Annotated in this window: 119 protein-coding genes, 2 pseudogenes and 2 riboswitches (2 of these 123 cut by a window edge); of the genes and pseudogenes, 41 read left to right on the plus strand and 80 right to left on the minus strand. The window is 52.0% G+C overall.

Translation table 11 applies throughout. The features are described 5' to 3' along the window. The 4 genes from HVE01_RS09805 to pepQ form a co-directional block, all read left to right on the plus strand. Positions 1-147, plus strand: the final stretch of a protein-coding gene (locus HVE01_RS09805; protein ID WP_125747284.1) for an ABC transporter ATP-binding protein. Its footprint begins 870 nt before the window's first position; only the last 147 of its 1017 coding nucleotides appear in the window; its start codon lies off the left edge, out of view; its stop codon occupies positions 145-147. Beyond that, positions 144-1205: an ABC transporter ATP-binding protein gene (locus tag HVE01_RS09810; protein ID WP_125747282.1), complete on the plus strand. Its 1062-nt coding sequence runs from the start codon at positions 144-146 to the stop codon at positions 1203-1205. The genes HVE01_RS09805 and HVE01_RS09810 overlap by 4 nt, the downstream gene beginning before the upstream one ends. A 49-nt stretch (positions 1206-1254) precedes the next feature. After that, on the plus strand, positions 1255-2166 hold the full coding sequence (locus HVE01_RS09815) for a LysR family transcriptional regulator (protein WP_125747280.1): 912 nt from the start codon (positions 1255-1257) through the stop codon (positions 2164-2166). Positions 2167-2249: 83 nt separating this feature from the next. Beyond that, on the plus strand, positions 2250-3539 hold the full coding sequence (pepQ, locus tag HVE01_RS09820) for a Xaa-Pro dipeptidase (protein ID WP_125747278.1): 1290 nt from the start codon (positions 2250-2252) through the stop codon (positions 3537-3539). A gap of 84 nt (positions 3540-3623) precedes the next feature. On the opposite strand, the gene HVE01_RS09825 is transcribed toward pepQ, so the two are convergent. The 5 genes from HVE01_RS09825 to HVE01_RS09845 all read right to left on the minus strand — a co-directional run bounded on the left by HVE01_RS09825 (position 3624) and on the right by HVE01_RS09845 (position 9233). Further along, entirely contained in the window at positions 3624-4232 is a 609-nt protein-coding gene (locus tag HVE01_RS09825) for an OmpW/AlkL family protein (protein WP_171880227.1), read from the minus strand. Positions 4233-4725: 493 nt separating this feature from the next. Then, entirely contained in the window at positions 4726-5223 is a 498-nt protein-coding gene (locus tag HVE01_RS09830) for a GAF domain-containing protein (RefSeq protein ID WP_125747274.1), read from the minus strand. A 284-nt stretch (positions 5224-5507) separates the two neighbouring features. Then, positions 5508-6557, minus strand: coding sequence for a 2,3-butanediol dehydrogenase (locus HVE01_RS09835; protein ID WP_146943995.1), 1050 nt, complete (start codon positions 6555-6557; stop codon positions 5508-5510). Positions 6558-6583: 26 nt separating this feature from the next. After that, positions 6584-7360 carry an SDR family NAD(P)-dependent oxidoreductase gene (locus tag HVE01_RS09840; RefSeq protein ID WP_125747273.1) on the minus strand — a complete coding sequence of 259 codons (777 nt, stop codon included), beginning with the start codon at positions 7358-7360 and terminating at the stop codon, positions 6584-6586. Positions 7361-7418: 58 nt separating this feature from the next. Further along, positions 7419-9233 (minus strand): NAD(P)/FAD-dependent oxidoreductase, encoded by a 1815-nt coding sequence (locus HVE01_RS09845; protein WP_125747271.1) that lies wholly within the window; start codon positions 9231-9233, stop codon positions 7419-7421. Between the two features lie 375 nt (positions 9234-9608). Here HVE01_RS09845 and HVE01_RS09850 point away from each other — a divergent pair, with 375 nt between their 5' ends. The 3 genes from HVE01_RS09850 to HVE01_RS09860 all read left to right on the plus strand — a co-directional run bounded on the left by HVE01_RS09850 (position 9609) and on the right by HVE01_RS09860 (position 13733). Next, the gene (locus tag HVE01_RS09850) at positions 9609-11594 is read left to right on the plus strand and encodes a sigma-54-dependent Fis family transcriptional regulator (RefSeq protein WP_146943818.1); all 1986 of its coding nucleotides are present in this window, start codon (positions 9609-9611) and stop codon (positions 11592-11594) included. 102 nt (positions 11595-11696) lie between these two features. Beyond that, entirely contained in the window at positions 11697-12551 is an 855-nt protein-coding gene (locus HVE01_RS09855) for an AAA family ATPase (protein WP_125747267.1), read from the plus strand. Between the two features lie 3 nt (positions 12552-12554). Continuing rightward, positions 12555-13733 (plus strand): vWA domain-containing protein, encoded by a 1179-nt coding sequence (locus HVE01_RS09860; RefSeq protein WP_125747265.1) that lies wholly within the window; start codon positions 12555-12557, stop codon positions 13731-13733. A gap of 111 nt (positions 13734-13844) precedes the next feature. Here HVE01_RS09860 and HVE01_RS09865 read toward each other — a convergent pair whose 3' ends face one another. Together HVE01_RS09865 and HVE01_RS09870 are read right to left on the minus strand one after the other, a co-directional pair. Further along, complete coding sequence (locus HVE01_RS09865) at positions 13845-14375, minus strand: cytochrome b (RefSeq protein ID WP_125747263.1); 531 nt, start codon at positions 14373-14375, stop codon at positions 13845-13847. Positions 14376-14494: 119 nt separating this feature from the next. After that, positions 14495-15067 (minus strand): hypothetical protein, encoded by a 573-nt coding sequence (locus HVE01_RS09870; RefSeq protein ID WP_125747261.1) that lies wholly within the window; start codon positions 15065-15067, stop codon positions 14495-14497. 166 nt (positions 15068-15233) lie between these two features. On the opposite strand from HVE01_RS09870, the gene HVE01_RS09875 reads away from it, so the two are divergent. Then, positions 15234-15626, plus strand: coding sequence for a RidA family protein (locus HVE01_RS09875; protein WP_146943820.1), 393 nt, complete (start codon positions 15234-15236; stop codon positions 15624-15626). Positions 15627-15646: 20 nt separating this feature from the next. Here HVE01_RS09875 and HVE01_RS09880 read toward each other — a convergent pair whose 3' ends face one another. Beyond that, complete coding sequence (locus HVE01_RS09880) at positions 15647-17098, minus strand: cobyric acid synthase (protein ID WP_146943822.1); 1452 nt, start codon at positions 17096-17098, stop codon at positions 15647-15649. Positions 17099-17275: 177 nt separating this feature from the next. On the opposite strand from HVE01_RS09880, the gene HVE01_RS09885 reads away from it, so the two are divergent. Beyond that, positions 17276-18196 (plus strand): glutaminase, encoded by a 921-nt coding sequence (locus HVE01_RS09885; RefSeq protein ID WP_125747255.1) that lies wholly within the window; start codon positions 17276-17278, stop codon positions 18194-18196. Between the two features lie 7 nt (positions 18197-18203). On the opposite strand, the gene HVE01_RS09890 is transcribed toward HVE01_RS09885, so the two are convergent. Next, positions 18204-19064 carry a bifunctional transcriptional activator/DNA repair enzyme AdaA gene (locus HVE01_RS09890; protein WP_146943824.1) on the minus strand — a complete coding sequence of 287 codons (861 nt, stop codon included), beginning with the start codon at positions 19062-19064 and terminating at the stop codon, positions 18204-18206. Between the two features lie 181 nt (positions 19065-19245). Here HVE01_RS09890 and HVE01_RS09895 point away from each other — a divergent pair, with 181 nt between their 5' ends. Then, the gene (locus HVE01_RS09895) at positions 19246-19839 is read left to right on the plus strand and encodes a LysE family translocator (protein ID WP_125747251.1); all 594 of its coding nucleotides are present in this window, start codon (positions 19246-19248) and stop codon (positions 19837-19839) included. Here HVE01_RS09895 and HVE01_RS09900 read toward each other — a convergent pair. After that, positions 19804-20763, minus strand: a complete 960-nt coding sequence (locus tag HVE01_RS09900; RefSeq protein ID WP_244973795.1) for an AraC family transcriptional regulator — start codon at positions 20761-20763, stop codon at positions 19804-19806. The two genes, HVE01_RS09895 and HVE01_RS09900, sit on opposite strands and share 36 nt — an antisense overlap. 155 nt (positions 20764-20918) lie before the next feature. On the opposite strand from HVE01_RS09900, the gene HVE01_RS09905 reads away from it, so the two are divergent. Then, positions 20919-21737: a DUF1206 domain-containing protein gene (locus HVE01_RS09905; protein ID WP_146943826.1), complete on the plus strand. Its 819-nt coding sequence runs from the start codon at positions 20919-20921 to the stop codon at positions 21735-21737. Positions 21738-21746: 9 nt separating this feature from the next. Next, positions 21747-22346, plus strand: coding sequence for a YqaA family protein (locus HVE01_RS09910; protein WP_146943828.1), 600 nt, complete (start codon positions 21747-21749; stop codon positions 22344-22346). 2 nt (positions 22347-22348) lie between these two features. Here the strand turns inward: HVE01_RS09910 and HVE01_RS09915 are convergent, their stop codons facing one another. Further along, the gene (locus tag HVE01_RS09915; protein WP_125747245.1) at positions 22349-22828 is read right to left on the minus strand and encodes an Lrp/AsnC family transcriptional regulator; all 480 of its coding nucleotides are present in this window, start codon (positions 22826-22828) and stop codon (positions 22349-22351) included. A 142-nt stretch (positions 22829-22970) separates the two neighbouring features. On the opposite strand from HVE01_RS09915, the gene HVE01_RS09920 reads away from it, so the two are divergent. Then, positions 22971-23582 (plus strand): LysE family translocator, encoded by a 612-nt coding sequence (locus tag HVE01_RS09920; RefSeq protein ID WP_146943830.1) that lies wholly within the window; start codon positions 22971-22973, stop codon positions 23580-23582. Between the two features lie 40 nt (positions 23583-23622). On the opposite strand, the gene HVE01_RS09925 is transcribed toward HVE01_RS09920, so the two are convergent. The 5 genes from HVE01_RS09925 to HVE01_RS09945 all read right to left on the minus strand — a co-directional run bounded on the left by HVE01_RS09925 (position 23623) and on the right by HVE01_RS09945 (position 28316). After that, on the minus strand, positions 23623-23940 hold the full coding sequence (locus HVE01_RS09925) for an antibiotic biosynthesis monooxygenase family protein (RefSeq protein ID WP_125753538.1): 318 nt from the start codon (positions 23938-23940) through the stop codon (positions 23623-23625). A gap of 182 nt (positions 23941-24122) precedes the next feature. Continuing rightward, on the minus strand, positions 24123-24530 hold the full coding sequence (locus HVE01_RS09930; protein WP_146943832.1) for a DUF4019 domain-containing protein: 408 nt from the start codon (positions 24528-24530) through the stop codon (positions 24123-24125). A gap of 171 nt (positions 24531-24701) precedes the next feature. After that, positions 24702-26111, minus strand: a complete 1410-nt coding sequence (locus HVE01_RS09935) for a YfcC family protein (protein WP_241006815.1) — start codon at positions 26109-26111, stop codon at positions 24702-24704. 71 nt (positions 26112-26182) lie between these two features. After that, positions 26183-27436 (minus strand): allantoate amidohydrolase, encoded by a 1254-nt coding sequence (locus tag HVE01_RS09940; RefSeq protein ID WP_146943836.1) that lies wholly within the window; start codon positions 27434-27436, stop codon positions 26183-26185. Positions 27437-27650: 214 nt separating this feature from the next. Then, entirely contained in the window at positions 27651-28316 is a 666-nt protein-coding gene (locus HVE01_RS09945) for a DUF1028 domain-containing protein (protein WP_125747235.1), read from the minus strand. Between the two features lie 178 nt (positions 28317-28494). Here HVE01_RS09945 and HVE01_RS09950 point away from each other — a divergent pair, with 178 nt between their 5' ends. Continuing rightward, positions 28495-29352 carry a FadR/GntR family transcriptional regulator gene (locus tag HVE01_RS09950; protein ID WP_186808832.1) on the plus strand — a complete coding sequence of 286 codons (858 nt, stop codon included), beginning with the start codon at positions 28495-28497 and terminating at the stop codon, positions 29350-29352. Between the two features lie 142 nt (positions 29353-29494). Beyond that, positions 29495-30238 (plus strand): class I SAM-dependent DNA methyltransferase, encoded by a 744-nt coding sequence (locus HVE01_RS09955; protein WP_146943999.1) that lies wholly within the window; start codon positions 29495-29497, stop codon positions 30236-30238. 79 nt (positions 30239-30317) lie between these two features. On the opposite strand, the gene HVE01_RS09960 is transcribed toward HVE01_RS09955, so the two are convergent. Beyond that, a complete protein-coding gene (locus tag HVE01_RS09960; RefSeq protein ID WP_125747231.1) occupies positions 30318-30803 on the minus strand; it encodes a YehS family protein in 486 nt (161 codons plus the stop codon). A gap of 10 nt (positions 30804-30813) precedes the next feature. Continuing rightward, the gene (locus HVE01_RS09965) at positions 30814-31236 is read right to left on the minus strand and encodes a tetratricopeptide repeat protein (protein ID WP_125747229.1); all 423 of its coding nucleotides are present in this window, start codon (positions 31234-31236) and stop codon (positions 30814-30816) included. Between the two features lie 304 nt (positions 31237-31540). Between HVE01_RS09965 and HVE01_RS09970 the strand changes: the two genes are divergently transcribed. Beyond that, complete coding sequence (locus HVE01_RS09970) at positions 31541-32137, plus strand: GNAT family N-acetyltransferase (protein ID WP_125747227.1); 597 nt, start codon at positions 31541-31543, stop codon at positions 32135-32137. A 34-nt stretch (positions 32138-32171) separates the two neighbouring features. On the opposite strand, the gene HVE01_RS09975 is transcribed toward HVE01_RS09970, so the two are convergent. The 6 genes from HVE01_RS09975 to HVE01_RS10000 form a co-directional block, all read right to left on the minus strand. Beyond that, complete coding sequence (locus tag HVE01_RS09975) at positions 32172-33332, minus strand: alpha/beta hydrolase family protein (RefSeq protein WP_146943840.1); 1161 nt, start codon at positions 33330-33332, stop codon at positions 32172-32174. Then, positions 33314-36454 (minus strand): efflux RND transporter permease subunit, encoded by a 3141-nt coding sequence (locus HVE01_RS09980; RefSeq protein ID WP_146943842.1) that lies wholly within the window; start codon positions 36452-36454, stop codon positions 33314-33316. Before HVE01_RS09980 ends, HVE01_RS09975 begins: the two co-directional genes overlap by 19 nt. Beyond that, the gene (locus HVE01_RS09985; protein WP_164517075.1) at positions 36454-37593 is read right to left on the minus strand and encodes an efflux RND transporter periplasmic adaptor subunit; all 1140 of its coding nucleotides are present in this window, start codon (positions 37591-37593) and stop codon (positions 36454-36456) included. The genes HVE01_RS09980 and HVE01_RS09985 overlap by 1 nt, the downstream gene beginning before the upstream one ends. Continuing rightward, positions 37583-38341: a MipA/OmpV family protein gene (locus HVE01_RS09990; RefSeq protein WP_089038054.1), complete on the minus strand. Its 759-nt coding sequence runs from the start codon at positions 38339-38341 to the stop codon at positions 37583-37585. Before HVE01_RS09990 ends, HVE01_RS09985 begins: the two co-directional genes overlap by 11 nt. Positions 38342-38463: 122 nt before the next feature. Continuing rightward, positions 38464-39759: a sensor histidine kinase gene (locus tag HVE01_RS09995; RefSeq protein ID WP_146943844.1), complete on the minus strand. Its 1296-nt coding sequence runs from the start codon at positions 39757-39759 to the stop codon at positions 38464-38466. Then, positions 39759-40430, minus strand: coding sequence for a response regulator transcription factor (locus tag HVE01_RS10000; protein WP_125747218.1), 672 nt, complete (start codon positions 40428-40430; stop codon positions 39759-39761). Before HVE01_RS10000 ends, HVE01_RS09995 begins: the two co-directional genes overlap by 1 nt. 231 nt (positions 40431-40661) lie before the next feature. Here HVE01_RS10000 and HVE01_RS10005 point away from each other — a divergent pair, with 231 nt between their 5' ends. The 5 genes from HVE01_RS10005 to HVE01_RS10025 are packed head-to-tail and all read left to right on the plus strand — an operon-like array spanning position 40662 to position 43840. Continuing rightward, positions 40662-41228, plus strand: a complete 567-nt coding sequence (locus tag HVE01_RS10005) for an isochorismatase family protein (RefSeq protein WP_125747216.1) — start codon at positions 40662-40664, stop codon at positions 41226-41228. Further along, on the plus strand, positions 41203-42228 hold the full coding sequence (locus HVE01_RS10010) for a GlxA family transcriptional regulator (RefSeq protein ID WP_213017556.1): 1026 nt from the start codon (positions 41203-41205) through the stop codon (positions 42226-42228). The genes HVE01_RS10005 and HVE01_RS10010 overlap by 26 nt, the downstream gene beginning before the upstream one ends. Before the next feature lie 45 nt (positions 42229-42273). Next, on the plus strand, positions 42274-43077 hold the full coding sequence (locus HVE01_RS10015) for a helix-turn-helix domain-containing protein (protein WP_146943846.1): 804 nt from the start codon (positions 42274-42276) through the stop codon (positions 43075-43077). A 52-nt stretch (positions 43078-43129) separates the two neighbouring features. Further along, the gene (locus tag HVE01_RS10020) at positions 43130-43588 is read left to right on the plus strand and encodes a carboxymuconolactone decarboxylase family protein (RefSeq protein ID WP_146943848.1); all 459 of its coding nucleotides are present in this window, start codon (positions 43130-43132) and stop codon (positions 43586-43588) included. A gap of 45 nt (positions 43589-43633) precedes the next feature. Next, positions 43634-43840 (plus strand): YrhK family protein, encoded by a 207-nt coding sequence (locus tag HVE01_RS10025; RefSeq protein ID WP_125747210.1) that lies wholly within the window; start codon positions 43634-43636, stop codon positions 43838-43840. 125 nt (positions 43841-43965) lie between these two features. On the opposite strand, the gene HVE01_RS10030 is transcribed toward HVE01_RS10025, so the two are convergent. From HVE01_RS10030 to HVE01_RS10070, 9 genes are all read right to left on the minus strand, one after another. Then, a complete protein-coding gene (locus HVE01_RS10030; RefSeq protein WP_146943850.1) occupies positions 43966-44517 on the minus strand; it encodes a GNAT family N-acetyltransferase in 552 nt (183 codons plus the stop codon). A 67-nt stretch (positions 44518-44584) separates the two neighbouring features. Then, complete coding sequence (locus HVE01_RS10035; protein ID WP_146943852.1) at positions 44585-45142, minus strand: dihydrofolate reductase family protein; 558 nt, start codon at positions 45140-45142, stop codon at positions 44585-44587. Between the two features lie 15 nt (positions 45143-45157). Next, a complete protein-coding gene (locus HVE01_RS10040; RefSeq protein WP_125747204.1) occupies positions 45158-45937 on the minus strand; it encodes an alpha/beta fold hydrolase in 780 nt (259 codons plus the stop codon). 136 nt (positions 45938-46073) lie between these two features. Continuing rightward, positions 46074-46652 (minus strand): DJ-1/PfpI family protein, encoded by a 579-nt coding sequence (locus HVE01_RS10045; protein ID WP_146943854.1) that lies wholly within the window; start codon positions 46650-46652, stop codon positions 46074-46076. 115 nt (positions 46653-46767) lie between these two features. After that, the gene (locus tag HVE01_RS10050) at positions 46768-47313 is read right to left on the minus strand and encodes a nucleotidyltransferase family protein (RefSeq protein WP_146943856.1); all 546 of its coding nucleotides are present in this window, start codon (positions 47311-47313) and stop codon (positions 46768-46770) included. 57 nt (positions 47314-47370) lie between these two features. Next, on the minus strand, positions 47371-47802 hold the full coding sequence (locus HVE01_RS10055; RefSeq protein WP_146943858.1) for a GFA family protein: 432 nt from the start codon (positions 47800-47802) through the stop codon (positions 47371-47373). Between the two features lie 52 nt (positions 47803-47854). Beyond that, a complete protein-coding gene (locus HVE01_RS10060; RefSeq protein ID WP_125747197.1) occupies positions 47855-48280 on the minus strand; it encodes an N-acetyltransferase in 426 nt (141 codons plus the stop codon). Between the two features lie 217 nt (positions 48281-48497). Beyond that, a complete protein-coding gene (locus tag HVE01_RS10065; RefSeq protein WP_198350392.1) occupies positions 48498-49058 on the minus strand; it encodes a flavodoxin family protein in 561 nt (186 codons plus the stop codon). After that, positions 49058-49516, minus strand: a complete 459-nt coding sequence (locus HVE01_RS10070; protein WP_146943862.1) for a VOC family protein — start codon at positions 49514-49516, stop codon at positions 49058-49060. Before HVE01_RS10070 ends, HVE01_RS10065 begins: the two co-directional genes overlap by 1 nt. A 101-nt stretch (positions 49517-49617) precedes the next feature. Between HVE01_RS10070 and soxR the strand changes: the two genes are divergently transcribed. Further along, positions 49618-50100, plus strand: coding sequence for a redox-sensitive transcriptional activator SoxR (gene soxR / locus HVE01_RS10075; protein WP_146943864.1), 483 nt, complete (start codon positions 49618-49620; stop codon positions 50098-50100). Between the two features lie 59 nt (positions 50101-50159). Here soxR and HVE01_RS10080 read toward each other — a convergent pair whose 3' ends face one another. Beyond that, on the minus strand, positions 50160-50567 hold the full coding sequence (locus tag HVE01_RS10080) for a hypothetical protein (RefSeq protein WP_146943866.1): 408 nt from the start codon (positions 50565-50567) through the stop codon (positions 50160-50162). Positions 50568-50734: 167 nt separating this feature from the next. Here HVE01_RS10080 and rlmF point away from each other — a divergent pair, with 167 nt between their 5' ends. After that, entirely contained in the window at positions 50735-51679 is a 945-nt protein-coding gene (gene rlmF / locus HVE01_RS10085) for a 23S rRNA (adenine(1618)-N(6))-methyltransferase RlmF (RefSeq protein ID WP_125747187.1), read from the plus strand. A 34-nt stretch (positions 51680-51713) separates the two neighbouring features. On the opposite strand, the gene HVE01_RS10090 is transcribed toward rlmF, so the two are convergent. From HVE01_RS10090 to HVE01_RS10100, 3 genes are all read right to left on the minus strand, one after another. Continuing rightward, entirely contained in the window at positions 51714-52043 is a 330-nt protein-coding gene (locus HVE01_RS10090) for a DHCW motif cupin fold protein (RefSeq protein ID WP_125747185.1), read from the minus strand. Positions 52044-52266: 223 nt separating this feature from the next. Next, the gene (locus HVE01_RS10095) at positions 52267-53163 is read right to left on the minus strand and encodes a prolyl oligopeptidase family serine peptidase (protein ID WP_186808833.1); all 897 of its coding nucleotides are present in this window, start codon (positions 53161-53163) and stop codon (positions 52267-52269) included. A gap of 101 nt (positions 53164-53264) precedes the next feature. Beyond that, on the minus strand, positions 53265-53702 hold the full coding sequence (locus tag HVE01_RS10100) for a hypothetical protein (RefSeq protein ID WP_244973794.1): 438 nt from the start codon (positions 53700-53702) through the stop codon (positions 53265-53267). A 561-nt stretch (positions 53703-54263) separates the two neighbouring features. On the opposite strand from HVE01_RS10100, the gene HVE01_RS10105 reads away from it, so the two are divergent. From HVE01_RS10105 to HVE01_RS10120, 4 genes are read left to right on the plus strand one after another with little or no spacing between them, the layout of a single operon-like run. After that, a complete protein-coding gene (locus HVE01_RS10105) occupies positions 54264-55004 on the plus strand; it encodes a class I SAM-dependent methyltransferase (protein WP_125747179.1) in 741 nt (246 codons plus the stop codon). A 2-nt stretch (positions 55005-55006) separates the two neighbouring features. Then, the gene (locus tag HVE01_RS10110; RefSeq protein WP_186808834.1) at positions 55007-56182 is read left to right on the plus strand and encodes a peptidogalycan biosysnthesis protein; all 1176 of its coding nucleotides are present in this window, start codon (positions 55007-55009) and stop codon (positions 56180-56182) included. 15 nt (positions 56183-56197) lie between these two features. Continuing rightward, positions 56198-56530 carry a hypothetical protein gene (locus tag HVE01_RS10115; protein ID WP_125747175.1) on the plus strand — a complete coding sequence of 111 codons (333 nt, stop codon included), beginning with the start codon at positions 56198-56200 and terminating at the stop codon, positions 56528-56530. Between the two features lie 2 nt (positions 56531-56532). Further along, the gene (locus tag HVE01_RS10120) at positions 56533-57060 is read left to right on the plus strand and encodes a pyridoxamine 5'-phosphate oxidase family protein (RefSeq protein WP_125747173.1); all 528 of its coding nucleotides are present in this window, start codon (positions 56533-56535) and stop codon (positions 57058-57060) included. A gap of 150 nt (positions 57061-57210) precedes the next feature. Here the strand turns inward: HVE01_RS10120 and HVE01_RS10125 are convergent, their stop codons facing one another. The 4 genes from HVE01_RS10125 to HVE01_RS10140 all read right to left on the minus strand — a co-directional run bounded on the left by HVE01_RS10125 (position 57211) and on the right by HVE01_RS10140 (position 59445). Continuing rightward, positions 57211-57537, minus strand: coding sequence for a DUF7709 family protein (locus HVE01_RS10125; protein WP_125747171.1), 327 nt, complete (start codon positions 57535-57537; stop codon positions 57211-57213). A 173-nt stretch (positions 57538-57710) separates the two neighbouring features. Further along, positions 57711-58220, minus strand: coding sequence for a GNAT family N-acetyltransferase (locus tag HVE01_RS10130; RefSeq protein ID WP_146943873.1), 510 nt, complete (start codon positions 58218-58220; stop codon positions 57711-57713). A 213-nt stretch (positions 58221-58433) separates the two neighbouring features. Next, complete coding sequence (locus tag HVE01_RS10135) at positions 58434-58865, minus strand: GNAT family N-acetyltransferase (RefSeq protein ID WP_146943875.1); 432 nt, start codon at positions 58863-58865, stop codon at positions 58434-58436. Positions 58866-58950: 85 nt separating this feature from the next. Then, positions 58951-59445 (minus strand): hypothetical protein, encoded by a 495-nt coding sequence (locus tag HVE01_RS10140; protein ID WP_186808835.1) that lies wholly within the window; start codon positions 59443-59445, stop codon positions 58951-58953. A 505-nt stretch (positions 59446-59950) separates the two neighbouring features. Between HVE01_RS10140 and HVE01_RS10145 the strand changes: the two genes are divergently transcribed. Further along, complete coding sequence (locus tag HVE01_RS10145) at positions 59951-61147, plus strand: DEAD/DEAH box helicase (protein ID WP_146943877.1); 1197 nt, start codon at positions 59951-59953, stop codon at positions 61145-61147. 54 nt (positions 61148-61201) lie between these two features. Here HVE01_RS10145 and rho read toward each other — a convergent pair whose 3' ends face one another. Then, entirely contained in the window at positions 61202-62158 is a 957-nt protein-coding gene (gene rho / locus HVE01_RS10150) for a transcription termination factor Rho (protein WP_146943879.1), read from the minus strand. Between the two features lie 101 nt (positions 62159-62259). Beyond that, complete coding sequence (locus HVE01_RS10155; protein ID WP_146943881.1) at positions 62260-62517, minus strand: helix-turn-helix domain-containing protein; 258 nt, start codon at positions 62515-62517, stop codon at positions 62260-62262. Between the two features lie 1195 nt (positions 62518-63712). Between HVE01_RS10155 and HVE01_RS10165 the strand changes: the two genes are divergently transcribed. Both HVE01_RS10165 and HVE01_RS10170 read left to right on the plus strand, forming a co-directional pair. After that, entirely contained in the window at positions 63713-63985 is a 273-nt protein-coding gene (locus HVE01_RS10165) for a type II toxin-antitoxin system Phd/YefM family antitoxin (protein ID WP_146943883.1), read from the plus strand. Positions 63986-64013: 28 nt separating this feature from the next. Further along, on the plus strand, positions 64014-64238 hold the full coding sequence (locus tag HVE01_RS10170; RefSeq protein ID WP_241006836.1) for a Txe/YoeB family addiction module toxin: 225 nt from the start codon (positions 64014-64016) through the stop codon (positions 64236-64238). Positions 64239-64316: 78 nt separating this feature from the next. On the opposite strand, the gene HVE01_RS10175 is transcribed toward HVE01_RS10170, so the two are convergent. The 3 genes from HVE01_RS10175 to HVE01_RS10185 form a co-directional block, all read right to left on the minus strand. Continuing rightward, a complete protein-coding gene (locus HVE01_RS10175; RefSeq protein ID WP_146943887.1) occupies positions 64317-64697 on the minus strand; it encodes a hypothetical protein in 381 nt (126 codons plus the stop codon). 143 nt (positions 64698-64840) lie between these two features. Then, positions 64841-65608: a hypothetical protein gene (locus HVE01_RS10180; protein ID WP_146943889.1), complete on the minus strand. Its 768-nt coding sequence runs from the start codon at positions 65606-65608 to the stop codon at positions 64841-64843. A gap of 768 nt (positions 65609-66376) precedes the next feature. Beyond that, positions 66377-66913, minus strand: a complete 537-nt coding sequence (locus HVE01_RS10185) for a DMT family transporter (RefSeq protein WP_146943891.1) — start codon at positions 66911-66913, stop codon at positions 66377-66379. On the opposite strand from HVE01_RS10185, the gene HVE01_RS10190 reads away from it, so the two are divergent. Beyond that, positions 66912-67985: a LysR family transcriptional regulator gene (locus tag HVE01_RS10190; RefSeq protein ID WP_198350393.1), complete on the plus strand. Its 1074-nt coding sequence runs from the start codon at positions 66912-66914 to the stop codon at positions 67983-67985. The genes HVE01_RS10185 and HVE01_RS10190 overlap by 2 nt on opposite strands. Positions 67986-68899: 914 nt before the next feature. On the opposite strand, the gene panB is transcribed toward HVE01_RS10190, so the two are convergent. Together panB and HVE01_RS10200 are read right to left on the minus strand one after the other, a co-directional pair. Further along, positions 68900-69685, minus strand: a complete 786-nt coding sequence (panB, locus tag HVE01_RS10195) for a 3-methyl-2-oxobutanoate hydroxymethyltransferase (RefSeq protein WP_146943893.1) — start codon at positions 69683-69685, stop codon at positions 68900-68902. Between the two features lie 150 nt (positions 69686-69835). Beyond that, positions 69836-70222 carry a VOC family protein gene (locus HVE01_RS10200; RefSeq protein ID WP_186808836.1) on the minus strand — a complete coding sequence of 129 codons (387 nt, stop codon included), beginning with the start codon at positions 70220-70222 and terminating at the stop codon, positions 69836-69838. 456 nt (positions 70223-70678) lie between these two features. On the opposite strand from HVE01_RS10200, the gene HVE01_RS19845 reads away from it, so the two are divergent. After that, on the plus strand, positions 70679-70852 hold the full coding sequence (locus HVE01_RS19845; protein ID WP_186808837.1) for a hypothetical protein: 174 nt from the start codon (positions 70679-70681) through the stop codon (positions 70850-70852). Positions 70853-70950: 98 nt separating this feature from the next. Here the strand turns inward: HVE01_RS19845 and HVE01_RS10205 are convergent, their stop codons facing one another. The 3 genes and pseudogenes from HVE01_RS10205 to HVE01_RS10215 all read right to left on the minus strand — a co-directional run bounded on the left by HVE01_RS10205 (position 70951) and on the right by HVE01_RS10215 (position 72933). Further along, complete coding sequence (locus tag HVE01_RS10205; protein WP_146943897.1) at positions 70951-71877, minus strand: pyridoxal-phosphate dependent enzyme; 927 nt, start codon at positions 71875-71877, stop codon at positions 70951-70953. A 191-nt stretch (positions 71878-72068) separates the two neighbouring features. Next, a pseudogene (locus tag HVE01_RS20165) lies at positions 72069-72229 on the minus strand (transposase); the annotation flags it as partial. Positions 72230-72306: 77 nt separating this feature from the next. Next, positions 72307-72933 (minus strand): helix-turn-helix domain-containing protein, encoded by a 627-nt coding sequence (locus HVE01_RS10215; protein ID WP_146943898.1) that lies wholly within the window; start codon positions 72931-72933, stop codon positions 72307-72309. Positions 72934-73118: 185 nt separating this feature from the next. On the opposite strand from HVE01_RS10215, the gene HVE01_RS10220 reads away from it, so the two are divergent. The 3 genes and pseudogenes from HVE01_RS10220 to HVE01_RS20030 all read left to right on the plus strand — a co-directional run. Beyond that, the gene (locus tag HVE01_RS10220) at positions 73119-73496 is read left to right on the plus strand and encodes a RidA family protein (protein ID WP_146943900.1); all 378 of its coding nucleotides are present in this window, start codon (positions 73119-73121) and stop codon (positions 73494-73496) included. Positions 73497-73546: 50 nt separating this feature from the next. Next, entirely contained in the window at positions 73547-74626 is a 1080-nt protein-coding gene (locus HVE01_RS10225) for a YkvI family membrane protein (RefSeq protein WP_146943902.1), read from the plus strand. 15 nt (positions 74627-74641) lie between these two features. Beyond that, positions 74642-74806, plus strand: a pseudogene (locus HVE01_RS20030) (FAD-dependent oxidoreductase); the annotation flags it as partial. A gap of 108 nt (positions 74807-74914) precedes the next feature. On the opposite strand, the gene HVE01_RS10235 reads toward HVE01_RS20030, so the two are convergent. From HVE01_RS10235 to cbiE, 9 genes are all read right to left on the minus strand, one after another. Continuing rightward, positions 74915-75874 carry a restriction endonuclease gene (locus HVE01_RS10235; protein ID WP_146943904.1) on the minus strand — a complete coding sequence of 320 codons (960 nt, stop codon included), beginning with the start codon at positions 75872-75874 and terminating at the stop codon, positions 74915-74917. Positions 75875-76266: 392 nt separating this feature from the next. Next, positions 76267-77079, minus strand: coding sequence for a DUF2971 domain-containing protein (locus HVE01_RS10240; protein ID WP_146943906.1), 813 nt, complete (start codon positions 77077-77079; stop codon positions 76267-76269). Between the two features lie 161 nt (positions 77080-77240). After that, entirely contained in the window at positions 77241-77714 is a 474-nt protein-coding gene (locus tag HVE01_RS10245; protein ID WP_244973793.1) for a GNAT family N-acetyltransferase, read from the minus strand. Positions 77715-77861: 147 nt separating this feature from the next. After that, a complete protein-coding gene (locus tag HVE01_RS10250; protein ID WP_146943908.1) occupies positions 77862-79820 on the minus strand; it encodes an ATP-binding protein in 1959 nt (652 codons plus the stop codon). 584 nt (positions 79821-80404) lie between these two features. After that, positions 80405-80845, minus strand: coding sequence for a YtoQ family protein (locus tag HVE01_RS10255; protein WP_009723617.1), 441 nt, complete (start codon positions 80843-80845; stop codon positions 80405-80407). A 216-nt stretch (positions 80846-81061) separates the two neighbouring features. Further along, a complete protein-coding gene (cobF, locus tag HVE01_RS10260) occupies positions 81062-81826 on the minus strand; it encodes a precorrin-6A synthase (deacetylating) (RefSeq protein ID WP_146943910.1) in 765 nt (254 codons plus the stop codon). Then, positions 81823-82626: a precorrin-4 C(11)-methyltransferase gene (gene cobM, locus HVE01_RS10265; RefSeq protein WP_146943912.1), complete on the minus strand. Its 804-nt coding sequence runs from the start codon at positions 82624-82626 to the stop codon at positions 81823-81825. Before cobM ends, cobF begins: the two co-directional genes overlap by 4 nt. Continuing rightward, positions 82623-83018 carry a cobalamin biosynthesis protein gene (locus HVE01_RS10270; protein ID WP_146943914.1) on the minus strand — a complete coding sequence of 132 codons (396 nt, stop codon included), beginning with the start codon at positions 83016-83018 and terminating at the stop codon, positions 82623-82625. Before HVE01_RS10270 ends, cobM begins: the two co-directional genes overlap by 4 nt. Then, positions 83015-84223 carry a precorrin-6y C5,15-methyltransferase (decarboxylating) subunit CbiE gene (gene cbiE / locus HVE01_RS10275; RefSeq protein ID WP_146943916.1) on the minus strand — a complete coding sequence of 403 codons (1209 nt, stop codon included), beginning with the start codon at positions 84221-84223 and terminating at the stop codon, positions 83015-83017. Before cbiE ends, HVE01_RS10270 begins: the two co-directional genes overlap by 4 nt. On the opposite strand from cbiE, the gene HVE01_RS10280 reads away from it, so the two are divergent. Then, positions 84222-84950, plus strand: coding sequence for a cobalt-precorrin-6A reductase (locus HVE01_RS10280; RefSeq protein ID WP_146943918.1), 729 nt, complete (start codon positions 84222-84224; stop codon positions 84948-84950). The genes cbiE and HVE01_RS10280 overlap by 2 nt on opposite strands. Positions 84951-85133: 183 nt before the next feature. Here the strand turns inward: HVE01_RS10280 and cobJ are convergent, their stop codons facing one another. The 9 genes from cobJ to HVE01_RS10325 form a co-directional block, all read right to left on the minus strand. Then, positions 85134-85883 (minus strand): precorrin-3B C(17)-methyltransferase, encoded by a 750-nt coding sequence (gene cobJ, locus HVE01_RS10285; RefSeq protein WP_146943920.1) that lies wholly within the window; start codon positions 85881-85883, stop codon positions 85134-85136. Beyond that, positions 85880-86605, minus strand: a complete 726-nt coding sequence (cobI, locus tag HVE01_RS10290; protein WP_146943922.1) for a precorrin-2 C(20)-methyltransferase — start codon at positions 86603-86605, stop codon at positions 85880-85882. Before cobI ends, cobJ begins: the two co-directional genes overlap by 4 nt. Then, positions 86602-87231, minus strand: coding sequence for a precorrin-8X methylmutase (locus HVE01_RS10295; protein ID WP_146943924.1), 630 nt, complete (start codon positions 87229-87231; stop codon positions 86602-86604). Before HVE01_RS10295 ends, cobI begins: the two co-directional genes overlap by 4 nt. A gap of 339 nt (positions 87232-87570) precedes the next feature. Beyond that, positions 87571-88737, minus strand: coding sequence for a cobalamin biosynthesis protein CobG (locus HVE01_RS10300; RefSeq protein ID WP_146943926.1), 1167 nt, complete (start codon positions 88735-88737; stop codon positions 87571-87573). Further along, positions 88715-92554: a cobaltochelatase subunit CobN gene (gene cobN / locus HVE01_RS10305; RefSeq protein ID WP_146943928.1), complete on the minus strand. Its 3840-nt coding sequence runs from the start codon at positions 92552-92554 to the stop codon at positions 88715-88717. Before cobN ends, HVE01_RS10300 begins: the two co-directional genes overlap by 23 nt. Then, positions 92554-93660: a cobalamin biosynthesis protein CobW gene (gene cobW / locus HVE01_RS10310; protein ID WP_146944007.1), complete on the minus strand. Its 1107-nt coding sequence runs from the start codon at positions 93658-93660 to the stop codon at positions 92554-92556. Before cobW ends, cobN begins: the two co-directional genes overlap by 1 nt. Position 93661: 1 nt before the next feature. Continuing rightward, entirely contained in the window at positions 93662-95032 is a 1371-nt protein-coding gene (locus tag HVE01_RS10315) for a cobyrinic acid a,c-diamide synthase CobB (protein ID WP_146943930.1), read from the minus strand. Next, a complete protein-coding gene (gene cobO / locus HVE01_RS10320) occupies positions 95032-95625 on the minus strand; it encodes a cob(I)yrinic acid a,c-diamide adenosyltransferase (protein ID WP_125747136.1) in 594 nt (197 codons plus the stop codon). The genes HVE01_RS10315 and cobO overlap by 1 nt, the downstream gene beginning before the upstream one ends. Then, a complete protein-coding gene (locus HVE01_RS10325; protein WP_146943932.1) occupies positions 95622-97394 on the minus strand; it encodes an AAA family ATPase in 1773 nt (590 codons plus the stop codon). Before HVE01_RS10325 ends, cobO begins: the two co-directional genes overlap by 4 nt. A gap of 341 nt (positions 97395-97735) precedes the next feature. Next, a riboswitch (cobalamin riboswitch) is annotated at positions 97736-97927 on the plus strand. Between the two features lie 65 nt (positions 97928-97992). Here HVE01_RS10325 and HVE01_RS10330 point away from each other — a divergent pair. From HVE01_RS10330 to HVE01_RS10350, 5 genes are all read left to right on the plus strand, one after another. After that, positions 97993-99006 carry an ABC transporter substrate-binding protein gene (locus HVE01_RS10330; protein ID WP_146943934.1) on the plus strand — a complete coding sequence of 338 codons (1014 nt, stop codon included), beginning with the start codon at positions 97993-97995 and terminating at the stop codon, positions 99004-99006. Between the two features lie 15 nt (positions 99007-99021). Next, the gene (locus tag HVE01_RS10335) at positions 99022-100086 is read left to right on the plus strand and encodes a FecCD family ABC transporter permease (RefSeq protein WP_146943936.1); all 1065 of its coding nucleotides are present in this window, start codon (positions 99022-99024) and stop codon (positions 100084-100086) included. Beyond that, entirely contained in the window at positions 100086-100850 is a 765-nt protein-coding gene (locus HVE01_RS10340; protein ID WP_146943938.1) for an ABC transporter ATP-binding protein, read from the plus strand. Before HVE01_RS10335 ends, HVE01_RS10340 begins: the two co-directional genes overlap by 1 nt. A gap of 120 nt (positions 100851-100970) precedes the next feature. Then, positions 100971-101795 carry an AraC family transcriptional regulator gene (locus HVE01_RS10345; RefSeq protein WP_146943940.1) on the plus strand — a complete coding sequence of 275 codons (825 nt, stop codon included), beginning with the start codon at positions 100971-100973 and terminating at the stop codon, positions 101793-101795. 56 nt (positions 101796-101851) lie between these two features. After that, positions 101852-102790 carry a DMT family transporter gene (locus tag HVE01_RS10350; protein ID WP_146943942.1) on the plus strand — a complete coding sequence of 313 codons (939 nt, stop codon included), beginning with the start codon at positions 101852-101854 and terminating at the stop codon, positions 102788-102790. Between the two features lie 42 nt (positions 102791-102832). On the opposite strand, the gene HVE01_RS10355 is transcribed toward HVE01_RS10350, so the two are convergent. The 11 genes from HVE01_RS10355 to HVE01_RS10405 all read right to left on the minus strand — a co-directional run. Then, positions 102833-103603 carry an ABC transporter ATP-binding protein gene (locus HVE01_RS10355; RefSeq protein WP_146943944.1) on the minus strand — a complete coding sequence of 257 codons (771 nt, stop codon included), beginning with the start codon at positions 103601-103603 and terminating at the stop codon, positions 102833-102835. Beyond that, positions 103603-104598 carry a FecCD family ABC transporter permease gene (locus HVE01_RS10360; RefSeq protein ID WP_125747119.1) on the minus strand — a complete coding sequence of 332 codons (996 nt, stop codon included), beginning with the start codon at positions 104596-104598 and terminating at the stop codon, positions 103603-103605. Before HVE01_RS10360 ends, HVE01_RS10355 begins: the two co-directional genes overlap by 1 nt. Continuing rightward, a complete protein-coding gene (locus HVE01_RS10365) occupies positions 104599-105564 on the minus strand; it encodes a cobalamin-binding protein (RefSeq protein ID WP_146943946.1) in 966 nt (321 codons plus the stop codon). It lies immediately after the preceding gene. Continuing rightward, positions 105554-107356 (minus strand): TonB-dependent receptor domain-containing protein, encoded by a 1803-nt coding sequence (locus HVE01_RS10370; RefSeq protein ID WP_146943948.1) that lies wholly within the window; start codon positions 107354-107356, stop codon positions 105554-105556. Before HVE01_RS10370 ends, HVE01_RS10365 begins: the two co-directional genes overlap by 11 nt. Positions 107357-107495: 139 nt before the next feature. Beyond that, positions 107496-107724: riboswitch (cobalamin riboswitch) on the minus strand. A 33-nt stretch (positions 107725-107757) separates the two neighbouring features. Then, entirely contained in the window at positions 107758-108189 is a 432-nt protein-coding gene (locus HVE01_RS10375) for a bifunctional adenosylcobinamide kinase/adenosylcobinamide-phosphate guanylyltransferase (RefSeq protein ID WP_146943950.1), read from the minus strand. Then, positions 108141-108794, minus strand: a complete 654-nt coding sequence (locus tag HVE01_RS10380; protein ID WP_125747111.1) for a histidine phosphatase family protein — start codon at positions 108792-108794, stop codon at positions 108141-108143. Before HVE01_RS10380 ends, HVE01_RS10375 begins: the two co-directional genes overlap by 49 nt. Further along, positions 108731-109507 carry an adenosylcobinamide-GDP ribazoletransferase gene (cobS, locus tag HVE01_RS10385; protein WP_146943952.1) on the minus strand — a complete coding sequence of 259 codons (777 nt, stop codon included), beginning with the start codon at positions 109505-109507 and terminating at the stop codon, positions 108731-108733. The genes HVE01_RS10380 and cobS overlap by 64 nt, the downstream gene beginning before the upstream one ends. Continuing rightward, entirely contained in the window at positions 109504-110037 is a 534-nt protein-coding gene (locus HVE01_RS10390; protein WP_146943954.1) for a bifunctional adenosylcobinamide kinase/adenosylcobinamide-phosphate guanylyltransferase, read from the minus strand. Before HVE01_RS10390 ends, cobS begins: the two co-directional genes overlap by 4 nt. Further along, positions 110021-111136 carry a threonine-phosphate decarboxylase CobD gene (gene cobD, locus HVE01_RS10395; RefSeq protein WP_146943956.1) on the minus strand — a complete coding sequence of 372 codons (1116 nt, stop codon included), beginning with the start codon at positions 111134-111136 and terminating at the stop codon, positions 110021-110023. Before cobD ends, HVE01_RS10390 begins: the two co-directional genes overlap by 17 nt. Further along, a complete protein-coding gene (cbiB, locus tag HVE01_RS10400; RefSeq protein ID WP_146943958.1) occupies positions 111133-112146 on the minus strand; it encodes an adenosylcobinamide-phosphate synthase CbiB in 1014 nt (337 codons plus the stop codon). Before cbiB ends, cobD begins: the two co-directional genes overlap by 4 nt. Then, on the minus strand, positions 112140-112757 hold the 3' portion of the coding sequence (locus HVE01_RS10405) for an adenosylcobinamide amidohydrolase (protein ID WP_146943960.1). 96 nt of this gene lie beyond the right edge of the window; 618 of the gene's 714 nt are visible here — the last part of the coding sequence; its start codon lies beyond the right edge, outside the window; its stop codon occupies positions 112140-112142. The genes cbiB and HVE01_RS10405 overlap by 7 nt, the downstream gene beginning before the upstream one ends.

Consider the following 112757-nt stretch of genomic DNA (forward strand, 5'->3'; position numbering starts at 1 on the left):
GACTTCATCAATAGGGCAGATGGTCAACCACGCCCTGCCTGCACCCAGCAAGTGCCTGAATTTGTCGAATCCGGCAATTGCCGTGTCGCCTGCCATATGGTGGCTGAAATGCTTGAAGATCGTCGCCTGAAGGAGGAAACGTCATGAGTGCTCAGGTCGAAACTCGCAACGCTACGCCCACGCAAAATGAAGAGAGCAGCGAATCGTTGCTACAAATTCGTGGCCTTAAGAAGCGCTTTTCATTATCAGGGGATTTTTTGGAGCAGCTGCGCTTTAAAGGCGGCAGACTAGTGCGTCACCAAGAGCATGTTCACGCCATTAATGGTGTTAACCTTGATATTAAACGCGGCGAAGCGCTGTGCGTGGTGGGTGAATCTGGCTGCGGTAAGTCCACCGTAGCACGCACGGTAATGGGCTTACTCACCCCCACAGAGGGTGAGATTCGCTATGACGGGCAACGCATTGATAATTTGAGCTCTCGCCAGCTGCTACCTTACCGTAAGCGCATGCAGATGATTTTCCAAAATCCTTATGCCTCGCTTAATCCACGTATGACGATTCAGCAAACGCTGGAAGAGCCGCTACGCTTGCACCACCCAGACTGGAACCGTGACAAGATACTCGACAAGGTCAAGGACGTTATGGGTTCAGTGGGGATAGATCCCGACTGGGGCAAGCGCTTTGGGCATGAGTTTTCCGGTGGTCAGCGCCAGCGTATCGCCATAGCACGCGCCCTAGCCGTTGACCCTGAGTTTATTGTTGCCGACGAGCCCATATCGGCACTGGATGTCTCCATTCAGGCACAAGTACTCAACCTGCTGATGGAAGCGCAACAAGCGCGTAACCTGACCTATCTATTTATCACTCACGATTTGGCAGTGGTCGAGCACTTTGGCACCCGCGTAGCGGTGATGTACTTAGGCACGGTGTGTGAAGTGGCCACAACGGCAACGCTATTTGCTAAACCGCGCCACCCCTATACCCAAGCGCTACTATCCGCGATTCCCCGCTTAAAAGATGACCGCCCCCAGCATATTCGTCTTACCGGAGAAGTGCCCACGCCGGTCAACTTACCGAGCGGTTGTGTCTTCCATGGCCGTTGCCCTCATGCCAACGCCCGCTGCCATCAGGAAATCCCGACCCTGCAAACACAGGGTGACGGCACTCGCGTTGCGTGCCACGCTGTTGAAGAAGGCCGGCTATGACGCCAATTTTAACGACAGCATCACGTTTGGCAGGACGACGAGGTAAGGCATGGAAATTCGCTGGCTAGAAGACTTTATCGCCCTGGCCAGAACGCGACACTTCTCTCGCGCAGCGGATGAACAGCACGTCACGCAGCCCACCTTTTCCCGGCGCATTAAATTGCTAGAGGAAGAGATGGGCGTGACGCTGATCAACCGACAGACGTTGCCACTTTCGCTAACCCCGGCGGGAGAGGAGTTCCTGACACTGTGCGAACAGGTAACTGATCGTGTGCGCTTAACCCGTGACCGCGTGCGAGAAATCAGCGCCGGACAGCAGCGCCGTATCATGGTGGCTGCTCCACAGAGCCTACTCCCGCAGTTTTTGCCAGAATGGCTTGCTGCTACGGGTTGGCAGGAGCGCATACAGCCCTATTTGCGAGCAACCGGGTGGGCGGCTAGCGACTATTTTCAAGCGCTTGGCCGAGCAGAGTGCGATCTTGCTATCTGCTATTGGCCAATCGGACGTTGCGATTTAGACATTGATACCAGTGCCTGCACGTATCGGGTGATTGGCCACGAGCGCTTGATTCCTGTCACAGGCCTGGATGCGAATGGCACACCTTGCGCGTTACTCCCCGGCTCACGCCAACACCCCACACCCTGCCTGGCTTATCCAAAGCGCGGCTTATTGGGCTCAGCGGTAAAAGCGCACCTCGCCCGCTTACCGCAAAGCACCTATCTCACGGCGCAAAGTGAAAACCTCTATGCGGCGGGTATTAAAGAGCTGGTGCTTCTAGGCTACGGCATGAGTTGGTTACCCGAACGCAACATTGCCGCTGAGCTATCCAATGGCACATTAATCAGAGCTGGCGATAGCCGTTGGGATGTCCCGATGGAGCTGCGACTATACCGGCATCAAAATCAGCATCACGCAGAGCTGGATAGCCTGTGGAGTGAGCTCGCTCCACCGCGCAATTAAGCCAGTCGTTAAGGTTATTAGCCGACTTGTTACCGTCATCAGGGTTTATGGCCGAGCCGTACTGAAAAAAGGACACTACTTGAATGTCAGCTTCATTATTTAACCTGCAGCGCGAACACTTAGCGCATTTACAGCAAGCCTATGCAGATCTGTTAACCAGACACGGTCTCGATAGCTTAGCCATCTATAGCGGCCACGCCAGTGCACACTTTGGCGACGACCAAACGCCAACCTTCCAAACGTACGGCCATTTTATGCACTGGGTAGGCATGGCCGATATTCAGCATAGTTGGCTGGTGATTCAACCCGGCAAGCGCCCGCAGCTGTATTTGTATGCGCCGGCAGATTTCTGGCATTTGCCTACTTGCCTGCCTGAAGAGCCATGGGTAACTGAGTTTGATATCCATCTATGTAGCGAAAAGGCCACACCAGCGTTAGCGGGTCGCGCCGCAGTGATCGGTGATATCGAGGCCACCACACGCCTAGCACTAGACGCGCAGTATCAGCCCGAACCACTGGTTAGAGCCCTTGATGAACTGCGCATGTTTAAGACTGCTTATGAAATAGCCTGTTTAAGCGAAGCCAACCGGCTTGCCATCGCAGGGCATCAAGCCGCCCAGGCTGCTTTTATTGGCGCATCAGCTGAGCTAGATATTCAACTGGCCTATCTGGCTGCCAGCAGGCAGCGGGAATCTGATGTCCCCTATCAGAATATTATTGGGCTAAATGATCATGCGGGCGTATTACACTACCAACACTATGATCTAAATAGCCCTACGCAACGACATAGCCTATTGGTTGATGCTGGTCGCCGTTTTCGCGGTTACTGCGCTGATATTACACGCACTTATGCAGGCCCTGACGCGCCGAGCATCTATCGTGACTTAATTGATAGTATCCACCAGTTAAAAGACACGCTGGTGGAAAGCGTTGCTCCAGGCGTCGATTTCATTGCCCTACATGAGCAAATGCATGGTTTGTTGGCAGATATTCTTATTGCCAATGACCTTTTTCAGGGCAGCGCAGAACAGGCAATTGATGAAGGAATCACGCGAGCTTTTTGCCCCCACGGTTTAGGCCACTCGCTGGGGCTGCAGGTTCATGATGTGGCAGGGCTTCGCCATCCAGATGGAACGCCCTCACCCGCTCCTGAGCAGCACCCAGCGCTACGTTTAACCCGTACGCTGCGCCCTGGCATGGTAGTAACGATAGAGCCTGGGTTCTACTATATTCCTATGTTGCTGGCTCCATTGCGCGACAAAGCACTACCGATTAACTGGAAAGTCGTTGATTCGTTAGCCAACTGTGGCGGCATCCGTATTGAAGATAACGTCGTTGTCACAGAAAGTGGCTTCAAAAACTTAACGCCTTAACCAAAAAAACGCCCGACCCAAGGATTAACTCCCCAGGCCGGGCGACTTTCAGATTGAGGGCAAGATCACCCTGCACACTTCTCGTTAGAAGCGGTAAGTAACGCCACCACCGATAGTAACGGGTTCCATGTTTACTTTACCGACCTTGTTACCAGCTGCATTGATGTCGGCATTCACGTCTGCATAGCTAACATAACCGTTTAACATGATGTTATCAGTAACCGCTAAATCAACCCCCGCCTGACCGATCGCGCCATAGCTTTCATCAACGCTTAAGCCAGTGGGCTCGCCGGAGAAGCGAGTATAGTTCAAGCCAACGCCTACATAAGGCTGAACCTTAGAGTCCAAACCACCCATCGGATAGTAGTTAACCAACAGATTAATCGGTAGGCGATCTACGCTGCCTGCGCTGCCACCAGGGCGGGTGTTGAGGTCGTGTTCAAACTTCTCGGAGCTGTTCAGTTCAGCGCCAAGCTTATCGGTGAATAGGTAACCCGCGCCAAACGTAAATCCTCGCGCGCTTTGAACGTTTAAATCTGCCGCGCCAACATTGCCATTTCCAGAGCCCGTATCCGTTTGGGCGACACCACCACGTACGAAAACGTCACCTGCTTCGTAAGCGAGCGCTGCTTGGCTGGCGATCAATGCGCTAGCGGAAAGGACAGCAGCAGATACTAATTTTAATTTACTCATCAGGGTCATCCTCTTACATCTTGCTTGGGATTGGTGCCGGTAACTCCAGCTACTTATACAATATATACCAATCGAACAGCGTTTCCAAACTTGTTGTGTTATTTTAATATAAGTTTTACAACTAAAGGGCTGCCGTCAAGCTGAGTCGGTTATAAGCGTCAGGTACAAAGCACAGACAAAAAAAGTCCCCCGAAGGGGACCCAGGTGGAGCACGCCAGCTCACTCGGTGTATCGCTTACCAATCTCTGTTGGGGCGATGTAGCAAAGAAGGAAGAGACACCCATTTAACGCAGGAACTCTGTTCATTTGCTTCTTACCTAATACATAGCGAGCCGCGTGCCAATTTAAATTTTATCAATTAAAAACAACATCTTATTAAAAATAAATAATTAAAACTTATTGTAATGCATTGTTATCAATACCAAAGCGCACCATCTATGAGCATGGCAGGCTGGTTTTGCCTCATAACGAATCGCTCTACGATAAATTCTATTTAGCATTGTCTAGAGCAGTGCTTCGAGTATGATCGGTTGATCTCATCTTCAGCACATGCCGCTAAATCTCTTAACACCTGACGCTGCTGCTCATTTAAACGTCGTGGCACGGAGTCAATAAGACAAAACGTGCCTACCTTGAAGCCATTCGTCGTTGTCATCGGTACGCCCGCATAGAAACGTATCCCTCGATGCGCTTTTACCAGAACAAAGTCTTTAAAACGGCTGTCTTGGCTGGCATCTTCAATCTCAAAAATTCCTTCTTCCTGAATGGCATGGGCACAAAACGACTCTGTTCGACACGTTTGGGTAAGCGCGATCCCTTGTCGGGATTTAAACCATTGGCGATCTTCATCGACTAACGTTACCAGCGCAGCCTCCACACCAAAAAACTGGATCGCCAGTCGAGCAATTCTATCGAAACGCTCTTCAGGAGGGGTATCCAAAAGCGCCAGTTGGCGCAATTCCCGTAGCCTTGCTTGCTCACCCTTTACCATGGCAACACCCTCTTCTTAGGTAATGGATAGCGTCATTCATGCAGCAATGCTGCTTAAATCATTTTTATTAGTAAAATGTATGCATTAATTCAGCTTTTGTCGCTGGTTTAGCTTTTTTTACAATCACACTCAATGCCCCATAAAAAATATCTTTTTATTATCAATAAGTTATAAGAAAATCATTGTTAAACTAAAAACGTAGACTGCCGCGTCAGCAGCTACTTTTAATTTACAATCAAAAAAGGCCATCATCAGATGGCCTTGGGTCGTTACTCACAGCACCGCTAGGGCGTGACGATTATTTTCACCTGCGCCTTATCACTTAACAGCGCCTCGAATCCCTCTTCAACAATATCTGCTAGCGGAATACGCTGGGTTACCATATCTTCAGCACGGAAGTAGCCTCGCTGCATGAGTGCCATGACCGCAGGGTAAACATGGCGATAGGCAATAATGCCTTTCATGGTACGCTCTTTAATGACCAGATCGTTGGGATGGAAACTGGCCTCCCCTTCCCAAATACTGACCACGATCACTTCTCCGCCTTCGTGAGTACTATGCACCGACTGATTCAATACGGCGGGAATCCCGGTCACTTCGAACGCTACGTCAACACCACCGTTGCTCAACATGTGTAGCTTAGCCACTGCATCTTCTTGCTGCGGATCGACCACGATAGCGCCAAGCGCTTCGGCTTTCGCTTTACGTGAAGGCGCTACCTCGACGGCGTAAATTTGAGCGGCGCCTGCCGCTTTTAGTGCCTCGATGGTCATTAAGCCAATCGGGCCCGCGCCAAATACTGCTGCGCTATCCCCTGCCTTCAAGCTACTTTGACGAACGGCATGCAAAGCAACCGCCGCTGGCTCTACCAGTGCCCCTTGCTCGAAGCTGAGGTCATCCGGCAGCTTATGCACCATGTGCTCCCCCATCACGGTGAACTCCGAGAAGCCGCCGCCGCCACCGGAAAGGCCATGGAAACCCAATAGCGGCGTTAGGTTGTAGCGCTCCATCTGATAAGTACCGTTCTGGTTAGGTGACAGAATCGGTTCTATGGCGACGCGATCCCCCACTTTCACCCGGGTTACTTTGTCGCCGACCTCAACCACTTCACCAGCGAATTCGTGCCCCATGATAATCGGTGCTTGCTCACCGCTAATGGGGTGAGGCTTATCGACCGGAATAAAAATCGGCCCAGCGGCGTATTCATGCAAATCGCTACCACAAATACCACACGCCGCCACCTTAACTTTTACCTCATGAGGGCCGTTAATCGTCGGTATCGGCATTTGCTCTACACGGAGATCTTTCGCCGCATACCAAACCGCTGCCTGCATAGTGCTCTTTTCGTCGTTGCTATAGGTCACAGAGAGAATCCCCCATCTACGGCAATTGCTTGCCCAGTTACGTGTTCGGCGCAAGCCAGATAGACCACCAGCTGCCCCATGTCCTCAGGCGTTTGCGCTTCGCCCTGAGGCAGTAAGGTTTTTTGATGTCTCTCCCAGGAGGCCTGCTCAGTTTCCCCCTCTTCACGCCATCTCCCAGCAAGACCATCTTCTCCCCGCCACATACCAGTGCCGACAACCCCTGGGCATAGCGCATTGACTGTCACGCCATCGGATGCGACTTCCTTAGCGACAGCATTGGTAAAGCCAATGACCGCAAACTTAGAAGCGGAATAATGGGAAAGATTAGGAAACCCAACCTTGCCAGCGATGGAAGAGACGTTGACTATCCGCCCATATCGGCGTGGCCGCATGACTTCTAACTCAGCCTGTGTACACAGAAATGTACCTTTAGCATTGACCGCCATAACACGGTCCCACTCCTGCGCAGACAGCTCCTCAACCGAATGAATGCTGATAATTCCTGCGTTATTGACAGCAATATCTAGTTGCCCGAAATATTCTTGCACCGCCTGTATCAGCATATTCACCGACTCGGAGGACGAAACATCGACCTGTAGCGCAATACTACGACGGCCAAGCGCTTCGACCTTAGCAGTCGTTTCTTCTGCAATTTTAATATCCAAGTCGGCGACGGCCACATCCGCACCAGCTTTTGCCAGTGCCATCGCAATACCCTGACCTATGCCACGCCCTCCGCCAGTGACTAATGCTGTCTTTCCATTCAATTGCATGAGCGTCTCTCCTCTTTAATTAATTGAACCGAGTCGGTATACCGACTCGCATAAACGCTCAGCCCAAGTGATGAACTGGCTGCAGGCCATAGACAGGGGTATCTAGCCCTTCCATGCGTGCTTTTAACTGCAGCGCTAAATAACGTGAGTAGTGCCGCGACTGGTGTAGGTTGCCGCCATGGAACCACAGTGCCTCTTGCTGAGTGGGCTTCCACATATTGCGCAGCTCTCCTTCCCATGGACCCGGGTCTTTGGTGGTGTCGGAACCTAGCCCCCAGCACTTGCCGACTTTATCGGCCACTTCTTGAGAAATAAGCCGCGCCGCCCAGCCATTCATCGAGCCATAGCCGGTGGCATAAACGATCAAGTCAGCATCAAGCTCGCTGCCATCGGTAAGCGTGATGGAGTGCGGGTTAATTCGTTCAATGCCCACGCCGCTGCGCAGCTTGATGTCGCCACTGGCCACTAGGTCACAGGCTCCCACATCGATGTAATAGCCTGAACCGCGGCGCAAATATTTCAAAAACAGCCCGGATTCATCGTCACCGAAATCGAGCATAAAGCCTGCGCTCTCAAGCTTTTGGTAAAACTCGGCGTCACGCTTTTTAATCGCTTCAAAAGCAGGGCGCTGAAAATCCGGTAATACTTTGTACGGAATCGAGGCAAACACTAAATCGGCTTTCTCATGGGTTAATCCATTCGCCACAGCCTCTTCCGAATAAAGCGGTCCCAGCACCTCCTCCATCAATGAATCCGACTTCACAATATGAGTAGATGAGCGCTGCAGCATAGTGACATCAGCATCGTGCTCCCATAACGCGGCGGCAATGTCATGAGCCGAGTTATTAGAGCCTACGATGACGCACTTCTTACCTTTGTAGGCATCCGGCCCCGGATGCTGGCTAGAGTGCTGCTGTTCGCCTGCAAAATTTTCCGCTCCTGGGAATTTAGGCACATTGGGCATTCCAGACATACCGGTAGCCATTACCAGTTGCTTGGGCCGTAGCGTGATCTCTTCGCCGTTGCGCTTAACCTTAACTACCCACTCACCTGCGGCTTCGTCGTAGCTAGCATTCTGACACTCGGTGGAACTCCAATAATTGAGCTCCATCACTTTTGTGTACATTTCCAGCCAATCACCCACTTTGTCTTTCGGGGCGAATACCGGCCAGTTATCTGGGAAAGGGATATAGGGAAGGTGGTCGTACCACACTGGATCGTGCAAGCAGAGTGACTTATAGCGCTTACGCCAAGAGTCTCCCGCGCGCTCGTTGCGCTCAATGATGATCGTTGGCACACCCAGTTGCCTGAGCCGTGCGCCTAAACCAATACCACCCTGGCCACCGCCAATAATCACGCAGTAAGGCTGCTGGGTATAGCCTAGCTCTGCTTCTTCACGCTCCCGTGACTCCAACCACGTTTCACGCTGCTTATTGGCACCGTGCTCAGCTCCTTTGGGACGATGGTGATTGCACTGCTCAGGGTAGTCGTTCAGTGCTTGCATGGTAGTTAACAACGTCCAGCACTTGCCTTCTTTAAGGCGCAAATAGCCTTTACCGCGGGCAACCGCTGTATTGAAATTAAACCACGCATCGTAGATATCGCCGTTTTCAGTGGCCTCGCCTTCTAACTGCCAGTCCGTAGGCTGTGCGTTATTGAGCGTGGCATTGAGCATGGCCTGAATTTCATCTTTGCCTTCACAGGTTTTTAAATTCCAGGTAAACGTAAGAAAGTCACGCCAGTAGCACTCGTCTCCAAACAGCGACAGTACTCGCTCAATATCCTGGGTTTGAAGGGCAGTATCGAAATCCTGCAGCCACGCTTGAACAGTCTCCGTGGGGGTTTGCTGGACTTGTGCCGTTATCTTTGACATAGCGGGTACTCCATGTGCATTTGTTATTGTTGAGTTAACTGTGATGCACCCAACCCTAAGCAGCTACCGTGCCAAACAGCCCGAAAAGCACATCAACAAGCTGAAAAATAAACAAAAAATACAGCCTTAATGAGGTACAAGGCAGTGATAAGGCGTAGCGAGGGTCTTTTGCCATGGGTGGCAAAAGTAGCGCCCTCGCCTAGCCTTTTCACGTACTGAGTAACCAATAGGGAGTCATGTACACCTGTCACGCTGTTTACAGCTAAACGTTACAGGTGTAACGCACGACTAACGGCGTAAGCAGACCACGTTGACTCTGGGGGTAAAGCGCATAGGCTGAAAGAACAATAACGACAGCGCCCAACGAGTAACGCCATGCTGCACTCCACGTTTGCACCTACACGGCTTCAATCTGAACAACGTCAACATATCGAGCATATTTTTCAGCTCGGTGAAGGACTCGATACACCCAGCTTGCCTGCGCAGGCCCCCATTCGTCGCTCCTGGCTGCGCTGCCTGAACGAGTATCAGCTAGACCCCACTCATCCACGCCCTGCACGGGTCGTGCCGCAGCAAACATTGATTGAGCACCGCGAGTCTGTTGATGAGTTACTGCATGTCGCCCGCGCCGGGGTCGATCAGCTTTACGGCCAAATAGCGCAGCTTGGCTACGTACTACTCGTCACCGACCACCGCGGTATTACCGTTGAGTTTCGTGGCGACCCCAACCAGGACCAGCAATTACGCAAAGCAGGCCTCTACCTAGGGGCAGACTGGGATGAACGCTTTGCTGGCACCTGTGCTGTTGGCACCTGTTTGCATGATCGTCAAGCCATCATCTGCCACCGCCAAGAACACTTCGATGCATCCCATATCTCGCTGACCTGCACCGCTGCTCCTATTGCAGACCCTCAGGGTAATGTGATGGCTGTGTTAGACATTTCCGCGCTGCAGTCGCCTACCCAGCACGAAAGCCAGAATTTCAGCCTATCGCTGGTAACGCTTTATGCGCGCATGATTGAGGATGCCTATTTTCTGCAGCGCTACCGCGACTGCCTGATGGTGCGTTTAGATACCTCGCGGGAATTTGTCCACGTCAACGGGCGTGGTTTGATCGCTATTGAAGAGAATGGACAGGTCATCGCTGCTAACGCCGTAGGCCGCGAGCTAATCGCCGAACACCAGCATCGCTGGCCCCCTTGGTCGGCAAATCACACTCCTATGCTGGGTGAGCTATTCGAGTGTGAGATCGCCGATATACTCAGTATTAATAGCGGTACTGATGATCAATTGCGTGCCTTCCGCGCTCGCGCCAGCAACACCATCCACTTTATAAGTCTGCTAGAACCCCGCCGCCCCCGCATGGCGCAACGGGCAACACCGCTTTCTTCTGAGCTGCCGGCCCCCTTAGCCCGGCTGGGTGCCGACGACCCTGCGATGCGCAAAGTGCAAAAACTAGCCGACCGCTTGCGCAATGAAGCTAACGTGAACGTACTGATTAGCGGCGAAACCGGCACCGGCAAAGAGGTCGTTGCACGGGCGCTTCACGAAAGCGGCAACCGCGCCAAACAACCGTTTATTGCCGTCAACTGTGCAGCCATTCCCGAGTCACTGATTGAAAGCGAACTGTTTGGTTACGAACCAGGCGCCTTCACCGGCGGCCGCTCAAAAGGGATGCGCGGGCTTATTCCACAGGCCCATGGAGGCACGCTGTTTTTAGACGAAATCGGTGATATGCCGTTAGCGCTGCAAACCCGACTGTTGCGCGTGCTGGCCGAACGGGAAGTCATGCCGCTGGGGGCTAACACGCCAGTTAAAATCGATATTCGCGTTATTACAGCCACCCATCGCCATATCGAAGAAATGATCCAGCAAGGGGAATTCCGCGAAGACCTCTATTACCGGCTCAACGGTGCTCAGCTGCGACTGCCCGCGCTACGCGAACGCGCCGATAAACTGTTTGTTATTCGCCGCGTGTTTGAAGACGTCGCTGCCGAGCGCGCCACGCAAATATCGCCGCGCCTGCGCGCGGATGCCATCAGTGCGCTACTCGCGTACTCATGGCCCGGCAATATTCGTCAGCTCAAAAATGCCCTCGCCTTTGCCCTCGCCACCTCAGAAAGTGACGAAATAACCGTTCACGACCTGCCAGAGCAGTGCCTTAGTCAACGTATTACTCACAACGCAACAGCTCAACTTGACACAAACGCCAATGAGCCACTTTCAAATTCGCTTATCCACCGACTCAAGCAGCATCACTGGAATATCAGCGCGGTTGCCCGTGAACTAGGCGTTTCGCGTCCCACGGTATACCGGCAAATGCAGCGCCAGGGGATTGTGCCCCCCAACAGGCAGGACTGAAAGCCCAACGCGCTATCGTCGAGTTGGCCTTGGGGTTTACCCTCACGTACACTTGTTTGAATCTATTTTTATAAACTCGTTTCGACAAGCCGAGGCTCTCCCATGGCGTTTGACTCAACCTCCTCTTACATTGCCACTGATGCGCTCAAACAGGCAGTCAATGCTGCCGTTGTGCTGCAGCGCCCACTGCTGATCAAAGGCGAACCCGGTACCGGTAAAACACTGCTGGCCGAAGAGCTTGCTGAATCCCTGGGCACTAAGCTAATCACCTGGCATATCAAGTCCAGCACCAAAGCCGCCCAGGGACTTTATGAGTATGATGCCGTCAGCCGCCTACGCGATTCCCAGCTGGGCGTTGAAGGGGTGGAAAATGTCGGTAACTACATCAAACCTGGCAAGCTGTGGGAAGCCTTCACCGCGGGCGAGCGCGTGGTGCTGCTGATTGATGAAATCGACAAAGCGGATATCGAGTTTCCCAACGACCTGCTGCAAGAGCTGGATCGTATGGAGTTTCATGTTTATGAAACCGGTGAGACCATTCGCGCCGAACAACGCCCAATTATCGTGATCACTTCGAATAATGAAAAAGAGCTGCCCGACGCTTTCCTGCGTCGCTGCTTTTTCCATTACATCGAATTCCCCGATCGCGAAACTATGCAGGCGATTGTGGATGTTCACTTCCCGGATATCGCCCCCAGGCTGGTCGGCGAAGCCTTGGAAGTGTTTTTCGATCTGCGCAACGCCCCAGGGCTCAAGAAAAAACCCTCTACCTCAGAGCTGGTGGATTGGCTCAAGCTGCTAATGGCCGACGAACTGGCCCAGGAAGCGCTCTATCACCGCGACCCGGCCAAAGCTCTGCCGCCGATGGCAGGCGCGCTGGTTAAAAACGAGCAGGACACTCACCTACTAGAACGCCTGGCGTTTATGATGCGTCGCCAAAAGAGTACGGGGCGCTAAGCCATGTTTATTGGTCTGTTTGATGCCCTCAAACGTGCCGGTGTGCCCGTTTCTCTACGCGAATTACTTGATCTTCACGCCGTGGCCGAACGCGGCGTCGTGTTTGCCGATATGGAAGCGTTTTATCAAGTGGCGCGTACTGTCATGGTCAAAGATGAGCGCTACTTTGACCGCTTTGACCGCGCCTTTGCCGCCTGGTTTAAAGGCCTTGAAGACATGGATTCGGCAATTGAGGCGCTCATTCCCGATGAGTGGCTACGGCGCGAATTTGAAAAACAGCTCAGCGACGAAGAGAAAGCTAAAATTGAATCACTGGGTGGTCTTGAAGAGCTGATCGAGACCTTTAAAAAACGCCTGGAAGAGCAAAAAGAGCGCCACGCGGGTGGCAACAAGTGGATTGGCACGGGTGGCACCAGCCCTTTTGGGGCGTATGGTTACAACCCTGAAGGGATACGTATTGGCCAGGATGGTTCGCGCCACCGTCGCGCAACCAAGGTTTGGGACGAGCGGCGTTTTCGCGATTACGATGACTCGCTTGAGCTGGGCACCCGCAATATCAAAATGGCCTTACGGCGGCTACGCAAGTTCGCCCGTCAAGGAGCGCTGGACGAGTTTGATGTGGACAGCACCATCCGCGAAACTGCACGGGATGCGGGGCTACTCAATATCCAAATGCGCCCCGAACGCCATAATGCGGTTAAGGTGCTGCTGTTTTTGGACGTCGGCGGGTCGATGGATGATCATATTCGCGTCTGCGAAGAGTTGTTCTCAGCGGCACGCTCCGAATTCAAACACTTGGAACATTACTACTTCCACAACTGCCTCTACGAAGGGGTTTGGCGTAATAATATGCGTCGGGGGAACGAGCGCATCCCAACCATGGATGTGTTGCACACCTACGGGGCAGACTATCAGGTAGTGGTTGTCGGTGATGCCGCCATGTCGCCTTACGAAGTCACTCATTCGGGTGGCAGCGTGGAACACTTCAATGATGAACCCGGAGGCGTGTGGCTAAAACGTTTGGCTGACACGTTTCCACGCTTGGCATGGTTAAACCCCATGCCACCCCGTGCCTGGGAGTACACCTACTCGACCCAGTTAATTCGTGACGTAATCGATGACCGCATGTACCCCATGACCATGGAGGGCCTGGAGACAGCGATGCGCGAGTTAGCTAAGTAGTAATTCATCGCAAGGAACGGCATTACCATTGCATCTGAAATGGTAATCAAAAAAGCGGCGCGTTCGGTGGAACGCGCCGCTTTTGCACACCTAATCGACTAGCTTATCTCACTAAGCCATGCGTGAAAGCACATCATGGTTGGTCAATTTACGGTGCAAAATTGCCATCACCACATGCCCCACACTCAGCGCCAGCAGTGCCCAACCAAGTTCGCCATGCAGCAAACCGCCAAGCTCTGTCATCCAGGCAATTTTTTCACCATCAAAGCCTGGCATTAGGTTAACCCCAAATACATCCAGCGCACGACCTGAACCATACTGACGAATCAGCGCAATCGTGGGCACCGCAATCATCAAACCATACAGTGCCAAGTGCCCCAATTTTGCCATTACACTAACTGACGCCGGGCGACGCGAAGCGTTAATTAGCGCCCAGGTGCCTCGCACGACAACAAGCACCAAGAGCGTAACGCCCACTTGGCTATGAGTCCCCCATAAAAAAGACTCAAGCGGAGTGTCTTCGAAAAACAGCCGCGCTGCAGCACTGCTGAATTGCCATACAAATAATAGTGCCATCCCCCAGTGAAGCAGGCGGCTGACTATCCCATAGCGTTTATTAGTATCCATCATTGCTAGCGCCATACGCTTTTCCCTTTAAGTAAAGATCAAACATGCCGCTATTTTACCCAGGAAAACAGACAACATCATGACACCAGCGTGCAAGTTTGTTGCATAAAATGGAACGCCGCGTTGTTTTTAGCCTACAGCGTGGTCGGAAAGTTGTTTAAACCTGACAAAAAAGCCTCTTTGGCCTCAGTAAATGCAGCGGGGTCATGCTTAAATCGACGCAGTATTAGCGCTTCATCAAGGCTCAAGGTCGCTGTCAGGTCACTACTCTGCTTAGCAGGGTGGCGAGCGCCTAAACCAATGCGTTGCCCCTTTCGTTGCCCCTGCGCACCATCAAACCAGCGCTTAAACCCGCACTGCTGATAGAACGCTTCTTGGGTGGCATCACTTACCTCAACGCGCAGCGGGGCTTTGAGGCTTAACTCACTGATTAAACGCGCTTTAGCACCATCAACAAATTCGCAAGCGTGGGTTACCGTCATCCCCTCGCCAGCCTCATCCAGCACCAGTAAGACTAGTGCCAGGGGTTTACCATCGCCATCGACACCCGCCAACAGACGGGCTGCCTCTTGGTCAAACAGTACGTTTTTCGTTCCGGTAAAAACCACCAGCGGCGTTAACCCAGCTTGCTGACCGTAGACCTTGGCACACAAGGTTGCCAAACACGCATCACGCGGGGCGCTCTGGCTAATATGAACTACCTTCATTACGCTCTCTCATGAGAATTTAAAATCACAACAACGGGGAAACCTTAAAAGTTGGCCAGCCTAGAGCAACGCTCTCGATAGCACCACCTCTGCTTCCAAAGGAACTACACGCTAGTGGTAGAGTCGCACCCATCACCACCCGCTTATTTGTCGCTAAGGAAAGCCAATGCCACAGTATATCGACGATCCCACGTTACCCAAACCAAGTTTCCCTGGTAGTCACATGGTTATCGATGACCATTATGTGTTTATTTCAGGGCTGACGGTTACGGACCTCTCTAACGGCAAAGCCACCCGTGGAGATGTCAAAGAAGAAACCAGACTTGTCATGCGCGAGCTTGAACGCATGCTAAAACAAGAGGGTGGCAGTCTAGCGGATATTGTTAGAGTTGACATTCATCTCGCTGACATAAAGCAGATCAATGCATTAGACAGTATCTACGCGGAGTTTTTTGAACCAGGCCGCTACCCAGCCCGCACCTGCACCGAGTCACCAAATATTTGCGGGGGCAGCACCGTCGAAATCACTTTGATGGCAAAGCGCCCGCCGCAAGAATAAACACTCTGCATTCTGGGCGCTTAATGCGCCCTTACCATCGCCAACACCGCATCAATATCCAAGTGCGCTTCCAGCGTATCAGCCAGTCGCTCCAGCGCTTGCTCGCGGTGGGCGCGATAATCGACGGGTGCCGCACTTTCTAGCCCTAACGCAGTCAGCAACGCTTGGCAGGCTTCAGGATGGTCAAACAAGCCATGCAAGTAAGTGCCCATCACTTGGCCATCGATACTGATAGCACCATCCACGTGGCTACCTAAATCAAACAACGGCCGGTTGAGTGCAGCTCCGTTGCTCACACCATTGTGAATTTCGTAGCCCGTCACTGCCGCTTCTTGCCCGACCATAACGCCGCTAACATTGCGCAACTGCTTGCCCGCGACCATTTTCGTGGATACCTGCAGCAGCCCCAAGCCTGCTACCTTCCCAGGCGCGCCTTCCAAGCCGTCCGGGTCATCTATCCACTCACCTAGCATTTGAAAACCACCACAAATCCCCAGCACTTTTCCGCCGTAGCGCAAATGGCGAGCAATCGCGTCTCTCCAGCCCTGGCGCGTTAACCAGGCTAAATCGCTGGCGGTGCTTTTGCTCCCCGGCAGTATCATTACATCAGCAGGTGGAATCGGTTGATCTGGCCCTACAAAGGTAAGCGATACCTGAGGGTGTAAGCGCAGTGGATCAAAATCCGTATGATTGCTGATACGCGGCAGCGCGGGAACAATCACTTTAAGGGTGTGATTGGCTTTCTCAGCGTGAACCCGACCAATGCTATCTTCAGCATCCAGCAGTAGGCTCTGCAAGTAGGGCAAGGTGCCAAGAACTGGCTTGCCAGTATAGGTCTCTAACCACTCAAGCCCTGGTTCCAGCAGCGCAATATCGCCCCGGAAACGGTTAATAATAAAGCCTTTCGTGCGTGCTTGTTCGCTGTCGCTTAGTAGTGCCAGCGTTCCTACTAGCTGAGCGAACACACCGCCGCGGTCAATATCGCCTACTAACAAAACCGGACAGTCGGCAGCTTCAGCAAAGCCCATATTAGCGATATCGCCTTTACGCAGATTGATTTCCGCCGGACTGCCCGCGCCTTCGGCAATAATCACATCAAAGCGGCTTTCCAAGGCCTGCCACGCCGCCATAACGCTCTCTTTCGCTGTGCGCTTAAACGCGTGGTAATCCAGTGCATCCATATGACCATGCACTTTACCGCGTAAAATTACTTGGGCTCCGCGATCCGTCTCCGGCTTTAATAGCACCGGGTTCATATCGCTATGGGGAGCCACACCTGCCGCCTGGGCCTGTAACGCAGTGGAACGGCCAATCTCACCGCCATCACTGGTCACGGCGCTATTCAGTGCCATGTTCTGAGGCTTAAATGGCGCGACTGAAATACCACGGCGCTTTAACACGCGACAAAGCCCAGCAACCACCGTGCTTTTGCCTGCATCCGAGGTAGTTCCCTGAATCATTAATGTGGTCATGCCCGTCGGCCCTTGCTGAAAGTAGCCAAACTTTAGCCGCCGAACAGATAGTTAGCAACGAACAAGACTTTTCAAAAACGTGCATAGGCCATGGCATTTCGGTATCGACCGTTAGCAGACAAGCCTGCTAATTTCCGCTAGGGTAGCGCCCCACGCTGCCAAACGAACTCGTATGACATGCAAGAGTTACTCAATAAGATTGCCGCCGAGCTGGCCCTTGAAACCGAGCGAGGCAAAGTTGCTGACTATATTCCTCAGCTTGCCCATGTGGACCCCAGCCAATTTGCCATCAGTTTAGCTACGGTAGACGGCCAACGCTTCTCTGCGGGCTGCGCCACCACACCGTTCTCAATCCAGAGCATTTCTAAAGTTTTTACGCTAACCATTGCGCTAGGAAAATGGGGTGATGGGCTGTGGTCGCGGGTGGGGCGTGAGCCTTCTGGCGATCCGTTCAACTCTATCGTGCAGCTTGAGCATGAAAGCGGTAAACCGCGCAATCCGTTTATTAATGCGGGGGCGATTGCGATTGTTGATGCCATCATGATGGGGCACGAGCCTAAAGAGACACTGGCGGAAATTCTGAGCTTTGTGCGCTATATCGCCGACGATAACAGTATCTGCTTTGACCATCAGGTAGCGGCTTCGGAAATGCAGCACAAAGACCGCAATGCTTCTCTGGCGCATTTTATGAAAGCCTTTGGTCGCCTACGCCACGATGTCGACAAAGTGCTTGGCACCTACTTTCACCAGTGCGCGATTGCCATGAGCTGCGAACAGCTGGCTCACGCCGGACTGTTTTTGGCATCGGACGGTGTCAACCGGCCAAGTGATTTACGTGTGGTATCGCCCCAACGAGCGCGACGGATTAATTCATTGATGATGATGTGCGGCCACTACGATGCGTCGGGGGAGTTTGCGTTTCGCGTTGGCCTGCCCGGAAAAAGTGGCGTTGGCGGTGGAATTTTGGCTATTGCACCTGGGCGCGGTTCGCTTGCCGTCTGGTCACCGGGGTTGGATAAATACGGCAATAGCCTACTGGGCACTCGTGCCCTGGAAATGTTTGCCCAACAAACTGGTTGGTCGGTCTTTGGACACTAAATCAGGGCTAATGCGGCTCAAGCTGAGGAGAATGCTGCGCCGCTTCCCAAGCCTGGACCTGTTGTTTGGTTTCAACCCCCCAACGATAACCGCCTAGCGCACCACTTTGCTGAATCACTCGATGGCAAGGAATCAACAGTGCAATAGGGTTAGCACCCACCGCATTGCCGACGGCTCGAGATGATTTCGGCATGCCAAGTGCCTGGGCAATTTGCGAGTAGCTCGCCAACTGTCCTTCAGGAATAGTGAGCAGCGCGCGCCATACCGCAATTTGGAAATTAGTACCGCTCACGTGGAGCGATAGCGTGGCAGGTGTCGCTTTTGTGGTCGTTTCTGCAGACGTTGTAAACAGTGCCTCTACCGCATAACGGGTGGCATCAGGGCGATGGCATAGCGTGCTGCGTGGCCACTGCTTTACGAGTTCTGCCAACAACGCTTCCTGGCTGGTAGACGCCACAAAGGCCATCCGACAAATTCCTCTCGGCGTTATCGCCACTAATATTTCGCCAAAAGGTGTGGGGTGCACACCATAGCCAATTTCAACCCCCTCCCCTTGGCGCTTAAACTCACCCGGCGTGACCGCTTCTAGCTGCACAAAGTGGTCATAAAGCCGCGAGCCACCACTTAGTCCTAGCGCATGCACGGTGTTGGTAAGACTTTCCGATGATGCGATCAGTTGTTTGCCACGTTCCAAGGTCAACGCCTGCAAAAAGCGCTTAGGGCTGATACCCGCATAACGACAAAACAGCCGCTGAAAATGGTAAGCACTTAAATGCACCTGAGCCGCCACCTTTTCCAAACTTGGCTGACTAGCGGCATTGGCCACCATGTAGGACATCGCTTTTTCGATACGGGCATAGTCATTCATAAAGACGTTCTCACCGGAGCTAAACGAGGAAAGCACAGGGCTCTCTGAACATAGAACAAGCTTAACCAGACAGTGTCATCCGGCCTACCCGAATCTTGCGCAATATCGTGGCATCTCAATTTTGTTCAATACTCTTTGCTCGCGCTCTTGCAAGCTCTTGATTCTGTTTAGGAGGACAACAATGAGCGTTTCACTACTGTTACCGATGTCAGCATTTGCCCTTGCCGCGTCTATTTCTCCAGGTCCCGTCAACCTTGTTTGCCTGAGTAGCGGCACCCACTATCCTATTGCCAAAGGGCTTATTTTTGTCACGGGGGCGACCCTGGGGTTTCTAGTGCTTTTCCTGGCGATTGGCGCGGGGCTTTACTCACTGCTAAACGTAGTGCCACTACTAGAGGAAATATTACGCTGGGCAGGGCTACTTTTCTTACTCTACTTAAGCTATCAGCTTTTCCAACATGATGGCGCTGTTCGTGGTCAGAGTACAGATAAGCCACCGGGCTTTATGACCGGCGCGATGATGCAGTGGCTAAACCCCAAGGCGTGGCTGGCGTCTGCCGCCGGCATTGGGGCTTACACCAGCAGTAATGATCCCTACCAGTTATGGCTGTTCGCTGCTCTCTACCTACCCATTTGTTGGTTGTCATTGGCCAGCTGGGTTTATGCAGGTGCCTTTCTTAGACGCTATATTCACCGCCCGCTCATTCTACTTACCATTAACCGCACGCTGGCTGCCGGCCTAGCTGCCAGCGCTATTTTCCTGCTGTTTGAGTAGCGGATAGCGATACTGATTGGGTGTTGCCGCCACTAACCGCTTAAATGTTCTCTGGAAGTGGGGTTGGTCGTTAAAGCCGGCTAATAAAGCCGCATTAACGATTGACTCCCCCTGCCTAAGCGCCCGCTGACCAAGCTGAACACGGCGATTAATCAGATAAGCATGGGGAGTCAGCCCATAGTGCTGCTTAAACGCACGGATAAGATGGCCAGCGCTATAGCCGGTTAACTGACATAGCGTTTCCAATGACACATCGAAAGCCGCATTCACGTCACAATAGGCAGCCGCAGCCTGCAAACCATCCGGCGGCTGCGGTCTTGAGACGGTTGTCTCGTGTGCTAATGCCAGCATCAATGCAGTAAGAAACCCGGTAACCGACGCGTGCTTCATAGAGAGAGTGCATTGCTTATCCAATAAACAAGCCGCCATTTCGCAATAGTGAGCATACAGCGCTGGCTGTGAAACCACCGCCGTATCGATATCACTCCAGTCCGGGGAGCCAAGCGTGCCTATTTGATAGCGCAAATCCGCTAGCCATTGCGCATCCACATAGAGCATCAAATATGCCCAGGGTTCGTTCTCAATGGGGTTGCAGGCATGCACCCAGTCGGGGTTCATCATAACCAAGTCACCGGCATTAATGGGGTAAGTCGATTCCCGATAGAAAAACGTACTGCTGCCTGACGTAATAGCCCCGACCGACCAGTGAACATGGCTATGAGGGGCATAGCACACTTGCCTCGCATCACTGATTTTACGCAGTTCGACATAAGGCAGCCGCGAGTCGCGCCAAAAAACAGGCGGCGGCCCAGCCTGTAGAGACTTAGCGCTTCGAGACTTAGCATCTAAAGACTTAGCATCTAAAGACTTAGCACTTGGAGACTTAGCACTTAAAGACTCAGCACCTGGAGACTTATGACTCATCTTCTGCTCGCATCATCAAAAAATAGCGAATAGCCTGATAACCTAGCTTACGCTAGACAATAGCACAGCACGGGCACAGTATGGGCCGCCAGACAAGCTCTACATAAGCCAGATTGCGTAGGAATTCGCAATGCCATAAACGTCAGGAGGACACCATGGCCAATCGAATGAATAACCCAGATCATCGTGATGCGATCACCCTTTTCGCCCGAATGGGCTACGCTTCTCGCGGCATCGTTTATGTATTAGTGGGAGGCCTAGCCACCCTGGCAGCCTTTGGACAAGGTGGCCAAACGGAAGGCAGCCGCGGTGCTCTAGAAAGAGTGCTAACGGCCCCCTTTGGTAACATCATGCTAGGTCTTATTGCTGTTGGTTTGGTCGGCTACGCTCTGTGGCGCACGATCCAAGCTGTCAAAGACACCGATCATCATGGTAATAGTACTAAAGGCTTAACTATTCGCACGAGTTTATTAGCGAGTGCCATTACGCATATTCTTCTGGCATTTTTTGCTGCAACGCTCATCTTCCAATTTGCAGGCTCTTCTGGGGATTCCAGAGGCGGCTCGCAAGGCGTAGCAGATTGGCTGATGCAGCAGCCATTCGGGCGATGGTTAGTTGGCGGGGTTGGTTTAATTTTGATGGGTGTTGGTATTGCCCATGCAATCAAAGGCTACAAAGCAAAATTCGATAAACACTTTGCGATGCCACCACAAACTCAACAATGGGCCTATCCCATCTGTCGATTCGGCTTAGTGATTCGCGGTCTCGTCTTCGTGATCGTGGGCAGTTTTTTTATCATCGCAGCCTACCAAATTAACCCTAATCAAGCAGGTGGTATGGGAGAAGTATTCAGTACGCTACGCAGCCAACCTTTCGGTCAGTGGTTGCTTGCCTTTGTCGCACTTGGGCTCTTTGCGTTTGGTCTCTACAGCCTTTTAGCGGCCGTCTATCGTCACATTAATACTGAAATGTAGAGACATAAGATGCCTTCAACAACACGGACTAAACAGTGGTTTGAGCGTATTAATAGCTCGAAAAACATGCTGTGGCTACTCGGCACCCTGTCTTTTTTAGAAACCATTATTTTGCCAATTCCCATAGAGCTGGTGTTAATCCCGCTCATGGCGATTAACAAGCAACGTATTTGGGCAATCGCCACCGCGACCACTCTCGGCTGCCTGATCGCGTCTATTGTCGGCTACGCCGTCGGCATGGTGCTTTATCAATCCGTAGGTACGTGGTTTATCGAATTTATGGGTATTGAACAAAGCTATCAATCTTTCCAAACCTTCTTTGACCAGTACGGTTTTGCCGCAATTTTAGCTATTGGCATACTGCCGATCCCGTTTCAGGTGGCGATGATTACCGCCGGGCTTTCCGGCTATCCGATTATGTTATTTGTGCTGGCTGCCCTGATAGCCCGTGGGCTTCGCTATTTCGGCCTTGCTTGGCTGGTCCACCGCTTTGGCAACCGCGTAGAACTTATGTGGAAACGTCACGCGCTTAAAACCAGCCTAGCGTTAGGCATTGTGGTTCTGGCGGTGGCCGTCGGATTACAGTCGCTGGCTGGGTTAGTAATGTAGCGTTAATCGCTATTATCCAACGGCAATGTGCCATACTCTTTCACTGGCTGAATAGCAAAGTTGCTGCGAATATCGCTCACTCCTGGTAAGCGCAGCAACGTTCCCGTTAAAAACGCCTCGTAAGCTGCCAAGCTAGGCACTACCACCTGTAGCAGAAAATCCGATTCACCAGACACCAAATGCGCAGTGACTACTTCCGGCAGTTTAACCACGGCTTCTCGGAAAGCATTGGCTTGCTCTTCATGATGTCGTTCTACCTTAATGCCCACAAACACCGTTAACTCCAGCCCGACACTTCGACGATCAAGCTCTGCGTGGTAGCCACGAATAATGCCGCTTGCTTCCAAGCGTCGCACTCGGCGTAAACAGGGAGACGGCGACAAGTTTACTTTCTCTGCGAGTTCCACATTGGTTAAGCGAGCATCCCCCTGTAGCAACGCAAGAATGCGTCGGTCGGTAGCATCTAATTGATCATTTGGCATAAACAAGTATTTCCTTACTCTTAATTGGCACAAAATATCAATAACTGATTTAAAATGAGCGTAAATGGCAAGAAATCACTCACCAATTTAACGGTACCATGCCCTTTATCAAGCCACTAGGTGAAACCTTAAGGGAGCGGTGATGGAAATCGGTCTTTTTATTAGCGCATTAGCCATTGTTTACCTGATTCCAGGCCCGGATATGCTATTGGTGCTGCATACCAGTAGTACGCTAGGCCGCGGGCATGGGCTAGCCACCGCGCTAGGGTTAGCCATCGCCCGAGGACTGCATGTGGCGTTAGCCGGTTTGGGCTTGGCCGCCCTATTTGTCGCCGCTCCGTGGCTTTTTGATGCTGTTCGTTATCTCGGTGCGGCCTACTTGATTTGGGTGGGCTTACAGCTGATTCGTAGCAAACGGAGCACCGATACTAACCAGCCGCAAGCATCGCTCACCGGTAGCTATTACTTAGCCTGGAGACGGGGTCTGTTAACGAACCTGCTGAACCCAAAATCGCTGCTGTTTTGTTCGGTGTTATTACCCCAGTTCGTCCACACCCAACAGGGTGACGTTGCGCTCCAGTTTACGCTATTGGGGGCTGTGCTAGTGGGCGTCGGGCTTCTCTACGATGCGCTATATGCCTGCTTGGGAGCGCAGATGCAACGCTGGTTTGAAAGTCATCAAACAAGGCAAACACTACAACGTTGGGTATTTGGAACGCTAATTATTGGCTTTGCCCTGAAGTTAGCCTCTTAAATTTAAGCAGCAAAAAGCCTACCTAGGCTGCGTTGATAGTTTAAATACCATAATCTCGCTCGACTTTGGCAATGCGCGTCTTAAAATGCCGGTACCACTGCTGATGGCCTAGACGCTGGGCTTCCAGATGCTCAGCGTGGGCCTTCCACGCTTTGATTGAGGCCAAATCAGCCCAGTATGACACCGTCACCCCAACTTCATTTCGGGCAGACTCTACCCCCAAGAATCCCGGCTGCTGTGCTGCAAGTTCAACCATTCTGGCCGCCATTGCGTCATAGCCGTTATCGATCTCGGTGCGTTGCGAGGTAAAAATAACCGCGTAGTAAGGCGGCTCGGGGGTGTTAGCAATAGTAGGTATAAAATCGCTATTTTGATACGTGCTGGGTGGGGCATCAGTCATTTACACATACCTATTACAAAGAGCTATTATAAAGCGCTATTACAAAGCGCTATTACAAAGCGCTATTACAAAGCGCTATTACAAAGCGCTATTACAAAGCGCTATTACAAAGCGCTATTACAAAGAGCTATTTTAAAGAACTATTGCACATAATAACCACTGACTCGCCACTCACCATTTTCAAGATGAGGTGTTACGGTTTCTACTCCTCTCGCTTTATTTTCAAATCGAGTGTGAAAGATAAAAACCATATAGTCGCCATCTGGCGCACCTGGCATAGATCGATAGTGAGAGGCTTGTACTTGTCGGCGTGATTCAACCGGCCCAAACTCATTACGTGCTAACTCAATAATGCGTCTAAGCATGCTAGGCGATAGCGGCGTTTTTAGTAGCGGCGATGAGCTCTCCCAGGCTTGTTCAACCTCACCATTATCAATTGACTCTAACCACGCGAGCGCCGCTGATTCAGCCGTATTAGCAAACGCCTGAGCATAGGTGACTAGGCTAAGCAGTATCGCAGCGAGAAGGAAAGCAGGTGATTTGGGCATGGCAGACTCTGTGACGGCTTGGTGGCTTTTACCTGTTAAGTGATTATCGGACAATGACTGAATTTCTTTAGCACCGAACCACATAACAGCAAAACGAAGGGGGAAAATCCTTCTGGATTCTCCCCCAGTCACTACTGCGTCGACCGTCAGTTAGCCGCCTAACGACAGTACTTAATAACCCACGTAATAGCCTAATACCAGCGCTGCCCAGCACATAACGTAAACCAGCACTAACAAAGGAGTAATAACACGCAGCCACTGTGCATAAGAGACCCTACCTAGCGCCAGCATGGCAAGGGTGCCACCAGACGTTGGAACAATCAGGTTAGTCAAACCATCTCCCACCTGGAAGGACGTGATCATTAATTGACGGCTCATGCCAATTAAGTCTGCTAAGGGGATCAAAATCGGCATGGTAACCAGTGCTTGGCCCGATCCGCCCGGAATAAACAGGTTGATCACGCCTTGAATCACACTTGAAGCAACAGCCGCCACGGCGGTAGGCATATCACCCACCAGAGAGCTAAGCGAGTTAACAATCGTATCGATAATCTGGGCATCTTTAAGGATGACCTGAATAGAGGCTGCAACGCCAATCACTAAGGCACCAGCGGTTACCGATGAGGCGCCTTCCATCATCTGTCTTACCAGTGCATTAGCACCCAGGCCGTTAGCGAGTCCAATAACAATCGCCATCAGCAAGAACATGGCGGCAATCTCATTGATGTACCAACCGCGGGTAAACACACCGATTAGCATGATAATCAGACCAGCAATAAAAATAGCTAATGTAATGATGTTCTGGCGGGTCAACGTATAGTCTTCGAGACGCTTGGTTAGTTCGGCCGGGTTGTCATCGTGGTAGTCCATTTTGACAACGTAACGACAGATAAAAAGCGTCAAGGTAGCCAGACACGCAACCACCATCAACGTGCGTAACCACCAGCCTGAAAACGTAGGTAATTCACCAATACCCTGCGCAACGCCAACGGTGTATGGATTGATCGGCGACAAAGCGAAGCCAATGCCGATACCACCCACGGCCATCACAACACCGACTAAACGAGAGCAGCCAATGGCAGAAGCTATCAGTACACCAATGGGTACGAGCGCAATATTATTTTCGAAACCAACCGCAACGCCAAAGAAGCCATAGATAAAGGTACCAGCAGCAATAATTAGGTTGCGGCTTTTAATGCTATTTTCAGCACCGACACGATGAACGGCGACACCAATGGCGTTTTCCAGCGCACCTGTCTTCTGCAGAATATGAAATAGCCCGCCAGCAATAAATACGATAAACAGATATTGCGACGCATTAATCAGTCCTTGCGGTATTGCGACGAAAATCTTGAAAAAATGCAGATTCGCAACATCTGACAAGTACATGAAAGATTCAGGAATAACTGTCGTACGACCATCGACAGTCTGACGTTCAAACTCGCCTGCGGGCACAATAAACGTCATTAGGTAGGCGGCGACCAAAATGAAGAAAATCAACACCATCGGGTCCGGTATTTGTTTGTACCACTTACCTGATGCAGGGGCTTTTGTGTCTGAAATTTGCTGTTGTTGGCTCATAATCAACCCTTATGATTTTTGTGGCTTTATGTTGAGCTAGTTGGACAAACGTCGCGATACAAGGCTGCCAGCTATTGCTGTTGGGCGAATCGCTGGCAGGTGTTTAAGAGAACCTCAATGGCAACGCCGAGATCCTCAGGCTTGATAGCTTCGCTGGGGTGGTGGCTAATACCGCCGCGACAACGAACAAACAGCATGCCGATGTCGCACAGGTCGGCCATGGCTAACCCATCATGGCCGGCACCACTGAACAGTACCCGTGGCTCAATTCGCGCATCCTTGAGCGCACTCTGCATGGTGTCGATAAGGTGCGGAGCACATTGAACAGCAGGTTGTTCATAGGTATGACGATGCTCAACGCCAAGATTCAAGGCTTGCAGAGACGCGTCAATTTGGCTTAACAGCTGAGTTCTTGCTTGGCGGCGAAGTGCATCATCCGGCGAGCGCAATTCAATGCTCAAGGTGGTGGTCTGAGGGATAACATTGACGCCGTTAGGTGCGTTCTCGATCTTACCCACGACACCGACGAGTTCATCGGTGCTTTTGCATAACGTATCGACCAGTTGAATAACATGGGCAGCCCCCACCAATGCATCCTGGCGCATGTGCATAGGCACAGTTCCGGCGTGACCTGCCATGCCCTTGATCGTTATCTCGTGGCGCTCGATCCCCGTAATTGCACTTACCACCCCTACCGGTACATCAGCCTGCTCAAGCTGAGGCCCCTGCTCGATATGCGTTTCGATAAAAGCAATCACGTCTTCCGGTAGATAGCGATCTGCATCGATTCGTTGAGTGTCGCAACCGAAGTCAGCCAGCGCCTGCCCAAGCGTTATGTCCTGACTATCGCGGGCTTGAAGCATCTCTGGTTTAAACGTACCCGCCAACACTTTAGAGCCAAGCAAGGTAGAACTAAAGCGAGTCCCCTCTTCGTCGCTAAACGCCACCACATCAATGTGAAAGGGCATTTCGATCGCGTTTTCATACAAGTAGCTAACCAAGGCAAGCGGCAAAATAACGCCCATCATGCCATCGTACTTGCCTCCATTAGGAACTGTGTCCTGATGCGAGCCGAGCAACAGCGTACGGGCACCGGCTTTTGGACTGGCATAACGACCGATCAGATTCGCGGCGTTATCCATGCGTACAGACATGCCCAGGCTTTTCATCCACGTTGCAAGTTCATCGAGCACAGCGCGGTGTTCAGGGGTGGCGCAGCGGCGGGTAACGCCATCGCGTCCAATATTGTCGGTTTCACTGAACTTAGCGGCATCTTCGAGCCACTTCCACGCCTGTTCTCCGGCCTGGGTTAAAGAAAACGTCATGGTTGCCTCAAAAGGTGGTTGTTTGGCTAGCTGCTCAGCACGGCTATTTATCATGATAAATAGCCTATGAGAGCGTCAAACATGCTGTCAAACCCTTAAAGAGGTGGACGAGCAAGCATTCCAACTGGGCAAATAAAAAACTCAGTTAGAATAAAAGGTTAAAATGTTAGAGGTTCTCGACTTTAAGACTTATGTCTAAATCACGTGGTAATGATTAATAACGATGCGGATTGTCAGCGGTGGGCAGACGAGCAAGAAATGACTGAAAATCACCATCCTGCTCGATACGTAAATGGAGTTCGCTCAGTGCCGTAATCGCGTTGGGGGCATAATCGATACGCAAGTCGTAGGGCAAGCCGCCTGGGGCGCGTACTTTTAGAGCCGCTGAGAGCGTGCCACGATGATCCCCGCCCTGCTGCTGAGCAGCACTCAGTGCGGCTATCAAAGCGCTGGCCATGTCTTTACGCCGACGAGTATCAAGATAGGCCGCCTCCATGGCGGGAATAACCTCTCGACTGGCCAGCATATTGCCTGCAATCAACAGTCCATCGCTGATGCGCATCTCAGCAACCGGGACGTTTTCATCGCCTGTCCAGCCTGCTGCAACACCATGCCGATCCATTAATGCCACCTGTCGCCACGCAGCGCCTTTGTCCTGCTGTTGCAGGCTGCTGATAATATCCGCCACCTTTTCGCCGTTGGCTAAGCGATACAGCCCTTGCTCCGCACTGAATACATTGGTGCTAAAGCCCTGGGTAATAGCGGCACCAATACCCGGTAGCAAATGGGGAACAAAACCGCCCAGTGCGGGGCCGCCCGTGGCACATGCGATACCGAAAGTGTCAGATTGTTTATCCAGTGCGATCAAACTGTAGGTCATGGTGGGTTACTCAATTAGCAAATTTAAGAAGCCTAAAATTTATCATTATAAATTATTCTCGCTGCTCTTCTAGCGGCTTAACGCAGCTCTATACGAGGCGACATTTGCTAGACATCACGCCACTTCAAGGGGATGATTCTCACTAAAACAGCCTCTTTCAATGTTAGCTGAGACAACCATGAAGCAAGCACGCCAACCTGCTAAACCTAAGCGTACCGACGTAATCAGTGAGGCGATAAAGGAATACATTGCGCAACATCAATTAAAGCCCGGCGATCGACTTCCGCAGGAACAAGAACTGATCCAGGCGCTAGATGCATCCAAAGGCACGGTGCGTGAAGCTCTCAAAGGACTTGAAGCCCAAGGGCTGGTTCAAACGCGTACAGGCCCAGGTGGCGGTGCCTTTATTAGCGAAGTCAGCGATGATCGAGCAATGACGTTGCTGGGTAACTATTTTTTCTTTCACTCACCCACTATTCACGACATCTATGAAGCGCGTAAAGCGCTCTGGCCAGCCCTGGTAAAGAGTCTTGAAGGTGTGCTCGATACGGATGCTTTTGACCGGCTGGCATCAGTAATGACCTTTTATGACCATCCGCCAACATCGCTAGAAGAAGAGCGCGAGCAGCGATTGAAGGAGTTGGAGTTCCATTTAGTTCTGATTGATTATTGCCCTAATCCTCTGTTGGCCTTGATGTGCCGCTTTCCAGTACGCCTGCTGATGAATATGACCGTCTGTCAGCGAATCTATGCCCAGCCCAACCCTGAGTTACGCCGCCAAGGCTATGATTATCAACGCCAGTTACTAGAAGCGTTGCGTAAGGGAGACATTGAGCTCGGCTGCAAGATTGTCAGCGAACACATGCAGATGGCGCAAACACTTATGGAAGCCAGAGAGGCAATGCTGGAAAAAACTTTCTTTAAAGCTGGTAATGACGGCGCTATCGATAGCAATCGTGACTATCTAGCGCTAACAGGGTACACGCAAGCTAAGCAGCTAGCTGAGCAAAATGGCGGCAGTAACCCTGTTAAATAAACCCAATTAACCCGTATTTTCTCCCGCTTTTTGAAAAAAAGCGGGTGTCGCCTTGTCCCCGCTTCTAAAACATTGCGCGCTCGTTTACTATGCGCCACCCCAATATTTTAGCGCCCACCATTAGGCTACTATGTCCGCCAATCTGTCCGCCAACGCACTCTATACCGACCTATCTGGTTACTACGATTTGATGTGCGTCGATATCGACTACCAAGCGCAAAGCAACGCCATTCGTCGACTCCATCAGATTTTCGGCAACGGCGGGCACACGCATCTTGATTTAGCCTGTGGCACGGGGCCCCATGTCCGCCATTTTATTGATTTTGGTTATCTCAGCAGTGGTCTTGATATTAACCAACCCATGCTGGATATCGCCGCCAAGCGTTGCCCAGAAGCGCTTTTTTCACGGCAAGATATGAGTGCGTTCGAAGCTAGCGATGCCCTCGATTTGATCACCTGCTTTTTGTACTCGATCCACTACAACGATGGGATTGAAAAGCTAAAAGGGTGTATTTCCAGCGCCCATCGCGCACTAACACAGGGCGGCGTTTTCTATTTTAACGTGGTCGATAAAAACAAAATCAATAACGACTTATGCGTTAAACACAGCGCCAGACAAGATGACAATGTCTTCACGTTCCGCTCGGGTTGGCACTACGGTGGGCACGGCGAAAAGCAATCGCTTAGGCTGAGTATTGAAAAAACCAGCGCAGGCGCCACGCAGGTCTGGAACGACGAACATCCGATGGTAGCGGTCAGCTTTGCGGAATTAACCACCCTACTGGCGCCTTATTTCGAGGTGCATGTATTTGAGCACAACTACCAGACCATTACCCCTTGGGATAATCTTTCAGGCAATGCGATTTTCGTCTGCGTGAAGCGTTAGCACCGATAAGGCAGAGAGGCCTTTTGCTACCCCTCCTACCGTTACCGTGTGGCATAAAGCGTGGTGTAAAGCACTGTACTTAAGACTCAGAACCTGCGTCGTTCGAGTCAGGCCGTAGCTGGCGCTGAATACCGAGTAAGAAATTACGCAGCATTTGATCTTTACACTCACGGTAATTTTTATGGCTTGGCTTACGGAAAAAGGCGCTGAGTTCATGCTGGCTCAGCGGTAAGCCCACCTGCTCAAACACTGCCAAGATATCGTCTGCTTTTAAATTCAGTGCAATACGCAGCTTCTGGAATACCATATTATTGTTTAGTTGTGCTTCAGGCACCGGCTGCGGGCCTTCACGCTTGCCACGTTTAAAGCTGATAAAGCCATTCAGAAACGCCGCCAACTCTCTATTTTTCATCGTGACAAAAGCATCATCTTCGTCTTTTTTCAGCCACGCCGTCACCTGCGCCTGACTCACACTGACGTCAGCCAGTGAGAAGATATTCACGATGGTGCCGTCTTTTAAATCAAAGGTGTAGCGGATGCGGCGAAAAATATCATTATTGGTCAAAATAGGCTTCCTAGTGGGTCGTTAGCGTTTCAAGCAGCTGATCAATTTCTGTTTTCAGCTCGTCATCTTCAATGCCATCGGCGCTGGCTTTGGCATGTTGCAATCTTTCGATAGCGTCATCCGTTTGACCTAACTGTACTTGCAACGTTGCCATGGAAAAACCGATAGAGGCCATATGGTCTTTCGAGTTCTTAGCCATGGCTTTCTCAAGCGCCTTTTGGTAAATCGGCAGTGCATCCTCTAACTCTTCGGTAAAGTCAGCCAAGGTTTCCCACTGCTCCGGGTGATCTTTATCGGTGTTTTCGTTGTCGGTACAAATCGCCTGCAACTCAGCATAGAGCGAATCAAATGCCGCTCTGTCATCTTTAGCCGCGGCTTTCATTAGCCGCTCAGCTAGCTCATAAACCGCTTTATATATTTTGGTGTTAATCATTACCAGCCACCTTTTTTTCATTAAAAAACATCAAAATCAACCAACAAGCCGACCTATCTAGGTATCTTCGATAAAAACTATGGATGCCAGCTCGATAGTTAAAAGTCACGGTAGCGGTATTCCACCATAATCACGCTATTATAGCCTTTGATAGCGCATCATCGGGTGATCATTTTGCCGTTTTCGATATCAGCAAGGTGGCTTTTTACTGCCTTGTGACGTTTTCCAAGAGGTACACACCTCTAGTTGCTATCTACTGTGGATCTTCACTCGACAACAGCTCTTTGAACCCAGGATTCCGCCAATGAATTTTCTGATACAGGAAGGCTTTAATCTTGAGAAAGCAGGCTCTGTCGCGAGGCTTTACGAGGAAGCGTTCGGCGCTAAGTTTGCTAGCGCAATACCTGACAAGGCACAACGCATCAAGTTGCTCTCCCACTGTTTCGTCCCTGAGTTCTCTTTTACTGCCAACTTTGAAGATGAGGTCATTGGGCTAGCCGGGTTTCAGCAGGCCAATGGTTCGCTAACGGGCGGCATCGGTATGAAACAGCTGATAGGCGAGCTTGGCTTAATAAAAGGGCTTTGGGCATGCCTAGTATTCAGCCTGTTCGAGCGCAAGCCAAAAGCTCGAGAATTAGTGATGGATGGGATTGCTGTCGATAGCCGGTTCCGAGGGCAAGGCATAGGCTCCAGACTCCTAGATAGCATTATTGCACACGCAGTGGATAACGGTTTCAAGACAGTGCGTTTAGACGTAATCGATAGCAACCCTAGAGCAAAGAAGCTGTACGAATCCAAGGGGTTTGTGGCCACAAAACACGACGACTTTCCCTATTTGAAATGGCTAATCGGCTTTAGCGGGTCAACCACCATGGTGTTGACGTTAGCAGATTCAGCCTAGCCAGCATTTTACGATACCCTGCGGCTGCATTCGGCTAGCTACCTTCGGATGTGGGCTGGGTGCCCGCCTTGGGGAACCTATTCAGCCAGCTGGTTAGGCTGTCGAGCACACCGTCGGCAAAAATAGCGTCGCCAAGAAACCAGATTTTGAATAGTTTCAGCCAAGCATCCATGCCTTGATGGTCAGGTTTCAGCTGATCTGACTTCATCAGGCTATGGTCAGCGTCGTCGACGCGGTGAACTTCGAAGAACGGTGCGGCTGAACGCTCCAGCAGTTGGCGATAGGCAGTCGCGCTGGAAACCGGGTCGACATAAGCATCACGGGAACCAAAGAGTGCCAACATAGGTACCCTGATAGCCTCCAGGTCGCTACGCACATCGGCTTGCCAGTTGCGTTTCGCGAAGCCCCAGAAAGCTTCGCTCATTGGCTCAACGTCTACCTCACCTTCGATATGCTCCAGATAAGTTGTATAGGGTGCATTGCGCTGTATTAATGCGTTGACCTGTTCAGCGGCATACTCTTCCGCCTTGATCTCCTGCTCTGTCAGGCCTTCTGCGATCATACGTTGATGTCCAGAATAACGCGATTGATCCAGCCAATTGACCGCACCCGACACCGAGATCAGGAAGGTAATATCATCGCGCAAGTTAGCGACCTTGGGCAGCACCCAGCCTGCCTGACTAAACCCAATCAGGCCAGTTTGCCTCTCCCCCAGGCCAACGTGTGTATGCAGAAACTCAATAGCCTCTGCAACTTCATCGGCCCGATCTGCCATTGACTGCAGTCGCCAATCGCCTTCGGACTCACCCACCCCGGGTTTGTCCCAGGACAGCGAGCACCATCCTTGCTCCGCAAACAGACGCCACAGGGGTTCGTAGTAGCCATAAGCATCGCGCGGCATATCGCCGGAGCCGTGAACAAAAACTACGCATGAATCAGGCATAGCCGTCGAGCTTGGCAGTACCAATACGCCTTGCAGGGTGTTACCAGCGTGAACGAAGCTGATCTCCCTACGCACCAAGGAATCTTCGTCAGCGATAATAAAAATGGCCCCTAAGCCCAGGCATAGCAGTAGCAAGACAACAGCAATACGCCTAGTACGTGCTCGCCTATCACTTGTGTTCTTAGCACTTGTGTTCTTAGCACTTGTGTTCTTAGTGCTTGTGTTGTTAGTGCTTACTGAGAAGAGTGGCATGCGGGTTCCTTGGGCGGTTTGATTGACGGAGCGACCTGGCGAGATCGTTTCAGATCCTGGGTAATAGCGATTAGCACAGGTACCAGGAACAGCATTAGAACGGTGGAGAATAGCTCGCCAAAGGCTAGCGAGGCCGCAGCAGGCTTCAGGTATTGGGCTTGTTCGGAGCTTTCTGAGAGCAGCGGCAGCAAACCAATCACCGTAGTGGTCGTGGTGAGAAAAATCGCCCGAAACCGGCTCGTGGCCGCAGCCTGAATAGCGTCATTGGGAGCCATGCCGTCGGCCACAAGCTCGTTGTGGCGGCTCAGCATCACCAGACTATCGTTCACGACCACGCCGGCCAGGGCTAACATGCCGAACATCGATAGCAACGACAGAGTTAGGTCGAGATACAGGTGGCCGAGAATGGCGCCAACAAAACCGAACGGGATAATTGCCAGGATAATAAAGGGTTGCCAGTAGGATTTTAGCGGCACCGCCATGAGCACGTAGATCAGTACCATAGCGATTAATAGCGCTTTCTTTAGACCACCCTGCAGTTCACCCATTTCTTCCAGCTCGCCGCCAGGACGAACCGCCAAGTCCGGGTACTGCTGCTGGAGCTGTGGCACAAGTTGGCTCAACACGGCCCGTGCCACCTCCTCAGGGGCAACCATGTTACGATCGATGGTTGCCGAAACCAGATTGACCCAGTTGTTGTTTTCCCTGTAAAGCGCCTTGGGCTTGAGAACCCGCTCAACGTCGGCAATGTCAGCGAGCAAAAACCACTGGCCTTGGTGGTTGCGGACGTGGGATTGCAATAGGTCATCCATTGTATTGCGTTGCTCGATAACATATTGCACCAGGACCGTTAGCTCAGTGTTATCACGCTGAACTTTCTGCACCTCAGCGCCGCCGAAAGCAGACCCCACCTGCATCGCGAGGGTCTGTTGATCAAATCCCAGGCTCTCGGCGGTGGGTTTAAGCGTGACCATAAGTTCGCTCTGTGCCCCAGCCATCGAGTCACGAGGGTTATGCACCCCATCAATACTACCCAGGTAATCCTTGAGCACGCTGCCAGCCGCAACCAACGTCGCCTGGTCGCCACTGGTCAATTTAATCTGAAAACCGCCACCCACCTCTTCAGAGCCCGTAAAGTGTAATTCAAGGCTTCCTTCAAGCAGGCCAACCTGCTCGCGCCAGCGTTGAATAACGTCTTGGATATCGATCCCTGGACGCTCAGCCACCGGCGTTAACTCCGCATAAAGACTGGCGGATTCAGCACTGCTAATCGCTTCAAAGATAGTTCGCACTGGGGCTTGATCCAGACCATATTGCTGTTGCAATAGCGCATTGACAGCGTCCCCTTCGCGGCGGATACGCTCAACATTGGCGCGAGTCAGCTCAAACGGCGCACCAGGGTCCATCTCCAGCGTTATGCTGACAACCTGGCCGGGCACCTCTGGAAAGAACACGCTTTTCACCAGCCCTTTCATGGTTAGTCCCAAGACGAATACCGCGACGCTGATAAAAAGAATGAGCACGGCATAGCGGTGGCGGACAGCCAACGTGAGCAGAGGCACGTAGCAGCGGTCGCGTAGGAAAAACAACACAGCTTGGGCGCCCAGTTGCACCGGCAGCCAGAGACGAGCCAGTATCCACCGTGGGGTCTTGCCCATATCAATGCCGGCAAGATGAACAGGTAAAATGAACTTACTTTCCAACAGTGAAAACAGCAGCGCGAGAATGACCACCCCCGAAAAACTCGCTAGCACTTTACCTAAGGGATTATCGAGGATAAGCAGCGGGAAAAAAGCGGCAATGGTGGTTAGCACGCCGAAAACGGTGGCCACCGACACCCTGGCCACTCCAGCCTCAGTAGCGGCGATGGGATTATTATTGAGACGGCGTTGCTCGAATACGCTTTCCCCGACGACCACGGCGTCATCAACCAGGATACCCAACGCCAGAATGAAACCGAACGTGGTGATATCATTCAGCGAGTAATCCATCCAACCAGTACCAGACACGGCGATAGCACCCAATACCGAGACAGGAATGCCCATGGCCACCCAAAAGGCGAGTTTCACATCAAGAAACAGGGCTAGGATTAGCACAACCAGCACTAAACCTTGCAGACCATTTTTGGTTAACAGGGCCAGACGGTCGGCGATGTAGTCAGCGCTATCCCCCCACGCAACCACCTCAACTCCCTGGGGCAATTGGCGGCGAAAGTCATGCAGCACATCATGAGTAACGTCGGAAATACGCAGCAGATTTTCACGCTGACCCACTAATATTTCCATGCCCGAAGTGGGCTGACCATTAAACCGAAACCGATAGTCACCCTCGACTGTTGTATCCTGGATAGCGGCGATGTCCCGTAGTAATACTTGATCGCCGTTATGCTCCTTGACGATGGGAATGGCCCCGAATTCGGGCGCATACTCAGCGTCACCATCGGTTCTGATATAGATTCGACCCGCGCTAGTTCTCAGGGAACCAGCCTGAAATTCGAGCGAACTGGCACGAATACGTTCCATCACGTCGGGCACGGTCAGGTTTAGCTGGCGTAACTTCCGGCTGTCGACTTCAATGCGCAGCTCCTGTTTATGCAGTCCCCAGACATTCAATCTGGATAGTTCAGGCTGGGCCAGGAGCGCCCACCTTAACCGCTTGGCAAGCTCATGTAGGGTAGCCTGCTCAGCATCACCGTAAACGTTGATATAGAGCGCCGGATAATCAAAGGCGCTGGCGTCGATTTGCGGCCTTTCGGCCCTGGCGGGTAACTCGATCCCGCTATCCATTCGCAACCGCACCTTATCCAGCAGCCTATCAAGGCTTTGCCCACTGGCTCGTCTAAGCGTAATTGTAGAAAGGCCATCGCTGGAGACCGCTGAAAGGCTGCGAACCCCTTCCAAGCCCTCTAAAGCCGTTTCAATTTTCTGGCTGACCAGGGCATCGACCTTGTTGGGAGGTGCGCCAGGAAACACGGTAGTAATAGTAATGCTATCCGGCTCGACGCGGGGAAAGCCCTCTATACGCATGTTGTTCAGTGTGACTAGGCCCACTATCAGGATAAAGGCCATCAGTAGATTAGCGGCAACCGGATTACGGATAAACCAAGCGGTCAGTACGTGCATCACCAAGCCTCACCGATGGTTGTCCGTACACGCTGCCCCGGTAGATAGGAGGACAGCGGGACAGCAACGATTTGCCATTGATCGTTATCGGACGGCGCTCTTACCAGCACGCGGTCATCGCGGTGGGACAACACATCGACCACGCTACGAGCCAGGGTACTGCTGCCCTCTTCAACCCACCAGATCGAGCCATCGACCGTCAGTGCCGATGCTGGGATGCTGAGGGTGTTTTCCTCTATGCGGCCTTGAAAGCTAGCTTTAACGAAGTCGCCTGCCAGAACAGCAGTCTCGGCACTTTGGAGATCGAGATGCACGATATAGTGGCGTGTTGTAGCATCAAGATAGCCACCGCCCTCACGTATGTCTGCCTCGCCAATGGGCTGGCCCAGGTCGTTGTAGAGCACTACTTTTTGCCCCTGGATAGGATGATCAAGCCGTTGCCAGTCGCTCTTACTGATACTGGCAGCCAGCTCATAGTGAGCATCACCTATCAGCCGAGCGACCGGATCACCTGCCATTAGCATTTGCCCGGGGCTGACATAGCGCTCGACAATAAAGCCGCTATAGGGCGCTCGTACCACCGTTTGGTCGAGCTCCCGCTGCGCCATATCAACACGGGCTCTGGCAGCTTCAACCGCAGCATCGGCAATATGGCGTTGAGGAAGGTGCAGAGCCAAATCATTGGGCGGTTGTTCTCTGGCGCTTGCAAACTGCCGCCTGGCCACCTGGGTAGCGTACCCCGCCCGCTCCTGCTCCAGCTCCGCCTCACGGAGCAAACGCTCGGCATCAGCCCGTTCTGCCTGATAGCGGGTATCGTCAATGACCACCAGTGGCTCTCCCTCACTAACGCGACTGCCAGCCAAAGCGCGGTCATGCACCCTAACAACAGCACCACTGACTTGCGCTTTCAGTTCGACTGTCCAACGTGACGTCACCTCGGTATAGGCTTCAATCTGCACAGGCTGCTCACCACGGCTGACTTGCTCTACGCTGACGAGTGGCGGAAGCGGTGCCTGGTTGCGTTGCTCAACCCCACTAGGGCTCTCAACCTCAGCAAGCAGCCCAGTGACAGCTAACAGGATGCCTATTGCCAGAAATAAGGCCAGAACGCGGCTGTTGAGCAGCCTTCTAAAACGCATAGAGATAGCCTGCGCTGATAGACCACAGATGATCATTATCGACGATAGGACTATCGTGAACCTCGTCGGAAAAACGGCGCTGGCTAAAGTCAATCAACAGCCGGTGGGATTCGCCAAACGAACGGGATAGGCTAATACCGGCCTGATATTGATAGGCACCTTCAGGACGGTATGCAGGACGCCCCACCTTCGCATCATCAGCATCAACCCCAACGTAGTAGCGTGCTACCTGACTGCCCGCGTAGGTCAGTGAAACATGCGGCTCAATACGCCATTGCTGAAACTCAAGGGGATAACCGTAGCCAATTACGGCCGAGCCTCCCTTATGGTTGCCGGAGATATCCTGCCGGTAGCCTAATGTCAGGTAACCCAGTGAACCAAACCAGTCGACACTCACCGCGGCAGTGTAGATGTCGTCGAGTTTCTTCATATCCTTGAGCTCAGGACTGTTACCCCGCTCAACATCGCCGAAGGCGTCATAACTAATCGCCGCGGACAAGGCCCAATTGTCTCCTCCCGCTAGATAGCTACCCAGTGAATAGTCACGAAAGAACCAGTTGTCCGACTCCCACTCGATATAGGGCAGCAGACCTGCATTGTCCTTACCGCCCACGTAAAGGGACGGTTCCGTGTAGGCAATAAGCCCGATAGCAAAGGTGTCGGCGCTTTCTTGTTCCTGGCTGAAGGACCAGGGTGAATAGGTGGCCAGAATAGCCGTCGCCAGGGGAATGAGAGAACGAATCTTCATTGGGTTGACTCCGTTTTGAATCAGTAACTCAAGGTGAAGTGAGAGGCTGATGTTTGCGGAGTCGATTGTCAGACAGAGGGTATTAAGCGGGTCTTAAGATAGTTAGGTGGTAATGGCGATAATTACCAGCGTAGGGTTACGCAAGCCCTCGGGTAGTCAAGTACGAACTCAAACTGCCAATCAAGCCGGTTGGCTATACGCTCAACCAACTGCAGGCCTAATCCGAAGCTAACCGTTTCAGATTTGCCAGCAGCATCTACGGGGTTTGAAATAACCAACGAGTTATCTGTAATCACTAGGGTAATCGTCCCACTACTGGTGTGCTGGAAAGCATTACGGATCAAGTTGGCTAGTACAATGCGAAACAGATCATGTTCAATGTTGATACTGCTGGCCTGATCGTTAAGCGACACCTGAATATTTTTATTCTCAACTAAGTACTGCATATCCACCAACAGTTCGCTACACAATGCGCCTGGCCAGACGATGGACTTTCCAATAGGTCTGGAGGATGGGCGTGCCAGCCACAAAAGGGCTTCCGACAACAAAATCATATTGGCGCAGGCGCGACTAGCCCGCAACAGAGAAGGGAAATTAGGATCCTCAGGAGCCGTTCTCACTCCTAACGTATCCAGGGAGGCCTGAATAATCGCGAGGGGGGTTCTCAACTCGTGACTAGCATGGCGCAAAAACTGCTGCTCACGTTCGTTGTATTCTCTTACCTGTTGTAGTGTCGACAGCAGTTGATTGGCAATTTGGTTGAGTTCACTGATTGAGAACTGAACATCAATTTCACTGCCTGGATGCTGCTTAACCCGACTTGACCACTCCACGAGTAGCGCTAGAGGCTTCACGGCGCTCTTAAATAGCCAGGAGATAACCAAAAATAGCACCAGGCTAAATACTCCAGTCACCAGGCTAGCCTCGATCAATGCCTGCTTGAAAATAGCTTCGGCCAAGGCATCAATCTTGTCGGCCTCTTCAAACTCCAACAGGTAAAGGCCACCGGCCTGCTGTTCTTGAGACCGCTCTTGAGACCGCCCTTGTGACTGAACCTGCGAATAGAGCAAATAACCGTATTCACGAATACCCTGCTCATTAACCCGCTCTATTTCCAGCGGCTCCCGGGGTTGAGTTTTACTGCTAGAAAATAGCTGCCGGATCTCTAGGGGAATATCATCCCACTCCCGGTAGGCACTCACGTCACCTCGCTGCGGCAGTACAAAGTCGGGGTTGTTATTGGCCGCCTGCTGCAGCTTAATCGCATCAAGATGCATATAATACTTAGCCGCCTGACCCACCTGATAAAAGCTGAAAATAGTGACCAGCGCAATCTGCCCAATAAAGATGGCAATGGCCAAATACAGCAAGTGCTGTCGAGACTGGGCGGCTAAACTACGAACCGGATTGGAAGACATCAGCGCGTCTCCACAAACAGCGACAGCCCAACCCCGACATGGGTATGAATAAGGAGCTGTTCAAAAGGTTTATCAACCACTTTACGCAGTTGGTGTAAGTGCACGTTGACGGTTCCCTCCTCCACCTCCTCACCTGGCCAGACATGCTCCACAATTTCGTTTCTCGAAACCACAGCGGGCGATCGACGGGCAAGCAATAACAGAATTTTCCAGCTGGTCGGCGTCAGTTTCAGCTCCTGATCAGCACGAATGGCCCGGTGCTCTTTTGGATAGATCCTAAGATCAGCAATCCGTATACATTCACGCTCGGGATGGCGACGACGGTACAGCGCATTCAGTCGAGCCAAGAGTAGCGGCATCGTGCAAGGCTTGATGACATAGTCATCGACACCGGCATTAAACCCCTCCATTTGATCGCCTTCCATATCGCAAGCGGTCAGCATTAGTATCGGCGTATCAACACCATTAGCCCTCAATTGCCGACAAACATCGATGCCCTGCACCTTCGGCAGCATGTTATCCAGGACCAAACCGTCATAATGCTGCTGGGATGCCAGAGTAATACCGCTGGCCCCAGTATAGGCAAAGTCGCATTCGACACGGTGCAATTCCAGGTACTCGGAAATAGCCAGTGCCAAGTCCCGGTCATCTTCAATGATTAATATTTTCATGGCGGCCGACTACGCGGAAAAGAATAATTAGCTTAAATGGAAATGCCTTAATATTACATTAAGACTGCCGTTTTTTAGCCGTGCGCATAATCGTCGCTTCACCGCCTTAGTTTGCCGTCGCCCATGAATGCTATGTGGCCGAAATTGACCGCTTTTAGACCGCGCAAGGTATCGTTAGCTGAGATGGGAGTAGCTAATCTGTAGCCTCACTTCAACACGATGAGATTAGCCATGACTCAGCCTAAAACCGCACTGCTATTAATTGACGTTCAAGCGTCCTTTCCCGCCCGCGACTATTGGGTAGAATCACTAGCGCAAGCATGGCGCCCCAAGCAGCGGGCGATGCTAGATGCGGCGCAGTCAAATAACATACCTGTTGTGCGCGTTTTTCATGAAGAGCCTGGTAGCCAAGGCGCTTTTGACCCCGCTAATGGCCTAATTCGCCCGCTTGATGGTTTTGACGATGAAGCGGCAGTGACCTTCCATAAACGTGTTCATAATGCATTCAGCGATACTGAGCTTGAAAATTGGTTACGCGAACGCGGCATTACGCAACTTGCGATTAGCGGTATTCGTACAGAACAGTGCTGCGAGACAACCACCCGGATAGCATCAGATTTAGGTTTTAGCGTTGATTTTGTCAGCGATGCAACGCTGACGTTCCCTATGACGCGTAACGGCATTACATGGTCAGCCGATGATATTAAGGCACGTACCGAACTGGTACTTGAAGACCGTTTTGCGCGTATTATCAGTACACAAGACTTGATCAATGAGTGGCAAAACACGCGTGAGTAAAGAGCAACAAAACAGTCAACCGCTCTCCCAAAGAGCCAACACCCTGCGGATTGCGGTATTGATGATGCCTGGCCAAGTGCCGCTTGACTTGGTCGGGCCTCTTCAAGTCTTACAATGTGCCGACCGGCTATCAATCGATGTTGAGGTTTGCTATGTCGGCCCAAAAACCGCTATGCCGTGGTTAGGGCCGCTGACGCTTAGTGGCATTGACCCGTTACCCGAACAGCTGCCGCCTCAACAGCTACTGCTAATTCCAGGACAGTATCGCAATAGTGTTGAGCCATTGGCGCAGCAAGAGTGTGTTAGTTGGCTTAAGGCAAACGCATGCTATGCGGACACACTGATGACGGTTTGCTCCGGCACGCTATTACTGGCTGACGCAGGCTTGCTGGAGGGGCGACGCTGCACGACGCATCACACATTAATCGAGCAGTTACAGGCTAAAGCGCCTAAGGCCAAGGTGCAAAGCGATTGTATTTTTATTGAAGATGGCCGCTATTTAACCAGCGCTGGGATTTCAACCGGTATAGATACCATGCTGTACTGGCTAACCCGCGCTTGCGGTCATTCATTGGCGCTAGCGGTAGCGCGAGAGATGGTGCTATACCTTCGCCGCAGCGGCCAGGAGCCTCAGCTGGGAGCTTGGCTTGAGGGCCGCAATCATGTGGATGAACGGCTGCATCGCGTTCAAGATGCAATATGTGCCGCCCCCTCGCAAACCTGGCGTATTGAAACATTAGCGACTCAAGCAGCTATGAGTGAGCGCCATTTCCGGCGCCGATTCAAAAGTCTCACCGGCATGCTGGTGGGAGACTACATTATCGGGTTGCGCCTGCAACGCGCTAAAACGTTAATGACCGAGACGCCATGGACGCTGGCAAGGGTGGCCGAAGCATCCGGTTTCGGTGATGAGCGGCAGCTAAGGCGTATCTGGGCTCGCCATGAGAAAGTACCACCGAGTGTATGGCGCCGCGCCAGTTCTCAAAAGCTGCTGGATTAAGCCAATACGAGCTACCATTAGGAAAACATATTGCGGGTTGACCCCATGACCGATCTTATCCTGCCAAGCCACGCTAACTACCTCAATTTTCGGCATCGCCTACCTGATAAGCGTTTAGCCCCGTGGGTACAGTGTCTTTGGTCAATGGGAGGCTCAGGGGATGTTACTGACCCCAAAACCGAAAAATTTTATCCCGATGCTGGCGCTAGTCTCAGTATCAAGCTAGCTAGTTCTCACCCCATCATTACGCTCTGTTTTAACAGGCGAACGCTAATAGAAACACTCGACGCCCAAACTCCCTGTCTGGGGATTCGCTTTAAAGCAACAGGCGTTCACTGCCTGTTAGGCTTACTACCCGAAGCATTCGCAGATAAACCGCAGCGCTTAGATAACGAACTTGAAACACCGGCGTTACAAGGGTTAATGTCCGTGGCGGAGCACCTCTACCGCCTGGACGCACAGCAGGGTTTACGCCTGTTAGAAACATGGTTGTTACACCGGCTAAAGAGCCAGTCACTGGTCAATAGCCGCACCCTCAGGATTGTTCAAGCGATTGGGGAACTAAAGCATCCCCCTCAACAGTTAGGTGCCACACTAGGGGTGACTAGGCGAACCCTGGAACGCAAATTAAAGCGCGAGGTGGGCGTTACGCCAGGCCAATTAGTCGCCTATGCCCGACTAGACCGCGCCCGTCATAGGCTACTTGAAACCACGCTGCCCCTAGCGGAAATAGCGCTGCAATGCGGCTACTATGACCAAGCTCACTTCACTCATGCCTTTCAATCACTCGCCTATGAAACGCCCGCCGCCTATCGCAAGCGTAAACTGTCGCAAATTTACAAGGCGTAAAAAAGCCTCGACGTTAAGCTGAGCCCTCAACTTACGCATTGAGGTCATCCATATGTCGACTCGTCTCTCTCAGCAGTCTGTGTATCGCCTTGTCCCACGCCTAGCTAAAAACCTGATTGCATTAGGCAACGTTGCGGAAGATTCAACGCTTAATCGCACCATTGTTCACTTAGTCAACCTGCGTGTTTCGCAAATAAACCACTGCTGCTTTTGCCAGCACATGCATTCTCAAGAGGCCAGAGACGACGGCGAGCATCAAGTTCGCCTAGACGTGTTACCGGCCTGGCGGGAAGCTTCCTGCTTTAGCACACAAGAACGTGCCGCACTCGCCTGGGCTGAAGCACTCACACTCATCAGTCAACAGCCCTCCATCAGCGACGACACCTATCAAAACGCATTAACTGCCTTTGGTGAGCAGGGGCTAGTTGATCTAACTGCGATTATTGTGCAAATCAACAGCTGGAATCGGATATCGGTGGGCTTTCAGTTTGCCCCGGACATTCGTATCTAAGCCATCTTGGATACCTGACAATAAAACTTGAGATGGGTGAATGGAATGAACAGTGTGACGAAACAGCGTCAACGACTTCCCAACTTTCTGGGTCTCTTATCCAGTCTATGTTTTTTCTTTGGCAGTCTTTTATTCCTACCGTCAGGCGCTATTTATGCAACCGTAGGCGTATGGTGTTTTGTGATGGGCTCACTCATCATGTTTATTATTTACGCAATGAGTATTAGAAATATGGGTAAAAAGCACGTCTAGTTGAGCCAACAGCTAACCTTGATGTAGCCGCTGGGTTGTCAACTACCTAGCGGCTCTAGAAGGCAATGCCCTCTACGCAATATCAATGTCGCTAGCGCATTCGCTTTCAGCATCCAGTAGAGCCATCAAGCACTTGGCGAGTTCGCAATAGTGCAGTGTAAAGAGCACCACTGCTGCAGCGTTAGTCGGTACAACCTCACTGGGCGAGCGTAGAATTCGATCGTATCAAACTGACTAAACCCTGCCTTCTCTGCGACTTTGAGTGATGCACCATTATCAGGCTCAATAACAGCGACCACGGAAGCAAGTTGCTTTTGACTGAATGCCACACTGAGTACCGCTTGCACTGCTTCAGTCGCCAAGCCCATGCCCCAGTATTGTTTAGCCAGCCGATAACCTAGCCCAATTTCTTCTACACCATTAACCTCTTCGGGGCTAACACCGCAAAAGCCAATAAGCTTATCGGCTCCCTTCTCAACCAAAGCCCACGGCCCAATACGGTGAGATAAATAGCGCTCCAAACACCAATCGATAAATCGCCGCGTTGCGGCTGCATCACAAACGCCTCGGATCGAGTGCTTCATGACGTCAGGATCACTGAGGATCTTGGTCAATTCGGGAACATCGTTTAAGGACAGCGTTCGTATAACCAGACGCTGCGTTTCACAAATTTGCACCGTTTTCTCCTTGTGCACGATGCCCAAAGCCGCTGTTGCTGCGGTACTGCTTAGGCAGCGCTGAAAATCAGCTTACCTTGTACTTCGTTTGAATAAAATTGTTTGGGAATGCGATCGCTTCGGCCTCTTCAAGCCTAATCTGTTGGTTAAGGCTTCCAAACAGATCGATACCGCCACCTAAAAGAATAGGTGCTTTTGTGATGGTCATTTCATCAATTAGCCCAAGATTGAGAAACGAAGTTATGGTTGAACCGCCATCTATATAGGCATGTTTAAATCCTTTACTTGCCAGCTCAGCCATTAAGTCTTGAATCTCACCAGCGTACATTTCCACTTTGCCTTGCAAGTTTTCAGGAGGTTCGCTGACTGAATGACTAAGCACAACGATATGAAGGTCACCATAGGGCCATTGGTCAGGCGCTAAATTCATCCCCGAGATAACGTCCATGCACTTACGCCCCATCACCATACAATCAACGGAGTCAATAAAGCTCTGAAAGCCCATATCGGGGTTCTCACGCATATCTGCCTCTAAGTTGCCAGCGGTATGAAGCCAGTCAACGCCACCGTCTGCGGTCGCAATATATCCGTCAGCACTTGTTGCTATATAAACAGAACACTTCATCAACATCTCCGTAATTTACAAACCATGACCAAGTGCCAACTTAATGTGCGTAGAGAACTTTTCGGGACTTTCTTGGGGTAACATATGCCCCTCGCCAGCAACTTCGTTAATCACAGAGTTGGCTAACAAATGAGCGGTTTGTTGAGCAATAAGTCTAAACATATCACGCGTTTCCGCCCCATAACCTATAACGATTGGAGCACTGATTTTGGAGACCAACTCAGCGTTTATGGCTGGTTGCTCTTGTTGATTCAGTTGATGGGTTAACGTGTACGCTTTAGATATCTGCAGCGCTTGGATACTTTCGTCCTGAGTAGAAAAATACCCTTCTCTATTGCCTGAACCGTCAATTAAGCGCTCAACCGCTAATTGCATATTTCCAGCATGAAAATTTTCAAAAACCGGACTAAACATGGCGCTGGCATCCGACTGCCAAACCTCCATTTTCTCTCCTTGTAAACAGCCTGGATAACCAGGCTCGTACAGGAACACGTTAGACAACGCTAAATCATGTGTCACCAACATATTAATGATGACATCCGCCCCGTAAGACCAACCAACAATATTAATGGGTTTATCTTTAGGCAAGTTCGACAGCAGTTCAGCTAAATCATTGGCATGCGTATTTAGACCAAAACCACCTGAACAAGGCTCGCCAAAGTGCCTCAAAGTAACAGAAATCACCTCATAGTCAGCTTTCAGGTATTCAATATGAGGAAGCCACATAGCGCCATCGGTGAGCGCCCCATGAACCAGTACTAAGTAGTCACCGGTTCCCTCTTGAAAAGAGTCCATTACAGTCATTCCTAAATCGGTTACAAGCTTTTTCCATGCTCTAACTAGCACGGGATTGAGTAAAAAATAGCACCACCACAAGTTGCAATAATATCCTGGTGGCAATCACTGTGACCTGGCTGCAGAAAGCGTAATCCTAACGATTCCAGCGATATTCCATTTGTCGCGCTGTTTTCTCCGCAAGCTCGGTGCTGCGTAACTTGGCGACCAAGTGTAAGCACATATCGATTCCCGCAGAGATGCCACCTGAACTAATGACACCGCCATCGTCTACCCAGCGCACGTCATCCACCACATCAAGCAGCGGAAACTGAGCTTTTAAATCACCTTGGTCATCCCAGTGAGTAGTTACTCTGCCTTTCAGGCTAGGCTGTGCATTAGCAACTAAGAAGATGCCGGTACACACTGTGGCTACCTGCTGCACTATGGCTGCTTGATGTGCAATCCAGGCCTTTACCTTTTCGTTTGCCATTTCACCCGTGTGCACACCACCGACAACAATCAATACATCAATGGGCGGGTGATTATCGATGCTGGCATTTGGCAGCACCTGGTAGCCCGCCCGGGCAGTTACTGGGCCGTCTTTTTCAGCAATTAAAAATACTGAAAACGGCTCGTCTTCATCACTAACGCGACTGGCCGTGGTAAAAACTTCAAAGGGACCCGAGAAGTCGAGTACTTCTGCTTGGTCATAGATATAGATGCCAATGTTCATTTGAGGACGTCCTTAGAATCTAAGCCTGCTATTTGCCAACAGTTAACAATAAAGCCACCACTCCTCGCCATGCGTTACACCGCGCACAGTTCAACACTCATTAAATTAGCTGGTGTTAAACACTTACTACCAACTTTGGCCACGTTTGAAGCCACCGCTTATTGTATACCCGAGCGTCAAAGTCTGTTCGCTTTGGCCGTTTTGGATTTAATGTAATGGTATAGTTAAACAGTGACTTAACGCCAAAAGGAGCCATAATTATTAGCTCTCCGCGATCATCCAACGCAGCGCCTACAGCAGTTTCTACTTCTACCCAGAAACTCATAGCATCTTCGGTTGACGTATACGGATAATCGCCATTGCGCGCGTGCATTCTTGCTTGATTCTTTACTGACCAGGGTAAGGTTGAAACGCCCATTAACCTTCGCTCAATCTCACGATCACGAGAATCACCCACATCGTCCGAGTCGAAGTAAATTAAATCAATGTCGTTCAATCGCGTACTCGCTACAAAGCCATGCAGCTTGTCCCACACTAAGTTTCTAACGAACCCTGCAGCGAGACACCAACCCGGCAGCTTCTGCGCAGCTGCGGTAGTCAGCGCCGCCATGCGATCAGGATCACTCATTATCCATTGCTTGATCAGCACTTCATGATCCATCGCAACCCCTTATCATGGCGCTTTATTCTAATTACCGGAAATAAAACTGTGTATTCATCAGCTTATGCGCTGTAATGCTGCGTGAAGCGACTTTAAGCTATCGGGGCCTTCACCTAACCGAACACTATTGCACGACACTCGCTCCCATGCCGCCGATGAGTTCACATGTAGATGCACTGCGACGCATGATCCCGTCTCGTCATCGAGCAGTCCAGCGGGGATCCAGACAAGCTCAGTGTCTCTTAGTTTATTGGGCACTGAGCTGCCACAGGCGGCGCAAAAGTCATTCCGATAGCCCGTTGGCTTCTGAAAAGAGCGAATATTGGCTTGTCCAGAAATCCACTCGAAGCACTCCTCGCTGACAAACGTAGCGGCATTCGCTGAGGAACCAGTCGTTTTCCGACACAAAGAGCAGTGGCATTGATAAAAATTTGGTAGTTCTCCTTTAACGCTGAACTTAACCTCTCCGCAGAGACACTCACCTTTCATTCAACACTCCTATAATACTCTGCATCCAGCGGCCCAGACCGACGCCACCGCGCTAGCAATAATATTCCATGACTAACTCTGGGTGGCCAGTTTGTTCATCAACTTGCTCACCTAATGAAATAAATCCCTGCTTTTTATAAAAGTTGATACTGGGAGTATTTTCCCGGTAAACCGTTAGTTGCAAGCACTCCCTTCGGCTCTTGGCATCATCAAGCATAGCGGCTCCCACACCTCGCCCCTGCAAGCTTGGCGACACAAAAACGGCAGCCAGTGTATTTCCGTATAAACTGTAGAAGCCAGCTATCTGGTTCTCAGATTCAAACACAAAAGTTTCCGAGGCAGGGATATAAACATCACGCATTTCGGTAACCTTTGACGCCCAAAAATCCGCTTCAACAAAAGCGTGCGCTTTAATCGATGCTGAAAGCCAGATCTCCAGAATCTGGTCAATATCCGTTTCTCGGTATTTGCGAATCATCTAAACGTTCCTTATTGATGGTCAGATGAGCATACAATAGCTTGTTTTTATTCGCTATTCTTGGGCTATTTATGACTCATTCCTCCTCCTGCGCTACCCCGCGCTTCGATTTAGCCATTGATTGAATTAGCCAGTGTTTTATTGCGTGGTAAGCGTAACTCATCCGCAAGGGCGTTCTGTCGCAATAACACCTGCTGCACCCCCAAGTTAACAATCTTTATGCCGCAAACTTCTTGCTGACTTGCGCCACCCGCTGTCCTAAATAACGTGCGGCTAGTAAGTCTGTTTCATCTAGCACGCCGTCTGTTGAATGAGCAATAAGCCCAGATTGTGCTCCCAGCCGGTTACGCATACCTGGATCGTAGTTGCCTGGGATATCCAGACCTACCCATAGCATGCCATGCTGGTTCGCAAACACTTGCATGTACTGAAGGGTATTCAACTGATCACCGCTTAAGTTAGCCCCAATAGTAAAACCAGCGGCAATCTTGTTTGCCCATAACTGTTTGGTCCAGAGTTCACTCGTGGCGTCACTAAAGGCTTTAAACTGGGCTGACACGCAGCCCATATAAGTCGGAGAGCCAAAGACTAAGGCATCGGCCTTTCCTAATTGCTGCAGCAGCTCGGTGTTACAAAAACGCCCTTCTACGATATCTGCGCCAACGATTTCTATTTGAATAGCATTAACTTCAGGCTGGGCTGCCGCTCCAACAGCGACAGCCTGGGCTAGTTGCTTAGTACTGCCCAAAGCAGAATGAAATACAACGGCAACCTTCATCACACGCCCCCGTTCTGTTGCCGCTCCACTGATTGCTGAGCATCGCGGTTTAGATTACGCTCGGCAGGGATATCGCTTAGGTACTCGACAAACTCCACTTCAAAACCAGCCGGATCGACAAAATAGACATTTTTTCGAAACGGCTCTATAGCGCCATGTTTGGCGATGGCGTAGCCCTCTTTATTGAGCCTAGCGACAACGGCATCAAGGTTATCGACCACATATGCAAAATGAGCCAGCCCAACGTAGTGACCTTTCAAATCGCGGTTCTCCCCTTCGCCGTGATCGCTTAACGCCAAGTAATTTTCATCGTCACCAAAGTGCACCCATTTACGCGGTTTGCCATACCATTCGCCATGACCTTCGTCCCGCACCCGCCAATGTGGAAAAACTGCCCGGTAAAAATCCAGCATGGCATCCATATCAGTAACCACCAGATTAACGTGCTCTAAGTACATACGAGACTCCTTGCGCTATGTGAGATGCAAGGGTAAAACCTCAACCTAAGTTGAGGTAAAGTGGTTTGTGGAAAAAAAATGGCAAAAATATGAGGTGAGTGATGGCAGAAGCAATTTGGAGTGTTGGTAAGGTTGCCAAGCGCTGCGGCATTAAAGTAAGCACTCTGCACTTTTACGAGCAGCAAGGGCTGATCCACAGCTGGCGTAATGCAGGCAATCAGCGGCGTTATAAACCAGAAGTGCTAAGGCGAATTTCGGTGATAAAAGCAGCGCAGAGAGTTGGCGTCAGTCTGGAGGAAATAAAGCAGGCTTTTGAATCATTACCGAATAACCGCACGCCAACGGTTGAAGACTGGCAGCAGCTTTCAAAAAACTGGCAGCAGATGCTGGATGGACGAATTGCTTACCTGCAAAAACTGCGCGATAACCTAGCGGGGTGTATCGGCTGTGGCTGCCTCAGCATGACTAGCTGCCCGCTCTATAACCCCGACGACAAACTGGCTAACTCAGGTAGCGGCCCTGTGCTGCTCGATCAGGCAGAGCAGAATGCCAGAACCCAGCAAGAGCCAAACGCTGGTTCATAGCCCTTAAAATAGTTCTTAAAATAGCTCTTAAAGTAACCCTCAATAGCAGCTCTTACGTCTTAATCTACACCAATGAACCACTTGGGTTTGATACGCCCAAAGTCTCGACGGATATTGGTTTTCAAGGCTTTCTTGGAATCCAGAACGACAGTATCCCGTTCAGTTCTAACAAACACCACCCAGTGCCAGAAAGGCCGGCCCTGCTCCGTGCGCCACTTGATCGCCAACAACGCCTTATCTGGAAGCGTCGCCCAAGCCTCGAATGGCGTCTCTGTTGGCGCAGCCGTGATACCCAAAGTACACAACAACTTACGGACATACTCGGTATCTGACCAAAGCGCGGTGTCTTCGGCATAAATACCCAAAGCATTGGCTGTCGCTTTGGCCTGCGCATAAGTAATGCCCGCAAGCGCGGCGCATGCAGCAATCCCACAGCCGGATATTTCTTCTTGAATAACAGGGTTCATTGAGTCTTCCAGTTAGTAAAGAACTATATGAAATGGTACGAGAGAAGATTAGCGGGTAATCGCTACCCCCGAACTGCCGAGCATGCACGTCACAGCCATTAAGATTATAATCACTGGCTAAGCCAGACCCATCCTACTATCGAACTCTAAGCCTCGGGCGTATTACTGTGAGCATCCCCCATCGAAGTGAAAAAAGCCAAGCTAGACCTGTTCGCAAAGGCCTACACCCGAGAAATCAACATAACCAAGGCTATGACTTCCCGGCTCTCGTAACAAGCCATCCAGCGCTAGCCTCCCATGTAAAACCGAACGTGCATGGCGACCTTTCCATCGATTTCGCAGATCCATTGGCAGTCAAAACTCTCAACGCTGCGTTATTAAACCGGCACTACAATATTGTCGACTGGGATATTCCAGAGGGCGCGCTTTGCCCGCCAATCCCAGGCAGAGCTGACTATATCCATTACATGGCTGACTTGCTGGAAGTTGGGCCTGGGCTAGAACAGCGCAGTATTAAGCTGCTCGATATCGGCACGGGAGCAAATGGAATCTACCCAATACTAGCCTGCCAAATTTACCGCTGGCAGTGTGTTGGCAGCGACATTAACCCTCAATCGCTTGAAAACGTAGCCACGATTATTGCCAACAACCCCACACTCAAAGAACGCTTCACGCTGCGCACACAGCACGATAAAAATCACATTTTTGAGGGGATCATTCAAGCTGGGGAATTCTTTGACGTCAGCGTATGCAACCCACCTTTCCATGCCTCGCTTGATGAAGCTCTTAAAGGTAGCCGGCTTAAACTCAATAACCTCGCTCGTAGTCGCGGTGAGCAAAAGGTAAAAACCAAATCCCCCACTTTGAATTTTGGCGGGTTGGAAGCTGAGCTTTGGTGTAAGGGGGGCGAACAGCTGTTTCTTAAAAAGCTCATAAGAGAAAGCAAGGTGTATTCAACGCAATGCCGCTGGTTTACTAGCCTGATTTCAAAAGCTGACCATGTTAAGCCTGCCAAGAAGTTGATTAGTAAGCTCGGTGCCGTTGATATACGAGAAATAGAGATGAAGCAGGGAAATAAGGTTACGAGAGTATTAGCCTGGACATTCATCTGAGCCGCCATCGCCGTGCTTCCTCAGGCCTATGCTACTAATCAACGACAAACAATTTAGCTCCTTGCTTTGTCGATGAGCGATGCAGTTCGGCATTATCGGCAACCTGGTAGCTCGATCCAGGCGTGAGAACAAAGCAGCGTCCATCGTCGAGTTCAGTATGAAGTTCACCTTCAAGGCAGAGCAATATGTGGCCTTTAGCACACCAATGATCCGCCAGATAACCAGGGCTATATTCAACCATACGCACCCGAATATCCCCAAAATTTTGGGTCTTCCAATAAGCAACGCCACTTTCTCCGGAATGCTCCGTCGGCTTAACTTCAGACCAATCTGTGACCCCAAAAGGTAAATCTGTAATGTTCAAACGGCATCTCCATAAGTAGATAACAGCAATTATTCCAGCGTGGGCCTAGTTTGGTATCGAACTAAAGCAAAGCGGCTCTCTGCGATTAACTCAGATCACCGCTCTATCAGCCAAGGAATTTTTCTTAGCCAATCCTTCGGTGCCTCACTATTGATGAACTTTGTCAGCTCCGGCTATAGATACACATTTGTGATTTCCAATTTTATGCATTGCCTACGAATCATCAGTCGCGCCAGCGGTCAGATGTATTGATCAGCCATCCACGTATGGACTCAGCGACGTCTTGGGTCATGGGTCGGCCATCTTGGTCAGATAAACCATGATCCATCTCGGGGTAGGCCATCAGCTCGATATTGAATTTACCTAAGTCGTGAAGATTTTCGACTAACTCAGCGACTGCCTCAGGTGAAACAGACTCATCGCTCCCGCCCTGCACAATTAAGGCGGGTATCTCTACACGGCTCAAAACAGATTCTTGATCAATCGAAAGCATGCTTCGCCACCATGCGTATCCATGGTTACTGACGTCTATATCCAACCTTTCGTTGCTGCTTAGAATATGCTCTGCAAAGCCGTTGAACCCCTCTATTGCGGATGCCACCGCGCTTTCTGGCTCGGTCAACTTAATGTTATGGTTCACATCATCAATAAACCATCGACCGCCCCCATTAATCATAATGACCGCGTCTGCCGTGTCGTACTCGGCTGCATACAAAGCGGCAACCACGGCTCCTTCGCTTCCTCCCAGAGCAATGACATTCTTGTAGCTGCCATCGCTTACCATGTCAGATACTACCGTATTGGCATCCTGAACTCGTTGCTCTGGCCTATCGTTCTCTAGGTAATAAGCGGGACAATCGGGTCTCTCTGCATTTGTATCGCGAGGCAAATCAGATGTGATTCCCGGCTTTTCAATCAGCAATAAATCCGCCGATGGCCAAGCAGAGTGAGACAGCTCTCTGATAAGATTGTTATGCTTGACACTATTACAGTCAGACCCTTGGAAAGATACTAGAAGCGTATCTGATGAAAGGTTATCGGATGCAACTTCTAGGTAATAGTCAATGACGCTGCCATCCGCTCTTCTGAGTGATGAGACAGCATCGTTTTCATTTGCCACAGCACTTGTAAGCCCGAAGAAGAAACAACCTACAACACATGTAGCCGTAAAATACTTCTTTCTTTTTGCTAATACCCGATGCATCCGCTGGTTATGTATTTTTACAAGATTGACCATTTCAAAACCACGCCAACTAAGTGAATTGAACCAAAAACTAAGCAAATAACCGAGCTCCATAGCCAAAAAGCGGTGCTATTTTGCTTTATCTGAGGATGATTAGTGATAAATGGAGCAATTAAGCCGCCTAAGCCTCGAAGTAAATAAATAGTTGTTATTGCGCACAAGGTTAATTTTAAAAAAGGCATGCTAGGTAACAGTCCCGCGCCAGACCATGCATAACAGCCCCAAATAATTAAAACTGAGGCAATCCCAAGTGTTATCACTGTTGGCCGCAAAGAGCGCTTCTCAGCCATTAGTGCCATTGCTTCCCCTGCACCAAAAAAACGATACCAGCCTGGGCCACCAATGACGACACCGACATGCAGCGCCGCTGCTAAAAAGCTCAATGAGCCAGCAACGATTAATAGTTCAAAACTCACAAAATATGTCTCCATTGTTCATGACTACTGCCTTTACACCCTAGCCCCATGTTCCGTTAGACTCTGCACTGCACATACTTTCTCTAAGCTGAACAACGCGCGACACTGCCTCCCAAGCCAGTTCTTATCGACCATTGGCAATACAGTTTATGGTAAATTTTGCGCACATTTCCAGAATAATTAGTTTTTAATTCTATTTCCTCGCTGCGCACTCGATCTTGTCTATACACTCGATATGAGTTGACTCATAACACTGCACTGCTAACCCTCATCGGCTTTTCTAGCTTAGCCAGAGAACAGCGCAAGAATTCCCTACAGTTGTCTCTAGCCAAGCTAACCCCTTCATAGTACGAATTAAAACCTAAACTGATAAGTGCCACTACGAGTCGACGTCGCGGTTGACCCAAACAACTATTAGTAAGTTAAGAGTCTTACTTAATAATTGTTAGTCAATCGAATTAAAAAATTACAATACGCAAAGAAAAAAAACATCAAATTTTAAGGTTGTTGCTATGTTAAATAAAGTGAACCTTCAGGTGTCCATGCGTAGGGAGTAGATAAATGTCACAACAATTTGACGAGCTTGCCGCCTTATATGAAAAAATGGCCGAGTGGCCATTTCGAAAGTACTGCGAGATACCCTCCACTATTGAAGCTCTAGGAGATATTAGCGGGCTCTCTATTCTTGATTTCGGCTGTGGTAGTGGCTTCTATACTCGGCTGTTAAAAAAGCATGGCGCCAAGGAAGTCGTCGGCTACGATATATCTTCAGGGATGATAAGTTACGCGCGTCGTCGCGAAGAGAAAGAGCAACATGGCATCTCATATCTTGATAATAAAGACAGTATCCCAGAGAATCATTTTGATATTGTTCTTTCTGTATATACTTTACCCTACGCGAAAAACCTAGCGGGCCTTATGGAATTGTGCGGTGATATGGTGCGCCCCATAATACCAGGCGGTCGTCTCGTAACACTTCCTCTTCACCCTGACTACGCGCTACAAACATCTTACTATCGCCCCTACGGTTTCGACCTCATTAGCAGCACTACTACTCCTAGAACTAACGAAACACCGCTGAAACTTCACTTGTGCCAGCCCCCCTATGATGACTTTGTAACGGCTTACTACTGGTCGAGTGAGGCATTAACTAACGCCTTGGAACACGCCGGGGTGAAAAATATTGAATGGCAAAACTTTCATGTAACCGATGAGGGCAACGAAGTTCACAAGAGTAGTTTTTGGGAGGCTTATCAAACATGCCCACACTCAATCATTCTCTCAGGACGCAAAGGAGTGTGAACGTGTTGACACCTCCCGTGTCCACCACCACCTCCCTGCCTCCCTTCGGAGCCGTCTGGGCTCGCTGGTTCAATTCGATCAGTTCTCTTGACCATCACGAGTGGGACTCACTGGTCGAAGACAGCAATTTTTTTAATAGCTACAGATGGTTACAGTCTCTTGAATACTTCAGTCGACCACGCTCTGTACTGGCAGCTTTCGGCCCTGGAGGGCTTTTGGCAGGCTGCCCAATATGGGAAGGACAGCCTGATGACCCTCTGTTTGCCCCCTCACACTGGTTTACAGAGTTGCCAGGGCCATGGAAGGAAAAATTTCTGTGGGTGGGAGCATACCGCTCTACGCATAATGAGCTGATCTGCGGGCATGGGGCTCGTCATCAAGAAGCGCTGGCACTGCTGCTTCATGAGCTCCAAAACAAATCCAATCATGATGGGTTGGCTGGCGTTCTACTGCCCTATATGCCGTTGAAAAGAGCTTTGTATGTCGCCTCACACCACCCTGATGCACAAGTGCTGCTTCATGATGCCGAAGCTTCTCAGCACATCTCACCAGGAGGCTTAGACGACACTATCTCGTCCTGGAAGAAACACTATCGAACACGCACACGAGCCGAAATAAATGCCTTCCACAATCAAGGAAACCAAATAGAGTGGTCACCTATTACGCCAGTACTAGAGGAAATACTGGTCAACCTTGTTGCCATGAATCGATCCAAACACGGCGCGACCACTGGAGCATCATGGATGCGCAAGGTTTTCATGAGTCAGCACCAGTCCAACGTCACTGATCACTCGATCGTCGCCCTTTCCCGAAACAAGGGGAAGATAAATGCTGCCACCATCTTTTATCGTTTCGGGAATTCGCTTCACGCCCGATATTTCGGTTCCGACTACACAGAGGAGAAGGACGACTTCCGTTACTTCGTTCTCAGCTACTACGCACCTTTAAGGTATGCACCCAAGCATGGCTTAAAGACATCCCACCTCTCAGTTTCAGCCTTGGATGCGAAAGCAAAACGTGGCGGATGCATCGAGCCACTCGCCACCGTCGCAATTTTTAGAAAAGAAAAATTAGCGGATGACCTTGTGAAGAAGCACAACTTCGCAGTCGTTGACAGTCACCAGAACAGGTTCCGCAAACATCTGGCCTCGGAATGGTTCAACGATGGAATCATCTGATAACAGGAGAGATTCATGCTTCATCTAGTCTATATTCTTCAGCCTACCGAGCATGCACGAACCCACACAAAAGAGTTCTGGGAGTGGATACGCTCACGTCAATCATGGTTCTACGATGGCTTGGACATGGTTCATGAGCCACGTTGGTTCAACTACGTTATCGGTAATAACGTGCACTGCCTGGAGCACTCGGTAGCTTTCGAAGACGAAGCGGCCTGGGGTGCCTACCGCAAGGCAGTTTCACAGCGCTGCAAAGATCCAGAGTGGGAGGCAAGGCGGATCGAACAGGAAAAATGGTGGGAAATCATTGACTCCCGACTCATGAACGATATTCAACTGGAGAGTTAAGCATGACGGAGCATACGACAACAACAACACTACACACACGTGCGAACCGACTTCTGGATACAGCTTCTTTCATCACATTGGCCACCTGCAACGATACTGGAACGCCCTGGGCATCCACCGTCAACTATGTAGTGCTTCGCTCTCCACTGCGCCTTATCTGGTACTCCATGACCCAGGCTCAACATTCGATTAATATCGACCGGCAACCCATGCTATCGGGTTCAATCTTTCGCTCCGATCTCGGCGAGTTATCACCTCCCGCAGGCTTAGATGGTTTGCAGCTCCTTGGAGATGGCCGCGCCGTGCCCGATGAAGAAGCAGCCGCTATCCATACCTTGTACTATCGCTTGAACTTTCCCGATCCAGAGTTAAGGAAATCCTGGGAACTGCCACTCACAGATTTCCTCACAGGAGGACGAAGACGATTCTATGAAATGCGTCCACATAGTTTATGGTTGCTCGATCTGGATCAATGGCGAGAGGACAAAGTGGACCAACGAATTGCGGTCGATATTTCGCAGTTAGCTTGACCTGCAAAATGCGCTTCGTGGCAGCTAAGAGCGTTGCTCACCAAGATAGCCAAGCCACTCAGCGTATTCATGAAGAATCGTATTCATTAAGAGCTAGCCAGCGGACGGCAAAAGCCCCTCAAACCTGTAGCCTACGGCTAACGCCCATATTTAGCTGCCGACACGAGCCAAATACGCTTTTGCGCATTCACCTACAAAGCGTCGGCCGGGATTATCACCCGCGATCCAGTCCTCAATAGGAAAAAGGTCAAACAGACCAACCTTCACAAGCGTTGGAACGGCAAGTTCAAGCTCTTTTTCTACTTGGCCTCGCTCGCCAGCGTTATAAAGATTAATGTTATAGAGCATCGTTGCAACCGTTCCCGTCTGAACCTTACTGCCATCTTTGAGATGAACCGAAGGAAGAACTTCCCCACCGCTAACGACTTTCTGATTTACAGCGGCCAACTGCTCCGTATGTTCAACGCTTTTTTTCATTAGCACTCTCCTTTTTTCAAGCGGCTCTTCTTTCAAGTAGCTAAGGCCACGTTAAGGTGTGAACAACGCCACTATTTCGCTATATCATTGTGCCGTAACCACTTAAGCCAACTCAAACCTAAAATCCCAAGCATTGATAATGAACTTCTAAACGCCTTATTAGAGCAAGGAGATTAGGGATTTCTATAATCTGAATCGAGCATAGAATAGAAATACTCATCCCACCATACTCCCTCACCTTTCGGAATGCATTGCCTAAAATAACCTTCCCTAACCATGCCCAGTTTTTCCATCAAAAGATATGAAGCCGGATTTTCTGGCTGGGCAGTCGCCACCACACGGTGGAGGCCAAGTTTAGTAAAGCCATGGTTTAGCACACAAGAAGCCGCTTCATAAGCAATGCCTTGCTTTTGGTACTTGGGATTAACGATCCAGCCGATTTCGTAGGTATGATCTCCAAACCAAGCATAAAACTCAATATGACCAACCAACCTTTGTTCTTGTTTATGGTATATCGCGAAGGCCTTTTCTGTCTCAGTAACAAATAATTTAACCGCCTCTTTTGTCAGTACACCTTCAGCCAAATAATGAGTAGCTTCGGCGTCAGACATATATTCAAAAACATCTTCCACGTCACTAAACAAGAGTGGCCGTATGATAAGGTTCTGAGTTTCAATATTCATACAATCCTCAAATTATGAGTGCGCCCTAATGCCGCTTCAAGCAGTGAGCAACACGACCACCATTATACAGCTGACTGAAACCAAAAAACCGCCAAGCGTTGCGAATCTACCTCGAACACGCTGTTCTGAGGTTTTCTTACCCCATACGGAAACGCCCAAGGTTATTAGCCTCGGGCGTTTCTTCTAGCAAGCTTGGTTACCACAAATCGAGCCTTAAAGTGTCATATGCAGAATTGGAAAGGGTTTTCCCATATCATCAATGGGTGAGCGTGAAACTACCTTGAACCCCATATGCTCGTAAAATCCAACAGCCTGTGGGTTTTGTTCATTGACGTCCACGTTGGTTGCACCTAACTGCTCAATCGCATATTGCAGTAGTGCCTTACCTATGCCTTGCCCTCGCGCTTCATTCAGGATGAATAGCATTTCAATCTTTGTTTTTTGGGCACCCAAAAAACCTAGGATTGAACCACGTTCATCTTTAACGCACCTCAATGTAACAGCGGGAAACGCCTGCTCAATGATAATTGGTTTAAAAAACTCAATATCTTCTTCCGTTATAAAGTCATGAGTTGCTCGGACTGACTCTTCCCAAACATTAAGCATCTCTGCATAATTTTCAGGGAGCACATTTTCTACGATCATCGTACTTCTCTACAGTTGACTGAAATTCATGCGCAGACGCACTTCTCTAGTGACTATTTTCATCACTCTTTCTCCTCGAACCTCCTCACCTGTCACTGGGTGAATTACCTAGCTCCTCGTTCTCACGGATAGCGCAGACATCTTCGATATCCACCGGCCGTGCGAGTATAGATTTATACCGCACCAGATCATCCTTAAGCATAAGAGGAAGCTCAAGACCCAACAAATGCACGGTCAAATAACGAGAAAAATCTATGTTGAGCGGCACCCAGGTTTCTTCACCTGCATCGAAAATTTGCGAGCCGTCAGCGTTACCCACCTCCACTTTAATACCTTCATACTTGAACTGGACGTAGGTTAGATCCCAGCCTTCCTCCTGGCGGTGAGCGGCAGCTTTGGATACAAACTGCTGACCGGCCTGAACCACTGACGCAAAGTACTCGCCGGGGACAAACAAGTCGATGTCATTAAGCTCACGCTCTGAACCATACCCCTTTGCTGCAAGCCCCCCGCAGATCAAAAAAGGAATACTCCTTTCTCTCAGTAACTCCACAATCCATTGAGCTGCTAAATGATGCACGTCTCCTCCTTTTTCACATACCCTCCTTCAACCTTAACTGAATAGACCACACGATCAGATATTAATTGAATGCGCAGCGCTGCTATCGCGGGTGCCTTATGGCTCGTTCCTCGCCAAGCGTTACGCCGCACACAAACGTGCCATCGTTTGATTTTGTAGTGCGTGGTAAGCGCAGCGCACCCGCAATTGTGGCTCGAAAATATGCGTGGCTTAAAGCGACTCCGCTGCCATGGTCGGCTACTTAGTAAAAGCTAATCTACTTAACAAACACTAATAATAATTAAAACACACCGTGTTCGGAGTTTTAAAAGATCATAAAAAATAAAACGCACCATAAAAAACCACTTACTATTCATTAAGTTAATCTCTGTCCTTTGGTCATAAACTGCGCCATTCCGCACAATTGCGCTAATTATTCTATTCGAGTAATGAATGGCTGCTTTTACGCTATACTGCGTCATCTTTTATTTTCGACACACCTGACGACCATCTGTCTGAGCACCTCATGCCATTTTCAAAACTAGGCTTATCCCGTCCTCTTGTTCAAGCGATTACCGAACTCGGTTACAAAGCGCCAACGCCCATCCAGGAACAAGCGATTCCAGCCATTCTTTCGGGCAAAGACTTAATCGCCACCGCACAAACAGGCACAGGCAAAACCGCGGCCTTTGTTCTGCCATTGCTAGAACGATTCAGCCAAGCGGAAGCATTACGCGGCAAACGCATACGCGCGCTGATTCTCGTGCCGACCCGTGAGTTAGCGATTCAGGTCGAAGCCAATGTGGCTCAATACGCTAAACACACGCAGTTAACCTCTATGGCGGTGTATGGCGGTGTGGATACCGCGCCGCAAAAAGAGCGACTAATCGAAGGAGTGGATATTCTGGTCGCCACGCCGGGCAGGTTGCTGGATTTGGCGCATCAGCGTGCGCTGCACTTTGATGAACTTGAAGTTATGGTGCTGGACGAAGCGGACAGAATGGTCGACATGGGTTTTGTCGATGACATCCACAAAATCTTAGTACACCTGCCTGAAAACCGTCAGAACCTACTGTTTTCAGCCACCATGACCGGCGACGTTCGCGCCCTCGCCTACGGTTTTTCAGATAGTAAGATGACCGACCTAGCGGCTGACATCTCCATCTCTCCCAGCATTCGCGCCGCCGCCACTATCAAACAGTGGCTAATCACGGTAGACAAAGACACCAAGTCTGCCCTGTTGAGCCACTTGATCAACGAGCAAGCGTGGGATCAGGCGCTGATTTTTGTCGAGAAAAAACACAGTGCAGCCAAGCTTGTTGCTCAACTGGAAAAGCGCGGTATTCAAGCGGATTCCATTCATGGTGGTAGAAGCCAGGCCATGCGCGAAAAGATTTTAGCGCAGTTCAAAACAGGCGAACTGAAGTACCTAGTGGCTACGGGCGTCGCCGCTCGGGGGTTGGATATTGGTGAGCTGAGCCGCGTGGTGAATTACGATTTACCTTTCCAGCCAGAAGAGTACATCCACCGCATTGGCCGCACCGGCCGCGCGGGTGCCTCAGGTGAAGCCATCTCTCTTGTCGACATCAGTGACTTTAAAAACCTTTGTGCGATTGAAAAGCGCTTAAACAACATTATTGAGCGCAAAGAAGTTGAGGGCTTCCCGGTTAAAAAAGCCGTCCCCGCTTCCAACTTGAGCCATGCTAAAAAAAGCAAGCGCTAAGAACTAGCAAAGAAGCTCACCTCTTACAGAAGTGAGCTTCTTGACCGCATACATTTACGAGGCGGGTAAAAACGCATCTAACAGCTCGGCATTGGTTGGATATTTATCCAATAACGCCAGCAGTTTCTGCGCCCCTTCTACTGGCTTAAGATGTGTCAACGCTCGACGCAATGCGCGTACTTTTTCAATATCTTTCGCATCAATCAATAGCTCTTCTCGGCGGGTACTGCTTTTGGCAATATCTATCGCCGGGAAAATCCGTTGATTCGCCACTTCCCGTGACAGCACGATTTCCATATTGCCCGTGCCCTTAAACTCCTCGAAAATCACCTGATCCATACGGCTTCCGGTATCCACCAGTACGGTGGCCAGAATGGTGAGTGACCCACCGTTTTCGATCTTTCTCGCAGCGCCAAACAGTTTGCGTGGTATTTCCATCGCACGGCTATCCAGTCCACCCGACATGGTACGACCATTGCCGCGCTGCTCGGCATTATGCACCCGCGAGAGTCTGGTAAGCGAATCGATCACAATCATCACATTATGACCCTCACCCGCCTGCTTACGCGCCGTCTCAAGAAGCTTATCGGCCAAATGCACATGGTGTGAGTAGCTTTCGTCTGAAGACGATGCATGCACGTCTGCCGACACACTGCGCTTAAAATCGGTCACTTCTTCAGGGCGTTCATCAATCAGCAAGGCATACAGCTTTATGTCAGGATACGCGCCTGCCACGGCCTGACAGATATGTTTTAACAGCGTCGTTTTGCCAGAGCCCGGCGGCGCAACAATCAACCCGCGCTGCCCCATCCCAATAGGCGTAATCAAATCCATCGCCCGCACACTACGCTGCGAAGAGCCAAGCTCTAAAACAATGCGTGGGCTAGGATGAATCGCCACGCCATTTAAAAAACGCTTTTCGGGATCATCAGGAAATGGATCTTCAACTGCGTTGGCGGGCTTGGCATCTGTCTGCCTTTTCGTTTTCAAACTGAGTGTTTTTCTCGCCATAATATTGATGGATCGCCTTGAATAGCCTGGATTAATAGAATAATTGCATCTGAGCGCTTCTTCGCTGAATGGCGCATTGGGTAGTGGGTACGATAAGGCTCTTAGACGGCTTGTAGCTCTTTGGCGACGACATCATCACCGCGTGTCCAATGCGCGCCGCTAATACAAAATTTAGCTGCAAACCCCATATGGGTCATGCCCAATTTCTTACGCAAAGCAGCGACATCAACCAGCTCTGGCCGGTGCATTTTAGCCGCAACGTTGCGACCGTGATTAAGGTCAATGGCTTCTTGCAAACCCTGAGCAATACTTCCTAGGAACGAGCCATGATGCTTCTCCAATGCGGCTTTAACAAGCATATTGACCAACTTGGAAAACGCATCTCAATCTACTGTTGAGAGATTTTCGCGCTCGAACGCTCGCTCCGAGAAATATGAACCGACTCCCCTCATCCCTATTATTTCCGCCCCATCTCACCTCATCATTCCAGAACCACCTCAGCCCCGTCATTCCAGAGCCACCTCAATCCCATCATTCCCTAATCGCCTTAGCCCCGTCATTCCAGAACCACCCCAGTCCCGTCATTCCCGAGTGGGGTTATCGGGAATCCAAGTTGACCTTTTCAGCCGAAGCCAAGGTACTTAAATCAAAATAGATTCCCGCTAAAAGCATGCGGGAATGACAGCTGGGGAGAAGCAGTCATTTCCTTCGCCTTATTAGGCACCGTGCCTCATCATGCAACGTTGAAAGCCCAGTGTTAGCAGCGGGCAGTTACAAACAGGGCACTCATCTCTACAGGTGTTCAGAAGTGTCATCCATTGGACTCAGCGGCTCCAGAGACTTCAGTTGCTACCTGTGTAGAGCTGTGGTGAGGCGAGGTACTGGATCGCGTATGTCTACCTTCGCAGTATGCGAGCTACCCGAAACCTGCTTTTCTACCGAACGGAGCTAGTTCGTCACGGTACTGATCTCAAAGCCCATATTGTCAACATAGCGAGTCAGTACAACCTGCCACCCAACAAGGTTAATTTGAAGAATTTCAGCACCAGAGAACAACTGAGCCCCCTCACAATCCGACAACTTAGCGCAATATCGATGCTGAAATTGGGCATCTGCTGACTGACCTTGAGATCTGAAGCCCGACTTCTACACCCAACTCGAAGCCATCGCTTTAATTATCCATCCTACTGACGCGCACCAATACCCTGATCGAGTGAGCTTACACCGGCGCTGAACCTGAAACTAACTGGGACCGTAAAGTAACCCGCTGCTTGAATAGGACAGAGGCTGGTTAACCGATGAATGTCTAGTGCCCAGACCAATCTGCAAGGAGCAACTCGGTTTACCAGTGGTGAATTACCACGTTAGAGAGCCTCAATGGGTATTTGCTGTAAGCCATTCACCCGATTTTACGATTGGTGATACCACGATACTCTCCTTGCATATAACGCCGCTCAGCACGCGCGGCTACGGAATGGAGGCGTCGCCGGGGCTGGCCTTGTTAGGGCTATTGCGATATAGTTGTACGGAGTTTCCGTACGTAATGGTGGAGTTATGGATATCGTCAGTGTCAACAAATTTAGAGATAACCTGAAAAGCCTTGTAGAACAGGTTATTAGCAAACATGAGCCCCTTAAGGTGACGCGCCGCGCCGGAGAGGCTTTCGTGATTATGAGTGCTGAAGACTGGGAAAGGGAACAAGAAACCCTGCATGTTCTTCAGAACCGAGACCTGATGCAGCAGATTGGGGCCTCCCTCGATACTCACAACCGTGGCCAGGGATACATACCTAATGACGAGCAGATGAATGAGATCACTGGTATTTGAGGGCAGCACCTGGGAAGCCTATGAAAAGATGCGAGAGAAAGACAAGAAACTCCACAAAGCTCTCTGCAGATTGCTGAAAGAAATGCTCCGCTCTGACGATCCATCAACAGGGATCGGCAAACCTGAACCACTTAAGCACAATTTATCAGGCTTGTGGTCACGGCGCATCTCACAGAAAGACAGACTCATATACCGATTCGACGACAAATCCATTTACGTTTTTGCTATCGGAGGGCATTACGACCAGCCCTAACGCTGAGGTAACCGGCGCCGGAGCGCCAGCGGAGGGAACCAAAAGCTCCACGCTTTTGGCGCCCAGTTGACCGTTTGGTTAGGCCTTTGCATTGGACTCACTCAGCGCCTTGCCCCAAATTGCTACTCTGTACGTAAAGGAGCCGGGGTCGCTAGCCTCGATGTTGATTGCCGCTGGGATAAAACTTTTACCCTCGTACTCTGGAGCTGCGTTGTAACGACTTACCTTACCCTCTTGGGCAAGAGGCAAAATGACGTTTTGATCGGTACTCGCTTTAAGTTCAACTGCGAAAGCTGGCACATACACGACGTTCGGCGGAACATCTTCGCCACCGAATTCGGAAGGTAGAAGCAGTAGCTTCTGAAGCTCTCCTTTCTGGAATAGCACCTCAGCTTTCTCTCTTGAATCAACGCCAGAGTAATCTGGACCCTTATTGTTTTTCTTCAACCACCCAAACATCGTTATCTCCTTATGGCCTAACGCTTGCAGCATGCGCGCCCACGGAATGGAGCCGAAGGCGCAATGTAGTGGGCGTCGCCGTGCCTGCACTGGTTAGACCAGGTTTGCCCATGGGCATAGTCTGGCCGGTTATCAGCCTCTTCTCATTGCGGCTTACTTTGTTGAGTTAGAGAACCTACTATCTCATTAATTTCTGAAACCATCTTGTTCACTTTCAGATCTGCGTGGAGAAGGTCCGATTCGAGCATGTCATGCTTCGAGAACAACTCCGTCAGAGTCTCCACCTGTTTTTTCACGCTATCTATGCAGATCTCAATCTTTTTACGCTGCTGGATCAACCTCGCATAGCGAGGATAGGCCCCTTCGCGGACATACCCCCGAGAAGCCAACGCCGCGGCCATGCCGCTTTTAGGTGCAGGCCGCCAATACTCATAGTAATCGAGCTGGGTCCTCATCTTTTCCAGAAGTTCCATCCAGTCGTCTTCGGAGAGGCCCTCGCTTTCATCCAATTTCCTTTCGGCGGCAAATATGGCTGCCGAATGATCGCCTTCCGCGCGACGCCGCAGAGGCCGATGCCTCATTAGATGACCTACGTAGACAAGGGCGTCGAAATCGTGCAGGTGACCGAAAACTTTGTGGGTAGCGGAGAGAAGAGCACTCTCAGCGCGGTTGATATCCTCTCGCACCCGCTCAAGATCCGCTGCTGAAATACGCCCTAAAGACCCGGCATCGCGACTCTTCATGATCCTTAACCCACAAAACGCAAGTCGGTCCGCGACATCTTGTAACCGTTCATCACCAGAGGCAGCGAGTTCCTCGGCACCAGAAAGGAGGACATTTGCGGCCTCGACCAAGTTCCCTGCCCTTAGATGCTCTGCGGATTCGTCTGCTGTTCGTTTTGCTAGAGCCAATGTAACTCCCCGTCTAACAGCGATTATATAGCCTGCTGCATAACACCCTTGAGCATGCCAGCACGTTTATTGGTGTTATCCAGCCACCCAAAAAAACATAAACCACTGTTTTTATAACTTTATTTACCCAGCATGGCAACATATCCAAAATTCGCGTGCCAGCTCGTTTTTACGATTTAATCATACTTTATTGATAAATCTTACTTAGGTCACGTGGTTTTGAAGAGAAATTGAGCTGGAGCAGGCTTTGGGCAGTTGACGCTGCCTTCGCGCCGGGCCGCCGCTGCGGGTGCCTTTTGGCTCGTTCCTCGCTAAGCGTTACGCCGCGCTACTGGGTGGCTAGCTTGCTTATGTGGCGTGATCATCGCGCGCTGAAGCACCCTCCCACAACATCACTAATGTAGTAACGGGTTGCATTGCGGGAGATGTTTGGGCTTGGGCATCGACTTCTTTCAGCGGGTGATGTCGGGGCTTGGCGAATGCAGAGGAGTATGAATTAATCTCCTCAACCCCGTCATTCCCGAGCCACTCAGCCCCGTCATTCCCGAGTGGGGTTATCGGGAATCCAAGTTGACCTTTTCAGCCGAAGCTAAGGTACTTAAATTAAAATAGATTCCCGCTAAAAGCATGCGGGAATGACAGCTAGAGAGAAGCATTCATTCCCGTCGCCTTATTAGGCACCGTGCCTCATCAGTCAACGTTAAAAGCCCAGTGTTAACAGCGGGCAGTTACAAATAGGGCACTCATCTCTACAGGTGTTCGGAAGTATCATCCCTTGGACTCAGCGGCTCCAGAGACTTCAGTTGCTACCTGTGTAGAACTCTGGTGAGGCGATGCGATGGTCGGCGAAAACCACTGCACAGTCACCATACCCACCAGCACCAGCGTGACACCTGCCAAACGCCCAATGCTGACCTCCCTCACGGGCAGATTCAGCCAGCCATGATAATCCAACAACAGTGAAGCAATCAGTTGCCCTGCAATGACACATACAATGAAGTTGGTCGCCCCGACGCGTGGTACTAGAACCAATGCTGACGAAATATAGATAACTCCTGCTACACCGCCCAGCCAAGCCCAAGCCGGTATGTATCTGATGGTTCCCAGAGCAGGAGGAGATACTTGCATGACAATCATTATGGGTATTACGACAAGCATACTGACAACTAGAGAAACCAGCGTCGCCCAAAGGGGGTGGCCTAGCGCTCGGCCCAATTCAGCGTTGCTGCCAGCTTGAAAAGGCACCAAGGCACCCGCGATAACCGCCACAGCCGCAAGCGCCACTAAAGTGAAAGGTGAATTCATGACAAGACTCCTGAGACATTGCAAAAGGTCTTTTATCTTTTATGATTCACGCTATGAATTGAAATTCAATTTTTTATTTTATTGTATTCGCCTCATGAATAATTTAAGACGCATCGATCTCAACTTGCTGGTTACCCTGCACGCGCTATTAGTGGAAAAGCACGTGTCACGTGCGGCACGACGCTTACATAGAAGCCAACCGGCCGTCAGCCATGCTCTCGCCAATCTGCGAGCCATCTTTGACGACCCGCTGCTGGTGAGACGAGCAGGCAAGCTGGAGCTCACCTCACGTGCCAATGAATTGCTACCGAAATTAACAGAAGCACTGCATCAGCTTGGCGCGCTGATTGAACAATCCGCCTTTGACTCCGCCCATGAGAAACGAGTGTTTCGGCTTGCCATGTCAGACTATGGAGCTCGCGTAGTGCTTCCTGGTTTGGTTCGGCGATTGCGTTCAGAAGCTCCAGGGGTTGATCTGCAAGTTTCTCAAGGCAGCCGCGCCGCGATGCTGGCAGGTGTCCATGATGGGGAGGTCGATATAGCTTTTGGCGTGTTTCAGCCGCCCCTTTCAGATGAGTTACGTACCCATAAGCTATTCATTGAGCACTTCGTTTGTGCTGCGGATAAAAACACGCTGCCCAAAATGGGCGATCTTGATAAAACACAGTGGCTCTCGCGACCGCATGTCCTAGTCGCCATGCAAAGTAGTGAAAGCAATGAGATAGAAAACGCATTGCATAGAGAAGGCGTCAGCCGTCGGGTTGCGATGACCCTACCCCACTGGGGAGTGGCCAGCCATGTGGTGCCAAATACGGACTTGATCTTGACGGCCGCCCGGCGCAGCTTTGATCTATTTCTGAAGGACTCACCACTGCAGCTCTTCACGCCGCCTTACCCCATTGATCCTTTTGAGTTCAGCATGGTGTGGCACTCACGGCGGGAGAGCGATGCCGGGCACAACTGGCTGAAGCAGGCGATCATTGAGATGCTTCAAGAAGTTGGGGAAAAAGAACCGGATGAGTCAGCAATTGCCGTGCCGGCCTTGACCATTCCCCCGACATCAACACCATAAAAGTGGCTAACATCTCAAACACTGGCGGCGCGTAGCGATGTTCGAGTGTTTTAACTTGATACTTATTGAGTCTTCCCCCAGCTCAGCCCGTTTGGCTAAGCGAAAAGGCGACCAAACCTAACAGGAGAAGGCTCGGTGAACTTTTGCAATAGAACTCATCGTCACTGCTGTGGCATAAAGAGATTCCCACTAGCCCAGAACCTCTACTTCGGCTAATCGACACCTACCTGGATGATCTAGTGGTCGGTGTCGAATGCATGCGCTGCCAGTACTGGATCGCGTATGTCTACCCTCGCAGCATGCGAGCTACCCGAAACCTGCTTTGCTACCGAACGGGGCTAGTTCGCCACGGTACTGATCTCAAAGCCTATATTGTCAACATAGCGAGTCAGTACAACCTGCCACCCAACAAGGTTAATTTGAAGAATTTCAGCATCAGAAAACAACTTAGCAGAACTCTTAATAATCCAACAACTTAGCGCAATATTGATGCTGAAATTGGGCACCTGCTGACTGACCTTGAGATCCTAAGCCCGACTTCTACACCCAACTCGAAGCCATCGCTTTAATTATCCATCCTGCTGGCGTGCACCAATACCCTGAGCGAGTGAGCTTACACCGGCGCTGAACCTGAAACTAACTAAGACTGTAAAGTAACCCGCTTTTTGAATAGTACAGAGGCTGGTTATCCGAGGAATGTCTAGTGCCCAGCCCCACCTGCAAGGAGCAACTCGGTTTGGCAGTGGTGAATTACCACGTTAGAGAGCCTCAATGGGTGTTTGCTGTACGCCATTCACCTGATTTTACGATTGGTGGCACCACGATACTCTCCTTACATATAACGCTTGCAGCATGCGCGCACACGGAATGGAGCCGAAGGCGCAATGTAGTGGGCGTCGCCGGGGCTGGCCTTGTTAACTTCTGTTGGTGCCAGTGAACTGAATGATGTTGCTCGGAAACTTCATAGACTCCACTTCCGCGGAAAACTCATTCGCCACTTTTAGAACGGTCTTACTGACGTAAGCGTACTGCTTCGAAAACGGAGGCCAGTAATCACCGAGCCCCAGCGCATCGTTAATGACCAATACTTGCCCGTCGCAATCTGGGCCAGCACCAATACCGATAGTAGGAATAAACAAAGCCTCGGTGATTTCGCCTGCTAGCGAATAAGGGATATGTTCAAGCACCACCATGAATGCACCCGCATTCTCAATTGATTGAGCTTCTTCCATGATTCTCTTCGCTTCTTCGCCGGACCGACCGACTTGCTTGAAGTTTTTGGCTGTCTGGGGAAGTAAGCCAGTATGGCCTACCACAGGAATACTGCGCTTCACCAAGTGTTCGATGACCTCTATATTGGGACCCTCCAGTTTCACGCTGTCTGCGCCCGCCTGCATCAGCCGCTGAGCGTTGATGAATGCTGTTTCCGGGTCGACATCTGTGCCGTAAGGTAGGTCACCTATTATGTGGGTTTTCTTCGCACCACGGCGCACAGCACCTATGTGATATTCCATGTGTTCTATGGTGACATCACGGGTACTATCAAATCCCATTTCAACCATTCCAACTGTGTCACCAACAAGAATCACAGGAACCTTTGCTTCCTCAACACTTCTGGCAACCGGACAGGTATATGCGGTCAACATCGGGATGGGCTTGCAGCCCTTCATCGCTACAAAATCTTGCGGATTCATTTTCATACCTTTCTCCTCCTGTGTTTGCTAAGAAGTTAACGCCCGCCTAAGGGGCTGGCAACGCATTACCACTGAACTCAAACACAACAACCGTAACCGCCACGGCTCATTGGGACTGGAAACGCTACGCGTTGACAGTCCCTCTTGAGGCGTTTGTTATGTGTTTGAATACGTGGATACTTCAATAAGGTTCCCATCAGGGTCTCTGAAATAGAATGATTTGATTGCACCTTGCACGCCTGTACGTTTTACAGGCCCTTCCATGATAACCACACCTTGATTTTCCACATGCTTCATTGCGTCAGACAAATCTATGTCGGTAATAAAGCACAAATCTGCGCTCCCAGTTCTGACATTTTGGGCCTTAGGCTCAAACTCATTGCCGAGTTGATGAAGATTGATTTTCTGTTGGCCAAACTCTAGAGCAATCCGACCAGCGCCAAAACTAACAGCTTTCATGCCCAACACTTTTTCATAAAAGTTCGTTGTTGTTGGAATGTCTGCGACAGTCAGAACAAAATGATCGAGGTGGCTAATTTTCATCAGAAACTCCATTTTCTAGGGAAACACTTAACAGCGATTATATAGCCTGCTGCATAACATTCTTGAACATGCCAGCACGTTTATTGGTGTTATCTAGCCAGCCAAAAAATCATAAACCACTGTTTTTATAGCTTTATTTATCTCACATGGCAACATATCCAAAATTCGCGTGCTGGCTCGTTTTTACGATTTAATCATACTTTATTGATAAATTTAGCTTAGCTCACTTGGCTTTGAAGAAAAATTGAGTTGGAGCAGGATTTGGGCTCGTTCCTCGCCAAGCGTTACGCCGCGCTACGGGGTGGCTAGATTGCTTATGTGGCGTGATCATCGCGCGCTAAAGCGCCCTCCCACAACATCACTAATGTAGTAACAAATTGCATTGCGGGAGGTGTTTGGTCTTGGGCATCAGCTTATTTGGGCGGGTGATATCGGGCTTGGCGAACGTAGAGGAGCATGAACCAATCTACTCAGCGCTGTCATTCCAGTGCCATCTCAATCCCGTCATTCCAGAACCACCTCAGCCCCGTCATTCCCGAGCGGGGTTATCGGGAATCCAAGTTGACCTTTTTAGCCGAAGCTAGGGTACTTAAATCGAAATGGATTCCCGCTAACGGCATGCGGGAATGACAGCTGGAGAGAAGCAGTCATTCCCGTCGCCTTGTCAGGCAATATTGAACGCCCAGCGTTAGCAGCGGGCAGTTACTGATCTTAGTTGCTTGGCCTTGTTATAGGGCGTGTTTGTCGCTATTCCAATCCCTGATTTGATCAATCGTAGACGTAGCGCCGCCACATACTACGACCAATATATTGCTGAAACTTTCGAGTTCTGATGCACCCTCATATGCCATTGCCAGGCTCGCACCGCAGGCAGGCTCTACCACGATGCGATGATCGTCAAGGAAACGTTCGCAGGCAGTCAGTGCGCTTTGGTCTGATACCACGACGCTGTGGATTGGGTGAGTTTTTGACCATTGAAAAGCATTCTCGCAAACACGCTTGGCACCAAGTGAGGTGGCGATGCTTGTTACCTTTTCCAACTCGACCGTATGACCGGCGTTTACGGCTGCATGAAATGAGGCGGCACCCGTAGTTTCTACGGCGAAAACGGGGATATCACTCCATCCGTTACGATGAAGCCCTTCTATCACACCTGAAAGCAGACCACCTCCGCCAACGGAAAGCACGACAGCGTCGGGCTTAAGACCGGAACGAAAAACTTCATCAACCAGTGTGGCGTGGCCCTGCCAAAGCAGCGGATCATCAAAGGGGTGGAGAAATGCATCCGATGCGCCGATCAACGACTGTGCAAAGGCGTTGGCTTCTTGCCAGGAGTCACCATGCACGATGACCTCCGCTTTCTCCAACCGCAGCAGTTCTTTTGCTCTTTCAGTGGTGGTTTCCGGCACTACAACCGTAACCGGAACGCCTAGCCGACGACCGGCGTAGGCGACAGCCAAGCCAGCATTTCCTCCAGATGAAGAAATGAACCTTCGAGCACCTCGAGCCAGATAGGTTTCACACGCATGGCCAATGCCCCGAATCTTGAATGAACCGGGCGGCTGCAGTGCATCAAGCTTAATCCAGACCGAACGTCCAGTGGTAACGCTCATTGTGCGGAATTCGATCAGAGGAGTTTCAATGTGTAGTGTCATGAGTACCTATCACAAGGCTAAAGAAAAGCCCGATTTCGAGCCGTTTCCATCGCCTGTTTTCCTATTCATTTACTCAGCCGATCATCCAGCTGAATCATCTTAATATCGACATTCAGCCACTTGAGCGCTTAGCTCAAGTGAGTTGAAAACTGTGTTAGCCCTAATAAAGTAACTTATTCCGCTCTGTATTAGCACACCAGCAGCACTTGTTCAGATAGTGCTTCAATTTCATCGACATGCCGACTGACGAAGCTGGCCAGTGTGGTGAGGTGGGGAATGATCAGCAACACCACTGTATCCCGCGGCTGGAGGTGATGCCTTTGGAGTAGGCAAGCAGGATGATCTTCAACAAACAAGAGGAAGAGCCTATCAGGGGCTACCCCTGTACACTCTGTGTTTTCACGAAATTGGCGAAGCCGGATAGCTGGTTCAGCCTTGGAGATCGCCCTCTTTGGGTTCCGACATCACAGCTATTACTTCTGCGTCTTCATCACCCTCGGCCAGATAAATATGCCCGATGGAGCTGTTGAAGTAAGCCGTTTCTCGTTCACCCAGGCTGATGCTTTCACCATTTTCAAAGTGAATGCAGACGCGCCCCGATAGCACCATGGCAAACTCCTCTCCGGGATGGCGGATGAAGTCTTCAAACTCACCCAGATCACGCGCCTGAATCCGAGCATAAACCGGCATCATACTCCGACCGGGAAACTCACCCGCAATAGGATGATATTCATAGCTGCCAGTAGCATACCCAGTCGCCTCAGAAATTTTGCTGGTGACCACCGTTGGCTGATCTGACCTGTCTGCACCCGATTCAGGGTTGAACAGCAGGGATAGGCTGACATTCAGAACACGTGCGGCAGCAGCAAGCTTGTCATAGCTGACAGTTGCCTGCCCCAACTCCATTTTCGACAGCGTCGAAAGCGCAACACCACTTTTCTCAGACACCTGTTTAAGAGTGAATTTCTGCTGTTTACGGTGAGCCCTTAGGCGAGAGCCGACCAGTACTCGGTCGATCAATGTATCGGACGGCTGGGATTGAGAGTCTGTTGGCATGAAAGCTTCGCGGCTCGACCTGGCTATGAATACGAAGTCCTAGTGTATCCCGAAAACAGCTTGACTTTAAGGTTCTCACATTTGATATTCCCCTTTACGAGAATTATCATTTAAGAGAAATTGTGATTCTATCGTGCTGCGCGTGCGGCTCAGCCACTCAATAGCCATCAACGAGATATAATCCCATGTCCAATTCAATCGAGCGTATCCCCAGCGACTTGCCCTTCCCATTCTCCCGTGCCGTTCGCGTGGGAGGTTTCCTAATGCTTTCAGGCCAAATACCCATGACTGCTGAGGGCGAAGTCGTCAAAGGCAGTATCGACGAGCAAACCGAAGCGGTCATGACCCGTATCGGCGAGTCCCTTGAACACTGTGGCGCAAGTTTTGCGCAGGTCGTTAAAGCGACCGTCTGGCTGTCGGACATGAAGCACTTTGCGGGCTTCAACGAAGTCTACAAACGCTATTTCGAAGCAGGTCTGCCGGTTCGCTCCACCGTGACAGCAGGCCTAGCACTGGGCGTTGATGTCGAAGTAGAAGTGCAAGCCTGGGTCGGTGAAGCCTGATTCAGCCAGCTAACTGGCACAGAAAAATAAGAAACTGAGGGTTTGGCATCATGAAAGATGTATTGAAAATCGCAGGCGCTTTTGTCGGATTTCTAGTTGGAGCAGGCTTTGCTTCAGGCCAGGAGCTGCTTCAATTCTTCGTTAGCTTCGGCGTTTGGGGGCTGGCAGGTATCGCGCTGAGTACTGCCGCTTTTATCTTCCTGGGCATGACGCTGGCGAATCTGGGTAGCGAGCTTCAAGCGACTTCTCACAAGGAAGTTGTGCGAGCTATCTGTGGCCCCTGGCTTAGCAAGCCCATCGATTTGCTGATGACATTTTTCATGTTTGCCATCGCCGTAGTGATGCTAGCCGGTGCCGGCGCACTGCTGGAACAAAAACTGGGCCTGCCTGCAGCCTGGGGCAGCGCGCTGGTGACTCTGCTGGTAATTGCAGCCACCTGTCTCAAACTGAAAAAAGTGCTCACGCTGATCAGCAGCATCACTCCTCTGCTGATTCTGGTGGCACTGGGTATCGCCATCTACGCACTGGCAACCCGAGAAACCGACCTGACGACACTGAACCAGTTGGCACTCGACCAAAACGCAGCCACCAGCCATTGGGCACTGGGCGCCATGCTGTACGTTTCGTATAACATCTTCGGCTGCGTCGCGATTCTTGCCATCTCCAGCGGTGCTGCAAAAGACCGCCGCAAAGCAACCTGGGGCGGTATTCTTGGCGGCATTACCCTGGGTGCGCTGATGATGACAATCAGCCTGGCCATGCTGTCGCGCCTGGACAGCCTAGTCGATACGCCTATGCCGATGCTGGCTTTGGCACTAGAGGTTTCCCCTGCGCTTTCCTCGCTGGTGTCGGTCGTCATTCTGCTGATGATTTTCAATACCGCAGTGGGCTGCCTCTATTCTTTTTCATCCCGTTTTTTGCCGGCCGATACCACGTCTTTCCGCGCTGGATCCTTAATAGCGGGCATCATTGCCTATGCCTGCAGCATGTTTGGATTTGTCAGTCTGGTCGGCATGGTGTATCCCGTGTTCGGCTACATCGGATTCATCCTGATTACCGCAATAACCGTTGCCTGGGTGCGCCAACGCATGAAGCACAGTCACAAAGCACAAACTGCACGAGCCCAATAAGAAATTAATGGATTTATGGCACGTGAGGTACTGGTTCTGGGTGCTGGCACGGTCGGAGTATCCGTTGCCTAACACCTGCAGCAGAGAGGCCATAAGGTCACACTGGGGGATCGCAAAGCACCTGGGTGCGAGACCTCCTTTGGCAATGCCGGGCTGATTCAACGAGAAGTCGTCTTTCCTTGCTCCTAACGCATGGCACAGCGGAAATTGGTGGAGTGTTTTTTTGTGTTAAAGCATAGCGGCAACATAAAAAAGCCACGGAACAAATTTTCCGACTGGTGCCGTTTGTTAGCTTTCATAACCTAAACCACCCATATAAGAAGGTATCATTGTTAACGTTTGTACCCGCTCTTGCTCATCTTCCGTTAGGTGCCTACAAACATACGGGTATACTTTAAGAATAAAAAACTTGAGATTATCAAAAGCCTCATCCGAATACTTCACTCCACTTCTAAGCTCGTTAAAAGTACTCATGACCCATTTAATAAAAATAGTAGGCATCATCACGTCTGCTATATCTTCCCACCCATCAATAACATCATTCCTTTGCTGCCTGATTTGATAAGTTAAAACATCATCACATCTACCTCGGCATGTCCAGTATACAAACTCTACACATTTAACCTCAGAAGCCCAATCCTCACGATATTTTTCCCATATCTGAACTAGGCCTTTATCATCCTTTTCAAACAACTCATCTCCACATACTTTACACTTAAGGCTGGCCTGTTCTGCAAATATTTTTGCGGGCTTTGGATTATTTGTTTTCCATTTATCAATAGATTCAGGGAAATACCTCTCCGCCAACTTGATCCCTCTTGATGAATGTAGCAACATACCCTCAATTTTTTCGTAATCGAAAACTTGAACTTCGATCTTTTTTTGAATTCCTTTTAAGCTTCCAGCCAAGCCAGAGCTGGCAAGTGTAGAATAAAAACCAATAAATCCTTGACAGTCATTTGCTTCGACACGATCACGAATATTGGCGTCATCTGTTGGTTTTACTGAATTACCACTACGGGCTTTATGTTTACAACTAACCAACCATTTGATGCGTGTTTCACCGCCAACACCAGTTCTCATTTCTTCGGCTATTAAATCAACTCCACCATCAGCCCCTCGATCAGGGTCAGCTAAAATCTTATAGCCAATGAACGACAAAAAATCTCTCGCAAACAACTCAAAGCGATCCTGGTTTCCATTGGCAATGTGAGCCTCAGGAATTTCTTTAAAATCTAAAATTGACATGTGTACTTCCTGATTAAGCTAACGAGACTGTAGAAAAACCCGATTTCGAGCTATCTCCACCGCCTGTCGTCCTAATTTACTAACTCAGCCAGTCATCTGGCTGAGTTATCTTAATACCGACATTCAGCCACTTGAGCGCCCAGCTAAGGCTTGTTGAAAACGATATTTTTCTCTTAAAAAGCAGCTTATCCCACTCTAAAATCCCTCATGACGCGGCTAAGCGACCGTCATTCGCAAACTGCTTGTCTTTTTTCCCGATCCCTCCTACCAAGCTTAGGCGTCAAAGTTCTTTTCTACAGCCTCAACGCTTTGCACACCGGCGTAAAAAGCGAAGCTATTGGAGATCCGAGCCGCGAAGCGGCTCAAGTGCTGCAACTTGTTAGCCTTTTCTATCACCAACGTGTAATCCGATTTAGATTATACATATTCTGGTATTTGGATTGATTGGACTCATCATAATCCATAATATCTAATTTAAATTGGTGTGAATGGACAAACGCTTCGCGCACTTTGATCCCATGTCCTTTACAATGCTCTGCAACTTCTCGTTTAGAAGTAGGTGACATCTGACAGCCAAGTATTATCGACTTAATCATATGAGGACCAACAGCATAGAAAGGCATATCTAAGCCTGGAACTTCTTGTGCTAGGTCTAAGGGTAGCAAAATACGTAGCTCTTTTTCGTATTTCCATTCTGGTGATTTTACAAACCAAGCTTCAGTATCACACTCAAGCTCACTTGGTTCAAGATACATAGGGCGTTCTAGTTTATAGTCAACCTTGCGAAGCTCACCGATATTACGGTAGTGATCTTTTACAGGTTCATCAAAAATTTTGCCCGCATCCTTATATTTCCCATGGAAGAACTCTGCATTTCCATCAAATTCGATGCATATACCTTCATGATTCTTGGCATAGTGAGCCCACATAAGAAGGTTATCTTCCTTAGACGTAAAACATAAAACACCAACAGAAGCACGGACACCACATTGCGCATCCCAAGCATAATTATAGTAAGCAGCCCCATCAGAGAGTGTACTTGAAAGAGACATTATGAAGTCACGCTCTTGTTCATCTACAGAGCTTAAATAATTCCCCATGACCATCTCAAAAGGGTCATTGAACTCACCGAACCGAGAAACTTTCAAAAAGAAATTATCAAAAAAACCTGATCTATACTCGGTATACTTAAAAACTGAGCTCACTCAATTTCTCCACACTATTTTAAGAAGACTAACGCCGTATTAAGGGGTAAACATCACAAACCATCCGACCTAAGCCTTTGTTCCGTAAACACTAAAGCCAACTCAGACCAAAAACTGCCAAGCGTTGTGAATTCCTCTTAAATGCTTCGTTAGTTTTTTTACTACGAACAAATGTTTCTTGCAATCATTAACACTTCATCCGCTGAATACAAATTTGAGATAGTCGCTTCAACTTCAGCACCAAGTGTATTTTTATACAACTCTTGAGCGTAATTATCTGATCTTGTTGTAACCAACACATGCTTTAACACCGAATTATTAATAGCGAGCTGATGGTTGACTAATGGCAATGATTCAACAATCAGCTTGCGACCAATACCATTTCCTTGCCAACTAGGGCTCACTGCAAGTTGCTCAAGCTCAAGCACCACCTCTGGTCGAAAACCACTTTTTTGTGACCAAATAATATATCCAACAATTTGTTTTTCTTTCTCAGCGACATACATCATATGTCTAGGGAAAGCCTTGAAACTGCACTCTATCCACTCAAACGAATGACTCTGGCGAGGGAATGCTGTCTGGTGGACATGTGATGTACCAAGCAAATCCTCTTGTTTCATTAAATGGATATCCAAGTTTGCCTCCTCACTTGGTTAACAAACCTAACGCCCGCCTAAGGGGCTGGCAAAGCATAACACCGCACTCAAACACAACAACCGTAACCATCGCGGCTCAATGGGACTGGAAACGCCACGCGTTGACAGTCCCTCTTGAGGCGTTTGTTATAAAGCACTTTCACTTAACTTTTTTATATCTCCTGTAAGCTGGTCAGGCGTCTCTGACACAATTTCAAGCTCTTTCAAACTCAAACGGTTGGAAATATCGTTATACCTTAGCTCAAACTCGTTCAGTATTTGCTTCCAAGTTTTTACGATAATTCTGTAGTTACCTGTTTTTTGGACAAGGCCAGGTTCTCCATGAATTTTGTTTGATTCTAGGTCTGAACGTAAGTTAGCAGCTGTAATTTTACTATCTGAGATTTCATTACCAATAAGAACGAAATCCCAAAGAGAATTTTCATCTTGGAACTGAGGCTCGTTTGCAATGATATTTTTATATGTTTTTATTTGTTGTAATTGTTGATCACCAAGCTTGATACTAGGACGCTTTAGCTCGATAACTACATGATGGAAGTACTTTTTATCATCATCACCAACCCGAAAACCTTTTTGCGCAACAAATAAGTCCATTTCCTTGTTTTTATCAGGATGAACAATTGAAACTTTATCATAGTAATTATCTTTATTGTGGAATTCTAAGAGATTCCTCAAAGCCTGTTCAAACTTATCTTCTTCTGAAGTGAGTAAATAATACTTCTCACCAAACAACCATAAGTTAGATTCAATACATTTCTGTATATGAGGAACTTCTAAGGCAAAACGTTGATGTTGATATATTAGCGATTTAAAATTTTGAATTATATCAAGGCGATCTCTTATATGATCAACTGTCTTAGTTATATTTTCTAGCGATGTTCTTTGCAATAAGTTCGATATTCTGCACATATCATCTTCTGTCAACGATACGACACCATCCAATACATCGAAAAGTTCAGATAGTCGGTTAGACTGAACAATTCGATCAAGTAACTTTATTAGGATCTTCTTTTGTGATTTATTTAACTGCTTAGAAAATACTGATGGTTCTGCTTCGTATATAGTTTTTATAGTCGAAATTAGTTGTTCTCGATGAAATTTATTTAAAACAACATTATCTCCTTTCATTTCAGGAAATACACCTTCAGCAAGGTATTGTTCGATAAGCAAGTCAGCAGCACTATTACGAAAATTGATGTACTCTTGTCTTAAGCGACTTTTGGCATTAGCCAAAGTTTGAACAAATACATCCGATTCTGTGTGTTTATCTCCAGAGAGGAGGTCAGCATTGCCTCCAAATCCATCAAACCAGTCAGATCTTACATAAGCGGAACAGAAGAACCCTTTAAGATTCAGTTCTGATAGTTCTTTATGAACAATCTCTTGAGTAGAGTTGATAAAGTAAATAAGCGATTTTTCGCTGTTCTGCTTCGAATCCCAGATAATAGAGTTAAAATTAAACACCGAGTCTTCGATAGTTTCTATGGCCGGAACACAATGATAGCTAGAATGTTCTAGAGGTAAATCATTGATCATGATTTCTAGCTTTTCATTTGATACCAACAACCATGAAAATTCATTTTTTAAGTATGGAACAACTACATCATTAAAGTAGTTTAAGTCAACACCTTTTATATGAAGGAAGGTAACTGTTGTACCTTTACTTTGTGTATATGTGGTAGCCTCAGGCTCATACTGACTCAAACGCCCTGAATCTATTGTAAACTTGAATGCCTTTTTTCCATCATACGTATTCCAAGCAGCTTGTTCACAGAACTTGATAAAGCTGAAGCGTCCTCGGCCTTTCTTACCACGGGTAGTTGGCTTGGAAACACTTTTCTTTTTCGAGTCTAAGAACAAGTCCAAAGTGTTTTCTAGATCATCGATATCAATACCATCGCCATTATCCGAGATTATTATTGATGAAACACCCTGCATCGGATTTATTTCTGTCTTAACAGAAATCTTTGTAGCATTCGCATCAAACCCATTCCAAATATATTCACACAAAGCTTGTTCTGGTTTTAAGCCAGTAAGCTGGCTCTTGATACTATGATCTGTTGTTTTTAAATACCTAGCTTTCATATTATCTGCTCCTTTCGCAGATTCTAATTTTCTTTATAACAGTGATTATATAGCCTGCTGCATAACACCCTTGAACGTGTCAGCACGTTTATTGGTGTTATCTAGCCACCTCAAAAATCACTTTTTTATAGATTTATTTACCCAGCATGGCAGCATATCCAAAATTCGCGTGCCGGCTCGTTTTTACGATTTAATCATACTTTATTGATAAATTTGGCTTAGGTCACGTGGCTTTGAAGAAAAATTGAGCTGGAGCAGGCTTTTGGCAGCAGCGCTGCCATCGCGGGTGCCTTTTGGCTCGTTCCTCGCCAAGCGTTACGCCGCTCTACGGGGCGGCTAGATTGCTTATGTGGCGTGATCATCGCGCGCTGAAGCGCCCTCCTACAACACTAGGGCAGAGTATCGGTTCAAAGGTGGGGTTGCTTATGTGGCTGGATCTTCGCGAGCTGAAGCTCTCTCCTACAACACTTGGGCAGAGTATCGATTCAGTGGCGGGGCTATTTATGTGGCGGGATCATCGCGCGCTAAAGCGCCCTCCCACAACACCACTAATGCAGTGGCGGTGTTGCAGGAGGCGTTAAAGTTTAGGCTTTGAGGACGTAACGTAGGGTTTCAACCACTTGATCGGTGGTGGTGCACCAAGCCTGGGCTTGGGCGTCGACTTCTTTCAGCGGGTGGACGATGTCTTCGCTGTGCAGGGTGATGTAGGGCTTGGCGAGTGCGGCGCAGTAGCCTGCATCAAAGGCGGCGTTCCACTGTTTGTATTTGTCACCGAAGCGCACAACCACCAAATCTGCTTGCTCGATCATGGTGCGGGTGCGGATGGCGTTGACCTTGGAGGACTGATGGTCGCGCCAGAAGCCATTTTCCGGCTTGCCAAGGTGGTCGCCAGCGGCGTCACTGGCGTCGTGATCGGTGACCGGGGCGGTGAAGACGATATCCAGTCCTGCTGCATCAGCGCCGCGCTGAATCTCTTCGCGCCAATCGGTGTGGATTTCGCCAGATAAGTAAACGTAAAAGCTCATAATGCTCTCCTTATTAAAAACTAGCTGCGCTCGGCCATGCGTTGTTAAAAATCACCTCGTGCGCGAGTCCGATCAAAGTACTCATTTACAACCCGTAAACTCCGCCTTTTCGTTGATTTTTGCCTAGCCTGGCCTTCGCTCGCTGACTTTTTAAGCATGCCTAGTGCCATAGTCTAGAACTAGTTTATGGAAAAATATTCCATATTAATAGCTAGATCACATTTCCGGCTTTTTGGCGAGCAGGTAAATATCCATAATCCAGCCGTGGGTGTCGCGTAGTTCCGCGCGGCGTTGGATGATTTGGTCGCTGACCTCGCTTAGCCAGCCTTTGATTAAGCACTGTTTATCCATGCCTAGGTAGGCGCCCCACCAGATGTAGGTGTCGTCAAATGGCAGCGTGGTAAACGCCCCGCCGCTATCCAGCATTACGGCTACCGTGGCGGCATCGTTCGGCCAGCCGCGCTCGCGCAGGCGGCGGCCGGTGGTGATTTGTACTGGCTCGGCGAGCGCGTTGAGGGGAATTTTATGTTCAGCGGTAAGCACCTGCAGGCTGGTGATGCCAGGCACGACCTCTACATCCACCTGCTTACCCGTAGCGTTTAGCCGCTGGCTAATACGCAGGCTGCTGTCGTAAAGCGAGGGGTCGCCCCACACCAGCATGCCGACCCGCCCGCCATTGGGGAGATGTTTATCCATCAACTGCGCCCACACGCTGGCAATCGCAGCGTGCCAGTCGTCTACCGCACTAAGGTAATCATTATGATCATCGCGACTGGGAAGATCGAACTCGACGATCTTGGTAGTCACCGGTTCTTCTAACAGGCGCTCGCAGAGTAAGCGGCGTAGGTCGATTAGATCCGACTTGGCCTCGCCTTTACGGGGCAGCAGGATCAGGTCGGCGTTATTAAGGGCGCGAACGGCGGCCAGGGTAACGTGATCAAGGTTGCCGGTACCGATGCCTATTAGCGATAGCGTGATCATAAGTCGCTCTCTTGGTCTTGGCTTGCCGTGGCAAAAGGCGAATCTGCCGATTGAGGGCGAAAACGGCGGTCGTAGCCTACCGCGTAGAGGCTGCTCTCCTGGAAGTCATCACTTTCAAGCACTGGCCCCACCAGGATCAATGCGGTGCGCTGCATGGAATCATCGACCAGCTCTTCTATAGTCGTCAACCGCCCCCGCACCACTCGCTCATCGGGCCAGCTTGCTCGCCACACAATCGCCACCGGACACTGCTCGCCATAGTAAGGCGTCAGGCTTTCGACTACCTGGGAAAGATTATGGATGGAGAGATGGATGGCCAACGTGGCCCCAGTGCGGGCGAAATTGGCAAGCGTCTCGTTACTGGGCATGGCGCTGGCACGCCCCGGCGTGCGAGTAAGCACCACCGACTGGGCCACACCGGGTAACGTCAGCTCCTGGCCTAGGGTTGCCGCCGCTGCCGCAAAGGATGGCACGCCGGGGGTAATGCTGTAGGGAATATTAAGCTCGCGCAGGCGACGCAGTTGCTCGCCCATAGCCGACCATACCGAGAGATCCCCCGAATGCAGCCGGGCCACATCCTGGCCTTCGGCGTGGGCGCGGCTGATTTCCTGCATAATCTCATCCAGCGAGAGCGGCGCGGTATTAATCACCCTTGCCCCCGCCGGGCAGTGTTCCAGAATCTGCTCCGGCACTAAAGAGCCTGCATACAAGCACACCGGGCAGGCGGCGATTAAATCCCGCCCGCGTAGGGTAAGCAGATCCGGCGCGCTGGGGCCTGCGCCAATGAAGTGTACGGTCATTCGGTGGCTCCTTCTGGTACTTCTAACAACGCCAGGGCGGCAGTGGCTCGTCGATCCGCTGAAATTATCCTGGGCCCCACTAATCTAGCATTCGGGCCTGCGGCTAATAGCGCCACGGCCTCAGCAACGCTGCCTGTGCCGCGCGCCTGCAAACTGTGTGTTGAATGGGTAAGCGTTGCCACTGTTGATAGCTCGGCATCCGCTACGGCGATGACTTTGATATTACGCAGTCGGCCTAGCTCTTCTACCAACGGCAGCATGGAGTGAGCCGCCGCCAGCTTATCGATAACACCGTACTGGTCGATCAGTTGATCCAGCGCTTGGCCGAGCGATTCAAGCGTGGCTTCACTGCGAAAACCAAACCCTGCAGTTCTCAACGTCGATGGCTTCATCGAACGCCCCGCCACTGAACAATCGGGTAGCTGGATTTCCAGCCCCGCCGTGTGCCGATGGGGGCGGCGTTGGCAAGCTCTAAACGCAGCAGTTCGCCACTTACCTGCTGGTGCCAGTGCGCCAGCAGCGCTTCGGATTCCAGAGTGACGGCATTGGCGACGATACGCACGCCCTTGGGCAGGCGCTGCCATAAGTCGTCTAGCAGCGCTTGAGATAACCCGCCGCCGATAAATACCGCATCAGGCAGCGGCGTATCGTTGAGTACCTCAGGCGCGCGGCCCTGTTTTACTTCTAGCCAGTCAACGCCCAGGTTCTCTGCATTGCTGCGCGCTCGCGCTGACCGTTCAGCGTTTTGCTCGAAGCCCACCGCCTGATTATCCGTATGGGCGAGCAGCCACTCAATGGCGATGGAGCCTGAGCCGGTGCCGATATCCCACAGCCGCTCGCCGGGCATGGGGGCAAGGGCCGCCAGGGTGATGGCGCGAATGGTCTGTTTGGTAATCTGGCCGTCGTGGTCAAAAAAATGATCCGGCAGGCCGGGCGTCAGCGGCAAGGCGGGGCCGTTACCAGCAACTTCCAGCCCTATCGCAACCGGGTGGGCAATGTCATCGGGCAAGCTGGCGTCGCTACGGCAATGGCGAATTCGCTCGTTATCGCCGCCCAAAGATTCCAGCAGCGTTAGCTGGGTATCTCCAAAGCCAAGGCTAGTTACCAGCGCCGCCAGCTCGGTCACCGCCGCGCCGTCTCTTACCAACACCAGCAAGCGTCTACCGGCATGCAGGTAAGACCGAATGCGCGTTAGCGGTTTGGCGTGCAAACCCAAGCAAGTGCAACGCTCCAACGGCCAGCCCAAACGTGCAGCCGCCAAGCTAAAGGTGGACGGGGCTGGCAGTGCCTGCCACTCGTTTTCGCTGAGATGCTGCGCTAATGAGGTACCCGCCCCAAACCAGAACGGGTCGTTGGAGACCAGCATCACCACCCGGCGGCCACGCTGGTTTAGCAGCTTTGTAATGCCATCGGCAAAGGGCACTGGCCACTCAATCACCTCAGCGTTTAGCGGCGGTAAAAGGCGTAGGTGGCGGCGTGCGCCGAACACTACCTCGGCACTTTCCAATGCCTGTCGACTTGCCGCTGTCAGCCCCTGTGTGCCACCCTCTCCCCAGCCTAAAAGGGTAAGCCAGGGAGCGTTGTTAACCTCAGCCATGATCAAAATCCTAATTCTCGGCGGAACCAGCGAGGCCAGCGCCCTGGCTAGCGCTGTTGCCAAGCGTGGCATTCCCGCCATTTTTAGCTATGCAGGGCGCGTTAACACGCCGAAACCCCAGCCTCTACCCACCCGCATTGGCGGCTTTGGCGGCGTTAATGGGCTGGTCACGTTTTTAGCCCAGCAGCGCATTACCCATATTGTTGATGCCACCCACCCGTTTGCCGCACAGATGAGCCGTAACGTGTTAGCCGCGGCGGCGCAGTGCAGTGTAAAGGCCACCGCTTTTACCCGGCCTGCTTGGCAGCCTGTTATCGGCGACCAATGGCAAAGCGTGGCAAGTATTGATGAGGCCGTTAACGCCTTGGCTGGCCCGCCCCAACGGGTGCTGCTTGCGATTGGGCGAATGCACCTTAGCGCCTTTGCCGCCCAGCCTCAGCACCATTATGTGCTGCGCTTGGTTGATCCGCCGACCAGCCCATTGCCACTGCCAGATATCAGCAGTGTGATTGATAGAGGCCCGTTTACCCTAGAAGGCGATCTCGCCCTGCTGAAAAATCAGCGCATCCAGCGCATTGTGTGTAAAAACGCTGGCGGCGAAGGTGCGTCGTCCAAACTTAGCGCGGCGAGAATGCTCGGCCTACCCATTGTGATGATCGAGCGGCCTCATCTGCCATCTCGTCTTGAAGCTCATACTGTTGATGAGGTTATCAACTGGCTAACTTAACCCTACATCAGCGGCACATCTTGGTAGCGAGGTCAGGCTGCCGCGAGGGCGCTGTAAACCCGTCCTTGGGCGCTACTTTTCCCATCTGACCGCCATGGACGGCGGGAATGCCGGAAATGTCGGGAGCATTTTCCGGCCATGGGAAAAGACCCTCGCATCAACCTGCCCTCACCCCTTTCATACTCACTGGGAGGAACGCGGCGTATAAACCAGCGGCACGCCACTGCGTTCAATCAAGCGGGTTTGCTGGGAACCAACGATGACCAGCGTGCGCATATCCGCCATGTCCGGCGTTGCTTGCTCTAATGTGGTGACGCGAATTGCTTCTTCCGGGGTCGAAACCGCGCGGGCGAAGATTATCAATCGGTCCGGCCCGCAGGCTTCCCGCAGTACCTCTAGCGTTCGTTCAAACCCCGCTGGCCGTGCCTTGGAACGCGGGTTGTAAAACGCCATGGCGAAGTCGGCCTCGGCAGCCAGACGCAGGCGCTTCTCGATCAGCGTCCAGGGTTTGAGGTTGTCGGATAGATTAATGCAGCAAAAGTCGTGCCCCAGCGGTGCGCCGACGCTTGCGCTGGCGGCCAGCATGGCAGAAATACCCGGCAGTACCTGAATATCCAGCGTGCGCCACTGGGCATCCCCCGCCTCCAAGGCTTCGAACACCGCAGCGGCCATGGCAAATACGCCAGGGTCGCCAGAGGAGACAACCACTACCCGGTGGCCCTCAAGCGCCAGCTGTAACGCCTGTTCCGCCCGGCGAATCTCTTCGCGGTTATCAGAGCCGTGGCGGACTAATCCAGCCCTGGGAGCCACGCGATTCACGTAGGGCACATAGCCGACCACATCGGTGGCTTCCAGCAGCGCAGCCGAAACCTCCGGGGTAATCATGGCATCGGCACCCGGCCCGAGGCCGACGATTTTCAGCCAACCGCTCATGGCCGCCTCCCATTGCCATGGATCAGCACAATCGAGAAGTACGGCACGCTTTCTCCAACCTCGCTCAGCGGCAGCACGCGCTGCTGGGTCATGGCGGCGTACTCGATCAACCACGCCTCGCCTTCACGGCCAGCATGCGCCAGCGCTCGGCGTAGTTTGGCCAGGTTGCGGCCAATTTTCATCACCACCAGTGCATCGGTTTGGGCGATGCGCTCGGCCAACGTCTCTTCCGGCAGCGTGGCCATCAGCACCGTCATGATGTCATCGCCCCAGGTAATTGGCTGCGCGGTAGCCGTCCAGGCCGCCGACATGCCGGTAATCCCCGGCACTACCGAGACCGGCACGCGATTCAGCAGCCGCGTGTAGAGGTGCATAAAGGAGCCGTAGAAGAACGGGTCGCCTTCGCAAAGCACCACCACATCGCACCCCGCTTCCGCCATCTCGATCAGTTGGGTCACGCTGCGTTCGTAAAAGGCCGACAGCAGTTCATTGTAACGAGGGTCATCAAACGGAATTTCCGTGGTAACCGGATACTCCATGGGCAGCTCGGTTGCCTCGGGGGCGATCAATCCTTCCACTATGGTACGCGCATGCCCGCAGCGACCCTGCTTGCGAAAATAGGCCACATGGCTGGCACCACGGATCAAGCGGTCGGCACGCACGCTCATTAGGTCTTGGCTGCCGGGTCCTAACCCCACTCCGTAAATGGTTCCTTGGGTCATTCGATACGATCCGCCATGGCGTTGATGGCCGCTACCGTGACGGCGCTACCACCCAGGCGGCCACGCACGATACAGCTGGGCAGCGCGGGGTTAGCCAACAGCGCTTCTTTGGATTCCGCCGCGCCAACAAAGCCTACCGGGCAGCCAATAATGGCCGCCGGACGCGGGCAGTCTGGGGCTTCGAGCATATTAAGCAGATGAAACAGCGCGGTGGGCGCGTTGCCAATGGCGACCACGGCGCCTTCCAGGTGCGGCCGCCACAGTTCCAGCGCTGCCGCTGAACGGGTATTAGCCATTTCCTGGGCAAGGCCTGGAGTGCGCTCATCGTTAAGGGTGCAGATGATGTCGTTATTAGCAGGCAGCCGTTTGCGGGTAATGCCTTCGGAGACCATCCGAGCATCGCAAAGAATCGGTGCGCCCTGCTCTAACGCTGAGCGCGCACGATTGACCACATCATTCTGAAAATGGATATGCGCCGCCAGCTCCACCAGCCCGGCGGCGTGAATCATGCGTACCGCAACCGTTTCTTCTTCCGCTGAAAAGCGATCAAGCTCAGCTTCATTGCGAATAATCGCAAACGACTGCCGGTAAATCGCCGGTCCGTGTGTTTCATAAACGTGAGGCACCCAAACTCTCCAAATAAACTAATTCGCAGTTACTGGTCTGCAAGGCATCCGTGCTAGGGCAAGTTTCCGCGAGGGCGCTGTGAACCCATCCATGGGCGCTACTTTCGACATCCATGTCGAAAGACCCTCGCTACAACCTGCCCTGGCACTCAGCTATCCAGCATATAAGCTACTATTTTTTTAATCTCGATAAACCTAAGCAACCTCTGATTAACTATTACGCTTGGCCATACTGCGTTAAAAATCGCCTCAAAATGCTCATTTACAACTCGTAAACTCCGCTTTTTCATTAATTTTTGCCTTGCCTGGCCTGCGCTCATCACATTAATCAGAGGCTCCCTAACGGCTTTCGCTAAGCTTTTTAATAACATCCAACGCCTCACTCTCAGTGACGTCTGACTTAACCGGTGCGCTATCGGCGCGACCGTTAACAATCACGTCAAAGCGCCCATCGCGGCCGGTTAGGCACAGTGCTGCTGGCCGTTGGCGGGCGCAGCCTTTGGCGCATCCGGATATATGCACGCTTGTTGCCACCCAGCCGCTTAGCCGTTCGGCAAGCGGCTGGGTGGCAACACTCGCCTGTTCGCAATAAGGTGCGCCGGGGCATGCGTCCATGGCTAATCGCGGGTCGCTATTATGACGGATTAAGCCATCAACCGCGGGTAGTGTATCGCAATCCTTCAACAATAAGCGCCGCCAGGGCGTGACCTGCACAGCGCTGATCTTTACTAAGGAGCTACCTGCCAGGGAGACAGTCTCGCGCAGCGTATTCGCCGCTACCCGACCAAAAGGCAGACCCACCACCATACCGTTGCTATGTTTGCCCAGCGCCAGCTTCTCGCCAGGGGATGCAGGGGCAGTATCAGCGGTCGCCCAATCGGGCAGCGGCGCTGTGTGCCGCCGCATGCGCCCAGAGTCCCAGCCACCGCTGTCCACAAACCAGTGGGTCAGGCGTATTAGCTGCTCAACGGCGGCTTCGGGCTCGTTCACTGCCGTGCCACACTGATAGCCATCGGCGCGTACTATCAAACCGCCGTCCACCGAGCGCTCAATACGAAAATCAGCGGCGCTATCGCACAGCACCGGGGCTTTTCCCGCATCAATCGCAATGCCGATCTTGCCAGGCATGGGCGCTAATTCGCTGCCCCGCGTTTTCAACAGGCGGGCAATGGTATGAGTGTCGTCGCCCTCTTGCCAAGCAGGTGCCAGCATCAGTTGCGGCTGGCGTTCTGCTTGCGGGTCGTCGCTCACCAACTGATGCTCAACCAGAAACGCCATCAGCGGCGGCCAGCTGGCCTCGCTCACTCCCCGCAGTTGAATATTGGCCCGGCTGGTTAGCTCGATTAAACCACTACCAAAGGTCTCAGCGGCCTCGCACAGTGCCACTACCTGCTGGCGTGAAAGCTGGCCCAGCGGTGGGCGTACACGCACTAGCAGGCCATCGCCGGTGGCCATGGGCCGCCACGCGCCGGGGCACCAGCCTTTAATGCGCGGACTGGTGGTCATAATGCCCCGTCTCTTTGGCTTCATCCATTTCCAGCAGCAGGTCTTGTAGCGCCTGGCCATGTTCGCCGGGGGCTTGCCACATGCCTCGCTGGGCGGCTTCAAGTAAGCGTTCCGCCATCTCTTCTAAGGCTGCGGGGTTGTGCTCACGCAGGAACTGCTGATTAGCAGCATCGAGCACCAGGGCATCACTCACCTGGGCGTACTGGTAGTCGGCGACTAGATCGGTGGTGGCATCGTAAGCAAACAGGTAGTCCACCGTAGCCGCCATTTCAAACGCGCCTTTATAGCCGTGCTCGCGCATGGCATTGATCCACTTAGGATTCAACACGCGTGAGCGAATCACCCGCGCTAGCTCCTCTTTTAAGGTACGAATCTTGGGCACCGCGGGATTGGCGTGGTCGGCGTGATAAATGGTCGGCGCTTTTCCACTTAGCGAGCGCGTGGCGTTGGCCATGCCGCCCTGAAAAGCGTAATAGCTGTTGGAATCAAGAATATCGTGCTCGCGGTTATCCTGGTTCTGCATCACCGCATCCAGCCCCTGGAGCTGCTGTTCAAACGCCGACCGCGCGGCAGTGCCGGAGGCCTTGAACTGGCCGTAGGCGTAGCCACCTGTATCCAGGTAGGCTTCAGCTAAATCGTCGGCGCTGTCCCAAGAGCGGTTTTCAATCAGCCGGTTTAAGCCCGCACCATACTCGCCGGGTTTGCTGCCAAAAATACGGTAGCTTGCCTCTTGGGCGGCCATCTCTGGGCTTAGCCCTTGGTCTTCCAGTGCTTGCTGGCGAGCAAGCACTGCCTCGCGGATGGTGTTGCTGTTACCCGGCTCTTCATAACTGGCCACCGCTTGCACGGCAGCGTCAAACAGACGGATCACATTGGGGAAAGCATCGCGGAAGAACCCGGAGACCCGCAGCGTGACATCAACTCTTGGCCGATTGAGCAGCATCGAAGGGATTACTTCAAAATCAGTCACCCGCTGGGAGCCCAGCGACCATTTAGGGCGCACGCCCATCAGCGCGAAGGCCTGGGCGATGTCATCGCCACCAGTGCGCATGGTGGCGGTGCCCCAAATCGAAAGCCCCAACCGGCGCGGATAATCGCCGTTATCCTGCAGGTAGCGCTCGACAAACGCCTGGGCGGATTTTTCGCCCAGCGTCCAGGCAGCAGGCGATGGAATTGAACGGTTGTCGACGCTGAAAAAGTTACGCCCGGTGGGCAGCGTATCCAGCCGTCCTCGGCTGGGCGCGCCACTAGGCCCGGCAGGCACAAAAGTGCCTTCTAGGCCGTCGAGCAGCGACTGAATCTCCATCTTGACGCCACGCTGCATGGCAACCCATAGCTGGTCGCGGGCATAGCGCAGCTGCTCCGCCGTATTGGGGTAATCGTGCTCCAGTTCCTCCAGACAACCAGGGGCTAATACGTAGTCGGCCACCCAGCGCTCAGCCAGCAGTTCAAGGCGCTCGCGGGTATCCGCGCCGGTGCGCCAAGGGGTATCGAGTAGCCCCCTTAGAACAACGGGTTTAGGCGCCTGCCAAGGCTCGTTGCCAGCGGCCAGCGGATCAAAACCCAATCCTAAATCGCTCGCCAGGTTATGCAACAGGCCGCGGCTGGCCACCGCTTCACCACGGGGGAGCCGTAGCAGCGCTACCAATGTCCCCGCCCGCTTCTCTTGCGGGGGCAGCGTGCCGAGTATGTGCAGGCCATGGCGAATCTGCGACTCTTTGATATCGCACAGAAAGATATCCAGCTCATTGAGGATGTCGGCATCATCAGCACTGTTTTCACAACCGTCGACGGCGTGCGCCAACTCCTGGTCGATGCCGGTATCACGCAGGTGAGCGAGAATCTGGCTGCGAATCAGCGCTTCCCGCCGCGGGTCCATATCCAGCGCTTGATAATACTCATCACATAGCGCTTCAAGCTCGGCCATAGCGCCGTAGAGTTCGGCTCGCGCTAGCGGTGGCATCAAGTGGTCGATAATCACCGCCTGGCTGCGGCGCTTGGCCTGAGCCCCCTCGCCTGGGTCATTCACAATAAACGGATAAAAGTGCGGCAGCGGCCCCAGGGCAATATCCGGCCAGCAGTCAGCGCTCAAGGCGATGCTTTTACCCGGCAGCCACTCTAAGTTGCCGTGCTTGCCCACGTGAATAACCGCGTCGACTTGATAGTGCTCGCGCAGCCAGTAGTAAAACGCCAGGTAGCTGTGGGGCGGTGCCAGCTCCATATCGTGATAGGACTGGGTGAGATCGTCGATAAAGTCGCGCTCCGGCTGGATCCCCACAAAGGTTTCACCTAAGCGGATACCGGCGATCATCAAACGTCCCTGGCGGCATTTGGGGTCTTCGTGAGGCGTCCCCCAGCGCGTCCACACAGTTTCTTGCAGCTCGCTGGGCAAAGTTTTAAACCAAGCAAGGTAATCATCAACGCTAATACTCTGCCAGCAGGCGCGCTGGTCGAGGCTGCCGTGATCGTTGGTCACCGCGCCCTGAAGCTGGCGGATCAACGCATCACCATTTTCCGGCAGCTCGCTTAACGGATAACCCGCCTCTTTCAGGGCGCTGAGGATCTGCAGCGTCGACGCGGGGGTATCCAGCCCGACCCCGTTACCGATCCGGCCATCGCGATTGGGGTAGTTAGCCATAATCAGCGCGATACGCTTCTGCCCATTGGGGGTTAGCCGTAGCGAACAGATGCGCCGCGCCAGCTCGGCGACAAAGGCGGCCCGTTCTGGATGAATCACGTGGTGGGTCACCGCCAACTGGCAGCGCTGGTTGTAGTGGGCTTCGGCTTTAAACCCCACCGCCCGGGTGATAATGCGACCATCCATCTCGGGGAGCACCACCTGCATCGCCACATCGCGGCTATGCAGTCCGGCGGCCATGTCCTGCCAGTCTTCTGAGGTGCTGCTGGCAAGAATCGCCTGGAGCACCACGGGTCGCCCGACAAACAGGCTGTCGGGTAGCTTTTCACCCAGAGCATCCAGCCCGTCGGCGTTGCGATTGACCGCAAAGCTGGTGGTATTAATCACCAGCATGGCGCCGGTTTGCTCAATCAGGTGGTTGATAAAATCAATGCATGGCCCCTCTTTCAGGGAGGCCACGGCCACCGCTAACGGCTCTAGGCCTTTTTCTCTCAGCGCGGCCAGCAATCCGTCGGGAACAGCGGTATTCGCCCCCTGCAAGTGGCTGCGATAAAACAGCAGCAAGCACACCGGCCGCCCAGGTACCTGACGATCGCGCCACTCGCTCAGGCTTAGCGCCTGCTGGTCTTGCGACGCATAAATCACCGCGGCCGGAATAACTTTCGGCTCCTGCCAGGCTAGAGAAAGCGATAAACATTCGCTGGCGATAAAGCGCAGCAATTGCTCGGCGTTCTCTACACCGCCTTCTCTTAAATAGCGCCACACCCGGTAAGCGCCATCAAAGGCGATGGTGGAATCTTCTAACAGGGCATCATCCGGTGCGTCGCAACCCGGTACCAAAACCAGCTGGCGTTCGGGTTTAGCTGCCGCCCAGGCCAGCAGGCGCTCATGGCCATACTGCCAGTAGGCTTTACCCCCCAGCAGTGAAACGATGACCAGTTGGGCGTTTTCCAGCACCCGATCTTCATAGAGATCATAGGCCGCCGGTTTTACCAAATTCATCCAGTTGGCTAGCCGTACCGAGGGGTACGCTTCACCCAGGCGATCAACCGCCTGGGCCAGCGCCGACAGATTACTATCGGCGGCGGAGAGTATCACGACCTCGGCGGGGCTCTGTTGCAGGTCGATAATGCCTTCATCATCGACAAAGCCCCCGGGCTTAGCGGCAAATAAGTGCATTAGCTGGCCGTCTGAACCTCTGCCTCAGTTAGCGCTTCACGCAGCGCGGCGCTATCCAGCGATTTGCCAATAATGACTAGCTGGGTCTGGCGCGTCTCGTCTTGGGTCCAGAGCCGATCGAAGTAACCTTCCAAACGTTCGCCAACCGCCTGAATAACCCGGCGCATGGGTTTGCCCGGAATTGCCGCAAAGCCTTTGGCGCGATAAATCTCGTGGCTTTTCAGCAGCTGCTGCAGCTTATTGGCCAAAGCGTCGCCATCCACTTCACCCAGGGTAATCACGCAGGAATCAAAGTTATCGTGGGCGTGGTCGTGGTGCGCGCCTTCAGCGTGGTGCTTATCGTGGTGATTGGTGATGCTGTCGATATGCTCTTCGCTGGCCGCACCAATGCCCATCAGTGCTTCCAGCTGGGCGGTGTCGGTGGTCTGGGTCTGATCGATAAACAGCGTTTTCACCGATTCGCTCACCCGCGATTGAACAACCGCTTCAACCTGCGTGCGCTCTTCAGGGCTAAGCAGGTCCGCCTTGCTGACCAGCACCAAATCCGCCGCGCTTAGCTGGTCATCCAGTAGCTCGCGCAGGCTGGGGTCGTGATCCAGGCTTTCATCAGCGCGACGCTGGGCTTCGACCTTATCCACATCGCTGGCGTAACGTCCGGCGGCTACCGCGGGGCCATCAATCACGGTAATAATCGCATCGACGGTGCAGTGCTGGCGCACATCCGGCCAGTTAAACGCCTGCACCAGCGGCTTAGGCAGTGCCAGACCGCTGGTTTCGATCAGAATGTGGTCGATATCATTGCGGCGGGCAACCAGCTTCTTCATCACCGGCAGAAACTCTTCTTCCACCGTGCAGCAGATACAGCCATTGGCCAGCTCATAGATGCTGCCATCTTCCCCGTCTAACTGCCCGCCTTCGCTACCCTCTTCACATCCCAGCGCACAGCTGCGCAAGAGGCTAGAGTCGATATCCTGCTCGCCGAACTCATTAACAATCACGGCGATCCGCTTGCCGGTCACTTGGCGCAAAATATTGGCCAGCAGCGTGGTTTTGCCGCTGCCGAGAAAACCGGTGACGACCGTGGCGGGAATCTTGTTTAATTTCACATTACTGGGTTGCATGGATAAATGCCTCGCTGTGCTGCAGTTCGCAGTGCGCCGGGCTGGCGGAAAAAAGCCTCGCCACAGCGTCAGGATTGTTGTGGAAAAACAGATGTAAGTAGGTCGCCGTTAAGCGCCGTTGACGGTAAATCGCTTCCCCCGGTGCGGGGTGGCGCTGGCGACGGCCGTGAGCAATCGGCTCAGGGGTGCCTTCTGCCATAGAGCGGTGGTGCGCATGGCCGCGAACCGGGCCTTCCGGCAGCTCTGCGGTTTGCATCCCCTGGCAGCCACGCCGACCGCGCATCGCCCCCTGCCCTGGCAGCAAGCCGAGCATGGGGTAGATGATATCGTCGTAGTCAGTCAGGGTTTCCAGGCAGTACAGCAGGCCGCCACACTCAGCCAAGATGGGCTTGTCAGCACGATAGAAAGCCTCAATGGCCGAACGCATGGCACTGTTACCGGCCAGTTGCTGGGCATGAAGTTCCGGGTAGCCTCCCGGCAGCCACAGCGCATCGCATTGCGGCAGGCGGCTATCCGTCAGCGGCGAGAAGAAGCACAGCGTTGCGCCCATCTGCTCCAGCAGGTCGAGATTGGCCTGATAGATAAAGCTAAAGGCGGCATCACGAGCTACACCAATGGTGCGGCCTTTAAGTACAGGCTTAACGGCCGCAAGCTGCTCTTGCGGAGCGGCAAAGGTCACCGGTGGCAGTGCTGCAAGCGCTTCCAGCAACCCTGCCGCTTCCAGCGCTCGGGCACCCGCTTCAAAGCGTGCCTCTAAATCCTCGCGAATCTCCGCAGCTTGCACCAGCCCAAGATGGCGCTCGGGGAGCGCTAAATCAGGGTCTCGTGGCACAGCGGCCAGCAGGGGAATCGTCGCTGGCAGCGCTGATTCGATTAGCTCACGATGGCGCTGCGAGCCGCAGGCGTTGGCGACTAATCCAGCGATATGGATATCATCCCGAAAGCTGGCAAGCCCTGATACCAGCGCGGCTGCGGTCTGCGCCATACCTTTTACATCCATGACAATTGCCATGGGAATGGCGAACAAAGCCGCCAAGTCAGCACTAGAAGGCTCGCCGTCAAACAGCCCCATTGCACCTTCGACCAGAATCAAATCCGCTTCACAGGCGGCGTCATAGAAACGCTGGCGGCAGTAGGCTTCGCCTGCCATCCATAAATCTAACTGATCTACCGGTTGACCTGACGCCTGAGCCAATATCTGCGGGTCCAAATAATCAGGGCCGGTTTTAAACACCCGCACCACCTTGCCCTGATTACGCAGCAGCCGCGCCAAGCCCGCCGTGACGGTAGTTTTACCCTGGCCAGAAGCCGGGGCAGCGATAAACAGCGCGGGGCAGCGAGCGGTTGGCGTACTCATTAATACTCGATCCCCGCCTGGGCTTTGACGCCGCCGCGAAACGCGTGGCGCTCATCCTGAACAACGCTGATGGTATCGGCGATTTCCTGCAGCGGCGTGGCCATAGTGCGCCCGGTGATAATCACGTTCTGGTGCGCCGGACGGCGTTTGAGTGCTTCCACTACTGGTTCGGGGTCGAGATAGCCGTACTTGAACATGTAGCTCATCTCATCCAGCACGATCATATGATAGGCAGGGTTCTCCAGCAGCCCTTTGGCGACCGCCCAGGCGGCTTGGGCAGCTTCGATATCCCGCTCGCGGTTCTGGGTTTCCCAGGTAAAGCCATGGCCCATGATGTGCCAATCAAGCTTGGGATGATCACGAAAGAACAGGTATTCGCCGGTTTCGCGGCGGCCTTTAATAAACTGAATGACCGCGCACTGCTGACCGTGCCCCAGTGAGCGCGCCATAGTGCCAAAGGCCGAGCTGCTTTTACCCTTGCCGTTGCCTTTAAGCAGAATCAGCACGCCACGTTCTTCGGTGGCGCGGCTAATACGCTCATCGACCACGTCTTTTTTGCGCTGCATGCGGTTTAAATGGCTAGCGTCACTCATGGGCTTTCCCCAGGTTGATGTGCAAAAACAGAATGTGCGAAAACAGATTGTGCCAAAGATGGTTTACCAAACGAGGCGGGCCAATAACGGGCGCCCAATTGCTGGGCGATGCGTACGCCCTGGCCGCGCTTAACTCTCGATTGCTCGGTATCGATCAGCAGGCAATCACCTAGCGGAGCGAGATCGTCAACCGATTCCCGCGTGCGGCCATCGGTAATCAAATAAGTACGTACCTGTAAGCCAGGCTCGCGGCGCTGCCACTGTTGAATTAGCCGTTTGGCTTCAATAATCGCTTCCCGCAGCGGCGTGCCACCGCCGCCCTTGGCACTGTCAAGCGTGCCCCGGGCGTTTTTGGGAGCACGGCGACGTGACAGTAGCGACACCACGCCACCATTACCAAACCCGAGCACCGCGACTTGCTCCCGCGCAGCGTAAGCTTGGGCGACCAGCGACTCCACCAGCCCTTTGGCTTGGCCTAACAGACGCTGCCCCAAGGTGGAGCCAGAGGTATCCATTAGCACCAGATGCGCTATCGTTTGCCCTGCGCGAGACTTGCGCATTTTCAACTGCTGCCAAGGCCATTGGCCACGATTGGCGATTAGCGTCGCGAACCCGTCTAGCCGCGGAGTTTCCGCCTGAGAGCGCCCGCGACCGAAGACACCTCCCTTGCCTGTGCTAGCCGCTGTATCGGCGCGTTGCGCACGTGGGGAAAAGCTATCGCTTTCGGGCAGGTTAACCGCTGACTGGTGAATGGACGCCTGTGCTACAGGCGGCATAGCGCCCCATTGGCCCTGCTCACCATTGTGATGGGATGGCCCGCCGGTGGGCGCGTTATTAGCTGACGACGAACTGCCCTCCCCATTCGAAGGCGTTTGATTAGGCGGGGAGGACGGCGGAAGTTGCTCTGGCGGCTGGGTTCGCCGATGTGCCAGCACCCAGGGTTCGACGGTGTCGATATCTTGCTGTTCAACGCTCGCCACGCCACGCCAGGCGGCATGAGCCTGGGCGGCTCGGTGCCAGGTAACGTCTGCCCGCAGCCCTTCAACGCCGGCGGCTTCGCAGCATGCCGCAATGGTCTCGTACACCCAGTCTTCGCTAGTCACCGACGCTAGTGCCTGCTGGGCATGGTCAAGCTGCTGAGTCAGCGCTGCCTGCTCTATCTCAAACTGTTGTATGTATGCCTCTGGGTCGCGGTCAAAGGCTTCGCGCTGCTGAACAATCGCAATGCGCTGTTTAACACTGACGCGATCAGCCTGTTCAATACAGAAGCCAAAACGGTCGAGCAGCTGCGGGCGCAGCTCGCCCTCATCAGGGTTCATGGTGCCAATCAAACTAAAACGCGCCGAGTGTGAGTGACTGATACCATCACGCTCAACGATATTGACCCCGCTGGCGGCCACGTCGAGCAGCAGGTCAACCAAGGTATCCGGCAGCAGATTAACTTCATCGACATACATCACCCCGCCGTCGGCTTTGGCGAGGAGCCCTTGATGAAAAGTGGCTTGCTGCTCGGCTAGCACCTTTTGCAAATCTAGACTTCCCACTAGCCGGTCTTCGCTGGCACCCAGCGGTAAGGTGACAAAGGGTGGCTTTTTGCCATTGGTGTCGTTAGGCAAAACCGCCGCCAGCGCCCGCGCCAAAGTGGATTTCGCACTGCCCCGAGGACCGCTGATCAAGACACCGCCAATGCGCGGATTAATCGCATTCAGCAGCAAGGCGGTTTTCAGCGCTTCCTGGCCGACAACCCCCACAAAGGGAAAGTCACTCAAGCGAACCTCCCATGCAGAGCATGCCCGAAGCTTGAACTTTATTCATGATGATTTGGTAAATAATGATAAAACCATTCATAAGGAAGCGATGAAATAAAGTCTCGCAGTATAGAGGAAGGCGCGGCTGCGAAGCCAGCTTAGCGCCCAGTACCTCCTGGAAGACAGGGCCTATTTTTACACGGTAAGACAGGCCTAATGTCGACACTAGGCCAAATTGAAATGACATTTAAGAATGCACAGCCACAGAGGCTTTGGTTTGTCTTATCGTAATGAAAAAAAAGGCTTTAGTGTCAAACTTAGCCGAAAGATCGGGCTTTTTGTTGTTCTACCTTTACCCGCCACCTAGAATAACCGCCGTCGGTGTTCCTCACGGAACTTAATAGAGAATCCGCTGCGGCTTAGCCGCGAAACGGAACTGCCCCCGCAACTGTAGGCGGTTAGCGATGCTCAATGAGCCACTGGACGTATTGTCTGGGAAGGCGAGCTAGCCATGACCCGTCAGTCAGGAGACCTGCCGACCATGTTAATTAATCGAGCGAGACGGTTCGGCCAGATTTTTTCTGGCTGGACGCATCGCTCATCATGCACGGGAGTGTACATGATGTTGAGATTGACCACGGCGGTAGCCGCCAGTGTTGTAAGCCTTGGCCAAGCGGCTTACGCCGCTACCGATTACCCCCTCACACTCACCAACTGCGGCGTAGAGATAAGTGTAGAGTCGGCCCCCGAGCAAACGGTAACGGTGGGTCAATCGGCCACAGAGATTCTTTACTCACTAGGGCTTGCTGACAGCGTAGTTGGCACCTCAGTCTGGTTTAATCCGGTATTGCCGCAATTTACTGAGGTCAATGAACAGATCGAGCGAATCGCCAACGACGACCCCAGCTTCGAAGCCGTAGTCAACAAGCGCCCTGACTTAGTTGCGGTGCAGTACGAGTGGCACGTGGGGCCTACCGGGAGCGTGGCCAGTCGAGACCAGTTTCATGAACTAGGTATCGCCACCTACATCATGCCCGCCGATTGCGATACTAAGGATAACTCTACCGGTGGCGATGGTACCCGCACCGCCGCCTTCTCGACGCAATCGATCTATAAAGGGATCACCGAGCTAGCCGAAATTTACGATGTTCAAGACGCTGGTGATGCCCTGGTGGCAGACCTAAACGCCCGTGAAGAACACGCTATCAACCTGGCAAGCAGCCTTGATTTGCCAGAGGACCTGTCGGCAGTCTTTTGGTTTTCATCAACGGACCTGGGAGTCAGCCCTTTCGTTGCCGGTCAACTGGGCGCACCAGGCTATATGATGGACAAACTAGGCATTCGTAATGTCATTGAGTCTGATGAAGAGTGGCCCACCATTGGCTGGGAAAGCATCGCCCAGGCTGACCCCGATGTGATTGTTATCGCCGCCATGGATCGTCGCCGTTTTCCTGCTGACGACATCGAAGCAAAGCGTGAGTTTCTGCACAACGACCCGGTTACCCGCGAAATGACGGCGGTTCGAAATAACCGCATCGTTGAGATGGATGCCCATGCGATGAGTGCCACCATGCGCAGCATTTACGGCCTTGAGTCACTCGCCGAAGCGCTGTCGACGATGTCTTTCAACTGAGATGGCTTTTAACACATGAGCATAGCGCTAACACGGCCGACTGCTAGACGCTTCGGGCTGCGCTGGCTTTGGGTAACGCCTCTTGTGCTGGTGGCCGCACTCATCGCGGGCACCGCCATCGGCGAGACATCAATTCCCATTGATACTATTCTCAAAGTACTTGCCAACCAGCTACTTGGCAGCGATTACCCGGTTGACCGAATCGACGAGGGTATTATCTGGAACTACCGCCTCAGTCGCGCCGTCGTTGCCGCTTGTTGCGGCACCAGCTTGGCATTGGCGGGAGTGGTATTGCAGGCCCTGCTGCGCAACCCCCTAGCCGACCCCTATTTAATGGGTATTTCTGCTGGAGCCTCTACAGGTGCCGTTGCGGTGGCGGTTGTTGGGTTAGGCGCGGGCCTGCTGTCACTCTCCTTGGGCGCCTTCGTTGGCGCCCTGCTCGCCTTTGGCATCGTAGTAATGCTCGCCCATGCGGCCAACAGCGGTGTCGGCGGTGGGCGTGGCGTTCAGGCAGCAGGGGCAATTATTCTGGCCGGGATTGCTGGCTCGCAGCTATTTAATGCACTGACGGCTTTTATCATTACCAAGTCAGCCAGTGCTGAACAGGCGCGGGGCATTATGTTTTGGCTGATGGGTAATCTCTCCGGGGTACGCTGGGCTGATGCCACCTTAGCGGTGCCTGCCGCGCTGCTAGGGCTAGTGGTTTGCCTATGGCACCGCCGTTCCCTGGATGCGTTTACCTTCGGGGCCGACAGCGCCGCTTCGATGGGCATTGCAGTGCGTCCGGTGCGCGGCATGCTGATTATCGCAATGGCACTGGTCACTGCGGTGATGGTTTCCATCGTAGGAGCGATTGGCTTTGTTGGCTTAGTGATTCCCCATGCGATGCGCTTTATTGTCGGCAGCCAACACACGCGCTTGATACCCGCCACGGCGCTTGCTGGCGCGGTATTTTTAATCGGTTCAGATATTCTCTCGCGCACGCTGATATCTGGTCAGGTGCTTCCCATCGGGGTGATTACATCGCTAATCGGCGCACCCGCTTTTGCGCTAATTCTTGTCCGTGGCAAGAGGCATTAATGCAACTATCCGCAGAACAACTCACCTGGGCGGTACATGGCACGCCACTGGTCATTGACGTCACCCTGACTGTCGAGCCTGGTCAGACCTTTGGTCTGGTGGGGCCCAACGGCTCGGGAAAAACGTCCCTGCTGCGTCTGCTGGCCGGTTTGAACAAACCAAAGTCAGGACAAGTGCGGATTAATAACCAGCCTTTGCACGCCCTCACGCAACGCTCTATCGCTCAATCTATTGCCTTAGTTGAGCAACAGGCTGACACCACCGATAGGATTACCGTGCGCCAAGTGGTCGCGCTGGGTCGCACGCCGTTTCTTTCCGCCTTACGCGCCTGGTCAATTGAAGATGATGCCATCGTGGCTAAAGCGCTGATAGATGTTGATATGGCGCATATGGCCGATCGGCTTTGGCATACCCTCTCTGGCGGTGAGCGCCAACGCGTGCATATTGCTCGGGCATTGGCCCAACAGCCTAACATCCTGCTGCTGGATGAACCCACCAACCATCTGGATATTCGCCACCAACTGTCGATTCTTGAACTGGTCAGGCAGCTGCCGATTACGGTGATTATTTCCCTGCACGACCTTAACCAAGCCATGGAGTGCGACCGCATCGGCGTTATGGATAGCGGCCGCCTAATCGATAGCGGCCCACCCCACGACGTGCTCACCGCCAGTAGGCTACAGCAGACCTTTGGTGTGCATGCCCACGTGATCGATGACCCTGTCGATGGCAAGCAGGTCATGCGTTTTCGCAACGCAGTTTAGAAACGTTGGCATGGGGTAAATGACTTGGGGTAGATGACATGGATAAATGATATGAAGTAAAAGGCAGCGATACCACAGGATATAGTGAGGCGTTTTTTTGGTTAAGATATTGGGGCCCAAATGAGTACTGACCATCCACCAAATGCGCATCTTGCTAAATGGGAAAATGCTAAAAACCCTGTGGTGTCGATGTTTAAAGAGTACCCTGCGGGCCATCACATCTCTCCCCATCAACATCAGCGTGGACAGTTAATCTATGCCAGCACAGGTACGATGAGACTATGCACCCGCGATGAATACTGGTTATTACCTCCGTTTCGTGGCGTCTGGATGCCTCCTTACGTAGAACATGAAATGAGCGCCAGCACAGCGGTTTGTTTGCGGACTTTATATGTCAATGTCGAATCGTTCACCTTGAACTTGCCCAGTCATCCAGTAGGAATAGGCGTCACTGCCCTTTTACGCGAACTGCTGATCAGAGCCTCCTCTTTTTCAATCACCTATCATCCAGACAGCTTCGAAGAGCGCTTATTGCGGCTAGCATTAGAAGAAATGAAGCTGGCCTTCGAGTGTGGATTAAAACTGCCCATGGGCAGAGATAAGCGTTTGAAAAAGATCTGCGATACGTTGCTGGAAAATCCGGGTGATGTGCGCTCACTGGCAGATTGGGCGAATGAGGTCGGAGCAACGACGCGGACACTATCCCGACTATTTCGCACTGAGACAGGTATTTCTTTTATTCAATGGCGAGAGCAGGTACGCATTGTAAGTGCTATGTCGGGGTTAAGCACCGGGCAACGCGTTAGCCAAGTTGCAGAGCATCTAGGATATGCTTCACAAGGGGCGTTTACCGTGATGTTCAAACGTGTCACGGGTAAATCTCCCCGAGAGTATTTAAACGATCTGTCCTGTTCTCAAACAAAGTTGTCTCGCATGGAAGAATAGAATCCGCGTGAGATTGATATTGTTTCTCTACTTTTTGAAATAATCGGTAGAGGAATATGAAACGTTCACTAACGTCACTCACTGACCACTATTACGTTCTGATCATCGCGTCTACATTCCTGCAAGGGTCTTCTTTTGTCAGCACTAAGCTCGTTATGGAGCAGATGTCGCCTTTATGGGCAGCGTCTGCTCGCTTCCTGGTCGCAGCACTATCCTTGTCGCCTTTTGTTTTTATCCAAATGCGCAGGCATAAACTAGCTCTTAAAGAGCTTCCTTGGGTAAAACTGCTAATAATTGGTAGTTTTCAAACAGCCGGTGTCATGTCGCTACTCAACATTGGGCTAACGGCGACTAGCCCTTCCATAGCGGCCATTCTTATGGCCAGTAACCCTTTACTGGTGGTTGTCTTGGCATGGTTTATTTTAGGCGAGCGCTCCTCGACGTTTGCCTTATTCGGCTTAGCCTCTGCATTTATTGGAGTAATTATTTGTATTGGGATCGACGTTGACGGCTACCACGGAATCGGGCATGGGGAAGTATTGGTGATGCTGGCATCTACCTGCTGGGCCTGCTCTACCGTGTTAAGTAAGAAATTTGCCATGACGCCCTCACCTTGGATAGTCACTTTCTGGCAGATGTTGATTGGCTCCCTGCTGCTTATGGTGATAGCTGCATTCAGCAAACAACCTTTTTCCCTACCGACGGATGCTTACCACTGGGGAATGTTTATGTGGCTGGCAATTCCCGCATCGACTGGAGCTATCGGGCTTTGGTTTGCGGCGTTAAAGATTGGCGGCTCCGTACATACAAGCGGCTTCTTGTTTCTGTGCCCACTATTTGCCGCCCTGGTTGCATTTATATTGATCGGACAACACCCAGCATGGCATGAAGTGATTGGCGGGGTTTTGGTGGGCGCAGGCCTGTTTCTGATGTCTCGCCAGCGTCAACCAAACCAGCGACAGCCAAAACCAGCCCCCCTGTTAGATACCCGCTAACGTAGCAGCGAGCGCTAACTGTTGAGCTAGCCAAGCTTGTCATCACTCTTTTATGGGCACAAATACCGGTGCCCCTTCAACCTCGACCACCGCCAGCCGCTGCTGGTAAAGGCGCTCTAATGCACTGGGCACTAGCATGCTGTCTCGCGCTCCCCAGCAAGCCTCGCCACTGGGGTAGATTAGCAAAAGGTGATCACACCAGCGGGCGGCTAGATTTAAATCGTGCAGGCACATCATCACCGCACTGCCCTGGGCTGCCTGCTGGGCCATCAGCGCCATCACTGCGCTTTGGTGGTGTAAGTCGAGGTGGTTGGTGGGTTCGTCAGCCAGCCAGATATTGGGAGCCTGAGTCAGTACCGTGGCCATCGCCACGCGCTGGCGCTCGCCGCCAGAAAGCGTACTCACCAAACGGTCGCGCAGGTGCGCAACGTCTAACCGTTCAAGCGCTGCCTCGGCTTGGGCATAGTCGTCTGCCCCCTCCATTTGCCACAGCGATAGGTAGGGATGGCGGCCAATCAGTGCGGTTTCAAGCACGGTCGCGGGAAAGCCATCCAAGCGCTCCTGGAAGACAATTCCCAACATTTGCGCAACTTGCCGTCTGCTCAGCGTCTCAAGGGGCTGCTCCCCCAGCAGCACTTGCCCGGAGCGCGGCGCGTTCAGCCCTGCCAAAGTGTGCAGCAGCGTCGTTTTACCCGCTCCGTTGGGGCCGAGCACGCCCCATACCTGCCCTGGTTCGATGGTAATATTCAGCGCCGTGCCACCGTCTCTTCCCGGTACGTTGATGATCAGGTCTTGGGTAACCAAACGGCTCATCAGCGGCTCCGATAAAGCAGAAAGAGGAACGTCGGTACACCTAATAGTGCGGTAATCACTCCTACCGGCAGCTGTTCCGGCGCGATCATTGTGCGCGCCAGTGTATCGGCCAGCATGAGTAAGGTCCCTCCAGCCAGTGCACAGGCCGGTAAGATTAACCGCTGATCGTTACCCAACAATAGGCGCAGCATGTGCGGCACTACCAAGCCGACAAAGCCAATGCTACCCGCCGTAGTAACAGCCGCGGCGGTTAGCAAGCTGGCGACGATATAAATGCACCACTCAAGTGGCCGGACGGCAACGCCCAGCGCAGCAGCCTGCTGAGGGCCACGAGCCAGCACATTTAAGCTGCGTCCAAGGGGCATCACTATCACACAGGTAGCCAGCAACAGTAGCAGCGGCGACCAAGGTGCGCGCGCGTAAGAAAGATCGCCCATTAGCCAATACAGCATGCCCGGTAACCGCTCAGCAGGGCTCAGTGCCAACATCAAAGTGATCACCGCGCCCCAGCCTGCCGCAACCACTACCCCAGTTAGCAGTAACCGTGAAGGGGTCCAGCTACCGCTGCCGTGGGCCAAGCCGAAAACTAATAACGTCGAAACTAGCGCACCGCCAAACGCCGAGCCTGAAATCGCCAATCCGCCCAGCCCCCCCAGCATGGCAGCAAGCGCACCAATCGAGGCACCTCCGGAAAGTCCGAGTACATAAGGGTCTGCTAGAGGATTACGCAGCAGCACTTGCATCAGAGCACCCGCTACCGCTAACAATCCACCGACAGCAAAAGCCGAAAGTGCTCTTGGCAAGCGCAGCTCCAGCACCATAGTACGCGCCAGCGCATTGCCCTCGTCCTGGCCGATATAACCAAGATGACCGAGAACCACTTGCCAAACTTGCCCTGGGGAAAGCTGCGCACTACCAATACCAAGGGCGATAATCAGAGAAGCCAGTGCCGCCAGCAGCAACAGACCTAGTGGGAAGCCCAATCGTGCTAACATTTAATCTCGCTCGCGTCTTTGTCGGGCAATATCAAGCTTCTCGCAGAGAATTTGGCTGCCTTCCATCAAGCGTGGAGTAGGCCGCTGAATTAAAGAAGGCGGTACAAAAAAGAGATTATCATCGGCAACCGCCGTTAAGTTTGAGTACTGCTCCCAGTGGGTCAACCAATGGCGATTCTCTTCCCCCATTCCTCCGGCAACAATCGCTTCAGGGTTTGCCGCCAGGACAGCCTCATCATCGATACGTGGCACTAGCCGCGCCTGCTCACCAAACACATTTACACCGCCACAAATTTCGATCACCTGGCCGATAAGATGTGCGTCATTAACACTCATTAACGGCTCGTCCCACACCTGATAGAAGGTACGCACCGGCTCCCGATCACGATATTGAGCGGCCAGCTCTGCCATCCTCAGCCGGAAATTATCAGCGACCGCCTGACCGTCGCTTTCAGTGCCAGCCAGCCTCGCCAAACGCTCAATTGCGCTGGCCACGCCCTCAAAATTCCTAGGCTCAATATAGAACACCGGCATACCCAACGCTTCAAGGGTTTCCAACTGTTCAGCGGGATTCCCAGTTACCCAGCCGATCACTAGGTCTGGCGCTAACCCGACCAAAGCTTCTAAATCAATGCGCGTATGGCTGCCAACAGACACAACGTCTTTGGCCTCTGGCGGATAATCACTGTAGCTAACCACCGCCACTACCTGATCACCAGCGCCCGCAGCATAGGTCAGCTCCGTTGCCCCTGGCGAGAGCGTGGCAATACGTTGAGCCGGCGTATATAGGCACACCTTACGGCTACGATCATCCATCTCGCAGCGGCTGTGGTCATCAGCCAATACGGCGTTTGAAACCACACCACTGAGCATCGATAAGCTTAGTATGAGCCGGCTTAATAACAGTGCGGGGCCAGTGGCCCCGCGATGTTTAAACAATGTCTGATTCGCTGTTTTATTGGCCATAGTGAACGCTTAAGAATCCTGCACGGCCTGCGTTAAGATAGTCGGCACCATCAAACGAACGCGTTGTAATGTAGTCTTGGTCCAACGCGTTTTCTAACGTTACACGCGCACTCCATAACGGGGCAAACTGCCAACCTGCACGTAGGTTAACCTGCCCGTAACCGCTGAGGCGATCTTGGTTCTGCGTATCACGGTAACGGTGGTTTTGAGCAATCCAGGAGCCACCCACCGACCAGTCGCCAAGTTCGCGGTCTACGTCTAAGCGAAGACTTTGTGAGGCACGGTTTTGCAGGCGTTTACCGGTTAGGCGGTTTTCAGGGTCGGTGTAGGTCAGCGCAGCGGCTAGCGTCCAATCGTCGAGTTCGACGCCTGCAGCCAGCTCAGCTCCACGAATACGGGTTTCGGGTACGTTAAACAGCAACCCCTGACCAGCAATCAAGTTGTCGATATCGGTTTGATAGAGTGCCGCATCCCAGAACCAGTGGGCATACTGGCCGCGCACACCGACCTCGATGCTTTGCGACGTTTCAGATTCCAAATCGGGATTACCAAAGCCTGGGTAGTAGAGCTGATTGTAAGTGGGTGCGTTAAAGGCTGTACCGTAGTTGGCACGTAAGGTGTGGTAGGCGTCGAGGTCATAGCCCACGCCTACGCTGCCGGTGACTTCTTCGCCGTAAGCCTCATTGTCATCAAAGCGCAAGCTGGCTTGCACAGTAAAGGGTGAAAAATCGAGCAAGGCTTGGGTAAATACCGCCACGTTGCTACGGCTGGTTTCATCGTAGGCCGTGGTGCTCTTAACACGGTCTTCGCTGTATTCAGCGCCTGCAATCAGCTCATGGGCCCCGGCTGTTAAGGTATTTTCCCAGCGCGCGGTACTCACCTTGGTGTTAAACACTGAGTCACCAAAGCTATTGATGTTATCGCTTTCATCACGAGATTCGCTAAACGTTAAGCGGCTGCGCCAGTTATCGGTTATCGGCAGCTCGCCATAGATACCCGCCACCTGCTGAACGAAGTCGTTTTCACCGCCATCGTATTCGTTATGACCACGGGCACGGAGCGCCAACACACCCGCTTCTGCACCACTTGCAAAAGTGTGAGAAACCCGCGCTAACGCCGTGGTGTTGTCATAGCCCTTATCGTCGCCATCGCGCCGAATCGGTTGACCATCTGTGGTGAAGTGGCTCGCGGCAAAGCTATAGCGAGTGCCACCCTCTGTGCCGCTAATACCGGCACTCAGGCGCTGGGTATTAAACGAACCACCACCGACAGAAACACGCGGCTGCGGTCCCTGTTCTTCACCCTGGGGGGTAAACAGCTGAATAACGCCGCCAATCGCGTCGGCACCATAAAGGCTGCCACGCGGACCACGCACAATTTCGGCGCGATCAAACATACGCGGCTCCAGATGCTGCCAAGCAGCCCCACCACTAGTGGCAGAACGAAGACGAATACCGTCGATCAACAGAACATTTTGGCCGCTACCGCTGCCGCGAATAAACACGCTGCTGTTTTTACCAAAGCTGCCGTTGGTGGAAACATCCACCCCGGGCTGGCCGCGGAACAGGTCGGTAATACTTACCGGATCTTGACGGCGTAGCGTTGCCTCATCCAGTACAGTCACCGAGGACAGGCTGTCATTAGCAGTACGCGGGGCTAGTGCGGCAGTAACAACAACGGGGTTTAATGCATTCGCAGCAGACTGCGCGTTAGATTGGGCTTGAACGGCCACGGGCAATGCGGCCATCGCAAATGCCGCCAGCGTGGCAGTAGATTGAAAACGGTAAGACATGAGGAGATCCCTTGCTCACTGTGCTCACCCGCACAGCGTATTTTTTTGACCGGGCAGAGGGATGATGGGGAGATCGGCAGCCTAAGCTGGCTATATCACCCTGAGCACGCCCTCCGCGTCTCGGCATGTTGTGGTTCTTTAGAACCATGCCTCTTAGGCCGGTCTCCGGGCTGACGAGCGAAAAGCAGATAACAACATCCTGCCTTTCCGAACGACCACCTTCCCATGCGTTAGCACAGTGGCATCTTTAGCCGTTCTTATCTCGATCACCGTTGCGGGGGCAGCGCTGGATTCACGTTAGTGTTCACCAACTTCCCGTTTAACTGATGGCGGTAATCGCCACCAGCACCTGAGAGTGCGCGTAAACTAGCAACTTGTTAGGGGCTGGTCAATTGAACCGATTAGGGTTTCAGCGCCTGCACGAGCCCATGTCGTACATGCCAGACCTGCTCGGATTGGGCGGCGGCGTCTTGGCTAAACCAGCCGCTTAAATCGCGCAGGCGGCGCTGGTCTTGCGCCATAGGAACGATTCCTCGCCCTAACTCGTTCATGATGATCACCAGCGTCACGCCACGGGTTTGTGCGGCCGCGGCCAAGCTTTCCAGATCTCCCCGCCACAGAGCCCGCGACGTATCGCTACTCATATCCGAGTGCAGCACTGCCGCTAACCACTCAAACACACCGTGCAGAACGAGCGGCACATCAGGCTGCATGATGTGGGTCACTTCGTGTAAACGCTGCCCTGGAGAAAGCCGCCACCAAACCGCGCTGGGAAAGCGTGCTTTTACAACATCGCGCTTACCTGCGCAGGCACCGCCGATGAACAGCTGCATTGCCACTCTCCTTTGCCATCTTCACGTTTTAGATACGTCAGTTGCCAACGCCGCCCTTGTGCTTGGTGAACGATGCCTTCCCAAAAGCCAATGGTTTCGAAACGACGCCGCAACTCGCGTATTACCCCGCCATGGGTAACGACCAGCACTTTTTGATAATGATGTTCGCGGGCGTGCCTAGCCACCTCTTCAAGCCAAGCATTTAAACGCTCACGTAGCTGGCCAGACGATTCGCCGCCGGGAATTTGCAGCTCACCCACGCTATCAATCCAGGCGCGATAATGGGGTAAGTCTTTTAGTTCATCGTAAACTTTGCCTTCATAGTCACCGAAATCCAGCTCCCGTAATCGTGGTTCTAGATACAGCGGCATACCCGGCTTTGCCGCCTGCGACCACTCAAGGGTTTGCTGGCAGCGGTTTAAATCGCTTGAATAAACAGCGTCAAAACGCTCTTCTGCCAATGCGTCACGCAGTGCCAACAGCCCCGCTTCTGCATCCGGAAATAGCAGCGGAATATCGCGCTGCCCTTGGTAGCGGCGCTCTAAATTCCAAGCGGTGATACCGTGGCGAACTGCCACCAACTCCACATTAAGACCAGTAGCCAAAGCTCTCCTCCTTCAATGGTGGCCCCCACCATATCGCCGTTAATACCGTTAAATAGCCGCAGTAGTGCCTTTCTGGCGACTGCTACCCACACGATGATAATCACTCCCCAGGCAAACCATGCAGGGGACAGCGCGCCAAGCAGCACCAACGGTAGCAAGGCATAGCCAACATCACGGGCACTTAGCGACTGCTGCCAGCTCCATGCGAGCCCCTTGCCGTGAGCGCAGGGAGTAAAAATCAGCAGCGCGACACCAGCCAATCTGCCTAATGCAGGCACGGCCACCAGCCACCACAGCGGCGCCTGATAAGCCACCAGCGCCCAAAGCAATACGCCCTTCCAGGCCAGCAAAAACAGCAATGCCAGGATGCCGAAACTGCCTATCTGGGCGTCCTTCATGATTTCCCAACGCCGCTCAAGGGGTTGGTTACTGCCTAACGCATCGGCAAGATCCATCACCCCATCGAGGTGTAAACCGCCCGAAAGCGCTACCCATAGGCTTAGCAGTAACAACGCAGTGATTGGCGCTGGTGACGCTATGAAACTTAATAGCAGCGCGCTTAACGCCAGCGCGCTGCCAATTAATAACCCTACCAACGGATAGGCGCGAATTGCCCAGCGACGGGTGGCTGGTGTCCATGGGCAGGCAATCGGAAGCGGAATTCGGGTTAGAAACTGCAGCGCGAGTATTAGGCCGAACAGCGCATTTTTCATCGTTTCCACTCCATGGCACAGCCCGCAATGATTTCAAGCACTGAGTCAGCTTCCCGCGCTAACCAGCGGTGTAAGCACTGGATAAACTCAACGTAGCGCCAGGTAGCGGAGTGATCAGCAATCAGCTCTTCGTTGAGATCGTTCGACACAATTACTAATGTCAGCCCCCGAGCTTGTGCATCATCCAGGCAGCGAGCCAGCAGCGCTAGGCCTTGCTCATCACTGAATTCTTCATTTGGCCCAGCGCCAAACAACACTTGTCCTGCCCAGAGAGTTAAACAATCGAGTAGCACCGCGTGCTGATCGGGCACTTGGGCAATCGCTTGATCAATTGCCAGGGGCGCCTCTAGCGTCACCCATTGGCCTGCCCGGCGTGCCTGGTGGCGCGATACCCGATCGGCCATTTCGGCGTCGTAAACATTGGCGGTGGCAATGTAGTAGCAGCTGGCGTCCCCCGCCGCGCTGAGCACACGCTGCTCCGCTACTTGGCTTTTTCCAGAGCGAGCGCCCCCACTAACAAAGACAATCATGCAGCACCTTTAGCAAGCGGTTGTTTGTCGCCTCATCACGCAGTGCCAAACGTAACCAACTGCCCTCAAGCCCTTTAAAGCTGTGGGTATGCCTCGCCAGCAGTCCTTTATAAAGCATGCGTTCAAACAGGTCTGCGCTGGTCACGCCGCGCTCACGCTGTAAAACACCAGGCCGCACAAGGAAAAAGCAGCTGTGACTGGGCACCACCTCAAGCCCTAGCGCCTGCAACGCCTTGCCCAGACGTGGCTGCTCACTAGCCAGCCACTGCTGGGTGAGCCGTGCAAACTCGCCATCCGCTAACAGCGGCGCCACCAGTTCGGCGGCAAAATGATTCACACTCCAGGGCGGTTGATGGCGGCTCATGGTGTCTACTAGGTTTTCCGCAGCCAGCACATAGCCTAAGCGCAATCCAGGCAGGGTATAAAACTTGGTCATTGAGCGTAGCAACACTAGGTGACAGTAACGCTTAAGCAGCGGCGTCAGCGCCTCGACGCCTATTGATAGATCGATAAATGCTTCGTCGACCACCACTTGGGTTCCAGTAGCCTGCGTGTGCGCTAGCAGTGCCTCTACTGCCTCGATGGCTATCAGCGTGCCAGTCGGATTATTCGGACGACACAGAAACACCACGTCGGCGTTTGCTGCACTCTCTAGCAGGTCGTCCATCTGGCAAGCGAAATGCGGCTCGCGCAATACATGCTCGGTCATTTCAATCCGGTGGGCAGAGCAGGCTCTGGCATATTCACCAAAGCTGGGAGCCAGTAATAAGGCACGCCCACTGGCATGCAGCGCAGCGGCAAGAAAAATGGCCTCCGCCCCACCATTGGTTAGCAGTACTTGCGCTGGCTGAACATCGTTGTGCGCCGCAATGGCCTGCCGGGCCGCAACGTAGTCTGGCGAGGGATAGCGACTAAGACCACCAAGTCGTGTTCCGAACCAGCCTGCCAGCCATTCGGGCGGCCCAAATGGGTTAAGGTTAGCGCTCACATCATCAACCACATGATCGGCAGGTAGCCCAAAACGCTTCAGCAGCGCTGCGGCCTGGCCACCATGGCTTGGCCAATCAGCCGCCTCGTGAACGTTGGTTTGACGACTCATAGCCATGAAATCCCTGCGCTTGCTAAGCCCATTAATACGCCCGTTAATACACTCATCAACACGGCCATTAACAAGAAAAACAGCAGCCAAGCACCGTGCATTAATTTAATGGTGGCGTTGATATGCGAACACGTCAGTGTTTCCAGCGGAGTGCCAAGGGTTGCTCGATAGGAAACCGCGCCCTGATAAACATTGGTGCCGCCCAACTGCACACCTAACAAGTTCGCGACCATGGCTTCTGGCCAACCCGCATTAGGGCTTGGGTGGCGGGGCGCTTCGCGGCAGGTAGCCAACATGGCCCGACGCCAATAGAGCGTCGATGATTGCCAACTGATCAGCCCCCCGGCAACCCACAAACAGAGCGCGGTCAGCCTGGCGGGCAGCCAGTTAGCGATATCATCAAGCTTCGCCGAGGCATAGCCGAAGTCGCTGTAGCGTTCGTTTTGATACCCCACCATGGAATCCAGCGTGTTGATTGCTTTATAAGCCAGCGCCAGCGGCGCACCGCCGATAAACGCGAAGAATAGCGGCGAGGTGATGCCATCCACGGTATTTTCTGCAATGGTTTCTACCGCACCGCGGGTAATCTCCGCCTCATCCAGTTGCTCGGTATCACGCCCCACCACCATGGCAAGCGCCTTTCGTGCCGATGCTAAATCACCGTTAGCCAGCGGCACGGCAATAGCGCGCCCCGCTTCCGCCAAGCCTTTTATGGCCAGCGTTGTCGCCAGCAACCAAAGCTCGGCAGCTAGCCCAAGCCAAGGGTGCACCCAAGTCAGTAGCTCCAAACTCAGCCAAGCGAGACCATACGTGCCCAGCACAATGGTGGCGGTGAGTATAAAGCCCAGGAGTCGACGGCGTTTTTCACTGCCTTGGTTCCAGCGCTGCTCAAGTACGCTGATGGCACGCCCAATGATGACGACTGGATGCGGCAATGAGCGTGGGTCACCCACGATCAAATCAATGACAATCGCCATCGCGACTAACCCAACGGTAGCTACCCCTAGCATGGTGAAACCTGCTGCGATTTGCTCAGCGAATCCAGCGTTGCTCGATACACTGCTTGTCCAATCGCCCGTCCAAGCGCCGTACCAGAGCCTGCATAAGAGGTCTGACAACCGCGTTGAGTAGCAGCGATAGACAGACTATCGGTTGATGTTCCAGTTGCAGGCGTATCACTGAATGGATCTTTAACGCCCACTTTTCTCAGCGCCTGAACTTTCGCCTCCGTTGCCGAGAGAGAAGCATTAACCAGCGCACCATCGGTCAAATGGGCATCTAAAAAAAGGAACGTATTAATCGTGCCCACCTTGGATATGCTGCGCAGCACTAAACGGGGGTCTGAATCGCTTGAAACGCTAATATCTACCGCATTGCCAACACCTGCTGTCACCAATGCCAGTACACCATTGGCTGTATTAACTAGCGGCACACTGGCGACACATGCGTTGCGCAGGCGCACTGCCGTCATCATTGCAACAGCACATAGCGGTAGCCGCTGATTGGCCAGCCAGCGAATCAGGTCATCTTCCGGGTGATGGCCATCGTAATCTTTATCAACGTGAAAATTTGCGAAGTGTTGGCGATATCCAAACCCGCCACCCACGAGTGCGCTACTCAG

It is taken from the genome of Vreelandella venusta, assembly GCF_007989605.1.
Taxonomy (GTDB): domain Bacteria; phylum Pseudomonadota; class Gammaproteobacteria; order Pseudomonadales; family Halomonadaceae; genus Vreelandella; species Vreelandella venusta.

Bases quoted from the DNA above. Each gene is read 5' to 3' on its own strand.
- cobM (WP_146943912.1), bottom strand. From the start codon at position 82,626: ATGACCGTACACTTCATTGGCGCAGGCCCCAGCGCGCCGGATCTGCTT.
- HVE01_RS09825 (WP_171880227.1), bottom strand. From the start codon at position 4,232: ATGAGTAAATTAAAATTAGTATCTGCTGCTGTCCTTTCCGCTAGCGCA.
- HVE01_RS09940 (WP_146943836.1), bottom strand. From the start codon at position 27,436: ATGACGTTTTCTTTAACCCAGGCCGGAGAACAGGCGTGGAAGTGGCTC.
- HVE01_RS10190 (WP_198350393.1), top strand. From the start codon at position 66,912: ATGACAAGACTCCTGAGACATTGCAAAAGGTCTTTTATCTTTTATGAT.
- HVE01_RS10280 (WP_146943918.1), top strand. From the start codon at position 84,222: ATGATCAAAATCCTAATTCTCGGCGGAACCAGCGAGGCCAGCGCCCTG.
- HVE01_RS10205 (WP_146943897.1), bottom strand. From the start codon at position 71,877: ATGACACTACACATTGAAACTCCTCTGATCGAATTCCGCACAATGAGC.
- HVE01_RS09995 (WP_146943844.1), bottom strand. From the start codon at position 39,759: ATGTCTTCCAATCCGGTTCGTAGTTTAGCCGCCCAGTCTCGACAGCAC.
- HVE01_RS10370 (WP_146943948.1), bottom strand. From the start codon at position 107,356: ATGTCTTACCGTTTTCAATCTACTGCCACGCTGGCGGCATTTGCGATG.
- HVE01_RS09965 (WP_125747229.1), bottom strand. From the start codon at position 31,236: ATGATTAACACCAAAATATATAAAGCGGTTTATGAGCTAGCTGAGCGG.
- HVE01_RS09970 (WP_125747227.1), top strand. From the start codon at position 31,541: ATGAATTTTCTGATACAGGAAGGCTTTAATCTTGAGAAAGCAGGCTCT.
- HVE01_RS10125 (WP_125747171.1), bottom strand. From the start codon at position 57,537: ATGAAAAAAAGCGTTGAACATACGGAGCAGTTGGCCGCTGTAAATCAG.
- HVE01_RS10165 (WP_146943883.1), top strand. From the start codon at position 63,713: ATGGATATCGTCAGTGTCAACAAATTTAGAGATAACCTGAAAAGCCTT.
- HVE01_RS09890 (WP_146943824.1), bottom strand. From the start codon at position 19,064: ATGAATGACTATGCCCGTATCGAAAAAGCGATGTCCTACATGGTGGCC.
- HVE01_RS10060 (WP_125747197.1), bottom strand. From the start codon at position 48,280: ATGATTCGCAAATACCGAGAAACGGATATTGACCAGATTCTGGAGATC.
- HVE01_RS10050 (WP_146943856.1), bottom strand. From the start codon at position 47,313: ATGGATCATGAAGTGCTGATCAAGCAATGGATAATGAGTGATCCTGAT.
- HVE01_RS09810 (WP_125747282.1), top strand. From the start codon at position 144: ATGAGTGCTCAGGTCGAAACTCGCAACGCTACGCCCACGCAAAATGAA.
- HVE01_RS09885 (WP_125747255.1), top strand. From the start codon at position 17,276: ATGCAAGAGTTACTCAATAAGATTGCCGCCGAGCTGGCCCTTGAAACC.
- HVE01_RS10255 (WP_009723617.1), bottom strand. From the start codon at position 80,845: ATGAGCTTTTACGTTTACTTATCTGGCGAAATCCACACCGATTGGCGC.
- HVE01_RS10135 (WP_146943875.1), bottom strand. From the start codon at position 58,865: ATGATCGTAGAAAATGTGCTCCCTGAAAATTATGCAGAGATGCTTAAT.
- cobF (WP_146943910.1), bottom strand. From the start codon at position 81,826: ATGATCACGCTATCGCTAATAGGCATCGGTACCGGCAACCTTGATCAC.
- HVE01_RS09905 (WP_146943826.1), top strand. From the start codon at position 20,919: ATGGCCAATCGAATGAATAACCCAGATCATCGTGATGCGATCACCCTT.
- HVE01_RS09875 (WP_146943820.1), top strand. From the start codon at position 15,234: ATGCCACAGTATATCGACGATCCCACGTTACCCAAACCAAGTTTCCCT.
- cobI (WP_146943922.1), bottom strand. From the start codon at position 86,605: ATGACCCAAGGAACCATTTACGGAGTGGGGTTAGGACCCGGCAGCCAA.
- HVE01_RS10130 (WP_146943873.1), bottom strand. From the start codon at position 58,220: ATGAATATTGAAACTCAGAACCTTATCATACGGCCACTCTTGTTTAGT.
- HVE01_RS09930 (WP_146943832.1), bottom strand. From the start codon at position 24,530: ATGCCCAAATCACCTGCTTTCCTTCTCGCTGCGATACTGCTTAGCCTA.
- HVE01_RS09950 (WP_186808832.1), top strand. From the start codon at position 28,495: ATGAAGCAAGCACGCCAACCTGCTAAACCTAAGCGTACCGACGTAATC.
- HVE01_RS10070 (WP_146943862.1), bottom strand. From the start codon at position 49,516: ATGTACTTAGAGCACGTTAATCTGGTGGTTACTGATATGGATGCCATG.
- HVE01_RS09850 (WP_146943818.1), top strand. From the start codon at position 9,609: ATGCTGCACTCCACGTTTGCACCTACACGGCTTCAATCTGAACAACGT.
- cobO (WP_125747136.1), bottom strand. From the start codon at position 95,625: ATGAGTGACGCTAGCCATTTAAACCGCATGCAGCGCAAAAAAGACGTG.
- HVE01_RS10215 (WP_146943898.1), bottom strand. From the start codon at position 72,933: ATGCCAACAGACTCTCAATCCCAGCCGTCCGATACATTGATCGACCGA.
- HVE01_RS10225 (WP_146943902.1), top strand. From the start codon at position 73,547: ATGAAAGATGTATTGAAAATCGCAGGCGCTTTTGTCGGATTTCTAGTT.
- HVE01_RS09835 (WP_146943995.1), bottom strand. From the start codon at position 6,557: ATGCAGGCAGCGGTTTGGTATGCGGCGAAAGATCTCCGTGTAGAGCAA.
- HVE01_RS10010 (WP_213017556.1), top strand. From the start codon at position 41,203: ATGAGTGGCAAAACACGCGTGAGTAAAGAGCAACAAAACAGTCAACCG.
- HVE01_RS10250 (WP_146943908.1), bottom strand. From the start codon at position 79,820: ATGAAAGCTAGGTATTTAAAAACAACAGATCATAGTATCAAGAGCCAG.
- cbiB (WP_146943958.1), bottom strand. From the start codon at position 112,146: ATGCTAGGGGTAGCTACCGTTGGGTTAGTCGCGATGGCGATTGTCATT.
- HVE01_RS10390 (WP_146943954.1), bottom strand. From the start codon at position 110,037: ATGATTGTCTTTGTTAGTGGGGGCGCTCGCTCTGGAAAAAGCCAAGTA.
- HVE01_RS09815 (WP_125747280.1), top strand. From the start codon at position 1,255: ATGGAAATTCGCTGGCTAGAAGACTTTATCGCCCTGGCCAGAACGCGA.
- HVE01_RS10115 (WP_125747175.1), top strand. From the start codon at position 56,198: ATGCTTCATCTAGTCTATATTCTTCAGCCTACCGAGCATGCACGAACC.
- HVE01_RS10200 (WP_186808836.1), bottom strand. From the start codon at position 70,222: ATGAAAATTAGCCACCTCGATCATTTTGTTCTGACTGTCGCAGACATT.
- HVE01_RS19845 (WP_186808837.1), top strand. From the start codon at position 70,679: ATGAACCAATCTACTCAGCGCTGTCATTCCAGTGCCATCTCAATCCCG.
- HVE01_RS09980 (WP_146943842.1), bottom strand. From the start codon at position 36,454: ATGCACGTACTGACCGCTTGGTTTATCCGTAATCCGGTTGCCGCTAAT.
- rho (WP_146943879.1), bottom strand. From the start codon at position 62,158: ATGGCGAGAAAAACACTCAGTTTGAAAACGAAAAGGCAGACAGATGCC.
- HVE01_RS10220 (WP_146943900.1), top strand. From the start codon at position 73,119: ATGTCCAATTCAATCGAGCGTATCCCCAGCGACTTGCCCTTCCCATTC.
- HVE01_RS10355 (WP_146943944.1), bottom strand. From the start codon at position 103,603: ATGAGCCGTTTGGTTACCCAAGACCTGATCATCAACGTACCGGGAAGA.
- HVE01_RS10055 (WP_146943858.1), bottom strand. From the start codon at position 47,802: ATGAAAGGTGAGTGTCTCTGCGGAGAGGTTAAGTTCAGCGTTAAAGGA.
- cobD (WP_146943956.1), bottom strand. From the start codon at position 111,136: ATGAGTCGTCAAACCAACGTTCACGAGGCGGCTGATTGGCCAAGCCAT.
- HVE01_RS09880 (WP_146943822.1), bottom strand. From the start codon at position 17,098: ATGACCACATTAATGATTCAGGGAACTACCTCGGATGCAGGCAAAAGC.
- HVE01_RS09865 (WP_125747263.1), bottom strand. From the start codon at position 14,375: ATGGCGCTAGCAATGATGGATACTAATAAACGCTATGGGATAGTCAGC.
- HVE01_RS09860 (WP_125747265.1), top strand. From the start codon at position 12,555: ATGTTTATTGGTCTGTTTGATGCCCTCAAACGTGCCGGTGTGCCCGTT.
- cbiE (WP_146943916.1), bottom strand. From the start codon at position 84,223: ATGGCTGAGGTTAACAACGCTCCCTGGCTTACCCTTTTAGGCTGGGGA.
- HVE01_RS09990 (WP_089038054.1), bottom strand. From the start codon at position 38,341: ATGAAGATTCGTTCTCTCATTCCCCTGGCGACGGCTATTCTGGCCACC.
- HVE01_RS09910 (WP_146943828.1), top strand. From the start codon at position 21,747: ATGCCTTCAACAACACGGACTAAACAGTGGTTTGAGCGTATTAATAGC.
- HVE01_RS10175 (WP_146943887.1), bottom strand. From the start codon at position 64,697: ATGTTTGGGTGGTTGAAGAAAAACAATAAGGGTCCAGATTACTCTGGC.
- HVE01_RS10080 (WP_146943866.1), bottom strand. From the start codon at position 50,567: ATGAACCCTGTTATTCAAGAAGAAATATCCGGCTGTGGGATTGCTGCA.
- HVE01_RS10375 (WP_146943950.1), bottom strand. From the start codon at position 108,189: ATGCAGCTGTTCATCGGCGGTGCCTGCGCAGGTAAGCGCGATGTTGTA.
- panB (WP_146943893.1), bottom strand. From the start codon at position 69,685: ATGAAAATGAATCCGCAAGATTTTGTAGCGATGAAGGGCTGCAAGCCC.
- HVE01_RS10035 (WP_146943852.1), bottom strand. From the start codon at position 45,142: ATGAAGTGTTCTGTTTATATAGCAACAAGTGCTGACGGATATATTGCG.
- HVE01_RS10335 (WP_146943936.1), top strand. From the start codon at position 99,022: ATGAGCATAGCGCTAACACGGCCGACTGCTAGACGCTTCGGGCTGCGC.
- HVE01_RS10315 (WP_146943930.1), bottom strand. From the start codon at position 95,032: ATGAGTACGCCAACCGCTCGCTGCCCCGCGCTGTTTATCGCTGCCCCG.
- HVE01_RS10015 (WP_146943846.1), top strand. From the start codon at position 42,274: ATGACCGATCTTATCCTGCCAAGCCACGCTAACTACCTCAATTTTCGG.
- pepQ (WP_125747278.1), top strand. From the start codon at position 2,250: ATGTCAGCTTCATTATTTAACCTGCAGCGCGAACACTTAGCGCATTTA.
- HVE01_RS09830 (WP_125747274.1), bottom strand. From the start codon at position 5,223: ATGGTAAAGGGTGAGCAAGCAAGGCTACGGGAATTGCGCCAACTGGCG.
- HVE01_RS09975 (WP_146943840.1), bottom strand. From the start codon at position 33,332: ATGCCACTCTTCTCAGTAAGCACTAACAACACAAGCACTAAGAACACA.
- HVE01_RS10365 (WP_146943946.1), bottom strand. From the start codon at position 105,564: ATGGCCAATAAAACAGCGAATCAGACATTGTTTAAACATCGCGGGGCC.
- HVE01_RS10005 (WP_125747216.1), top strand. From the start codon at position 40,662: ATGACTCAGCCTAAAACCGCACTGCTATTAATTGACGTTCAAGCGTCC.
- HVE01_RS10270 (WP_146943914.1), bottom strand. From the start codon at position 83,018: ATGAAGCCATCGACGTTGAGAACTGCAGGGTTTGGTTTTCGCAGTGAA.
- HVE01_RS09920 (WP_146943830.1), top strand. From the start codon at position 22,971: ATGGAAATCGGTCTTTTTATTAGCGCATTAGCCATTGTTTACCTGATT.
- HVE01_RS09870 (WP_125747261.1), bottom strand. From the start codon at position 15,067: ATGAAGGTAGTTCATATTAGCCAGAGCGCCCCGCGTGATGCGTGTTTG.
- HVE01_RS09945 (WP_125747235.1), bottom strand. From the start codon at position 28,316: ATGACCTACAGTTTGATCGCACTGGATAAACAATCTGACACTTTCGGT.
- HVE01_RS10120 (WP_125747173.1), top strand. From the start codon at position 56,533: ATGACGGAGCATACGACAACAACAACACTACACACACGTGCGAACCGA.
- HVE01_RS09900 (WP_244973795.1), bottom strand. From the start codon at position 20,763: ATGAGTCATAAGTCTCCAGGTGCTGAGTCTTTAAGTGCTAAGTCTCCA.
- HVE01_RS10025 (WP_125747210.1), top strand. From the start codon at position 43,634: ATGAACAGTGTGACGAAACAGCGTCAACGACTTCCCAACTTTCTGGGT.
- HVE01_RS10350 (WP_146943942.1), top strand. From the start codon at position 101,852: ATGAAACGTTCACTAACGTCACTCACTGACCACTATTACGTTCTGATC.
- HVE01_RS10235 (WP_146943904.1), bottom strand. From the start codon at position 75,874: ATGTCAATTTTAGATTTTAAAGAAATTCCTGAGGCTCACATTGCCAAT.
- HVE01_RS10145 (WP_146943877.1), top strand. From the start codon at position 59,951: ATGCCATTTTCAAAACTAGGCTTATCCCGTCCTCTTGTTCAAGCGATT.
- HVE01_RS09845 (WP_125747271.1), bottom strand. From the start codon at position 9,233: ATGTCAAAGATAACGGCACAAGTCCAGCAAACCCCCACGGAGACTGTT.
- HVE01_RS10360 (WP_125747119.1), bottom strand. From the start codon at position 104,598: ATGTTAGCACGATTGGGCTTCCCACTAGGTCTGTTGCTGCTGGCGGCA.
- HVE01_RS09895 (WP_125747251.1), top strand. From the start codon at position 19,246: ATGAGCGTTTCACTACTGTTACCGATGTCAGCATTTGCCCTTGCCGCG.
- HVE01_RS10345 (WP_146943940.1), top strand. From the start codon at position 100,971: ATGAGTACTGACCATCCACCAAATGCGCATCTTGCTAAATGGGAAAAT.
- HVE01_RS10020 (WP_146943848.1), top strand. From the start codon at position 43,130: ATGTCGACTCGTCTCTCTCAGCAGTCTGTGTATCGCCTTGTCCCACGC.
- HVE01_RS09915 (WP_125747245.1), bottom strand. From the start codon at position 22,828: ATGCCAAATGATCAATTAGATGCTACCGACCGACGCATTCTTGCGTTG.
- HVE01_RS10330 (WP_146943934.1), top strand. From the start codon at position 97,993: ATGATGTTGAGATTGACCACGGCGGTAGCCGCCAGTGTTGTAAGCCTT.
- HVE01_RS10000 (WP_125747218.1), bottom strand. From the start codon at position 40,430: ATGAAAATATTAATCATTGAAGATGACCGGGACTTGGCACTGGCTATT.
- HVE01_RS10170 (WP_241006836.1), top strand. From the start codon at position 64,014: ATGCGAGAGAAAGACAAGAAACTCCACAAAGCTCTCTGCAGATTGCTG.
- HVE01_RS10065 (WP_198350392.1), bottom strand. From the start codon at position 49,058: ATGAAGGTTGCCGTTGTATTTCATTCTGCTTTGGGCAGTACTAAGCAA.
- HVE01_RS10155 (WP_146943881.1), bottom strand. From the start codon at position 62,517: ATGCTTGTTAAAGCCGCATTGGAGAAGCATCATGGCTCGTTCCTAGGA.
- HVE01_RS10185 (WP_146943891.1), bottom strand. From the start codon at position 66,913: ATGAATTCACCTTTCACTTTAGTGGCGCTTGCGGCTGTGGCGGTTATC.
- cobS (WP_146943952.1), bottom strand. From the start codon at position 109,507: ATGAAAAATGCGCTGTTCGGCCTAATACTCGCGCTGCAGTTTCTAACC.
- cobN (WP_146943928.1), bottom strand. From the start codon at position 92,554: ATGCACTTATTTGCCGCTAAGCCCGGGGGCTTTGTCGATGATGAAGGC.
- HVE01_RS10045 (WP_146943854.1), bottom strand. From the start codon at position 46,652: ATGAACATTGGCATCTATATCTATGACCAAGCAGAAGTACTCGACTTC.
- soxR (WP_146943864.1), top strand. From the start codon at position 49,618: ATGGCAGAAGCAATTTGGAGTGTTGGTAAGGTTGCCAAGCGCTGCGGC.
- HVE01_RS09840 (WP_125747273.1), bottom strand. From the start codon at position 7,360: ATGCAATTGAATGGAAAGACAGCATTAGTCACTGGCGGAGGGCGTGGC.
- HVE01_RS10340 (WP_146943938.1), top strand. From the start codon at position 100,086: ATGCAACTATCCGCAGAACAACTCACCTGGGCGGTACATGGCACGCCA.
- HVE01_RS09985 (WP_164517075.1), bottom strand. From the start codon at position 37,593: ATGCGTTTTAGAAGGCTGCTCAACAGCCGCGTTCTGGCCTTATTTCTG.
- HVE01_RS09935 (WP_241006815.1), bottom strand. From the start codon at position 26,111: ATGAGCCAACAACAGCAAATTTCAGACACAAAAGCCCCTGCATCAGGT.
- cobJ (WP_146943920.1), bottom strand. From the start codon at position 85,883: ATGAGCGGTTGGCTGAAAATCGTCGGCCTCGGGCCGGGTGCCGATGCC.
- HVE01_RS10300 (WP_146943926.1), bottom strand. From the start codon at position 88,737: ATGACCACCAGTCCGCGCATTAAAGGCTGGTGCCCCGGCGCGTGGCGG.
- HVE01_RS09855 (WP_125747267.1), top strand. From the start codon at position 11,697: ATGGCGTTTGACTCAACCTCCTCTTACATTGCCACTGATGCGCTCAAA.
- HVE01_RS10105 (WP_125747179.1), top strand. From the start codon at position 54,264: ATGTCACAACAATTTGACGAGCTTGCCGCCTTATATGAAAAAATGGCC.
- HVE01_RS10040 (WP_125747204.1), bottom strand. From the start codon at position 45,937: ATGGACTCTTTTCAAGAGGGAACCGGTGACTACTTAGTACTGGTTCAT.